Origin of the sequence: Bradyrhizobium sp. SZCCHNRI1009, assembly GCF_032487575.1 — a bacterium.
Taxonomy (GTDB): domain Bacteria; phylum Pseudomonadota; class Alphaproteobacteria; order Rhizobiales; family Xanthobacteraceae; genus Bradyrhizobium.
Genome location: NZ_JAUEUL010000008.1, coordinates 135,344 through 250,122, shown reverse-complemented (window position 1 = coordinate 250,122; position 114,779 = coordinate 135,344). Strand labels below are relative to the sequence as shown.

Annotated in this window: 103 protein-coding genes and 2 pseudogenes (2 of these 105 running past the window's edge); 46 read left to right on the top strand and 59 right to left on the bottom strand. The window is 66.0% G+C overall.

Features of this window, described 5'->3' with window-relative positions; translation table 11 throughout:
* From QX010_RS16915 to QX010_RS16860, 12 genes and pseudogenes are all read right to left on the bottom strand, one after another.
* Window positions 1-660: the 5' portion of an aminotransferase gene (locus QX010_RS16915; RefSeq protein ID WP_316180694.1), read on the bottom strand. Its footprint begins 504 nt before the window's first position; 660 of the gene's 1,164 nt are visible here — the first part of the coding sequence; the start codon lies at window positions 658-660; the stop codon falls past the left edge of the window.
* Between the two features lie 9 nt (window positions 661-669).
* Complete coding sequence (locus tag QX010_RS16910; RefSeq protein ID WP_315714496.1) at window positions 670-999, bottom strand: rhodanese-like domain-containing protein; 330 nt, start codon at window positions 997-999, stop codon at window positions 670-672.
* A 108-nt stretch (window positions 1,000-1,107) separates the two neighbouring features.
* Entirely contained in the window at window positions 1,108-3,030 is a 1,923-nt protein-coding gene (locus tag QX010_RS16905; RefSeq protein ID WP_316180692.1) for a potassium transporter Kup, read from the bottom strand.
* A 151-nt stretch (window positions 3,031-3,181) separates the two neighbouring features.
* Window positions 3,182-5,080 (bottom strand): potassium transporter Kup, encoded by a 1,899-nt coding sequence (locus QX010_RS16900; RefSeq protein WP_315803100.1) that lies wholly within the window; start codon window positions 5,078-5,080, stop codon window positions 3,182-3,184.
* 280 nt (window positions 5,081-5,360) lie between these two features.
* On the bottom strand, window positions 5,361-6,191 hold the full coding sequence (locus QX010_RS16895; RefSeq protein WP_315803099.1) for a flagellar motor protein MotB: 831 nt from the start codon (window positions 6,189-6,191) through the stop codon (window positions 5,361-5,363).
* A 36-nt stretch (window positions 6,192-6,227) separates the two neighbouring features.
* Entirely contained in the window at window positions 6,228-7,001 is a 774-nt protein-coding gene (locus QX010_RS16890; RefSeq protein ID WP_315714499.1) for a motility protein A, read from the bottom strand.
* A gap of 164 nt (window positions 7,002-7,165) precedes the next feature.
* Entirely contained in the window at window positions 7,166-7,528 is a 363-nt protein-coding gene (locus tag QX010_RS16885; RefSeq protein ID WP_315803098.1) for an Hpt domain-containing protein, read from the bottom strand.
* On the bottom strand, window positions 7,525-9,714 hold the full coding sequence (locus QX010_RS16880) for a hybrid sensor histidine kinase/response regulator (RefSeq protein WP_315803097.1): 2,190 nt from the start codon (window positions 9,712-9,714) through the stop codon (window positions 7,525-7,527). The genes QX010_RS16885 and QX010_RS16880 overlap by 4 nt, the downstream gene beginning before the upstream one ends.
* 289 nt (window positions 9,715-10,003) lie before the next feature.
* On the bottom strand, window positions 10,004-10,723 hold the full coding sequence (locus tag QX010_RS16875) for an RraA family protein (protein WP_315803096.1): 720 nt from the start codon (window positions 10,721-10,723) through the stop codon (window positions 10,004-10,006).
* Between the two features lie 110 nt (window positions 10,724-10,833).
* The gene (locus tag QX010_RS16870) at window positions 10,834-11,724 is read right to left on the bottom strand and encodes a phosphatidylcholine/phosphatidylserine synthase (protein WP_315803095.1); all 891 of its coding nucleotides are present in this window, start codon (window positions 11,722-11,724) and stop codon (window positions 10,834-10,836) included.
* A gap of 87 nt (window positions 11,725-11,811) precedes the next feature.
* Window positions 11,812-12,516, bottom strand: a pseudogene (locus QX010_RS16865) (phosphatidylserine decarboxylase); the annotation flags it as partial.
* 124 nt (window positions 12,517-12,640) lie between these two features.
* Complete coding sequence (locus QX010_RS16860; protein ID WP_316180688.1) at window positions 12,641-14,614, bottom strand: ABC transporter ATP-binding protein/permease; 1,974 nt, start codon at window positions 14,612-14,614, stop codon at window positions 12,641-12,643.
* Between the two features lie 244 nt (window positions 14,615-14,858).
* Here QX010_RS16860 and QX010_RS16855 point away from each other — a divergent pair, with 244 nt between their 5' ends.
* Window positions 14,859-15,461 (top strand): TIGR00730 family Rossman fold protein, encoded by a 603-nt coding sequence (locus QX010_RS16855; protein WP_315803093.1) that lies wholly within the window; start codon window positions 14,859-14,861, stop codon window positions 15,459-15,461.
* 3 nt (window positions 15,462-15,464) lie between these two features.
* On the opposite strand, the gene QX010_RS16850 is transcribed toward QX010_RS16855, so the two are convergent.
* The 4 genes from QX010_RS16850 to cysS form a co-directional block, all read right to left on the bottom strand.
* Entirely contained in the window at window positions 15,465-15,842 is a 378-nt protein-coding gene (locus QX010_RS16850) for a VOC family protein (protein ID WP_315803092.1), read from the bottom strand.
* Between the two features lie 115 nt (window positions 15,843-15,957).
* The gene (gene cimA / locus QX010_RS16845) at window positions 15,958-17,571 is read right to left on the bottom strand and encodes a citramalate synthase (protein ID WP_316180686.1); all 1,614 of its coding nucleotides are present in this window, start codon (window positions 17,569-17,571) and stop codon (window positions 15,958-15,960) included.
* Window positions 17,568-18,071 (bottom strand): GNAT family N-acetyltransferase, encoded by a 504-nt coding sequence (locus QX010_RS16840; protein WP_316180684.1) that lies wholly within the window; start codon window positions 18,069-18,071, stop codon window positions 17,568-17,570. The genes cimA and QX010_RS16840 overlap by 4 nt, the downstream gene beginning before the upstream one ends.
* Before the next feature lie 113 nt (window positions 18,072-18,184).
* Window positions 18,185-19,594 (bottom strand): cysteine--tRNA ligase, encoded by a 1,410-nt coding sequence (cysS, locus tag QX010_RS16835; protein WP_316180682.1) that lies wholly within the window; start codon window positions 19,592-19,594, stop codon window positions 18,185-18,187.
* Between the two features lie 387 nt (window positions 19,595-19,981).
* Between cysS and QX010_RS16830 the strand changes: the two genes are divergently transcribed.
* On the top strand, window positions 19,982-20,290 hold the full coding sequence (locus tag QX010_RS16830) for a hypothetical protein (protein ID WP_316180680.1): 309 nt from the start codon (window positions 19,982-19,984) through the stop codon (window positions 20,288-20,290).
* 153 nt (window positions 20,291-20,443) lie between these two features.
* On the top strand, window positions 20,444-21,607 hold the full coding sequence (locus tag QX010_RS16825) for a DUF2865 domain-containing protein (protein ID WP_316180679.1): 1,164 nt from the start codon (window positions 20,444-20,446) through the stop codon (window positions 21,605-21,607).
* Between the two features lie 26 nt (window positions 21,608-21,633).
* On the opposite strand, the gene QX010_RS16820 is transcribed toward QX010_RS16825, so the two are convergent.
* Genes QX010_RS16820 through QX010_RS16810 form a run of 3 tightly spaced genes read right to left on the bottom strand, consistent with a single transcriptional unit; the run spans window position 21,634 to window position 24,806 of the window.
* Window positions 21,634-23,052, bottom strand: a complete 1,419-nt coding sequence (locus tag QX010_RS16820) for a nitrilase-related carbon-nitrogen hydrolase (protein ID WP_316180677.1) — start codon at window positions 23,050-23,052, stop codon at window positions 21,634-21,636.
* A gap of 12 nt (window positions 23,053-23,064) precedes the next feature.
* Entirely contained in the window at window positions 23,065-23,418 is a 354-nt protein-coding gene (locus QX010_RS16815; protein WP_315776898.1) for a diacylglycerol kinase, read from the bottom strand.
* Window positions 23,418-24,806: a class II 3-deoxy-7-phosphoheptulonate synthase gene (locus tag QX010_RS16810; RefSeq protein WP_316180675.1), complete on the bottom strand. Its 1,389-nt coding sequence runs from the start codon at window positions 24,804-24,806 to the stop codon at window positions 23,418-23,420. The genes QX010_RS16815 and QX010_RS16810 overlap by 1 nt, the downstream gene beginning before the upstream one ends.
* An 823-nt stretch (window positions 24,807-25,629) precedes the next feature.
* On the opposite strand from QX010_RS16810, the gene QX010_RS16805 reads away from it, so the two are divergent.
* Together QX010_RS16805 and QX010_RS16800 are read left to right on the top strand one after the other, a co-directional pair.
* Window positions 25,630-25,989, top strand: a complete 360-nt coding sequence (locus QX010_RS16805) for a hypothetical protein (RefSeq protein ID WP_316180673.1) — start codon at window positions 25,630-25,632, stop codon at window positions 25,987-25,989.
* Window positions 25,952-26,416 carry a hypothetical protein gene (locus QX010_RS16800; protein WP_316180672.1) on the top strand — a complete coding sequence of 155 codons (465 nt, stop codon included), beginning with the start codon at window positions 25,952-25,954 and terminating at the stop codon, window positions 26,414-26,416. Before QX010_RS16805 ends, QX010_RS16800 begins: the two co-directional genes overlap by 38 nt.
* A gap of 76 nt (window positions 26,417-26,492) precedes the next feature.
* On the opposite strand, the gene QX010_RS16795 is transcribed toward QX010_RS16800, so the two are convergent.
* Together QX010_RS16795 and QX010_RS16790 are read right to left on the bottom strand one after the other, a co-directional pair.
* Entirely contained in the window at window positions 26,493-27,221 is a 729-nt protein-coding gene (locus tag QX010_RS16795; protein WP_316180670.1) for a sulfite exporter TauE/SafE family protein, read from the bottom strand.
* A gap of 42 nt (window positions 27,222-27,263) precedes the next feature.
* A complete protein-coding gene (locus tag QX010_RS16790) occupies window positions 27,264-27,455 on the bottom strand; it encodes a hypothetical protein (RefSeq protein ID WP_316180668.1) in 192 nt (63 codons plus the stop codon).
* 328 nt (window positions 27,456-27,783) lie between these two features.
* Between QX010_RS16790 and QX010_RS16785 the strand changes: the two genes are divergently transcribed.
* The 4 genes from QX010_RS16785 to QX010_RS16770 all read left to right on the top strand — a co-directional run bounded on the left by QX010_RS16785 (window position 27,784) and on the right by QX010_RS16770 (window position 30,680).
* Window positions 27,784-29,496, top strand: coding sequence for a jacalin-like lectin (locus QX010_RS16785; protein ID WP_316180667.1), 1,713 nt, complete (start codon window positions 27,784-27,786; stop codon window positions 29,494-29,496).
* A gap of 194 nt (window positions 29,497-29,690) precedes the next feature.
* On the top strand, window positions 29,691-30,014 hold the full coding sequence (locus tag QX010_RS16780) for a metalloregulator ArsR/SmtB family transcription factor (protein WP_315803079.1): 324 nt from the start codon (window positions 29,691-29,693) through the stop codon (window positions 30,012-30,014).
* Complete coding sequence (locus QX010_RS16775; RefSeq protein WP_316180665.1) at window positions 30,011-30,421, top strand: SRPBCC domain-containing protein; 411 nt, start codon at window positions 30,011-30,013, stop codon at window positions 30,419-30,421. The genes QX010_RS16780 and QX010_RS16775 overlap by 4 nt, the downstream gene beginning before the upstream one ends.
* A gap of 40 nt (window positions 30,422-30,461) precedes the next feature.
* Window positions 30,462-30,680 (top strand): hypothetical protein, encoded by a 219-nt coding sequence (locus tag QX010_RS16770; RefSeq protein WP_316180663.1) that lies wholly within the window; start codon window positions 30,462-30,464, stop codon window positions 30,678-30,680.
* A gap of 85 nt (window positions 30,681-30,765) precedes the next feature.
* Here the strand turns inward: QX010_RS16770 and QX010_RS16765 are convergent, their stop codons facing one another.
* The 5 genes from QX010_RS16765 to rpiA form a co-directional block, all read right to left on the bottom strand.
* Window positions 30,766-31,989, bottom strand: a complete 1,224-nt coding sequence (locus tag QX010_RS16765) for a caspase family protein (RefSeq protein ID WP_316180661.1) — start codon at window positions 31,987-31,989, stop codon at window positions 30,766-30,768.
* Between the two features lie 68 nt (window positions 31,990-32,057).
* Window positions 32,058-32,852 (bottom strand): DUF4336 domain-containing protein, encoded by a 795-nt coding sequence (locus QX010_RS16760; RefSeq protein ID WP_316180659.1) that lies wholly within the window; start codon window positions 32,850-32,852, stop codon window positions 32,058-32,060.
* Between the two features lie 152 nt (window positions 32,853-33,004).
* Window positions 33,005-34,390 (bottom strand): glutathione-disulfide reductase, encoded by a 1,386-nt coding sequence (gene gorA / locus QX010_RS16755; RefSeq protein WP_315803074.1) that lies wholly within the window; start codon window positions 34,388-34,390, stop codon window positions 33,005-33,007.
* Between the two features lie 33 nt (window positions 34,391-34,423).
* On the bottom strand, window positions 34,424-34,945 hold the full coding sequence (locus QX010_RS16750) for a DUF2059 domain-containing protein (RefSeq protein WP_315803073.1): 522 nt from the start codon (window positions 34,943-34,945) through the stop codon (window positions 34,424-34,426).
* A gap of 48 nt (window positions 34,946-34,993) precedes the next feature.
* The gene (gene rpiA / locus QX010_RS16745; RefSeq protein ID WP_315803170.1) at window positions 34,994-35,686 is read right to left on the bottom strand and encodes a ribose-5-phosphate isomerase RpiA; all 693 of its coding nucleotides are present in this window, start codon (window positions 35,684-35,686) and stop codon (window positions 34,994-34,996) included.
* Between the two features lie 173 nt (window positions 35,687-35,859).
* Between rpiA and QX010_RS16740 the strand changes: the two genes are divergently transcribed.
* The 8 genes from QX010_RS16740 to QX010_RS16705 all read left to right on the top strand — a co-directional run bounded on the left by QX010_RS16740 (window position 35,860) and on the right by QX010_RS16705 (window position 44,055).
* Complete coding sequence (locus tag QX010_RS16740; protein ID WP_316180657.1) at window positions 35,860-36,546, top strand: HAD-IA family hydrolase; 687 nt, start codon at window positions 35,860-35,862, stop codon at window positions 36,544-36,546.
* Window positions 36,547-36,812: 266 nt separating this feature from the next.
* A complete protein-coding gene (locus QX010_RS16735) occupies window positions 36,813-37,205 on the top strand; it encodes a hypothetical protein (protein WP_315803169.1) in 393 nt (130 codons plus the stop codon).
* Window positions 37,206-37,441: 236 nt separating this feature from the next.
* Complete coding sequence (gene moaA / locus QX010_RS16730) at window positions 37,442-38,473, top strand: GTP 3',8-cyclase MoaA (protein WP_316180655.1); 1,032 nt, start codon at window positions 37,442-37,444, stop codon at window positions 38,471-38,473.
* A gap of 182 nt (window positions 38,474-38,655) precedes the next feature.
* The gene (locus tag QX010_RS16725; protein WP_316180653.1) at window positions 38,656-39,288 is read left to right on the top strand and encodes a DUF1326 domain-containing protein; all 633 of its coding nucleotides are present in this window, start codon (window positions 38,656-38,658) and stop codon (window positions 39,286-39,288) included.
* A 36-nt stretch (window positions 39,289-39,324) separates the two neighbouring features.
* Window positions 39,325-40,146: a DUF2182 domain-containing protein gene (locus tag QX010_RS16720; protein ID WP_316180652.1), complete on the top strand. Its 822-nt coding sequence runs from the start codon at window positions 39,325-39,327 to the stop codon at window positions 40,144-40,146.
* 136 nt (window positions 40,147-40,282) lie between these two features.
* The gene (locus QX010_RS16715) at window positions 40,283-40,960 is read left to right on the top strand and encodes a spermidine synthase (protein WP_316180651.1); all 678 of its coding nucleotides are present in this window, start codon (window positions 40,283-40,285) and stop codon (window positions 40,958-40,960) included.
* A gap of 228 nt (window positions 40,961-41,188) precedes the next feature.
* Window positions 41,189-41,575, top strand: a complete 387-nt coding sequence (locus QX010_RS16710) for a nuclear transport factor 2 family protein (protein WP_315803067.1) — start codon at window positions 41,189-41,191, stop codon at window positions 41,573-41,575.
* A 218-nt stretch (window positions 41,576-41,793) separates the two neighbouring features.
* Window positions 41,794-44,055, top strand: a complete 2,262-nt coding sequence (locus tag QX010_RS16705) for a DUF2235 domain-containing protein (protein WP_316180649.1) — start codon at window positions 41,794-41,796, stop codon at window positions 44,053-44,055.
* A 124-nt stretch (window positions 44,056-44,179) separates the two neighbouring features.
* Here QX010_RS16705 and QX010_RS16700 read toward each other — a convergent pair whose 3' ends face one another.
* Window positions 44,180-45,949: a tannase/feruloyl esterase family alpha/beta hydrolase gene (locus QX010_RS16700; protein WP_316180647.1), complete on the bottom strand. Its 1,770-nt coding sequence runs from the start codon at window positions 45,947-45,949 to the stop codon at window positions 44,180-44,182.
* Window positions 45,950-46,437: 488 nt separating this feature from the next.
* Between QX010_RS16700 and QX010_RS16695 the strand changes: the two genes are divergently transcribed.
* From QX010_RS16695 to QX010_RS16680, 4 genes are all read left to right on the top strand, one after another.
* A complete protein-coding gene (locus tag QX010_RS16695; protein ID WP_316180645.1) occupies window positions 46,438-46,710 on the top strand; it encodes a hypothetical protein in 273 nt (90 codons plus the stop codon).
* Window positions 46,711-46,945: 235 nt separating this feature from the next.
* Window positions 46,946-47,836 (top strand): cation diffusion facilitator family transporter, encoded by an 891-nt coding sequence (locus QX010_RS16690; RefSeq protein ID WP_315803064.1) that lies wholly within the window; start codon window positions 46,946-46,948, stop codon window positions 47,834-47,836.
* Window positions 47,837-48,154: 318 nt separating this feature from the next.
* Window positions 48,155-48,736 (top strand): TRAP transporter small permease subunit, encoded by a 582-nt coding sequence (locus QX010_RS16685; protein WP_315803063.1) that lies wholly within the window; start codon window positions 48,155-48,157, stop codon window positions 48,734-48,736.
* Window positions 48,737-48,759: 23 nt separating this feature from the next.
* Window positions 48,760-50,415: a TRAP transporter large permease subunit gene (locus tag QX010_RS16680; protein WP_316180643.1), complete on the top strand. Its 1,656-nt coding sequence runs from the start codon at window positions 48,760-48,762 to the stop codon at window positions 50,413-50,415.
* Window positions 50,416-50,511: 96 nt separating this feature from the next.
* Here QX010_RS16680 and QX010_RS16675 read toward each other — a convergent pair whose 3' ends face one another.
* The 4 genes from QX010_RS16675 to QX010_RS16660 form a co-directional block, all read right to left on the bottom strand.
* Complete coding sequence (locus QX010_RS16675; RefSeq protein ID WP_316180641.1) at window positions 50,512-51,600, bottom strand: TRAP transporter substrate-binding protein; 1,089 nt, start codon at window positions 51,598-51,600, stop codon at window positions 50,512-50,514.
* 176 nt (window positions 51,601-51,776) lie between these two features.
* Window positions 51,777-52,871 (bottom strand): TRAP transporter substrate-binding protein, encoded by a 1,095-nt coding sequence (locus tag QX010_RS16670; protein ID WP_315803060.1) that lies wholly within the window; start codon window positions 52,869-52,871, stop codon window positions 51,777-51,779.
* Window positions 52,872-53,050: 179 nt separating this feature from the next.
* Entirely contained in the window at window positions 53,051-54,175 is a 1,125-nt protein-coding gene (locus QX010_RS16665; protein WP_316180639.1) for an Mrp/NBP35 family ATP-binding protein, read from the bottom strand.
* Window positions 54,176-54,307: 132 nt separating this feature from the next.
* Entirely contained in the window at window positions 54,308-54,754 is a 447-nt protein-coding gene (locus QX010_RS16660; protein ID WP_315803058.1) for a VOC family protein, read from the bottom strand.
* 259 nt (window positions 54,755-55,013) lie between these two features.
* On the opposite strand from QX010_RS16660, the gene QX010_RS16655 reads away from it, so the two are divergent.
* The 6 genes from QX010_RS16655 to QX010_RS16630 all read left to right on the top strand — a co-directional run bounded on the left by QX010_RS16655 (window position 55,014) and on the right by QX010_RS16630 (window position 62,595).
* Window positions 55,014-55,883, top strand: a complete 870-nt coding sequence (locus tag QX010_RS16655) for an NAD(P)-dependent oxidoreductase (protein WP_316180637.1) — start codon at window positions 55,014-55,016, stop codon at window positions 55,881-55,883.
* Window positions 55,884-56,223: 340 nt separating this feature from the next.
* Window positions 56,224-58,614 carry a TonB-dependent receptor domain-containing protein gene (locus tag QX010_RS16650; RefSeq protein ID WP_316180635.1) on the top strand — a complete coding sequence of 797 codons (2,391 nt, stop codon included), beginning with the start codon at window positions 56,224-56,226 and terminating at the stop codon, window positions 58,612-58,614.
* 7 nt (window positions 58,615-58,621) lie between these two features.
* Window positions 58,622-60,052, top strand: a complete 1,431-nt coding sequence (locus QX010_RS16645) for a PepSY domain-containing protein (protein WP_316180633.1) — start codon at window positions 58,622-58,624, stop codon at window positions 60,050-60,052.
* A gap of 137 nt (window positions 60,053-60,189) precedes the next feature.
* Window positions 60,190-61,785 carry a HAMP domain-containing sensor histidine kinase gene (locus tag QX010_RS16640; protein WP_316180631.1) on the top strand — a complete coding sequence of 532 codons (1,596 nt, stop codon included), beginning with the start codon at window positions 60,190-60,192 and terminating at the stop codon, window positions 61,783-61,785.
* A 47-nt stretch (window positions 61,786-61,832) separates the two neighbouring features.
* Window positions 61,833-62,030 carry a DUF1289 domain-containing protein gene (locus QX010_RS16635; RefSeq protein WP_315803053.1) on the top strand — a complete coding sequence of 66 codons (198 nt, stop codon included), beginning with the start codon at window positions 61,833-61,835 and terminating at the stop codon, window positions 62,028-62,030.
* Window positions 62,031-62,058: 28 nt separating this feature from the next.
* Complete coding sequence (locus QX010_RS16630) at window positions 62,059-62,595, top strand: TIGR02281 family clan AA aspartic protease (protein ID WP_315717625.1); 537 nt, start codon at window positions 62,059-62,061, stop codon at window positions 62,593-62,595.
* Between the two features lie 75 nt (window positions 62,596-62,670).
* On the opposite strand, the gene dusA is transcribed toward QX010_RS16630, so the two are convergent.
* From dusA to QX010_RS16600, 6 genes and pseudogenes are all read right to left on the bottom strand, one after another.
* A complete protein-coding gene (dusA, locus tag QX010_RS16625) occupies window positions 62,671-63,690 on the bottom strand; it encodes a tRNA dihydrouridine(20/20a) synthase DusA (RefSeq protein ID WP_316180628.1) in 1,020 nt (339 codons plus the stop codon).
* A gap of 295 nt (window positions 63,691-63,985) precedes the next feature.
* Window positions 63,986-65,845 carry a TRAP transporter large permease subunit gene (locus QX010_RS16620; protein ID WP_316180627.1) on the bottom strand — a complete coding sequence of 620 codons (1,860 nt, stop codon included), beginning with the start codon at window positions 65,843-65,845 and terminating at the stop codon, window positions 63,986-63,988.
* Window positions 65,842-66,858 (bottom strand): annotated as a pseudogene (locus QX010_RS16615) (TRAP transporter substrate-binding protein). The gene QX010_RS16620 and the pseudogene QX010_RS16615 overlap by 4 nt, the downstream one beginning before the upstream one ends.
* Before the next feature lie 78 nt (window positions 66,859-66,936).
* Window positions 66,937-67,950, bottom strand: a complete 1,014-nt coding sequence (locus QX010_RS16610) for a transketolase family protein (protein ID WP_315802999.1) — start codon at window positions 67,948-67,950, stop codon at window positions 66,937-66,939.
* Window positions 67,950-68,798 (bottom strand): transketolase, encoded by an 849-nt coding sequence (locus tag QX010_RS16605; RefSeq protein ID WP_316180624.1) that lies wholly within the window; start codon window positions 68,796-68,798, stop codon window positions 67,950-67,952. Before QX010_RS16605 ends, QX010_RS16610 begins: the two co-directional genes overlap by 1 nt.
* A gap of 15 nt (window positions 68,799-68,813) precedes the next feature.
* Window positions 68,814-69,563 (bottom strand): glucose 1-dehydrogenase, encoded by a 750-nt coding sequence (locus QX010_RS16600; RefSeq protein ID WP_315802997.1) that lies wholly within the window; start codon window positions 69,561-69,563, stop codon window positions 68,814-68,816.
* 108 nt (window positions 69,564-69,671) lie between these two features.
* On the opposite strand from QX010_RS16600, the gene QX010_RS16595 reads away from it, so the two are divergent.
* The 3 genes from QX010_RS16595 (at window position 69,672) to QX010_RS16585 (ending at window position 75,102) form a co-directional block, all read left to right on the top strand.
* Window positions 69,672-70,574, top strand: a complete 903-nt coding sequence (locus QX010_RS16595) for a LysR substrate-binding domain-containing protein (RefSeq protein WP_316180622.1) — start codon at window positions 69,672-69,674, stop codon at window positions 70,572-70,574.
* Window positions 70,575-70,752: 178 nt separating this feature from the next.
* Entirely contained in the window at window positions 70,753-72,228 is a 1,476-nt protein-coding gene (locus tag QX010_RS16590) for a transcriptional regulator CadC (protein WP_316180620.1), read from the top strand.
* A gap of 456 nt (window positions 72,229-72,684) precedes the next feature.
* Complete coding sequence (locus QX010_RS16585) at window positions 72,685-75,102, top strand: spermidine synthase (RefSeq protein WP_410051957.1); 2,418 nt, start codon at window positions 72,685-72,687, stop codon at window positions 75,100-75,102.
* Window positions 75,103-75,106: 4 nt separating this feature from the next.
* Here QX010_RS16585 and QX010_RS16580 read toward each other — a convergent pair whose 3' ends face one another.
* The 3 genes from QX010_RS16580 to QX010_RS16570 all read right to left on the bottom strand — a co-directional run bounded on the left by QX010_RS16580 (window position 75,107) and on the right by QX010_RS16570 (window position 78,299).
* Entirely contained in the window at window positions 75,107-75,730 is a 624-nt protein-coding gene (locus QX010_RS16580) for a 2OG-Fe(II) oxygenase family protein (RefSeq protein WP_315802993.1), read from the bottom strand.
* 93 nt (window positions 75,731-75,823) lie between these two features.
* Window positions 75,824-76,153, bottom strand: a complete 330-nt coding sequence (locus tag QX010_RS16575; protein WP_315802992.1) for a hypothetical protein — start codon at window positions 76,151-76,153, stop codon at window positions 75,824-75,826.
* A gap of 121 nt (window positions 76,154-76,274) precedes the next feature.
* Window positions 76,275-78,299 (bottom strand): hypothetical protein, encoded by a 2,025-nt coding sequence (locus QX010_RS16570; RefSeq protein WP_316180617.1) that lies wholly within the window; start codon window positions 78,297-78,299, stop codon window positions 76,275-76,277.
* 280 nt (window positions 78,300-78,579) lie between these two features.
* Here QX010_RS16570 and QX010_RS16565 point away from each other — a divergent pair, with 280 nt between their 5' ends.
* The 5 genes from QX010_RS16565 to QX010_RS16545 are packed head-to-tail and all read left to right on the top strand — an operon-like array spanning window position 78,580 to window position 82,225.
* Window positions 78,580-79,464, top strand: coding sequence for a peptidylprolyl isomerase (locus QX010_RS16565; protein ID WP_315803165.1), 885 nt, complete (start codon window positions 78,580-78,582; stop codon window positions 79,462-79,464).
* Window positions 79,461-80,441: a HupE/UreJ family protein gene (locus QX010_RS16560; RefSeq protein ID WP_316180615.1), complete on the top strand. Its 981-nt coding sequence runs from the start codon at window positions 79,461-79,463 to the stop codon at window positions 80,439-80,441. Before QX010_RS16565 ends, QX010_RS16560 begins: the two co-directional genes overlap by 4 nt.
* 17 nt (window positions 80,442-80,458) lie before the next feature.
* On the top strand, window positions 80,459-81,070 hold the full coding sequence (locus tag QX010_RS16555; protein WP_315802989.1) for a HupE/UreJ family protein: 612 nt from the start codon (window positions 80,459-80,461) through the stop codon (window positions 81,068-81,070).
* Window positions 81,067-81,687, top strand: coding sequence for a HupE/UreJ family protein (locus QX010_RS16550; protein ID WP_316180613.1), 621 nt, complete (start codon window positions 81,067-81,069; stop codon window positions 81,685-81,687). The genes QX010_RS16555 and QX010_RS16550 overlap by 4 nt, the downstream gene beginning before the upstream one ends.
* A 46-nt stretch (window positions 81,688-81,733) precedes the next feature.
* Window positions 81,734-82,225 (top strand): prepilin peptidase, encoded by a 492-nt coding sequence (locus QX010_RS16545; RefSeq protein WP_316180611.1) that lies wholly within the window; start codon window positions 81,734-81,736, stop codon window positions 82,223-82,225.
* A 19-nt stretch (window positions 82,226-82,244) separates the two neighbouring features.
* On the opposite strand, the gene QX010_RS16540 is transcribed toward QX010_RS16545, so the two are convergent.
* From QX010_RS16540 to QX010_RS16495, 10 genes are read right to left on the bottom strand one after another with little or no spacing between them, the layout of a single operon-like run.
* Entirely contained in the window at window positions 82,245-82,883 is a 639-nt protein-coding gene (locus QX010_RS16540; RefSeq protein WP_316180610.1) for a hypothetical protein, read from the bottom strand.
* Entirely contained in the window at window positions 82,883-83,446 is a 564-nt protein-coding gene (gene gspM, locus QX010_RS16535) for a type II secretion system protein GspM (protein WP_316180609.1), read from the bottom strand. The genes QX010_RS16540 and gspM overlap by 1 nt, the downstream gene beginning before the upstream one ends.
* A complete protein-coding gene (locus tag QX010_RS16530) occupies window positions 83,443-84,513 on the bottom strand; it encodes a PilN domain-containing protein (protein WP_316180608.1) in 1,071 nt (356 codons plus the stop codon). The genes gspM and QX010_RS16530 overlap by 4 nt, the downstream gene beginning before the upstream one ends.
* The gene (locus QX010_RS16525) at window positions 84,510-85,454 is read right to left on the bottom strand and encodes a type II secretion system protein GspK (protein WP_316180607.1); all 945 of its coding nucleotides are present in this window, start codon (window positions 85,452-85,454) and stop codon (window positions 84,510-84,512) included. Before QX010_RS16525 ends, QX010_RS16530 begins: the two co-directional genes overlap by 4 nt.
* Entirely contained in the window at window positions 85,454-86,176 is a 723-nt protein-coding gene (locus tag QX010_RS16520; protein WP_316180605.1) for a type II secretion system protein, read from the bottom strand. Before QX010_RS16520 ends, QX010_RS16525 begins: the two co-directional genes overlap by 1 nt.
* Window positions 86,176-86,574 carry a type II secretion system protein gene (locus QX010_RS16515; RefSeq protein ID WP_316180603.1) on the bottom strand — a complete coding sequence of 133 codons (399 nt, stop codon included), beginning with the start codon at window positions 86,572-86,574 and terminating at the stop codon, window positions 86,176-86,178. The genes QX010_RS16520 and QX010_RS16515 overlap by 1 nt, the downstream gene beginning before the upstream one ends.
* Window positions 86,567-87,031 (bottom strand): prepilin-type N-terminal cleavage/methylation domain-containing protein, encoded by a 465-nt coding sequence (locus QX010_RS16510; protein ID WP_315802980.1) that lies wholly within the window; start codon window positions 87,029-87,031, stop codon window positions 86,567-86,569. Before QX010_RS16510 ends, QX010_RS16515 begins: the two co-directional genes overlap by 8 nt.
* Window positions 87,024-87,506: a type II secretion system major pseudopilin GspG gene (gene gspG, locus QX010_RS16505; RefSeq protein WP_315802979.1), complete on the bottom strand. Its 483-nt coding sequence runs from the start codon at window positions 87,504-87,506 to the stop codon at window positions 87,024-87,026. Before gspG ends, QX010_RS16510 begins: the two co-directional genes overlap by 8 nt.
* 20 nt (window positions 87,507-87,526) lie before the next feature.
* Entirely contained in the window at window positions 87,527-88,738 is a 1,212-nt protein-coding gene (locus tag QX010_RS16500) for a type II secretion system F family protein (RefSeq protein ID WP_316180601.1), read from the bottom strand.
* An 8-nt stretch (window positions 88,739-88,746) separates the two neighbouring features.
* Entirely contained in the window at window positions 88,747-90,402 is a 1,656-nt protein-coding gene (locus tag QX010_RS16495; RefSeq protein ID WP_316180600.1) for a GspE/PulE family protein, read from the bottom strand.
* Between the two features lie 255 nt (window positions 90,403-90,657).
* Between QX010_RS16495 and gspD the strand changes: the two genes are divergently transcribed.
* The 4 genes from gspD to QX010_RS16475 all read left to right on the top strand — a co-directional run bounded on the left by gspD (window position 90,658) and on the right by QX010_RS16475 (window position 96,961).
* The gene (gspD, locus tag QX010_RS16490; RefSeq protein ID WP_316180598.1) at window positions 90,658-92,961 is read left to right on the top strand and encodes a type II secretion system secretin GspD; all 2,304 of its coding nucleotides are present in this window, start codon (window positions 90,658-90,660) and stop codon (window positions 92,959-92,961) included.
* Entirely contained in the window at window positions 92,933-93,481 is a 549-nt protein-coding gene (locus QX010_RS16485) for a tetratricopeptide repeat protein (RefSeq protein WP_316180596.1), read from the top strand. The genes gspD and QX010_RS16485 overlap by 29 nt, the downstream gene beginning before the upstream one ends.
* 243 nt (window positions 93,482-93,724) lie before the next feature.
* Entirely contained in the window at window positions 93,725-95,599 is a 1,875-nt protein-coding gene (locus QX010_RS16480) for an alkaline phosphatase family protein (protein ID WP_316180594.1), read from the top strand.
* A gap of 243 nt (window positions 95,600-95,842) precedes the next feature.
* Window positions 95,843-96,961: a hypothetical protein gene (locus QX010_RS16475; protein ID WP_316180592.1), complete on the top strand. Its 1,119-nt coding sequence runs from the start codon at window positions 95,843-95,845 to the stop codon at window positions 96,959-96,961.
* Window positions 96,962-97,034: 73 nt separating this feature from the next.
* Here the strand turns inward: QX010_RS16475 and QX010_RS16470 are convergent, their stop codons facing one another.
* Window positions 97,035-97,904, bottom strand: a complete 870-nt coding sequence (locus QX010_RS16470) for a ferritin family protein (RefSeq protein WP_316180736.1) — start codon at window positions 97,902-97,904, stop codon at window positions 97,035-97,037.
* A gap of 205 nt (window positions 97,905-98,109) precedes the next feature.
* Here QX010_RS16470 and QX010_RS16465 point away from each other — a divergent pair, with 205 nt between their 5' ends.
* The 7 genes from QX010_RS16465 to QX010_RS16435 are packed head-to-tail and all read left to right on the top strand — an operon-like array spanning window position 98,110 to window position 107,034.
* Window positions 98,110-100,410 (top strand): 4Fe-4S binding protein, encoded by a 2,301-nt coding sequence (locus QX010_RS16465; RefSeq protein ID WP_410051956.1) that lies wholly within the window; start codon window positions 98,110-98,112, stop codon window positions 100,408-100,410.
* A gap of 10 nt (window positions 100,411-100,420) precedes the next feature.
* Window positions 100,421-102,346: a TAT-dependent nitrous-oxide reductase gene (nosZ, locus tag QX010_RS16460; protein WP_316180588.1), complete on the top strand. Its 1,926-nt coding sequence runs from the start codon at window positions 100,421-100,423 to the stop codon at window positions 102,344-102,346.
* Window positions 102,347-102,349: 3 nt separating this feature from the next.
* Window positions 102,350-103,741 (top strand): nitrous oxide reductase family maturation protein NosD, encoded by a 1,392-nt coding sequence (locus QX010_RS16455; protein WP_316180586.1) that lies wholly within the window; start codon window positions 102,350-102,352, stop codon window positions 103,739-103,741.
* Window positions 103,738-104,658, top strand: a complete 921-nt coding sequence (locus QX010_RS16450; RefSeq protein ID WP_316180584.1) for an ABC transporter ATP-binding protein — start codon at window positions 103,738-103,740, stop codon at window positions 104,656-104,658. The genes QX010_RS16455 and QX010_RS16450 overlap by 4 nt, the downstream gene beginning before the upstream one ends.
* Window positions 104,655-105,485: an ABC transporter permease subunit gene (locus QX010_RS16445; protein WP_315802967.1), complete on the top strand. Its 831-nt coding sequence runs from the start codon at window positions 104,655-104,657 to the stop codon at window positions 105,483-105,485. Before QX010_RS16450 ends, QX010_RS16445 begins: the two co-directional genes overlap by 4 nt.
* The gene (locus QX010_RS16440) at window positions 105,482-106,039 is read left to right on the top strand and encodes a nitrous oxide reductase accessory protein NosL (protein WP_316180582.1); all 558 of its coding nucleotides are present in this window, start codon (window positions 105,482-105,484) and stop codon (window positions 106,037-106,039) included. The genes QX010_RS16445 and QX010_RS16440 overlap by 4 nt, the downstream gene beginning before the upstream one ends.
* A complete protein-coding gene (locus QX010_RS16435; RefSeq protein WP_316180580.1) occupies window positions 106,036-107,034 on the top strand; it encodes an FAD:protein FMN transferase in 999 nt (332 codons plus the stop codon). Before QX010_RS16440 ends, QX010_RS16435 begins: the two co-directional genes overlap by 4 nt.
* A 46-nt stretch (window positions 107,035-107,080) precedes the next feature.
* On the opposite strand, the gene QX010_RS16430 is transcribed toward QX010_RS16435, so the two are convergent.
* The 8 genes in view from QX010_RS16430 to QX010_RS16395 are tightly spaced (at most 39 nt apart) and all read right to left on the bottom strand, a layout consistent with a single transcriptional unit that may run on beyond the window.
* A complete protein-coding gene (locus QX010_RS16430) occupies window positions 107,081-107,707 on the bottom strand; it encodes an NAD(P)H-dependent oxidoreductase (RefSeq protein ID WP_316180579.1) in 627 nt (208 codons plus the stop codon).
* Window positions 107,708-107,710: 3 nt separating this feature from the next.
* The gene (locus QX010_RS16425; protein WP_316180578.1) at window positions 107,711-109,285 is read right to left on the bottom strand and encodes an isochorismatase family protein; all 1,575 of its coding nucleotides are present in this window, start codon (window positions 109,283-109,285) and stop codon (window positions 107,711-107,713) included.
* An 18-nt stretch (window positions 109,286-109,303) separates the two neighbouring features.
* The gene (locus QX010_RS16420; RefSeq protein ID WP_316180577.1) at window positions 109,304-110,152 is read right to left on the bottom strand and encodes an MBL fold metallo-hydrolase; all 849 of its coding nucleotides are present in this window, start codon (window positions 110,150-110,152) and stop codon (window positions 109,304-109,306) included.
* A gap of 39 nt (window positions 110,153-110,191) precedes the next feature.
* Window positions 110,192-111,079, bottom strand: coding sequence for an amidohydrolase family protein (locus QX010_RS16415; RefSeq protein WP_316180575.1), 888 nt, complete (start codon window positions 111,077-111,079; stop codon window positions 110,192-110,194).
* Window positions 111,076-112,194, bottom strand: a complete 1,119-nt coding sequence (locus tag QX010_RS16410; protein ID WP_316180573.1) for a VWA domain-containing protein — start codon at window positions 112,192-112,194, stop codon at window positions 111,076-111,078. The genes QX010_RS16415 and QX010_RS16410 overlap by 4 nt, the downstream gene beginning before the upstream one ends.
* Window positions 112,191-113,072: a MoxR family ATPase gene (locus tag QX010_RS16405; protein ID WP_315802959.1), complete on the bottom strand. Its 882-nt coding sequence runs from the start codon at window positions 113,070-113,072 to the stop codon at window positions 112,191-112,193. Before QX010_RS16405 ends, QX010_RS16410 begins: the two co-directional genes overlap by 4 nt.
* A 6-nt stretch (window positions 113,073-113,078) precedes the next feature.
* Window positions 113,079-114,101, bottom strand: coding sequence for a xanthine dehydrogenase family protein molybdopterin-binding subunit (locus QX010_RS16400; RefSeq protein WP_316180571.1), 1,023 nt, complete (start codon window positions 114,099-114,101; stop codon window positions 113,079-113,081).
* A gap of 1 nt (window position 114,102) precedes the next feature.
* Window positions 114,103-114,779: the final stretch of a xanthine dehydrogenase family protein molybdopterin-binding subunit gene (locus QX010_RS16395; RefSeq protein ID WP_316180569.1), read on the bottom strand. Its footprint extends 898 nt past the window's final position; the window shows 677 of its 1,575 coding nt (coding positions 899-1,575); its start codon lies beyond the right edge, outside the window; the stop codon is at window positions 114,103-114,105.

The following is a 114,779-nucleotide window of genomic DNA, read 5'->3' as shown; positions in this document are numbered from 1 at the left end:
CATGCCGGGAATGGTGATAAGCGGGATGTGCGCGCGGCCGTCGAACACGACGTGCTCCCAGACCTCGTCGCAGATCGCGACCGCGTCGAACTCCTGGCAGAAGCGCGCCAGCAGCTCGAGATCCTCGCGCGGGTAGACCACCGCGGCCGGGTTGAGCGGGTTGTTGAACAGCACCGCCTTGGTCTTTGGCGAGAACGCCTGCCGCAGCATCTCCTCCGACAGCCGCCAGTGCGGCGGCTCCAGACGGACGAGGCGCGGAATGCCGCCGGCCTGGCGGATGATCGGCAAGTATGAATCATAGACCGGCTGGAAGCAGATCACCTCGTCGCCCGGCTCCACCACCGACAGGATCGCCGACGTCAGCGCCTCGGTGCCGCCGGAGGTGACCATGACCTCGCTCATCGGATCGAGATCGAGCTTGTGCCAGTGCTTGTAGTGCGCGGCGATGGCCTGGCGCAGCTCCGGCAGGCCCATCATCGACGGATACTGGTTGTAGCCGTTGAGGACCGCATCGGCCGCGGCACGGCGGATATCCTCCGGACCCGGATCGTCGGGAAAGCCCTGCCCCAGATTGATCGCGTCGTTGTCGCGCGCGAGCTGCGACATCTGCTCGAAAATGGTGACGGGCAGGTCGGCAAAGACCTTGTTCTGCGAGATCATGATCGCCTGTCAGCCGCCAGTCCTGGTCGGCAGGCCAGCCGCCTTCCAGCCGAGCATACCGCCCTGGAGATGCTTATCGTAGGGCAGACCGGCGGCCTGCGCGGCCAGCGAGGCCGTGACCGAGCGCTTGCCGGAGCGGCAGGCGAACACGACGTCCTTGCCTTGCGGATCCGGGATCAGCTTCGGGTCGAAGCCCGACAGCGGAACGACGACGCCGTCGGGATAGGCTTCCGCAGAAACTTCATTCGGCTCGCGCACGTCAACCAGAAGAATTCGCCCTTCCGCGATCCCCTGGGCCACGTCCTGCGGGGTCAAATCGTGCACAACAGCCACGCCCATCCTCCAAGCCTTCAGCAGGGCCATATCGGCCCCAATCCGGTCGCCAAACTCACCCCAGACGCACCGAAAATCAAGCGCTTCGGCACGCTGAGGAGACGGGTCTCGAGCTCAGATCGTAACCTGGGTGCCGACCTCCACCACCCGTCCGCTCGGGATCTGAAAATAGTCGGTCGCGTCGTTGGCGGAGCGGCTCATTGAGATGAACAGGTGATCCTGCCAGCGCGGCATGCCTGAATGCGCAGCCGGCTTCAGCGCACGGCGCGACAGGAAGAACGAGGTCGACATGATGTCGAACTGCCAGCCGAGCTTGCGCGCGATCGCAAGTGCGCGCGGCACGTTGGGCGATTCCATGAAGCCGAAGCGCAACGTCACCTTGGAAAACGTCGGACTGATCTGCTCGAGGCGAACCCGTTCGGACGGCTCGATGCGCGGCGTCGGCGCGGTCTCGATCGTCAGGATGACGTTCTTTTCGTGCAGCACCTTGTAGTGCTTGAGGCTGTGCATCAGCGCGGTCGGCGCGCTCAAGGGATCGCTGGTCAGGAACACGGCCGTGCCGGCCACCCGCTGCGGCGGACGCTTCTCAAGCATGGTCACGAGATCGGCGAGCGGGAATTCGAGCTTGCGCGACTTGTCGAACAAGAGCCGGCTGCCGCGCCGCCACGTGTACATCAGCGTCATCACGAAGCCGCCCAGCGCCAGCGGCACCCAGCCGCCTTCGAACACCTTCAGGAGATTCGCCGCCAGGAAGGTCAGATCCAGGAACAGGAACGGCGCGATCAGCGCGGCCGCCGCAATCGGCGACCATCGCCAGACCTTCCAGATCACGACGAAGCCCATCATGGCCGTGACGACCATTGTGCCGGTGACCGAGATGCCGTAGGCCGAGGCGAGCGCGCTCGATGACTTGAACATCAGCACCAGCAGCATGACCGAGATCAGCAGCAGCTTGTTGATGCGCGGAATGTAGATCTGGCCCGAATGCGCCTCGGAGGTGTGGCGGATCTCGAAGCGTGGCAGCAGGCCGAGCTGAATCGCCTGACGCGTCAGCGAATAGGCACCGGTAATGACGGCCTGGCTCGCGATGACGGTCGCCATGGTGGCGAGCGCGACCATCGGGATCAGCGCCCACTCCGGAAACATCAGGAAGAAGGGGTTCTCGATCGCCTTCGCGTCGGCGATCACCAGCGCGCCCTGCCCCAGATAGTTCAGCGCCAGCGACGGCAGCACGATGAACAGCCAGGCGGTTTGGATCGGCCGCTTGCCGAAATGGCCGAGGTCGGCATACAGCGCCTCCGCGCCGGTGACGGCCAGAAACACCGCGCCGAGCGTGATGAAGCCGATGATGCCGTGATGCAGCATGAAGGTCACGGCATTCAGCGGGTTGATCGCCCACAGCACCTCGGGATGGCGCAGGATCGGCGGCAGCGCCGCGATGCCGATCACCAGGAACCAGATCAGCATGATCGGGCCGAAGAACGCAGCAACCTTGGCCGTTCCGCGCGCCTGGACAGCGAACAGCGCGACCAGAATCACGACGGTCAACGGCACGACGTAGGGCTCGAACGCCGCCGTGACCAGCTTGATGCCCTCGATCGCCGACAGCACGGACAGAGCCGGCGTGATCACCGCATCGCCATAGAACAGCGCGCCCGAGATGATGCCGAGCAGCACGATGATGCTGGCGCCGCGCGCGACTCCGCGCTGGGCGAGCGCCATCAGCGCCAGGGTGCCGCCCTCGCCGTGGTTGTCGGCGCGCAGCAGGATCACGACGTATTTGAGGGTCACGACGACGATGAGAGCCCACAGGATGAGCGAGATCACCCCCATCACGGCGTGAGGCGCAGGCTCGCCGCTGCTGCTCGCAGCCAAGACCGCTTCACGCAACGCGTACAGCGGGCTGGTGCCGATGTCGCCATAGACGACACCGATGCTTCCCAGTGTCAGCGCCGCGAAGCTCGCCGTGGAATGGGCGTTGCCATGCCCGTTGGTCGCCGGCGCTTCCGCGGGCGTAGCTGCGACGTCGACTGTCATGGGGTAGCCCCCTCGAGGACTCGTTAATGCTTCACTGCACAACGCGGCAGAGCGCGCGGCTTATAGCGGCAGCGCGTTACGACGGACCCGTCGGGAATGCGCCTCAGCCATGCATTTAAGCATGCACGAGCCGTCAGGGAAGTCCAGCCGATCAAATCGTTACCTGGGTACCTACTTCGACGACCCTGCCCGTGGGAATCTGGAAATAGTCCGTGGCGTCGTTGGCCGACCGGCTCAGACCGATGAAGAGATGGTCCTGCCACGTCGGCATGCCCGACTGGGACGATGGCTTCAACGAGCGCCGCGAGACGAAGAACGACGTCGACATGATGTCGAACTGCCAGCCTAGCTTGCGCGCCACCGCAAGCGCGCGCGGCACGTTCGGGGATTCCATGAATCCGAAGCGCAGCCGCACCTTGGAAAACTTCTCGCTGATCTTCTCCATGCGCACGCGCTCCGAGACATCGACCCGCGGCGTCTGCGCGGTCTCGATGGTCAGGATCACGTTGTGCTCGTGCAGCACCTTGTTGTGCTTGAGATTGTGCAGCAATGCGGTCGGCACCGAGGTCGGGTCGCTGGTGAGAAACACCGCCGTGCCCTTGACGATGTGAGGAGGCCTCTTCTCCAGGCTGGTGATCAGGTCATCCAGCGGAACCTCGATCTTGCGCGTCTTGAGCACCAGGATCGCCGAACCACGCCGCCAGGTCCAGATCGTCACGACCATCGCGGCACCGAACAGCAGCGGAACCCAGGCTCCTTCGAGCAGCTTCAGCAGGTTGGCGCTGAAGAAGGTCATGTCGACGATGACGAAGGGAGCGATCACGGCGGCCGCCACGGCCGCGCGCAAGTTCCACAGCTTCCAGATCACCACGAAGCCCATGATGCCGTCGGCGACCATGGTGGTGGACACTGCGATGCCATAGGCGGAGGCGAGATTGCTCGAGGTCCGGAACAGCAGCACCAGCAGCAGCACGCCGATCAGCAGCAACCGGTTGACCCGCGGCAGATAGATCTGGCCGGCATGGCTCTCGGACGTATAGCGCACCTCGAAACGCGGCAGCAGGCCGAGCTGGACCGCCTGGCTGACCAGCGAATAGGCGCCCGTGATCACGGCCTGGCTCGCGATGACGGTCGCGGCGGTGGCCAGCACCACCAGCGGCAGCAGCAGCAGTTCGGGCACCATCCGGTAGAACGAATTCTCGATCGCGGCGGGATCGGACAGCACCAGTGCGCCCTGCCCGAAATAGTTGATCAGCAGCGCCGGAAGCACGAAGAACAGCCAGGCCGACTGGATCGGCTTGCGGCCGAAATGACCGAGATCCGCATAGAGTGCCTCGCCGCCGGTGACCGCGAGGAACACCGCGCCCAGGGTGACCAGGCCGATCGTGCCGTGCGAGAGCAGGAACTGCACCGCATAATAGGGATTGATCGCCGCGAGCACGGAGGGGTCGTCGCGGATGTGGACGAGTCCCATCACGGCGAGGGTGGTGAACCATGTGACCATGACCGGGCCGAAGGCGGAGGCGACCCGCGCCGTCCCCTTGCTCTGGACCGCGAACAGTACGACCAGGATGAACACGGTCAGCGGCACGACGTAGTGCTCGAGCGCGGGCGCCGCGAGCTTGAGGCCTTCGACCGCCGACAACACCGAAATCGCCGGCGTAATCATCGAGTCTCCGATGAACATCGAAGCGCCGATCACGCCCAGCGACATCAGGAACAGGCTGCGCCGACCCAAGGCCCGCTGTCCGAGCGCCATCAGCGACAGCGTTCCGCCCTCGCCGTTGTTGTCGGCGCGGAGCAGCAGCAGGACGTATTTGGCCGTCACCACGATGAACAGCGACCAGAGGATCAGCGAGAGCACCCCGAGCACGATGATCCGCGACACCGGCTGCCCCTGAGCGGCGCCGTGCGCGGCCTCGCGAAAGGCGTAGAGGGGCGAGGTGCCGATGTCTCCGAACACCACGCCGATGCTGCCTAGCGTCAGCCCCCAGAACCCCGACGTGCTCGCGGTGTCCTGTCCTTCGGTCGATGTCGCGCTGGCCGTCATGTTGCTCGGAACGCATCTTCCCTGTTTGGCCCGGCGCGTGTGAACGTAGACCGTTCGCAGGTCAAGTCTCTAGCGTAAGCAGACCGCTGTTCCCAGGTCGCAACCAAACGGCATGGCTGACACGGATGTCGCATGCCGCATCGCGGCAAGTGCCTTTAGCCCAGGCATCCTGAGGCAGATGTCGGATCTACCCCCGGCGAATCAAGTGCCCGCTGATGCTCTTCGTTGCCGTTCGCAAGCCGCCATGCGGCATTATGATGCGGCAAGCGAAGCATCCCGGCTACGGCTTCAGATCGGGCGGCAATGGCGGGTCTTCCCGCATCAGGGTGATCGTCACGCGGCGGTTGGCTGCCAGCGACGGGTCGTCGGGAAACAGCGGCTGGGTGTCCGCCTTGCCGGAGACGGCATAGATGTGGCTCGCCGGCAGCCCTTCCCGCTCCAGGATCTGGCGCACCGCATTGGCGCGGTCCGCCGACAGGTCGAAGCCGCCATAGTCGCTGCGGGCGGGAACGAAGCCGGCGGCCGTGTGCCCGGTGATCTGGACCCGAAGCGGGGTCGCCTTGAGCGGGGCAGCCAGCTTCTCTATCAGGCGTCGCGTGCGGTCGAACGGCACCTTCGAGCCATCAGCGAACATCGACCGCCCGTCCTGGTCGACGATCTCCAAGTTGAGACCCTGCTTGGTCTCTTCGAACATGATGTGCTTGGAGATCTCGGTCATCTCCGGCATGTCCTGCAGCGCCTGGCGCAGCGAGGCGGACGCCAGCGCGAACTGGCGATCGATCTTCAGCTTGGCGCCATTGGTATGCTGGCGCTCCTCCTGCTCGGGGCTCGGCTCGCGCGCGGTCTCCTCCGGCGAGATGTGGGCGGCGTTCTTGAGCTTCGGCCGGGTCGGCAGGCCGTCGGATTCCACGATGCCCGAATAGCGCGACTCGGTCTGCACGCCGAAGGCGTCGCGCATCGAGCCTGCGACGACCTTCAGCTTGGCGTTGTCCATGGTCGAGAACGCGACCAGCATCACGAAGAAGCTGACCAGAAGTCCCATCAGGTCGGCAAAGGTCACGAACCAGCCGTGACCGCCGCCATGCGCATCGCCCCTCTTCTTCTTGGCCATTGCCTACCCCACCCCGGATCGCCCCGCCGCAGCCGATCAGGCCGGCACGGGCTCGCCTTCGGCGTGGCGATGCTTCTCCGGCAGATAGGCCAGGAGCATTTCGCGGACCAGGGCGGGACTCTTGGAGTCGCGGATCATCAGGATTCCGTCGATGATCAGCGTCCGGTTGGTTTCCTCGTCCAGCAGCTTGCCATGCAGCTTGTCGGCGATCGGCAGACAGATCAGGTTCGACACCAGCGCGCCGTACAGGGTCGCGAGCAGCGCGGTCGCCATGAACGGGCCGAGCTTCGAGGGGTCGGTCATGTTGGCGAACATCTGCACCATGCCGATCAGCGTGCCGACCATGCCGAACGCCGGGGCGCAGTCGCCGATGGCGCGATAGATCTTGCTGCCTTCGTCCAGATGCATCAGGAAATTGTCGCGGTCACGCTCGAGATTGTCGCGGATGAATTCGAGGTCGTAGCCGTCGGCCACGTATCGGATTCCCTTGGCGAGGAACGGCTCGTCGGTCTCGACCTTTTCCAGGCCGACCGGGCCCTGCTTGCGCGCGATCTCGGCGATGCGGGCGAGCTCGTCGACGAGCTCGCGGGCCGACAGGCGGCTCATGGTGAAAGCGTACTTCATTCCAAGCGGAACACCGTGCAGCATGACGCCCAGCGGGAAGCGAATCATGGTGGCTGCGATCGAACCGCCGAAGATGATGATTGCGGCGTGCTCGCTGACGAACATCTCGAGATCGCCGCCCAGCAGCATCATCGTCGCGATGACGATCACGCCAGCCACGAGCCCCGCACTCGTCATAATATCCATGAGTCAACTCCACCGCGTACGCAAACCACGGACCCTGCCGGACCGACGCGGTGCTTCTGGACCGCATGTCACGACACTAAATGTCCGCCATTAAGGACGAGTTACTGAATTCGGTAGGCATAATGAAAGGTAAACAGCAGCGCCGCAGACGACGCCGACCTCGCTCAAGCGACCGACGATCCGGACTTGAGCAGGTTCGCCGCGGCGAAGACGGCTGACTGATCGAATGATCGCTGCATCTTGTGGACCATCTCCAGCATCTGCGCCGGCTCCATCGTCGCCGATCCCACCTCGAGCTCGCGCGACAGGCGCGACAGCGCCGAGAAACCGAACGTCGCCGACGAGCTCTTGATCGAATGCGCCTCGCGCCTGAGTTCGAGGCGATCCTCGAACTTGGCCGCAAGCGTGCCGAACTTTCCGGACGTGTCGTCGAGGAACGTGCGCAGGACCTCCAGCGCATCCTCCTCGCCGAGCTCGGAGACCAGGATCTGATAGACGGATTCGTCGAATTGCACCCAGTCGGTCATGCGACAAGCCTTTCCTTGTGTGTAGCAGCGGCCGCGCGAAGCAGAGCGGCATTCAGTCGATCGCGCGTGACCGGCTTGGTCACGAAGTCGTTCATGCCGGCGTCGGTGCACGCCAGATGATCCTGGCTGGTGGCGTTGGCCGTCAGAGCGACGATGTAGATGTCCTGCGCGGGCGGCGGCAGCGAACGGATCATCCGCGTCGCCGTGAGCCCGTCCATCTCGGGCATCATCATGTCCATGAGCACGAGGTCGTAAGGCTGCTTCTGCACGGCTGCGATCGCCTGCGTGCCGTTCTCGACGATGTCGTAGCCGTGACCAAGCTTGTCCAGGAGCTTTTTAATGACGAACTGATTGGTCAGATTGTCCTCGGCAACGAGGATCTTCAGCGGCGCGAGGCTGCCCGGACGTTCCTCGGCGATCGTCTCGCCGACCGGCACGATGGTCGCCTCGGGCGCGCTCACCTGCTCGACGTCCGGCTGCGGCTGGACCTGGATCGAGAAGGTGAAAGTGCTGCCCTCGCCCACCTTGCTCTGCACCTTGATGTCGCCGCCCATGCAGGTGACGAGGCGCTTGCAGATCGCGAGCCCCAGACCGGTGCCGCCGAAGCGGCGCGAGATGGAATTGTCGACCTGCGAGAACTGCTTGAACAGCCGGCTGACGGCGTCTGCGGGAATGCCGACGCCGGTATCGGCGACCGAGAACACCAGCGTCAGGTTCGGCCCGGCAAGGTTCTCGGCACGCACATCGATATGGACGCCGCCCGATTCGGTGAATTTGAGCGCATTGCCGACCAGGTTGAACAGCACCTGGCGCAGCCGCGCGGGATCGCCGACCACGTAGTTCGGCACGTCCGGCGCGATCGACGTCGTCAGTTGCAGGCCCTTTTCCCTGGCGCGGGACACCAGCAACTCGGCGGTCGCCGTCACCGACCGGTGCAGGTCGAACTCGATGTGCTCGATCTCCAGACGATCGGCATCGAGCTTGGAGAAATCGAGGACATCGTTGAGCAGTTGCAGCAGGTAATCGGCCGACTCGCGCAAGGTTGTCGCGATCTTGCGCTGCTCCGGCGCGAGGTCCGCCGACAGCAAGAGATCGGCAAGGCCGATGACGCCGTTCATCGGCGTGCGGATCTCATGACTCATCATCGCCAGGAATTCGGAGCGCGCCCGCGTACCTGCCTCGGCGGCATCGCGTGAGGCGGCAAGTCCCGCCTGATAGCGCGCAATCAGGATCGTGATGATGCCGATGACCACCGTCAGCAACGCCCCGACCAGCAGATCACGATCGCGGTTGAGCTTGAAGGCGCTGAAGATCTCCTCGGAGGCCTGACCGACGATGACCACCAGCGGCAGATCCTTGATGCGCTGGAACGAGTAGATGCGCGTGATGCCGTCGATCAGACTTTTGAAGGTGTAGAAGCCGCTGCTTCTGTGCTGAATGGCGCTCATCACCGGGCTGCCGGCGAGCGAGGATCCCACGCCCCCCGGACCGGCCGAGGCCCGTGCGCGCACGATGCCGTCGAGACCGAGGAGTGTGACATTGCCCTTCTTGCCGAGATCGACCGAATTGTAGAAGCTCGACAGATATTCGGGGTCGAGCGAGACCACCACCACGCCGCCGAACGAACCGTCCGGCATGATGATGCGGCGGGTCAACTGGATCGACCATTTGTTGGAGACACGGCCGAAGATCGGCTTGCTGATGAAGAGAAAATCATCCTTGCCGTCGGCATGAACGCGGAAGTGCTCGCGGTCGCGCAGGTCGAGGCCGCGCATCTTCGGATCGATGTTGCTAGACAGCATGATGCCGTCCTTGCCGATCACGACGACCTGAAACGAGAAGTCGGACAGGAACTGGCTGTTCTTCGACCATAGCGACATGTCGAAGTTGTGCGGGTCCCTGGCATAGGAGTCGCGGACGTAGAGCAAGGTCTGATCTGCCGCGCGGATCGAGCGGATGATCTGCTCCTCGAACGCGCGGGCCAGATTGGCGCCGTTCTTCAGCGCCGACTGCTCGGTGCGCGTATACTCTTCGGAGATCGTGTAGAAGATGCCGGCCCACACCAGCGCGATCGCCGAGAGGCCGATCGCGGCACTGCCGAAATGTCCGATCAGCCGAACCATCCTGTCGACGGTCCGGTCGACCCGCCCGAACAACGGCCTCGATTTCGATATCAGCCTGCGCATGTCCTTCGCCCTCGGGCGACATGCCTATCGGGACGGGCTAGCCATCAGGTAAAGCTTGATGGATAAAATCTTCTCAACGAGCGACGGCCGCTTAACCTTCGGCGAGTCCAGGCCTGTTTGCGGGTAATTCGTCACCGCGTTCGACATTTTCGGCCGAAGCTCAGTCGTCCCCCCGTAGTCATCCGGATGCGGTTGCAGCGTCGCAGTTCGGCGAGCGCCCTGCGCAAGGCCGGCGAGCCGCACCGTCGAGCGGCACGGCTCGCTCATTTGGACCGGAGCGAAGCGACGCTCAATGAATCTCCGCCGACCGCTTCAAGGCGGCCTTGAGCTTCTCGAGCGAGAAATCCGCAGACCGCGCGATGTCCAGGATCGGCGTTTCACGGCGCGCGCACAGCTCGGCCGCCTCGGGAAGCTTCGCGGCGATGTCGGCGGGGATGACGATCGCACCATGGCGATCGGAGTGGATCAGGTCGTCCGAGCGCACGGTCATCCCGGCGACGCGGACCTCGCCGCCGAAGCTCTCGGCATGCACCCACGCGTGCGACGGACCGATCGAGCCCGCCAGAGCCTGGAAGCCGGCAGCCCATTGCGGAATGTCGCGGATCGATCCATCCGTGATCACGCCGAGGCAGCCGAGCGCCTTGTGGACGTTGCTCTGCACCTCGCCCCAGAACGCGCCGTAGCCGATGTCGGGGCCATCGATATCCTGGATCACGACGATGCGCGGACCATGACCGGTGCCGACATATTCGTAGTAGTCGGTGCGCCGCCTCGCCTGCTCGTCCGCCGGCAGGCCCGACTTGACGACGGACCGGATCGTCGCCGTCCGCGCGTAGCCGACCATGGGCGGCAGGTCCGGGAACGGGCACACCAGCGGCTTGGTCGTGTAGCCGATCAGGCGGCGCTCGGGCGCCACGATCTCCATCGCGTTGCAGATGGTCGGCGTGTCATAGCGCGCGAGCGCCTCGAGGACGGAAGCAGCGAGGGGCGCGGCGGCAGTGCTTGTCACGGGCGTTTCTCCGGATGATGCGGACGGCATTCGCGGGCCGTCCTTGGCCATCCGGTATAACTGAGGCGCCGAAGCCGGCAAAGCGCGGGCTCGGTCGGGGCGCCCTGCGCTCAGTGCAGCCGTTCCGGCGGCCGCTGCCCCTGCTCCGCCGCCGGCACGCCGGTCGGCGCAAAAGCCGTCGTGGATGAAGACGAGGCGTGCGACGCTGCAGCCGCGGCACCAAGGACCGCGGCGTGCCGCGCCGCCTGCTGCCGATACAGCCGCCAGCCGAACGGAAGGCTCAGGATGTAGAGGATCGATCCGGCCGACAGGATGTGCCAGGGATAGACCACCAGCAGCGCGACGAAGAACACCACCGCGGCGAACACCGGCAGCACGAGTTCGGGCGAGACGCGCATCCGCGCGGTCTTGCCGGAGAACACCGGCAGCCGCGACACCATCAGGAAGGCGATCAGCAGCGTGTAGAACGCCGTCAGCAGCGCCGGCGGCCTCGGCAGGTCCAGGAAAGCCAGATAGACGGGCAGCAGCACGGTGATGGCGCCGAGCGGGGCCGGCACGCCGGTGAAGAAATTGGCGGCGAAGGGCGGCTTGTTGGGATCGTCGATGCTGGCGTTGAAGCGCGCCAGCCGCAGCCCGCCGCTGATGGCGTACATCATGGCGGCGATCCAGCCGCCGTCGTGCAGCTCATGGAGCTGCCAGAAGTACAGGATCAGGCCGGGCGCCACGCCGAAATTGACGAAGTCGGCCAGGCTGTCGAGCTCGGCGCCGAACTTCGACTGGCCCTTGATCATGCGGGCGATGCGGCCGTCGATGCCGTCCAGAAAGGCGGCGAAGACGATGGCGCCGACGGCGAGCTCCATCCGCCCCTCGGTCGACAGCCGGATTGCGGTGAGGCCGGCGCAGATCGCCAGCAAGGTGATCATGTTCGGCACCAGCAGCCGCACCGGGATCGGGCGGAAACGGCGGCGGCGCAGTTCGGGAGAGTTCAGATCGAAGCTCATGATCACACCACGTGCGGTTTGTCCGGGAACTTGTGCCTGAACACGGCTCAAGGTCTCCTTAATGGGTCACCAGCGGGCAGCGACGGTTCACTGGCTCCGGAACGTCAGGCCGGGCACGGGCACGTCGAAATCGGCCAGGATCGTCTCGCCGGCGATGGCGGTCTGCCCCTCCGAGACCAGAACCTCAGTGCCGTCAGGAAGATAGACGTCGAGCCGCGAGCCGAAGCGGATCAGGCCGAAGCGCTCGCCCGCGCCAATGGTCTGCCCCTCGCGCACGAACGACACGATCCGGCGCGCCACGAGGCCGGCGATCTGGACCACGCCGATGCGGCCATGCGGCGTCGAGATCGCGAGCGAGTTGCGCTCGTTGTCCTCGCTCGCCTTGTCGAGCTCGGCATTGATGAAGGCACCCGGACGGTAGGAGATCTTCTCGATCCGGCCGGCCACCGGGCTGCGGTTCACATGGACGTTGAACACGCTCATGAAGATCGAGACCCGCAGCAGCGGCCGGTCGCCGAGGCCGAGCTCGGCCGGCGGCAGGGCGCGCGTGATCATGGAGATGCGTCCGTCGGCCGGCGCCACCACCAGCCCTTCCCGCTGCGGCGTGACCCGGATCGGGTCGCGGAAGAACAGCGCGCACCAGACGGTGAGCAGCGTGCCGATCCAGCCGAGCGGGGTGAATATCCAGAACAGGATCAGGCTGACGAGGGCAAATCCCCCGATGAAGGGGTAGCCTTCCGGGTGGATCGGCGGGATCTGAGCGCGGATGGAATTGCTGATCGACATGGCCTGCTTCGTTGAGTGTTGTCGCTCTGACCCTCAGAGCGGACCGCCGCCTTGACTAGGTCGATGGCCGGCGAAGGTCAAAATGAATCCTTAATGCAGTCTTGAGTTCAGATCAGGGCGGTCCGCAGCATCATTCGGCGGCGCTGGCTACCCGTCCCGCCAGATCCGGCCCGGCGACATCCGGTTCGCCCCGATCAGGCGGATTGCGGTTCGGCGCCGTGGCCTCATCGCCGATCTGCGCCAGTTTTTCGCGCGCCTCCTCGGCCTCGCGCTGCCGGTTCCACATGCCGGCATACAGCCCGCTTTTGGCCAGCAGCTCGGCGTGGGTGCCGCGCTCGGCGATGCGACCCCGGTCGAGCACGATGATCTCATCGGCCGCTACGATGGTCGAAAGCCGGTGCGCGATCACGAGCGAGGTGCGGTTGCGCGACACGCCATCGAGCGCCTCCTGGATCTCGTGCTCGGTATGGCTGTCCAGCGCCGAGGTCGCCTCGTCCAGCACGAGGATCGGCGGCCCCTTCAGGATGGTGCGGGCAATCGCGACGCGCTGCTTCTCGCCACCGGAGAGCTTGAGGCCGCGCTCTCCCACCTGGGTCTCGTAGCCCTTCGGCGCCATCCGGATCAGACCGTCGATCTGGGCCAGCCTCGCCGCCTCCTCAACAGCGGCGTCGTCCGCATCCCAGCGTCCGTAGCGGATGTTGTAGCGGATGGTGTCATTGAACAGCACGGTATCCTGCGGCACCATCCCGATCTGGGCGCGCAGCGACATCTGGGTAACATCGCGGATGTCCTGGCCATCGATCAGAATGCGGCCGCCGGAGACGTCGTAGAGCCGAAACAGCAGCCGCGAGATGGTCGACTTGCCAGCACCGGACGGCCCCACGATCGCGACCGTCTTGCCCGCCGGCACCTCGAAGCTGAGCCCCTGCAGGATCGGCCGCTCCGGCTCATAGGCGAAGCGGACATCCTCGAAGCGGACGTTGCCGGAGGTCACCACCAAAGGCGTCGCTCCGGGAGCATCCTTCACCTCGGCATCGCGCGTGAGCACGCCGAACATCTTCTCGATATCGATGATGGCCTGCTTGATCTCGCGATAGACCATGCCCATGAAGTTCAGCGGCTGGTAGAGCTGGATCATCATGCTGTTGATCATGACGAAGTCGCCGACGGTGTTGCGCCCCTGGCGCACGCCCTGGGCGCACATCAGCATGGCCACCGTCAACCCGACCGTGAAGATCACGGCCTGCCCGGCGTTGAGCACCGCCAGCGAGGTATAGGTCTTCACGCTGGCCCGCTCGTAGCGCTCCATCGAGCGGTCGTAACGTTCCGCCTCGCGCGCCTCGGCGCCGAAATACTTCACCGTCTCGTAGTTCAAGAGCGAGTCGATCGCCTTGGTGTTGGCGTCCGTATCCGAGTCGTTCATGCGGCGCCGGATCTCGATGCGCCACTCGGTCGCGATGTAGGTGTAATAGAGATACGCCGCGACCATGGTCAGCGTGACCAGCACGTAGCGCCAGTCGAACTGCCACAGCAGCACCGCGGTCAGCAGCGAGACCTCGACGATGGTCGGGATCAGCTGCAGGATCACCATGCGCACGATGGTCTCGATCGCGTTGCGGCCGCGCTCGAGCACGCGGGTCAGGCCGCCGGTCTTGCGCTCCAGATGGAAGCGCAGCGACAATTCGTGCATGTGGACGAAGGTGATGGTCGCGAGCTTGCGCACCGCATGCATGGCGACACGGGCAAAAATACCGTCGCGCCACTGCGTCAGCACCGCCATCAGCACCCGAATCCCGCCGTAGCTTGCGGTCATGACGATCGGCGAGGCCACCAGCCAGAACGCCCAGTTATCGGGCGCGATCGGCGCGGTGTTGGCGCCGGTCAACGCGTCGGTCGCCCACTTGAAGGTGAAAGGCAGAACCAGCGTCGCCACCTTGGCCGCGAGCAGCAGCACCACGGACCACAGCACGCGCATCTTCAGATCGGCGCGATCGCTCGGCCAGATGAACGGCCACAAATGGCGCAGCGTGCCGGCCAGCGTTCCCTGCTCGAGGGACGACGGCGGCTGGTTGGCGGCTGGATCGGAGGACAAATCAGGGGGCATCAAGCGATCTGGAACAGCAGGGGTCTTGGCATGTTGTGATGCCGGGCGTTGCCTGCGTCATATAGAGTGTCCCGACGCCACATGCACCGGTGCGTCGACGGAATCCGTTGCGGCGGCGCAGTATTTGCATACTTGTTTTCAGACAAATGGATCGAGACTGTCCGCATCTTTCCGCAAATGCCCGTGAATCCAACCCGTCCGCCGTCGTCTTGACGCCTTTCAACTGCAGTGTCACACCGCTCCAATGACTGAAATCCGCACCGTTTGCGTCTATTGCGGCTCCGGCCCGGGGACGAATCCCAGCTTCATCGAATCGGCGAAGGCACTCGGCAAGGCGCTTGCCGAGAACGGCGTCAGGCTCGTTTATGGCGGCGGCTCCATCGGCATGATGGGCGCGGTCGCCAAGGCGGTGCTCGACCATGGCGGCGACGTCACCGGCATCATTCCGGACTTCCTGGTGAAGAAGGAGGTCATGATGCCGCTCAAGGATCTCATCATCACGCCGGACATGCACGAGCGCAAACGGCTGATGTTCGAGCACTCCGACGCGTTCGTGGCCCTGCCCGGCGGCATCGGCACGCTCGAAGAGCTGGTCGAGCAGTTGACCTGGAAGCAGCTCGGACGCCACGCCAAGCCGGTGCTGATGGCCAATATCGACGGCTTCTGGGAACCGCTGTTCGCGCTGCTGGCCCACATGCGCGAGACCGAGTTCATCCGCCCCGGCTTCCAAATCGAGCTGCTCAAGGCCGAACGCGTCGAGGACATCCTGCCGCGCCTGCGCGAGGCCGCCGCCCGCGTCGCCAAGGAAGAGACCGAGATGGCGCCAGAGATCGCCAAGCGGCTCTGATCCCTATTCGGCCGGAAACGTCACCGCCTCAATCCGATTGCCGTCGGGATCGAGCACGAACGCCGCGTAATAGCGCACGCGGTCATGCGGCCGCAGCCCCGGTGCGCCGTCCGAGACACCGCCTGCCTCCAGCGCCGCGGCGTGGAATGCATCGACGTCGTCGGAGCTCCTGGCACGGAAGCAAAGGTGCGAGCCCGTCTCGGCGGATACCCGCGCCATGCCGGCGCGCAGATTGATCCAGAATTCCGGATAACTCTTGCCGAAGCCGATCGTGCTGGGACGTTCGACCAGGCGCGTCAAACCAAGCGGCGCCAACGTGCGCTCGTAGAACCGCGCGCTGCGGGCGAGATCGCTGACACCGACTGAGACGTGGTCGATCATGCGTTTGCTCCTGCCCTCTCCGCGTCATTGCGAGGAGCGAAGCGACGAAGCAATCCAGAGTCGTGCATTCAGCCCTGGATTGCTTCGCTTCGCTCGCCATGACGGATGCATCACCTCAACCCGGCGCGCCGGACTTCACCAGCTTGTAGAACACCGAATCCATCAGCGCCTGGAACGAGGCGTCGATGATGTTGGGCGAGACGCCGACCGTGGTCCAGCGCTCCCCCTTTTCGTCCTCGCTTTCGATCAGCACGCGCGTGACCGCCTCGGTGCCGCCATTGAGGATGCGGACGCGATAGTCGATCAGCTTGAGGCCGTCGATGTAGCCCTGGTATTTTCCGAGATCCTTGCGCAGCGCGACGTCGAGCGCATTGACCGGACCGTTGCCTTCGGCCGCGGAGATCAGCCGCTCGCCGGCGACGTCAACCTTGACGACGGCCAGCGCCACCGTGACGCGCTCGCCTACCGCGTTGTAGCGCTGCTCGACATTGACGTCGAACTGCTCGACGCGAAAATACTCCGGGACCGAGCCCAGTGTACGCCGCGCCAGCAGCTCGAACGAGGCGTTGGCGGATTCGTAGGCATAGCCCGCGGCCTCGCGCTCCTTCAGCTCCTCGACCAGGCGCGTGAGCTTCGGATCGCTCTTGCTGAAGGGGACGCCGCCGCGCTCCAGTGCTGCGATCACGTTGGAGCGGCCGGCCTGGTCCGACACCAGCACCTTGCGGCGATTGCCGACGCTCTCGGGCAGCACGTGCTCATAGGTCTGCGGATCCTTCAGCACGGCCGAGGCATGGATGCCTGTCTTGGTCACGAAGGCGCTCTCGCCGACATAAGGCGCGTGCCGGTTCGGGGCGCGGTTCAGCATGTCGTCGAGCGTGCGAGAGACCTTCACGAGGCCGCTGAGCTGCTCGTCGGAGACGGCGATCTCGAAGCGCTCAGAGAACTCGGTCTTCAGCTTCAATGTCGGGATCAGCGAGCACAGATTGGCGTTGCCGCAGCGCTCGCCGAGCCCGTTCAAGGTGCCCTGGATCTGGCGCGCGCCGGCGCGGACCGCGGCCAGCGAATTCGCGACTGCCTGCTCGGTGTCGTTATGGGCGTGGATGCCGAGGTGATCGCCCGGCACCTGCTTGACGACCTCGCCGACAATCGCTTCGATCTCGTGCGGCATGGTGCCGCCATTGGTGTCGCACAGCACGACCCAGCGCGCCCCGGCCTCATAGGCCGTGCGCGCGCAGGCCAGCGCGAACGCCGCGTTCTCCTTGTAGCCGTCGAAGAAATGCTCGCAATCGAGCATCACCTCGCGCCCTGCTGCCTTTGCGGCCGTCACGCTGTCGCGGATCGAGGCGAGGTTCTCCTCGTTGGTGGTCTCCAGCGCGACGCGCACCTGATAGGCGGATGACTTCGCGACGAAGCAGATCGCGTCCGCCTTGGCGTCCAGCAGTGCGGCGACGCCCGGATCGTTGGACACCGAGCGTCCCGCCCGGCGCGTCATCCCGAAGGCAGTGAAGCGGGCATGGCCGAGCTTGGGCTTGGCGGCGAAGAACTCGGTGTCGAGCGGGTTGGCGCCGGGATAGCCGCCCTCGACATAGTCGATGCCGAGATCGTCGAGCATGCGCGCGATGGCCTGCTTGTCGGCCAGCGTGAAATCGACACCGTTGGTCTGCGCGCCATCGCGCAGGGTGGTGTCGAACAGATAGAGTCGTTCCCTGCTTGTGCCTGCCCTGCTCATGCCTGCGCTCCCCCGGAGCCGAGCGTCTTCTTCATCGTGGTGTTGGCGAGCCACTCGCCATTGATGGAGACGCTGTTGCGCTGCTGCGCGACGTAGCCGCGCTTGCGGAAGAATTCGACCGCCGTGTCGCTGGCGTCGACCGACAGGCCGGTCGCGCCGCGCGCGCCCGCCAGCTTTTCAAGTGCGTCGCACAGCAGGGCGCCGACACCCTGCCCCGCCGCGTTCGGATGGACGTAGAGCATGTCGATGTGATCGTTGCCCTTCAGCGCGGCGAAGCCGACCGGCGATCCCTGAAGGGTCGCAATCAAGGTGAGCTCGGATGCCAGCCTCTTGCCGAAGCCCGTCTCATCCTCCGCAGCGGACGCCCAGGCCTCCTGCTGCTCCTCGCTGTAGTCGTCACCTGTCAGCCCCTGGATGCTTGCGACGAAGATCGCGGCGAGCAGCGGCGTATCAGCCGGAAGAAACGGCCGCAGTGCGGGCCTCGGGAGAGCCTGTCCCATGTGTCACCACATGCCGTAGAGTTTCGTGACCAGCGCCACTGCGCCCGCGATCAGCAACAGTTTGAGCAGGATGTAGTACAGCCAGTGCCGCGGAAACGGGGTGTCGGGCTTGCTCATCGCGCAATCTCCCAGGTCGTGACCGGCTTGCCGTCGGCGCCTTTGCCATCCTTCAATACAACGCCCATCGCCGCGAGCGCGTCGCGCAGGCGATCGGACTCCTTGAAGTCCTTCCGCGCGCGGGCCGCGGTACGCTCGGCGATCAGGCCTTCGACCTCGGCGGCGTCCACGCCCTTGGCCTGCTGCTTTCGCGCTTCCCATTGCGCGACGGTTTCCGACAGGAAGCCCGCGAAACGAAGCGAGCCGGCAAAGGCAGCGCGATCAGCCTCGCCGCCGGACGCCGCACGGCTCCGCAACGCGTGCAGTTCTGCGATCATCAGCGGCGTGTTGAGATCGTCGGCGAGCGCCGCGATGATCTCAGGCTCCGGCTGCTCGCCCGGGGCATCGGCCGCCGCGCGATACCAGTCGTCGAGCGTCTTCGCGCTCTCCTCCAGGCCCTTGACGGTCCAATCGGCCGGCGACCGATAGTGCATCTTGAGCATGTTGAGGCGCAACACCTCGCCGGGCCAGTCCGCCAGCAGGTCACGGATGGTGACGAAGTTGCCGAGGCTCTTCGACATCTTCGCGCCCTCAACCTGCACGAACTCATTGTGCAGCCAGTAATTCGCCATCACCGGCGTGCCGTGCGCGCAGCGCGATTGCGCGATCTCGTTCTCATGATGCGGGAAGATCAGGTCGAGCCCGCCGCCATGGATGTCGAAGACCTCTCCGAGATAGGCTGCGCTCATCGCCGAGCACTCGATGTGCCAGCCCGGACGTCCGCGGCCCCATGGGCTGTCCCAGCCCGGCTCGTCCTCCGACGACTGTTTCCACAGCACGAAGTCGGCGGGGTTCTTCTTGTGCGCGTCGACGGCCACGCGCGCGCCGGCAAGCTGCTCGTCGAGCTTGCGGCCCGACAGCGCGCCATAGTCCGGCATCGATCGGGTGTCGAACAGCACCTCGCCGCCCGCCTCGTAGGCATGGCCGCGTGCGATCAGTTGCTGGATGAGCGTCACCATGTCCGCCTTGCCGTCGGGGCGCGGCAGCACGAAATCGGTGGCACGCGGCTCGAAGGTTGGCGGCAGACTGCCGAGCGCGGACGCGTCACTATGAAACTGATTGGCGGTCACCTCGGTGACCTTACGGATTGCCTCGTTCAGCGGCAGCCCGGGAAAGTCGCGCGCGGCGCGCGCGTTGATCTTGTCGTCGACATCCGTGATGTTGCGGACGTAGGTGACGTGCTTCTCGCCATAGAGATGCCGCAGCAGCCGGAACAGCACGTCGAAGACGATCACCGGGCGCGCATTGCCGATATGGGCGAAGTCGTAGACCGTCGGTCCGCAGACATACATGCGGACGTTGTCGGGATCGAGCGGCACGAAGAGGCGCTTCTCCCGCGATGCGGTGTCGTACAAACGCAAGTCCATGGTCCGTCCCCGAATGCCCCTGTGCTCACCGCCTCGCCGGACCGACCGGTCCATGACGAGGCGGAACGGGTGTCCTACGCCGAACGACCGCCCGCGAGCGGCAACGGCACGAATCACGCTTCCGACCTGCCGGCCGGGCGTCCTGATCATCTCTGTTGAGAAAAGACGGCCTCAGCCAGCGAATCGCTAGCGCGTAATCTCGCGGCAAATGCAGCGGATGGCGAGGAAACCGTTCATGAAAGTCACCATGATGCAGCGGCGTGTCGCCGTCAAGAGCCGCAAAACGGCCGCTTTCACTGCCCAAATGCTCGCGCCCCGCCTCATGGTTAATCATTTTTAACCTTTTGGGCCTAACCATGAGTTGTCTCCTACACCCACCGGTGCACCATGCGAATCTCCCCGGCGCTGCTCGCCTGCTGTGTTCTCCTCGCCGCCGCGACCACCGCCACGGCGGAGAGCCGCATCTTCATCATCGCCAACGAAGCCGACGGCTACGGCGTCGACCAGTGCCTCGCCAAGGGCGACCGCTGCGGCGCCTCGGCTGCGCGCTCGTACTGCCAATCACGGGATTTTGCACAGGCCTCTTCCTATCGCCGCGTCGACCCCGATGAAATCACCGGATCGGTGCCGAAAGCCGGCGCAAACTGCGCCCATGGCGGCTGCAGCGACTTTGTCGCGATCACCTGCCAGCGCTGAGACGGCCGGGAACGGCGGTTCCCGCCACCCCAGCGCCCCGGAAACGACGTGACGATGCCCGACAAAGCGGCTATGGGATGCCCGCCGCTGCCGCGATTTTTCCGAATTCTGTGCTAGTCCCGCGGCTGCACCCATGGACCGGAATACCGCATCTTGATCGCATCCCTGTCTCCGCGCCTGTTGGCCGTGTCTGCGCTGCTCGGACTGACGCTGACCGGCTCGCACGCCCTCGCGCAATCCAGCTCCGATTCCTATGCGCAGATGCCGCCGGGCCCGCCCGGACCGCAGGCCGGCGTCAATCCGATCTGCCCACGTCTGGAAGCGCAGCTCGCCTCGATCGATCGCGGCGGTGGCGGCGATCCCGCGCGTGAGGACCAGATCCGGCGTTATCAGGACGCGGCCGCCAAGCAGCAAGGCGAGCTCGACCGCGTCAGCATGCAGGCCAAGCGCATGGGTTGCGACAGCCCCGGCTTCTTTTCGATCTTCAACGGCCGCGCGGCCGAATGCCAGCCGGTGAACAACCAGATCCAGCAGATGCGCTCCAACCTCGACCAGATCATGGGCAGCCTGGAGCGTCTGCGCAGCGGTGGGTTCGGCGGTGAGCGCGACAACCAGCGCCGCTCGGTGCTGGTAGCCCTCGGCCAGAACAATTGCGGCCCGCAGTACCAGCAATATGCCAATGCAAACGCCAATCGCAGCGGCGGCGGCAACTTCCTGACCAGCCTGTTCGGCGGCGGGGCCGACAGCAATCCCGCCGCATCGCTGCCGCCGCCGAGCGCCGATCTCGCGGCGCCGCAGGGCACCTTTCGGACCGTGTGCGTGCGCAGCTGCGACGGCGCCTATTTCCCGATCTCGTTTGCCACCGTTCCCGGCCGCTTCGCCGACGACGAGCGCGCCTGCAAGGCGCAATGCCCTGCCGCCGACGCGACGCTGTTCACCTATCGCAATCCCGGCGAAGACATGAACCAGGCGGTCTCGGTCAACGGTCAGCCCTACACCGCGCTGCCGAATGCCTTCAAGTTCCGCACCGAGTTCAACCCGAGCTGTTCCTGCAAGGCGCCGGGCCAGACCTGGGCGGAGGCACTGAAGTCGATCGACGACCGAGCCACCGCCGCCGAGCAGGGCGACATCATCGTCACCGAGGAGAGCGCCAAGCGCATGCAGCAGCGCCAGACCGGCAGGGCGCCGGCGAACGCCGCCAGGAAGGGTGCCGCGCCGGCCGAGGCCGCAGCGCCAGCGACCGCGGACATCACGACCAGCGCTGGCGGCGACAAGCAGATCCGCACGGTCGGACCGACTTTCATCCCGCAGCGCTGATCGAGTCAGTCGCCGGGCCATGGGCGTCATCCCTCGAACGCGTCTGATGACGCGCGGTCGGCAAGCGCCCGGTCGTCGCGCGCCTCCAGCGGACTCGTGATCAGAGCGGGCGAGATGACCTCGCCCGACGGTCCCAGCGCGTCAGCGAACCGCCAGCGGTTTCGCAATGCTGCGAGACGACGCAACTGTGCCGGGCCGATGCCTTCGAGCGGCGCAAACCCGCTAGCCACGTCGCCGATCTCGGCCGTGGCGCCGACGACAACGGCCAGCGCGCCGGACAGGCTCGCCAGTGCCATCAGCAGCGTCGCGCGGACGCGGGCCAGCAATTGATGACGGGCGCTTCCCGCAAGCGGCCCGGGCAGCGCGCGCTCGAAGCCTTCGACGGCGGCCGCGATCGGTACCCGCTCGGCGGCGAAGCCGAGTCGCGCCGCGACCGCCATGGCCTGATCCAGCGACGCCTGCGACGTGCCGGGTCCGGACAGCATCACGCCGCGGACTTTGCCGGACCCGAGCGCATCGACCGCCAGGGCTGCGGCCAGCGCCGACTCGATGGCTCCGGTCAGGCCGAGCACGATGCCGGTGAAGCCGTGCTTCTCGACGTGGTCGCGCAGGCCGAGCACGCGGGCCGCGTAGTCCGCCTCTTCGCCCTCGATCAGCGTGGTGACCGGTCCCCGGCACTGCCAGCCATCGTCTCCCCTGCTCCATGCCAAGGTCGCGACTTCAGCGACGAAGCCCGGGAGCTGTGCCGCCACCGAGAGATCGGCGTTCAGCGCGAAGGACGCGCCGTCGAACACCTCGCCGTCCTGACCGCCGACCTGGTTGAGCCAGACGAGCGGCAGATCGCTTTCGGTGACGCGGGCCACGGCGGCCGACAGGCGCCGGTCGCCGCCGCTGCGCACGTAGCATGAGCGGCTCGGCACGACGATGAGCTCGGCCCCGGTTTCCGCCAGCGTCTCGACGACGTTTTCGTAGTTCGAGGAGTCTTCGAGCGAGATGTCCTCGCCGATCGCGACGCCGATGCGGACGCCCCGCACGCTGAGCGGGCCGGCCGCCGGGCCGCGCGTGAACAGGCGCTTCTGATCACCATCGGCCAGGTTGGCCTTGAAGCGCGTCGCGGCGATGCGGCCGGCGTCGAGCAGCACGCAGGCATTGTAGAGCTTGCCGTTCTCGGTCCAGGGCGTGCCGATCAGCACCGCCGGCCCGCCGTCGGCGGTCTCGCGCGCGAGCGCCTCGATCGCGGCCCGGCACGCGGCCTGAAATGCCGGCTTCAGCACCATGTCCTGGGATGGATGCCCCGCCAGGAACAGCTCCGGCAGCACCACGAGATCAGCGTCGTCGGCCGCCGCCCTCGCCCGCGCCTCGCGCGCCTTCGCGGCATTGCCCCCGATGTCGCCGGCCGTCGGGTTGAGCTGGGCCAGCGTGATCCTGAAGATGTCAGCGGCCATCGCTCAACTCATTCACAGCAGCCCGAGCCGCTCGGCGATCGCGAACAGCCAAAAGCAGCCCGACATCAGCAGCGCGACGCCGACTGCGGCCGAGCCGAGATCCTTGACCCGGCCGATCTGCAGATCGTGCTCGGTGGTGAGGCGGTCGGCGAGCTTCTCGATCGCGGTGTTCAGCAGCTCGACGACCAGCACCAGCACCACCGCGCAGACCAGCTCGACGCTGCGCATCGGCGTCGCGCCGATCACATAGGCGAGCGGCAGCGCCAGCAGGAATGCGACGACCTCCTCGCGCACCGCCTGCTCGGAGCGCAGCGCGAAGGCCAGGCCGTTGCGCGAGTTGACCGTCGCGCGCCACAAACGCAGCATCAGAAGCCCGCGACCGCCGGCATCGGTGCGGACTTGCCGCCGCGCTGCTGCTTCAACAGCTCGGCGATCAGGAACGCCATGTCGATCGACTGCTCGGCGTTCAGCCGGGGATCGCACACCGTGTGATAGCGGTCGTTGAGATCCTCGTCGGTGATCGCGCGCGCGCCGCCGATGCATTCGGTGACGTCCTTGCCGGTCATCTCGAGATGGATGCCGCCGGCATGGGTGCCCTCGGCGGCATGCACCGCGAAGAACGCGCGCACCTCGGACACGATGCGGTCGAACGGCCGCGTCTTGTAGCCCGAGGTCGAGGTGATGGTGTTGCCGTGCATCGGATCGCACGACCACACCACCTTGCGCCCTTCCCGCTGGACCGCGCGGATCAGTCCCGGCAGATGATCGCCGACCTTGTCGGCGCCGAAGCGGTTGATCAGCGTCAGCCGTCCCGGCTCGTTGTCGGGGTTGAGGATGTCGATCAGCTTGAGCAGTTCGTCCGGCTTCAGCGACGGGCCGCATTTCAGGCCGATCGGGTTCTTGATGCCGCGGAAATATTCGACATGGCCGTGATCGAGCTGGCGGGTGCGATCGCCGATCCAGATGAAATGGCCTGAGGTCGCGTACCAGTCGCCGGTGGTGGAATCGACGCGCGTGAAGGCCTGCTCGTAGCCGAGCAGCAGCGCCTCGTGGCTGGTGTAGAAATCGGTGGCGCGCAGCTCCGGATGGCTCTCGAGGTCGAGGCCGCAGGCGCGCATGAAGTTGAGCGCCTCGGAGATGCGGTCGGCGAGCTCCTTGTAGCGGCGCGACTGCGGGGAATCCTTGACGAAGCCGAGCATCCACTGATGCACGCTGCCGAGATTGGCGAAGCCGCCGGTGGCGAACGCTCGCAGCAGGTTCAAGGTCGCCGCCGACTGCCGGTAGGCATCGAGCTGGCGCTGCGGATTGGGGATGCGCGCCTCGGCGGTGAAGGCGGTGTCGTTGACGATGTCGCCGCGATAGCTCGGCAGCTCGACGCCATCGATCTTTTCGGTGGGCGAGGAGCGCGGCTTGGCGAACTGGCCGGCGATGCGGCCGACCTTCACCACCGGCACCGCGCCGGCATAGGTCATGACCACCGCCATCTGCAGCAGCACGCGGAAGAAGTCGCGGATGTTGTTGGCGCCGTGCTCGGCAAAGCTCTCGGCGCAGTCGCCGCCCTGAAGCAGGAACGCATCGCCGGCCGCCACCCGCGCCAGCGCCTTCTTCAGGTTGCGCGCCTCGCCGGCGAACACCAGCGGCGGAAAGGTCGCAAGCTGCGCCTCGACCTCGGCCAGCGCCTTCTGGTCGGGATAGTCGGGCACCTGCTGCACCGGCTTGGACCGCCAGCTCTCCGGGCTCCAGCGCTCCGTCATGGCTTTCTACTCCCTCTGGACGGCCGCACACTTGTTCCCCGCACGGCGGCGCGCGCCTTATACACAGCCTGCCCCCGGACTGCCATCTGGAATTTAAGTCGTCCGGCCAAGCCATTGCGGCAGCGAAGGGATTCTGACCAGAGTTGAGATTCCGGGTGATCCCGGAGCCGCATGCCTGCTCCCGTGTCCGCGAGCCCGCGCCGCCGGCGGTGAAGACATGCAACACGCTCCCGCGACGCGGCTGCGCCCGAGCTATGCTGGACCTCGTTCGCCCTCCAAGAGGTCGGAGGGCGCAGGGAATGCCGGACGATGGCCTCGCCCATGGCCCGCCTGCGGAAGAAAGTGCAGGCGGCAGGTACCACAGGTTCAGCCGATCAACCGGCATTCCCTGCGCGACGGTCTTCACGCTTATACGCAGTCTGCCTGGTGCGCCGGGCTTGTTGGCCACCATTGCCCGCGCGGCGCGTCAGCGCCGTCGCGAACGTGACACCAGCGTCGGGGTGTCAGCACGCTGCGACTTCACGTCCGCGCCAAGCCGTTCGTCCGCGCATCCTTGCGGACACGCTGCGGCTCCCTCGCGGCCATCGCTCCCCGCCCCGCGTGTCGTGACGATCGCGCGCAACGCCCCTCCGAGTGAGGCGGGATGCGCGCAATAGAGCATGATTTCTGATATTCGTAAAGACAAATCTTTGCCCGACCGCAACGACCCGCGACCACGCCGATCCAGACCCTGGACACACCGCTCGATCGCAGTGCCCCTCGTGTCGACTCTCCCCTTGTCCGCTCATGCTTACCGGCTACGATGTCGCCAGGATCGAACCCGATGCACGAAGACATCATCCATGTCCGCGCCATAATTAGGTTGTTGCCGGGCGAGGATAGCGGCCGGACGCAGCCGGTTCGTGCGGGCTATCGTCCCAACCACAATTTCTTCGGCTCTGAGAATCGCAACATGACCCTGGGACTCATCGACTTGCCTGCTGGTCTGGCGCTCCATCCAGGGGAAAGCATCGAGACTGTTGTCCAATTCCTGAACTGGCCGGGGCTGGACGGTCAGATCTATCCCGGTCGCGAATGGTGCATCCAGGAAGGCTATAGATTGATCGGGACCGGAACAGTCCTCGAGGTCCTTGATCCGTCAACCAATGACCGTCGACGTGGACAGCGAAGCAAGCCGGAATAACGTCTTGGCGTTCATCCCCGACCCTGAAAATCGCCGCAAGGTATTCGATCCTGACAGCGGCTACGAACTGAGGGGCATCTTCGGCTCCGTGCCGAAGAACGAATTCTGGTTCGACTTCTGCTTCGACGACATCACGTTCATGGTCAAATCGAAGCTGTCGTGGTCAACAGACCGTTTGAGACTTACGTTCACCTTCAACGTCGCACAACTTTATCACAGCTACAGATATAGTCCCCGTCGTGGGCGGGGGCAGGAAACGATGTGCTTGGCAGATTTCCGCGCACAGGCCCTGCCTCATTTGCGCAACGCAGTCGTAGCTTTCGCCACTCGCGCCCGCGGCGATCCTCGCCTCCCCGGAGAACGCTTGAAGGCTGAGGTTGAATTCGCCGATCCCGCTTCGGAGGACTGCGGCGGCCAAATGCGGTAAAGGTGGTGGACAACGCATAAACGCAATTGCGTTCGTTCATGCAGCAGAGCCGCGGTGACCGTGTTCCTTCGTCCGGTCACACGACCAGCAGCACTCCCGACAGCAGCAGGATGCCCAGGATGATCTTCCTGAACAAGAGGTCGTTGATCCTCCGGAACGCGAGGATGCCGAGCGCCGTGCCGGCGAACAGCGCCGGGATGCTCAAGGCGAGATCGATGATCACCTTGGACGACAGATCCTGCCGGGCCAGCATCACCGCGAGCGAGGCGAGCTGAATGGCGGCAATGAACGGCTGGACGAGGCCGCGCTGCTCGGTCTTCGGCAGGCCATGCAGCTCGCACCAGATCGTCGGCAGCGCACCCGGCATCGCGGTGAGGCCACCGATGAGACCGCCGCCGAAGCCGACGATCGCGGTGCGGCCTCGGTTCATCGGCTGAAGACTGCCCAGCGCAGGCTTGAACAGCATGTAGCCGGCGTAGATCGCGATCGTCGCGCCGAACACCTGCTGAAACATGCGCGCGTCCGCATTGTGCAGCAGCCACAGCGCGAAGGGGACGCCAAGCAGCCCGCCCAGGATCAGCACGAGGCTGTCCTCCCAGCGGATGCTGCTGCGAAGCGCCCAGAGGTTCGTCGCCTGCACGCCGACGCTGCACGCCATCATCAACGGCACGGCCTCCAAAGGCTGCAGACTGTGCAGCAGGATCGCGCCGGCCACGGCGGAAAAGGCGAACCCGGCCAGGCCGGAAACGAAGGCACCAAAGAAAACGGCGGCGCTGAGCAGCAGAAATGATCCTGATCCGGCCATGAAATAGCTCCGGCTGATGAAGTTGAAAATGAGCGGGGATCGTCAATCGTAGGGCTGGAGCGTTGCAGTCCCATCGGCCTGCGCTCCGCTTCGCGTGGCATCGCCCCGCAGCATCGTGGCTGCGACGACGTGCAGGAACAGGAAGACGGCGAGGACGCTAGCGGCCAACACCGCGCGGGGGATCATCGGCAGCTTGCGCCGCGGCCGAGCCTCGTTGGACTGCATGTCCGTCATCTCCATCACCTGATGCCGGGCTTGCTAGCAGTTCAGCGTCCCCTCAGCGTCCCCCGAGCAGAGTATGGCGTGCGGCGTGTTTCCGTGCAGGGCGAGGAGGAGTCGGCGTCGGTCAGTTCCTCGGCGCTCGTCATTCGCAACCGCTGCCATGGCCGCGGTCGATCGCAGAGCGCAGGCGGATCGGTCGTGCGCACACGACGCAACCCCCGCTCGCATCTGCCATCCCGACACGCCGCGCGCAGAACATGCATCGATCCGTCATCAGGCCGACACGCGGCAGGTGATATCGCGCGCCCCGCTATCCGGCATCATCGAGGGGAATCGACCAATGACACTTCGCCTATGGGCGGGCGCAATCGCGCTTGGATGCACCAGCCTGCTCGGCAGCGCGCTGCACGCCGCCGACGGAACGTTCAGCACGCTGACCTACAACGTGGCGGAAACGCCGACCGCCTACAATGGCGGCAGCGACGCGCATTCGCGCGTGATCAGCTGCTATCTGCGCCAGTTCGGCATCGTCAACGTGCAGGAAGATTTTCTCTGGCACGCCGCGCTCTACGACACCTGCGACAACCATCCCTATCGCACGCCGACCTCGGGCACGGCCGGCATCGGCGACGGCATGAATACGCTCAGCGCCTATTCGTTCGACGATCTCGATCGCGTGACCTGGACCAAGCGCGCCGATTCGGACGCGCTGACTCCGAAGGGCTTCTCGCTGATCCGCACACGGCTGGCCGAAGGCGTCTATCTCGACTTCTACAACCTGCACGCCCAGTCCGGCACGTCCTCCACCGATCTCGCCTACAGCGAGTCCGACGTGGCGCAGATTCTGAGCTACATCGAGGCGAACTCGGCCGGCAACGCCGTCATGGTGATGGGCGACACCAACACGCGCTTTACCCGGGCCGGCCAGAACATGTGGGAATTCCTGCATCACGGTTTCAGCGACGCCTGGATCGAGACGGTGCGCGGCGGCAGCGTGCCGCCGATCGGCGATGCGCTGGTCTGCGGCGATACCCAGACGGCGCGGCCGGATTGCGAGATCGTCGACAAGGTGCTGTGGCGGAACAACGGCTTCCTGAACCTGCAGGCGTCCAACTATGCCGACCGCCAGGACGCGCTGGATTCAAACGGCGCGCAGCTCTCCGATCATCATCCGGTCGAGGTCGACTGGAGCTTCGCCACGGCCGCGAGCCGCAGGCTGAGCGACCAGTTCGGCGGGCCGCATGGCACGAGCTACAACGACGTCTCGGCGCTGCCGGCCAACCCGGTGGCGAGCAAGCTGACCATCCGCACCGGAGCCCGGGTCGACCAGGTCGAGCTGACGCTGTCCAACGGCTATGTCTACAGCCATGGCGGCACCGGCGGCACGGCGCAGAGCCTGGCGCTCGGCAGCGGCGAATATCTCACCTCGGTCAATCTGTGCAGTGATCAGTATCAGGGCCACACGCGCATCTTCCGGGTCGCGTTCGGCACCAGCGCGGGCCGCACTTTGTCGGGCGGCACGACGACGTCGAGCTGCACCAGCTACACCGCACCGAGCGGCTGGCAGATCACCGGCTTCCACGGCCGGTCCGGCGACGAGATCGACAAGCTCGGCGTCGTCTACGCGCCGGTCCCCACCGCCACAGCGCCAGCGCGCCAGCCGGTCCGCATCGTCAATCGCACGTCGGCGCTGTGCATGGACGCCAGCGGCGGCGCGATGGCCGACGGCACCGCCGTGGTCCAGTGGTACTGCACCGGCGCCGCCAACCAGACCTGGAGCTACGACGATGCCAGCGGCATGATCCGCAGCATGCAGGACCCGCACTACTGCCTCGACAACAACGGCAGCTATGGCGACGGCGCGCAACTCGTCATCTGGACCTGCACCGGCAACAACAACCAGCGTTTCCGCTACGACGCCGCGGCCGGCACGATCGCGGTGCGCAGCTATCCGGTCGAGGTCATGAGCCAGAACGGCACCTCCGTGGGCAACCAGCTGCTGACCACCTCGGCCTCGGCGGCGGGATCGCAGCAATGGACGCTGACGCCTTGAGCCGACCATGAACGCAGATGATCCGGGCGGTCGCGCCGGCCGGATCATCCTGCGGTGGTCCCGGAACTCCACCGAAGCCGTCCGCGCCCCACCCGTCGAACTTGCGGACCGATCGCTCCAACGAGAATTCATGCTTGACCTATTCATAACTTTGCGGTTATGAGTTTATCCATAACCAACGGGTTATGGATAAAATGGCGCGATCGCCCGACCTCCTGTTCAGATCACTTGCCGACCCGACCCGGCGGGCCATTTTCGAGGGCCTGTGCCGGCATGGCGAGCAGACCGTCGGCGCGCTGACGGCCAAGGCCGGCGTGTCGCAACCAGCCGTGTCGAAACATCTCGGCGTGCTCAAGCAAGCCGGCCTCGTGCGCGAGCGCCACGAAGGCCGCCAGACGCATTATCGCGCGCAGCCGAAGGCGCTCGCCCCCCTGCTCGACTGGACCAGCCGCATGGGCGCGTTCTGGGAGAGCCGGTTCGATGACCTGGAAAATCTTCTCAACAGGATGGATCAATGACGAAAGCCGCGCCCGACACCCGCACCGTCGTCGTCGAACGCGAGTTCGCGCATCCGCCGGAAAAGCTCTGGCGCGCGCTGACGCAGCCGCATCTGATCGCGGAGTGGCTGATGGCTAATGATTTCGTGCCGGCGGCCGGTCATCGCTTCAAGCTGAAGGCCGACTGGGGCGTGGTCGACTGCCAGGTCACGACTGTCGAGCCGCACAGGACGCTGTCCTACAGCTGGGCGGCGCTCGGCCTCGACAGCGTCGTGACCTGGACGCTGACGCCGACAGCGGCGGGCACGCATCTGCGCATGGAGCAGACCGGCTTCGGACCGGATCAGACCCGCGCCTATCAGGGCGCAAGCTACGGCTGGCCGAAGTTCTTCGACGGCCTGGAGCAGACTCTGGCGCGGCTCGACTGAGCCGAACCGGACGAAAACTCATCATCAAGGAAAGAAACAGATGAATTGGAGCAACACGATCCGGCAGGTGCATCGCTGGGTGTCCATCGCCTTCACGCTCGGCGTCATCGTCAACATCGCGGCGATGACGCAGACGCAGCCGGCCTTCTGGATCGGCCTGCTCGCGCTTGTCCCGCTGATCGTGCTGCTCTGCACGGGGCTTTACATGTTCGCGCTGCCCTATCTCGCACGACCGCGCAACGCGCGGCAGGCCGGTTGACGAGACAGCAGCTTGGCCCGTCATTGCGAGCGGGGTGGTGTACAAGCGCGATCTGAGCGGCGATGCGCTGAGGGTGCGGGACTGCTCACTCCAGCCCGTTCGACGACACCCAGCCGACGACGCCGTTCCACACCGCCCGGCACGACGGAAACCGGCTGATGCCGTCGCCCGGCATCACGCAGCCGCCGACCATCGCGGTCTCGCCGGCCGGAATGCGGGTCAGGATGCTGGATTTCTGCCCGGGCTCGCTGCGCAGGTTGAGATAGCCCTGCGAGACGTTGCGCTTGACCACGCGCGGCACGAGGTGCGGATTGGGCAGAATGGCTTGCGCGCGCTCCGTCGGAGAGTCGGTCGGACGCGCCGCGGTCTGGGTCTTCTTCAGCTCCTCGATGCGGGCGCGCGCCATCGAGCCGTATGGCGTGCTGCCGAACTGGCGCACGAAATCCTCGAGCACGGCGATGCTGCTGGTGTTCTGCGTCACCGCCCAGGCCCGCTCGGCCGGATCGGATGACGACGGCGCCGGCTGCGCGGTCGAGGCCGGCGCGAACGCTTGGCCCGCGAAGTAGAAGTCGCCGTCGACCGGCGAGCTCGACACCCAGGGCTGCTGGCTTCCAGCGGTCGCCCGCTTCACCTCCAGGCCGACCTGGTTGAAGGTCTTGAAGATGTCGAGACCCGGCTGCTTGATCGTCTCGGCCAGGGCCTTCGTGAACGGGCTGTTGCCGTCGCGGCCGTCGAGCGCGACGTTGCCGGGCTGGGTCGCGAACGAGATCAGCGTGCCCTCCGGCGCGCGCATCTGCGCAAGCCCGCTGCCGGCGTCGCGCAGGCCGCGGCCGCCGAACGGATTGTTGCGGCAGGCATCGAGGATGACGAGGTTCAGCTTGGTGCCCGCGCTCTCCATCTGGCGCAGCACGACATTGACGTCGAGCATCTGGAAATCGACGTCGGCCTCGCGGGTCGGATTGGCGTCGACCGGGACCAGATAGTTGGCGCCGCGCACCTGCACGCCGTGACCGGCGTAGTACACCAGCGCGACGTCGGCGCCGCGCGCGTTGGCGCCGAACTCCTGCACGGCCCTGCGCATCGCGGTTTCGTCGAGATCGAGCTGGGCGCCGCCGCCGACCAGGGTGAAGCCGAGCCCGGCCAGCGTCTGCGCCATCAGCGCGGCATCATGTCTGGGATTGTCGAGCCGGCTGACGGCGCGATAGGCCGAATTGCCGATGACGAGCGCGATGCGGGTGTCGGCGAGCGCCGGGCTGCATAGGAACAGCACGCTGCATCCGGCCAGCACCAGCCTCATCCATTGCCGCATCCGTCCGCCCTCGCCAACCTCGATGGCACGAGCTTATACGTCCGTCGCGGGAGGAGAAAAGCACGGCTTCACGACGGCCGGTCTCGTGAGGCCATGCCGGCCGTTCGAGGCCGCAGCAACCAGCAGAATGCCTCGCGCAGGATCTCGGTGCCGTCAGCCGGGTGGCAGGCGCCATGGGCGATCACGATCCGCTCGGGGTGCCACGCCAGCATGGTCTCGACCGCCGCCCGCAACTCGCGTCGGTGCCGCCAGGTAAATGTCAGCCGGAGATCGCGCGGCAGGCCGCCATGCGGCGGACCGACGCCCCCGATCCAGCTCAGGTAGCGCGCCAGGCCGGCGCCGATCTTGGCCGGCTCGAAATTCTCCATCAGATCGGTCAGGATCAGCGTGCGCGACGGCCGATGGAAGAACACGACCTCCGTCATATAGCTGCCGAGGACGGGCAAGGTCGCGATCTCATCATCCCAAGGATAGCCAGTGCTGCGATCCAGCGGCCTGCCCTCGAAGTCGATGCGGCCCTTCGCCTGCGCGCGAATGCCAGGTGCCAGATAGATCGCCGCGTCGGGAAAGGCCGCCTGCCAGTCGGGGATCCACCAATAGTGGATGCGATTCGGACCGATGATGTCGCGCACGCGGCCTTCCCGGTCGATCTCAGCCCGCAGCGCCGGCGTCAACGGCGTGGGCGAGTGGATGAACAGATCGCCGGAGGCGCAGCGCACCACGGTCATGCGGGTGGGAAACGGAAATTTCAGCCCGGGAATGCCGAAGCGGATCACGGGCCCGTCGACGATCCAGATGTTCTCGGCAACGGGCTTCAGGGTGTTGAGCGGCGGATAGGTCGCAAGGCAATCATCCTGGGACATGCTGGTCGCTCTCCAACCGCCCGTTCACTGAACGGCTCCAAGATGGCAAGCCCGATCGGCCATGGTGTGGACCGTCGTCAGACCGTGAGCACTGGCCACCGCAGTCGCTACGGAGGCCGGCTGCGCACGAGCGCCAAGAAGCAGACGGCGTCCTACTCCGCCGCCTGCCGCACGTGGCGCTCGGTCACCGTGCGCATCGTCACCAGCTCCTCGGCAGCCGAGGGATGCAGCGCGATGGTGGCGTCGAAATCGGCCTTGGTCGCCTTCATCTTGATGGCGATGGCGACGGCCTGGGTAATCTCGGCAGCCATGTCGCCGACGATGTGGCAGCCGAGCACGCGGTCGCTGGTGCCGTCGACGACGAGCTTCATCAGCACGCGGGTGTCGCGGCCGGACATCGTCGCCTTGATCGGGCGGAAATTCGTCTTGTAGATGTCGACGCGGTCGTAAAGCTCGCGCGCCTGGGTTTCCGTCAGGCCGACGGTGCCGACTTCAGGCTGGCAGAACACGGCGGTCGGAATGTCCGCGTGATCGACGCGCACGGTCTTGCCGCCGAACACGGTGTCGGCAAAGGCGTGGCCCTCGCGGATCGCAACCGGCGTCAGGTTGAAGCGATGGGTGACGTCGCCGATCGCGTAGATGCTCGGCACCGAGCTCTGCGAGAACGCGTCGACCGCGATGCCGCCGTTCCGGGGATTGATGGCGACGCCGGCCTTCTCCAGGCCGAGATTGGCCACCGCCGGATGGCGGCCGATCGCGAACATCACCTTGTCGGAGGCGATGCTGGAGCCGTTCGACAGATGGGTCGTGTAGTCCTTGCCGTGCCTGTCGACGCTGGTGACGGTGCAGCCCGTGAGGATGGTGATGCCTTCCTTCTCCATCTCGGAGCGGACATGCTTGCGGACGTCCTCGTCGAAGCCGCGCAGGATGTTGTCGCCGCGATAGATGACGGTCACGTCGGAGCCGAAATTGGCGAAGATGCAGGCGAACTCGAGCGCGATGTAGCCGCCGCCCTGGATCACGATCCGGCGCGGCAGCTCGTCGAGATGAAACGCCTCGTTGGACGAGATGACGTGCTCGATGCCGGGAATCGGCGTGCCGTGGTTGGGCGCGCCGCCGGTCGCGATGAGAATGTACTTGGCGCGGACGGTCTCGCCAGTCGTCAGCCGCACGGTGTGGGCGTCCTCGAGCACCGCGCGGGTCTTGACGATCCTGGCGCCGGACTTCTCGACGTTGCTGGTGTAGGCCGCCTCGAGCCGCGCGATCTCCTTGTCCTTGTTCCTGATCAGCGTCGGCCAGTCGAAGGTCGCGGTCGGGATGGTCCAGCCGAAGCCCGCGGCATCGGCGATCTCCTGGCGGACATGCGAGCCGATCACGAACAGCTTCTTGGGCACGCAGCCGCGGATCACGCAGGTGCCGCCCATGCGGTATTCCTCGGCGACAACAACGCGAGCGCCATAGCCGCTCGCGATGCGGGCGGCGCGCACGCCGCCCGAGCCGCCACCGATCACGAACAGGTCGACGTCGAATTCAGCCATCGCTCCCCCGACCTGGCCTTTCGGCCGCAAGCCTCAGATCGGCTTGTTGCGTTTGCGCATCTCGGCGCGGAACTGCGCGGTGACGGTGTCGGAGAACTCCGCCGCCCACAGGTTCATCGCCTGCATGCTCATCTGGATCGCCTTCGGCTCCGCCGCAAGCAGCTTCTGGCCGATGGCTGACTTGTAGAAAGCGACGAGGTTGGCGATCTCCTGGTCGGAGAACTCGTTGCAGTAGATCTGCGCCATCTTCTCGCCGATCTCCTTCTCCTTGCCGGCATAGGTCTGCGCGACCACCACGGCGACCTCGTCGAGGTCCTTCTGGTAGTTGAGATTGGACTGCAGCAGCGCCTGCTTGGTCTGCTGCACGATGCCGGGGACGGCATTGGCGTACATCGCAGCCGCGTTCTTCATCCCCAGAATCTCGCGCGCGCCGGCCATGCAGGCGGGCGAGGCCGGCTTCAGCGCCGGCGCCTGGCCCTGCGCCGCAACCGGGCCTGCCGAGGCCAGGGCCAGCACGAGTCCGGCGGCCGGCAAGATTCTGAACACGCTCTTCATTCCAAGTCTCCTGTGAGTTGCCGCCCTGAGCGCAGCCTCGTGCCGCGCTCAGGGCCGCTGGATAACGCGAATTCCCTGTGCGCCTGCCAGGATCGCCGTGCTGCCGAGGCCGATGAACAGCCCATGCTCGACCACGCCCGGAATTGCGCTCAAAAGGTCCGCCAGGCGCGGGGGATCCACGATCTCCCCAAGGCGGACGTCGATAATCCAGTGGCCGCCATCGGTGACGAAAACGTGGCCGTCTGCGGACTTGCGCAGGCTCATCGGCCCGGACACGCCGGCCGTGGCGAAGGCGTCACTCATCTCGCGCTGGGTCGCAGCGAGGCCGAACGGAACCACCTCGACCGGCAGCGGGTAGCGGCCGAGCCGCGCCACCCATTTGCTGTCGTCAGCGATCACGATCATGCGATCCGAGGCGCTGGCGACGATCTTCTCGCGCAGCAGCGCGCCGCCGCCGCCCTTGATCATATCGAGCGCCGGATCGATCTCGTCGGCGCCGTCGATGGTGATGTCCAGCCGGTCGATCTCGTCGAGTGTGGTCAGCGGCACGCCGCACGCTTGCGCCTGCGCGCGCGTCGCCTCCGAGGTCGGCACGCCCACGATCTTGAGGCCGGCGCGCACCTTTTCCCCGAGCAGATCGACGAAATGCTTCGCGGTCGAACCGGTGCCGAGACCGAGCTTCATGCCGCTCTCGACCTCCTCCAGCGCACGCGCCGCCGCCTGCCGCTTCAATGCATCCATGTCGACCAAGGAACCCGCCCTTCGCACCCAGGGCCCCCACAAGCCGGGGCCGAAAGCCGGCGCATATCTAGCGATGTTTTGACGCGGGGCCTAGCTCTCGCCGGCCACGAAATCGGACAAAAAGCCATTGCGAGGCTCTTGCACGGACGCGAGCCGGCCGCTAGCGGATACCGATGGCCATCTCCAGCACCATCGTCTTCGATCTCGACGGCACCCTGGTCGACACGGCGCCGGACCTCATCAACGCGCTGAACCACATCTTGCAGCGCGAAGGGCTGCGGCCGGTGCCATTGGCCTCGGCCCGCAAGATGATTGGTCACGGCGCCCGCAAGTTGCTCGAGCGCGGGCTGGAGGCGGAAGGCCGCTTCGCCAGTCCGTCCGACATGGAGCGGCTCACGGTCGACTTCATCGATTTCTACGCCGAGAACATCGCCATCGAATCGCGCCCGTTCGACGGGCTGGAGGCGGCGCTCGACGAGCTCGCCGGCCGCGGCTGCCAGTTCGCGGTGTGCACCAACAAGCTGGAATGGCTGTCCAGGCGGCTGCTCGACCAGCTCGGCCTGTCCTCCCGCTTCGCCGCGATCTGCGGCGCCGACACGTTCGGCGTTGCCAAGCCGGATCCGACGATCCTGCGCCAGACCATCGCGCAGGCCGGCGGCGAGGTCGGGGCTGCGATCATGGTCGGCGATGCCGGCACCGACGTCGGCGCCGCCCGCCGCGCCGGCGTGCCGGTGATCGGCTGCACCTTCGGCTATACCGACGTACCGATCGCGGAGCTCAATCCGGACCACCTGATCGACCACATGCGCGAGCTGCCGGCAGCCGTCACGGCCCTCGGCCCATCGCTCCGGATCGCCTGAGCGGACTTGCGATTCCACTGCCGCATCGCGCCCTAACTCCCTGCTCGATCGACCTGAATCCGCACCTTGGGGTGCGTTAACGTTCTGTTGAGAATAGGGTTGACCGCAGTTGCGCCGCTGTTCTGACGCTCCTATGGTCGCCCTGGGATTGCGGCCGATGGCCGCAGGGTTGTGGGGCGGACATCATGATGCGGCGTGTCATCGCAATTGCGGTTGCGGGAGCCGGCTTGGCCGGTTGCTCGTCCTTCTCCATGGACAGCTTCAAGATGGCCGCGCCCGAGGTACCCGTGCAGCTCGACTCCGTGCCGCCGGGCGCTGACGCCAAGACCTCGCTCGGACCGGGCTGCAAGACGCCCTGCACCGTCTCGGTGCCGGCGCCCGATGCGGGCTTCAGCGTCACCTTCACGATGGACAAGTACCAGCCCGCGACCATCCCGGTGCAGGTGATCCGCAACTCCGGCGATTTCAACACCTCGCCGCCGGTGGTGATGGATCCGAGCCCGGTCGTCGCCGAGCTGCAGCCGATGCCGGGTGCGCCGCCCAAGGCCGTCAAGCACATGCGGCCGAAGAAGCCGAAGCCGCCGAAATCCGCCGCTGCGCCGGAAGCACCGGCGACCACCGGGTCCGCCTTCCCCGCCCCCGCGCCGGGACGGCAATAACGGGCCATCGTCCCGCGCGTCCCCTTGCCAAGGCGAAGCTGCATTGCAGCATCGACGTTTCAACGTCGATGATTGTGAGGCGCGGCGATCATGATTAGATTGTCGTGAGACCGACATCCGGCCGCGCTTGCGCGGCCGCCGCGTGGCATCGCCGCCACCTGGGCCGCCACCAGCCAAGGCTTGCATCAAGGCTTTCCATCAAGGCTTTCCATCAAGGCTTTCCATCAAGGCTTTCCATGACCGCAGAGACGTTGAGTGACACCGCCCTGACGCGCCCGATGACCGACCCGTTCGGCCGCCGCATCAGCTATCTGCGCGTCTCGGTGACCGACCGCTGCGACCTGCGCTGCTTCTACTGCATGTCCGAGGACATGACCTTCCTGCCGAAGGCCGACCTGCTGACGCTCGAAGAGCTCGACCGGCTGTGCTCGGCGTTCATCCACAAGGGCGTCAAGAAGCTCAGGCTCACCGGCGGCGAGCCGCTAGTCCGGCGCAACGTGATGGGCCTGGTACGCTCGCTGTCGCGGCACCTGAAGAGCGGCGCGCTCGGCGAGCTGACGATGACGACCAATGCGACGCAGCTCGCCAAATACGCCGCGGAGCTCGCCGATTGCGGCGTCCGCCGCATCAACGTCTCGCTCGACACGCTGGACCCGGACAAATTCCGCGCCATCACCCGCTGGGGCGACCTCGACCGCGTGCTGGCCGGCATCGAGGCGGCGCGCGCTGCGGGTCTCGCCGTGAAGATCAACGCGGTCGCGCTGAAGAACATGAACGAGGACGAGATCCCCGCGCTGATCGACTGGGCGCACGGCAAGGGCATGGCGCTGACCTTGATCGAGGTGATGCCGATGGGCGAGATCGGCGAAGGCCGCATCGACCAGTATCTGCCGCTGTCGCTGCTGCGCGGGCGTCTTGCCCAGACCTACACCATGACCGATCTCGACGAGACCACCGGCGGTCCCGCCCGCTACGTCCGCGTCGCCGAGACCGGCGGCACGATCGGCTTCATCACGCCGATGACGCATAATTTCTGCGAGAGCTGCAACCGCGTCCGCGTCACCTGCACCGGCACATTGCACACCTGCCTCGGCCACGAGGACGCCTCCGACCTGCGCAAGCCGCTGCGCGCCTCGGCCAGCGACGAGCAGCTGAGCGACGCGATCGACCGCGCCATCGGCCTGAAGCCGAAGGGCCACGACTTCATCATCGACCGCCGCCACAACCGCCCGAGCGTCAGCCGGCACATGAGCGTGACGGGCGGCTGACCGGAGTCCTCGACCACCGCGGCCTGCGACCGATCGCGGCCGGAGCCAGTCAGTGGGCCGGCCCCCCTGACGTGGAGAGGAACAAATGACCGGCTTGCGGCACGTCCCGACGCGGCGTAGCTTTCAACCTGAGATCGTGCGTTCCAGAGCACGTTGTCGGTGAGACCTAGCGGGAGGCGGCGATGGCAGACCCAGTCGCTTGGCACCTGTCCGGTGACTATTTCGAGAATTGCAGCTGCAGCCTGCTGTGTCCGTGCCTGATGTCGGCCGCGCCTCCCCTGACCGCGCAGCCGACCGAGGGGTTCTGCAACGTGCCGCTGCTGTTCCACATCGACACCGGCCGCTATGGCGATGTCGCGCTTGACGGCCTCAACGCGGCGGTGATGCTCCATGCGCCCGGCGTGATGGCGGAGGGAGACTGGTCGATCGCCGCCTACGTCGATCAGCGCGCCGACGATCCGCAGACCGAGGCGATGGCCGCGATCTTCACCGGCGCCGCCGGCGGCCCGATGGCTGCGTTCACGCCGCTGATCAGCACCAATCTCGGCGTGCGCAAAGCCGCCATCACCTTCCGGATCGACGGCAAGACGCGATCCGCCGAGATCGCCGACATCCTGCACATGTCCGTCGAACCGCTGCCGACCATGCATCCGAGCGGCGAGATGTGGGTGAACATCGGCCACCCCGTCAGCCCGGACAGGATGGCGCTGGCCGTCGGCGCGGCGGGCAACACCTACAATGATCACGGCATGCGCTGGGACAATTCCGGCAAGAACGGCCTGTACGCGTCGATCAGCTGGTCCAACCAGGCCTAATTCGACGTGGCGCAAGGCCGGCAACCCGCCTTGCAGATGACCGGCAGCGCCCTGGAAGCCGTGCTGCGGCGCGATCGCTGGATCGTCGGCGGCGCGATCGCAATCATGGTCGCCCTGTCATGGGCCTATGTTGTCTGGCTCGCCAACGACATGGACATGGGCGGCATGGACATGACCGGTTTCCGCATGATCCCGGCCGGCATCGGCATCATGTTGCCGGCCAGCGAGTCGTGGCGCGCGATCGAGTTCGCCTATGTGTTCCTGATGTGGGCGGTGATGATGGTCGGGATGATGGCGCCGTCGGCCGCGCCGATGATCCTGATGTACGCCCGTGTCGGTCGGCAGGGCCGCGCACAGGGCCAGCCGTTCGCTGCGACCGGCTGGTTTGCGGCCGGCTATCTGCTCGCCTGGAGCGGCTTTTCGCTGCTGGCGACCGTGCTGCAATGGGGTGTGGAGCGGACGGCCCTGCTGGATTCGCGGATGGCGATCGACAGCCACGTGCTCGGCGCCACCGTGCTGATCGCCGCGGGCGTCTATCAGTGGACACCGCTGAAGGGCGCCTGCCTCGTCCAATGCCAGTCGCCGCTCCTGTTCCTGATGCGCCACGGCGGCTTTCGCGGCGACCTGCGCGGGTGCCTGCTATTGGGCCTCCGGCACGGCGGCTATTGCGTCGGCTGCTGCTGGGCTCTGATGGCGCTGCTATTCGTCGGTGGCGTCATGAACGTAACGTGGATCGCCCTCCTGACCCTGCTCGTGCTGTTTGAGAAAGTCGCTCCGTTCGGACGATGGGTCGCGCGCGCGGCCGGGATCGCCTTCAGTGCCGCAGGCGTCTGGATGCTGGTGTCGCCACCGCAATGATGCGCGACGGCGCCATGCAGGCCGTCGCAACAGTGGCGTCGCCCTTGGTGCTGGATGCAGGCAATGTGGTAAGCAGCGGCCCAGCGCGACGACTCTGCCGCCTGACATAGCGTAATCCAACTGACGCGAGACGCCCGTGATTCCCTGGAAGCTGATCGACACCGCGGACGTCCCCGGCGGCGGCGAGCCGCTGCGGCTGATGCAGCGCGGCAAGGAGTTCTCGATCAAGCTCGGCGCGAACGAGCTGATGAACAGCCGGCTGCACGGATCCGAAGAGGCGCTGGCGACCCTGAGCTGCGCCCGCATCAAGGCCGCGCCCGCTCCGCGGCTGCTGATCGGCGGCCTCGGCATGGGCTTCACCTTGCGCGCCGCGCTGAAGGTGCTGGGTCCGCAGGCCCGCGTCACCGTCGCCGAGCTGGTGCCCGCGGTGATCGCCTGGGCCCGCGGCCCGATGGCCGAGTTGTCCGGCGCAAGCCTCGCCGATCCACGCGTCGACATTCACGAGGGCGACGTCGTGAAGCTGATCGCCGCCGCGCGCGGCACCTATGACGCGATCCTGCTCGACGTCGACAACGGCCCGCAGGGACTGACGCGGCAATCCAACGACGCGCTGTATGATTCCTCGGGCTTGCGCACCGCCTTCACCGCCCTGCGCCGCGGCGGCGTGCTGGCGGTGTGGTCGTCACACCCCGACGAGCGCTTCGCGCCGCGGCTGCGCAAAGCAGGCTTTGCCGCCGAGGAGATCAACATCCGCGCCACCGGCCGCGGCGGCGGCGCCCGCCACGTGATCTGGATCGCGACGCGGCCGGCGTGACGGCGGCAGCGTTGTTGCGCGGAGCCACTCACGCGGAGAGCTCGTTCCTTCGCATCTCCCGCCGTTCGCATCGGAGTGGTGACACGTCGGCCATCGTCCTATGATGCATCACGGCTGCGAAGCCTGCGGATGCCCGCATCAACGCGCGAACACCTCCAGGATGCGCCGTTCTTTGGCCTGTCGACGCGCGCTCTGCAACGAGAGCGCGCACCTGAATGGGAGATTGCCATGGACGACCGCGCCACGCGCGCTGCCCTGCAGCACCATTGGGATGCATCGGACGCCAACGATTTCGACGCCGAGCACGCCATCTATCGCGACGATGCCGTGCTCGATTATCCGCAATCGGGCGAGCGTATCCGCAGCCGGCGCAACATTCAGGAAAGCCGCTTCGTCCAGCCCAACCACAAGCGCTTCACAGTGCAGCGGATCATCGGCGGCGGCGATCTCTGGGTCACTGAACTGGTCCTGACCTATGACGGCGTGCCCTCCTACGTGGTGAGCATCATGGAATTCCGCGACGGCAAAGTGGTGCATGAGACGCAATATTTCAGCGATCCCTTCGACCGGGCGCCCTCGCGCGCACATCTCGTCGAGCACATCAACCCCGCCTGAAGGGCGATGAACGGCGACGGCAACCGCATTTCGGTGATGTCGGCATTTCGGTGGCAGCGCAGTGCATTTTCGTCCTCGGGTCGCCGCGTCGCTGCAGCGGCGTCCCGCATCCTCCGGCCACGCCGCCGAAAGCCTCACACCATCTCAGGTTGCTTTCCCGATCGTCCGTATTACGCTCCCGGCTCTCGACCGGGGGAATGTCGAGCGGGGTCCTTTGCATGGCGAGTCCCAAGATCATCATCCTGTCCGACGGGACCGGCAACGCCGCGTCGAGCGTGTGGCGGACCAACGTCTGGCGCATGTTCCAGGCGCTCGACCTGCAGAGCAATGCCCAGGCGGCCAAGTACGACGACGGCGTCGGCACATCGTCGTTCGTCCCTCTCGCCCTGCTCGGCGGCGCGTTCGGCTTCGGTCTCAAGCGCAACATCCTCGACGCCTACAAGTTCGTCTGTCGCAACTACGACCACGAGCATGGCTCGAAGATCTATCTGTTCGGCTTCAGCCGCGGCGCCTTCACCGTGCGGGTGCTGGCCGCGCTGATGCTCGACCAGGGCCTGATCGTCGCCGGCACCGAGGCCGAGCTGCACGATGGCGCCGTGAAGGCCTATCGCGCCTATCGCGCCAAGGGCTACCATTCGATCTGGCGGATCGAGGTGCCGTTCCGCTGGCTTCGCGATCATGTGCTGGTGCCGGTGATCGACCGCATCATGGGCCGCAAATCTCTCGACCTCCTCGAGCGAAAACGCCTCCCGGCGATCGAGTTCATCGGGCTGTGGGACACCGTCGCCGCCTACGGACTGCCGATCGACGAGATGACGCGAGGCATCTCCAACTGGGTGTGGCCGCTCGAGCTGCCCAATCGCGTGCTCAACCCGCGGCTGACATGCGCGCGCCACGCGCTCGCGCTCGACGACGAGAGAACGACATTCCATCCGGTGCTCTGGACCGAGGCCGGCGAGACCAAGCCGCAGGATGCCAGGACGATCGATGACGAACGGCTGGTTCAGGTCTGGTTCGTCGGCATGCACGGCAATGTCGGCGGCGGCTATCCGGACGATTCCGTCTCCTACGTCCCGCTGACCTGGCTGGTCGGCGAGGCCATCAAGCGCGGCCTGATCTTCAAGACCGCGCCCGAGGCCGATCCGGATGCGATCAGGTCGATCGTCACGTCCCAGGACAAGGACGGACGCCTGTACAACTCGCGCTCCGGGCTCGGCTCCTATTATCGGTACGGCCCGCGCAAGGTGTCAGACCTCTGCAACGACCCGGCCGCGGGCGTGCAGGTGCCGATGCCGAAGATCCACGAAAGCGTCTTCGACCGCATCGACAGCGGCTGCAACGCCTACGCGCCCATCGGGCTGCCCGACAACTACCTGATCGTCCGCTACGACGGCACGCTGACGCCGCTCGGGCCGACCACGTTCGAGACGCCGGCCGGCGCGGCCGCCCGGTTCGCGGCCCAGGAAAAGCTGTGGAATCTGGTGTGGTTCAGACGCCTCGCTTATTTCGCGACGCTGGCGGCCTCGCTCCACCTCGCGGCGTTCTGGCTGTTCCACGACCTCGATCGCACGCACGAATACGCCTCCCGCATCAGGATGGTCTCCGAAGCCGTCCGGCTGGTCGAATCGTTCCTGCCGAACTCGCTGCACTGGTGGACGGACTGGTACGCCGCCAACCCCGAATGGTTCGCCGGCGGGATCATCATCCTGGTCGTACTGACTGCGCTCGGGACGTTCCTCAGCGACCGCATCGGCGACCGGATGCGCGTGATCTGGCGCGAACGGGCATCACCCCCGATGCCGTCCGGCCTGGTGCATCGGACCATCTACGCGCTCCGGACCAATCGCGCCTATCAGTTCGTCATCAGGAACGGCAAGCGGCATGTCGGCCCGTTCTTCCTCGCTGTCGGCACCGTCTGGCTTGCGGCCACGCTGATCAGCCATTTCCTGTTCAACGCCGCGGACTCGATGGGCGCCTTCTGCCATGGTACGCCCGCGCGCGAGCTCGTCGCGGTCGACAAGGGCATTCCGCAGGATGCCCGGGATTTCTCGACCGACGCGGTCTGCGCGCCCACCGGCTTGAGCGTCCGTCCCGGCTTCTCCTACGAGATCATCGTCACCATGACCGATCCGTGGGAGGACGCCGGGCGGCCGGTCACGCCCGCCGGCTATCGCACCTCGACGGTCCAGGGCTACGCCCGCTCGACGTTCTACGCAGGCATCCTGCTGCGCCGCGTTCTGTTCCGGCCGTGGTATCGGCTGATCGCCAGGGTCGGCGAGACCGGCGTCGACGAATATTTCCTCGACCCCGTTCCCGCGCCCAACACGACACCTCAAGCCTACAAGGCGAGGTTCAAGGCCGACCGCGGCGGCGAGCTGTTCCTCTATGTCAACGACGCGGTGATCGGGTTACCCTGGGTGTACGATGCATTCTATCCGAACAACACCGGCAAGGCGAAGGTGAGCGTCAGGCTGCTGTGAATCACCATCGCCGACGGTGTGGACCGGCGTATCGACATCGCGACGTCGATCGCGGTTCTCTGATGCAGGGACGAGGTCATCATCGATTGTCGGCGAGCCGCTTCGCTGTGTTCAAACACCTGCCTCACTGCTCGTCGTGCGGACCGTGGTCATGACGGTGCCCACCCTCGACGCAAGAGAAGCTCGCCGCGTCGTCGGTGCTGCCGCGGCCGTTGTATCGCGCGATCTTCGGGAACACACAGAGCGGCCGCGTCATCTGCACATCGGGCGCCGTGTCGTTGACGTACTTGGTCGCGACGACGGACCCCGGCGGCGTGCCGTTCTCGACCCAGTCTTGGAGCGCCGGAAGGAAGACGAACGCGTTGGGGCCAGGTCCGCCGCCACAGTGATACATGCCCGGCACCATGTACAGGCGGGCGTAGCTCAGGGTTCGCTGCAGCCCGGCTCGCACGTGATCGCCGCCGAACCGATCTTCCGCGACGTCAGCACCGACCTGCGCTTCGTCTCCTCGCCGCGTCGCGAAGGACGGGCTGTCGAATTTCACAAGCGAGTTGAAGTAGTCGATCGTGTTCTGCGGCATCACAAGCTCATCGGCCCACCCCTGATACATGATGAGCCGGCCGCCGCGTTCCCGGAAGGCCTTGAGATCCGGGCTGGTGGCGTTCAGCGGCTCGGCCAGCATGGCCTCCACAGCCGGCAGGTCGCGATGGATGTCGAAGTTCGTGTAGTTCACGGCACTGCCGGGCTGCCCGAAGGTCGGACCATAGACCCAATAAAGGGGGCCATCGAACAGCGGCTCGGGAAGCTGCTGCTTGAGCATGATCCCCTTCGCTGACAGGTCCTCGGTCTCGCTGCCGGGCGCAAAGCCCGGGACGATCCTTTCACCGGTCACCGGGTCGACCGTGCCGGCATAATAGTTCTGCATCGTCGTGACCTGTTCCTCGGTCAGGCATGCCGGTGGCACGTCGCCGCCGGTGCATTGCAGGACTTTAGGATCGAACCGGCAGCGCCGCGGATTGTTCAGGAACTGGTCCGTTGCGACTCCGCCATCCCGCCCAGCGCATTGCGCCAGGACGGCCTTGTTGATCAGCGACATCTGACCGGCTTGCATCTGCCGCCCCGGCGTCGCATGCGTGTTGCGCCATCCGAGCGGCGTCGTCGCATACAGGTGCGTGCGATTGTAGGCCGGCGCGCCGACCAGGATGCCGTCATAGTCCTCGGGATAGCGTTGCGCCTCCATCAGTCCGCTGTGGCCTCCGGTGGAGCAGCCGAAGAAATAGGCCCTGGTCGCGCTCTGCTGATAGTATGCTTGTACGATCTCCTTGGCCCGCAGCGTCATCAGGTGGACCGCGCGATGGCCGAAATCAGTGATCCGCTCGGGATGCCCGTAGAGCCCGAGGCTCGGGGTCGCCTTGTCGCCGAGCGCGATCGCGAACGCGTTGCCCTTGTTGCCGTCCGATCCGCAGTAGTGCACGGTGCATCCGGAGGTCCCGGTTCCCAGACCGGTGTAGGCAACAGCGTAACCGCCCTTGAGGCGGAACGCGAGGCCGCCATAGTCGTAGTAGCCGCCGAATCCGCCACTGCCGAGGCCGAGAAACCGCCCGCTCCACGTCGACGCCGGCAGCCAGACCTCGATCTTGATCGCCGAATCCACGGTCGGCGCGATCGTCGCGGCGACGCGGCAGAACGCCGGCAGGCCCGTGATGTCTTGCGCCGGATTGCTCCCGGGAACGGTGAAGACGCCGCTCGTGATGTCGGTCGCCAGCGTGATGGTGGTATGCTCGAGCGCGAGCGTCTGCAGGTTGCTGCACGGTGTTGCCGCACACGGCGTCGCGATCTCCGCGATCGCGGTCAGGCCTCCCAGGATCAAGCCGAAAAGACGCAACCCAAGCATGTCCGAGTCCCCGCTTCCCCGTCTGAGCCGACGGCGCATGTGGGCCGCCCCACATCATAAGGTCGCATCAGAATGTGAAGCCCGGAAGAACGTCACCGCTCAAGCCGAGCCGGTCTGCAAATATCTTCGCGTCGCGTGCCCGCGTTTTGGGAAACGATGTGCGGATCGGCCGAGCACAGACCGTTCGCTCAGCTTCGCCACCGGCATGTCAGGGATCCCGCCGCGGAGACTTTGCGCGATCGTCCGCGTCGCAGCCGACATCGACCAGCGAGCCACCGCGGGCCTGCGCTGGCGTCGCTGCGCCCTGACGAAATCTCGCGTCCATCGTTGCCGACACTGCATCGCATCAACACAAGCTGCGTCTGGCGTGCCGGAACCCCGACCAGTCGACCGAGTTGCAAACGCGGAGAGCGTCGAACGATGAGGACAAGATCTCCTCATCGCCCCCTCGCTCCCCTTTTGGCTGTTCTTGGAAAAGAGAGGCGACGATGAAAGCACCCCTTCTTCTTGCCGGCGCAGTGATCATCGGATCGGTCGCTCCGGCGCTTGCTGACGAATACTACATCGTGCAGGGACCGAGCCATCGCTGCACCATCACCACCACACGCCCCGCCGACCGCGAGGTCGTCACGCAGATCGGACCGATGGCGTTCACCAGCCGCGTGGAAGCCGAGGACCGCATCCGCCAGACCAAGGTCTGCGAGGACGAGGGCACGGTCGGCAGCTCCACCAGCACCACCACGGTCATCAAAGAGAAGTAGTCGGCGGCGTCATTCCTGTTGGCGTTTGCCGACAAGGTCGCGCCCATGTCCGTGGGCGCGACCTTTCTGTTTTCCACAGATCACTTCTCCATCGGAGCAACACCGCCGCTATAGGCGGTCTCGACGGCCAAAAAAACCGGGGGCATCAGCTCCTTCCCGACACCGAACCGCTTCCACCCTGGTTGCGTTCCGCCGCAGCGTTGAGTACCCCAGCGCGGGATCGGATCAGGACATCATGGCCTCGCAATCGCTCAAGCTCGCCATCGGCAGCCTCGTGGTCGGAACGATCGTGCTCGGCCTGAAATATCTTGCCTATTGGATCACCGGCTCGGTCGCGCTCTACTCCGATGCCGTCGAGAGCATCGTCAACGTCGTCACCGCCGTGGTCGCGCTCGGCGCGGTGCGCATCGCCGCCAAGCCCGCGGATGCCAACCATCCGTTCGGCCACCACAAGGTCGAGTACTTCAGCGCGGTGATCGAGGGCGTCATGATCGTCGTGGCGGCGCTGCTCATCATCCATGAGGCCTACGGGAATTTCTTCAATGCGCGCGCGTTTTCGGCGCCTGCGGAAGGCCTCGCGGTGAACGCGCTGGCGAGCGCGATCAATGCGGTCTGGTGCTGGCTGTTGATCACGCGCGGCAAGCGGCTGCGATCGCCGGCGCTGGTGGCGGACGGCCGGCACCTGCTGACGGACGTCGTGTCCTCGGGCGGCGTCGTGGTCGGCCTCGGCCTCGCGGTGATGTTGCAGTTGCCGATCCTCGATCCGGCGCTGGCGGTGCTGGTCGCGGTGAACATCCTGTGGTCGGGATGGCAGGTGCTGAAGGAATCCACCAGCGGGCTGATGGATGAGGCGGTCTCCGACACCACGCTTGCGCGCATCCGCCAGATCATCAGCGCGCATGCCGACGGGGCGCTGGAGGCGCACGACGTCCGGACCCGCCATGCCGGCAAGCTGACCTTCATCGAGTTCCACCTCGTGGTGCCCGGAGAGATGTCGGTCAACCAGGCGCACGAGATCTGCGACCGGATCGAGGCGGCCTTGCGCGAGGACGACGAGCACAGCTGGATCACCATCCACGTCGAACCCGAAAACAAAGCCAAGCATTCCGGCGTGGTGGTGCTGTAAGACCGCCTCGCGCAGGACGCGCTCGGTCGGCCGCATTCGCGCGCCCTCCGCCCTCGGACGCCGCCCGTTCAGCTCCCGGCACCGGCCGCCGATCGCCCGGCTCCGGCAACCGGAGACGGCTGTGGCGCGGCGTCGCCACTCCCGCAACATGTTGCGGCAACGCCCCTTTTTGCCCATTTTTCCGATTGACGGCAACACGAGGCGCTGAAATGGTGCCCTCGTTTTTTGAGCCTGCCGGGCCGGATAGGCCGTTGCGCCATGTGCTGCGCAGCCAGAACGGGCCATGGGACGTCGCAAGACATTTGGGGGAGGATTGCGTTGCAAGCGTTGCTGAAATTGAGCCGTGGGATCGATGCGTTCACGACCTGGACCGGCAAGCGGCTGGCGTGGCTGATCCTGCTCGCCGTCATCATTTCCACGATCAACGCCATCGTCCGCAAGACGCTCGACACCTCGTCGAACTCCTGGCTCGAGCTACAGTGGGTGCTGTTCTCAGCGGTCTTCCTGCTGTGCTCGCCGTGGACGCTGCTCGACAACGAGCACATCCGCATCGACATCGTCAACGCCATGATGCCCAAATGGCTGCGTGACACCATCGACGTCGTCGGCCACGTGCTCTTCCTGATTCCGCTCTGCGTCGTGATGATCATCACCAGCGTGCCGTTCTTCCTGCGCTCGTTCGAAATCAACGAACAGTCGAGCAATGCCGGCGGCCTGCCGCAATGGCCGGCGAAATCGCTCATCATGATCGGCTTCGTGTTCCTGCTGGCGCAGGCCATCTCCGAGCTGATCAAGCGCATCGCCGTGATGCGCGGGCTCATCCCTGATCCCCACGCTGCGAAATCCCACGGGATCGAGGCCGAGGTCGAGCACCTCGTCGAAGCGATCGAAAAGAAGTAAGCGGCGGGCTGGGGGATACTTCAATGACAGCTTTTCTGATCGCCAACATGGCGCCGATCATGTTCGGCTCGCTGGTCGTGATGCTGCTGCTCGGCTATCCGGCAGCCTTCTCGCTCGGCGCCGTCGGCCTGTTCTACGCCCTCGTCGGTATCGAGCTCGGCGAATTCCGGCCGGACTTCCTGCAGGCGCTACCGGAACGCGTCTACGGCGTGATGAACAACGACACGCTGCTGGCGATTCCGTTCTTCACTTTCATGGGCCTGGTGCTGGAAAGATCCGGCATGGCCGAGGACCTGCTGGACACCATCGGCCAGCTGTTCGGCACCATCCGCGGCGGCCTCGCCTATGCGGTCGTGTTCGTCGGCGCGCTGCTCGCGGCCACCACTGGCGTGGTCGCCGCCTCCGTGATCTCGATGGGCCTGATCTCGCTGCCGATCATGCTGCGCTACGGCTACGACCGCCGGCTTGCCAGCGGCATCATCGCCGCCTCCGGGACCTTGGCGCAGATCATCCCGCCGTCGCTGGTCCTGATCGTCATGGCCGACCAGCTCGGCAAGTCCGTCGGCGACATGTACGAGGGCGCCTTCATCCCCGGCCTCGTGCTGTCCGCGATCTATGCGCTCTACGCCTTCCTGACCAGCATGATCTTTCCGAAATCGGCGCCCGGCCTGCCGGCCGATGCGATCGGCTTTCGCGAGGACTCGGGCGACCGCGGCCTGAAATCGCTGGGCGTGCTGTTTCTGGCGAGCTGCGTGTTCGGCTGGTTCATGATGCGCGGCTCGGAATATCACGGCGCCGACTTCGTCGTGCTGAGCATGTTCTACGGCATCGTGTTTGCCTTCGCCGTCGCAGTCGTGAACTGGGTGCTGGAGCGCACCACCGGATACCGCTTCCTGTCCCGCATGGCGCAGCAGACCACCTTCGTGATGGTGCCGCCGCTGTTCCTGATCTTCCTGGTGCTCGGCACGATCTTCATCGGGCTCGCGACGCCGACCGAGGGCGGCGCGATGGGCGCTGCCGGCGCGATCATCCTCGGCGCGATCAAGCGGCGGCTCAGCTTCGACCTGGTCCGCCAGGCCGTCGAGTCCACCGCAAAACTGTCGGCCTTCGTGGTCTTCATCCTGGTCGGTGCGCGCGTGTTCTCGCTGACCTTCTACGGCGTCAACGGCCATGTCTGGGTCGAGCACCTATTGACGTCACTGCCCGGCGGCCAGATCGGCTTCCTGATCTTCGTCAACGCCTTCGTGTTCGTGCTGGCGTTCTTCCTCGACTTCTTCGAGCTGGCCTTCATCATCATTCCGCTGCTGGGGCCCGCGGCCGAAAAGCTCGGCATCGACCTGATCTGGTTCGGCGTCATCCTCGGCGTCAACATGCAGACCTCGTTCATGCATCCGCCGTTCGGCTTCGCGCTGTTCTATCTGCGCTCGGTGGCGCCGAAGGAGTCCTATCTCGACCGCGTCACCGGCAAGCGGATGGAGCCGGTGACGACCGGCCAGATCTACTGGGGCGCCGTGCCGTTCGTCGTGATTCAGTTGGTCATGGTGATGCTGGTGATCCTGTTCCCCTCGATGGTCATGCACTACAAGGGCGCGGCCTCGACCGTCGATCCGAACTCGATCAAGATCGAGATTCCGCAGATCGATGCGCCGCCGCTCGACTTCGGCCCGCCGAAATTCTGATGGCGCAGATGCTCCATCGTCGCGACAATGAAAAACCCCGGCGCGCTGCGCCGGGGTTTTGTTTTGTCTGCCTCCTGACGCGATACGGCGCCGGCCTCAGCTCTGCGAGTTGCGCGCCATGAAGGCGTCGTAGCCGATCTCGGCGACCTGGAACCAAGAGTAGCCATTGCCGGAGAAGGCCGACAACGACTCATAGGTCTTCTTGAAGTCGGGGTTGGTGGCCGCGACCTCGCTGTGCAGTTCGCGGGCGGCCTTCAGGCATGCCTGCATGATCTCCGGCGAGAACGCATGCAGCTTGGCACCGGCGGCGAGCAGCCGGCGCAGCGCCGCCGGATTGCTCTGGTCGTACTTCGCCATCATCCAGTTGTTGGCATAATGGCCGGCATGCTCGAGGATCTTCTGATAGTTCTTGGGCAGCGCATTCCAACGATCCTGGTTGACGAAGGAGAGCAGCATCGGCCCGCCTTCCCACCAGCCCGGATAGTAGTAATGCGGCGCGACCTTGACGAAGCCGAGCTTCTCGTCGTCGTACGGACCGACCCACTCAGCCGCATCGATCGTGCCCTTCTCCAGCGCAGGATAGATGTCGCCGCCGGCGATCTGCTGCGGCACCGCGCCAAGCTTCTGCAGCACGCGGCCGGCAAAGCCACCGATGCGGAATTTCAGTCCCTTGAGATCGTTGACGCCGGTGAGCTCCTTGCGGAACCAGCCGCCCATCTGACAACCGGTGTTGCCGGCAAGCAGCGAGACGACATTGTACTTCGTGTAGAACTCGTTGAGGATCTCACGTCCTCCGCCGAGCATGTACCAGGCCTGGTTGATGCGCATGTTCGGCCCGAACGGGACCGACGAGCCGAAGGTGAACGTCGGGTCCTTGCCGAAGTAGTAGTACGACGCGGTGTGGCCGATTTCGACGGTGCCGTTCTGCACGGCGTCGAGGACCTGCAGTCCGGGGACGATTTCGCCGGCCGCGAACGGCTGGATCTGGAATTTGTTGTCGGTGGCTTCGCCGACCACCTTGGCCATGATCTCGGCGCCGCCATACAAGGTGTCGAGCGATTTCGGCCAGCTCGTCGGCATGCGCCATTTCAGCTCCGGCATCGATTGTGCGATGGCCGGCGCTGCGATCGCGGCCGCGCCAGCGGCGCCAAGCCCGGTCACCTTGATGAAGTCTCTCCGCTTCATAGTTCTTCCCTCCCTGGGGGTCATTGTGTTCGTTTCCTGAGCAGCCTTCTTTGTGAGGCTTCAGTTCCAGTGTGGATCAAAGTGCGTCGGAGTGCCATTGCGAAACGTTGCCGCAACGCAAAAGCCCGGCCTCTTGCGAGGCCGGGCTCAAGTCGATCCGCCGATTGAAGCTACGATCAGCCGCGGGTACGCGAGCGGATCATAAAGCTGTCATAGGTGTACTCGGCGACCTGCCACCACAGATACTCATCCGAGCGGTAGGCCTGCATCGCGTCGATGACCTTCTTGAAGTCGGCGTTCTTGGCCGAGATCTCGCCCCACAGCTCGTTGGTCGCCTTGAGACAGGCTTCGAGCACCTCGTTGGTGAACGGACGCAGCTGCGTGCCCCCGGCAACCAGGCGCTTCAGCGCCGCCGGGTTCACCTGGTCGTAGCGCGCGGCCATCCAGGTATTGGCGTTGACCGTCGCGTTGGCGAGGATCGACTGATAGTGCTTCGGCAGCTCGTTATACTTGTCGAGGTTGGCGAAGGCGTGGACGGTCGGACCGCCTTCCCAGAAGCCCGGATAGTAGTAGTACTTGGCAACCTTCTGGAAGCCGAGCTTCTCGTCGTCATACGGACCGACCCACTCGGCCGCGTCGATGGTGCCCTTCTCCAGTGACGGGTAGATGTCGCCACCCGCGAGCTGCTGCGGCACGACGCCGAGCTTCTGCAGCACCTGGCCGGCGATGCCGCCGATGCGGAACTTCAGGCCCGAGAGGTCGGCGACGGTCTTGATCTCCTTGCGGAACCAGCCGCCCATCTGGGTGCCGGTATTGCCGCAGGGGAAGCCGATCACGTTGGCCGACTTCTTGAAGAACTCGTTGGCGAGCTCGTTGCCGCCGCCCTGATACAGCCAGGAGTTCTGCTGCCGGGCGTTGAGGCCGAACGGCACCGACGCGAAGATCGCGAAGGTCGGGTCCTTGCCGACGTAATAATACGACACCGTATGGCACATCTCGACGGTGTTCTTGGAGGTCGCGTCGAGCGCCTGCAGACCCGGAACCAGCTCACCGGCCTGGAAGACCTGGATCTGGAACTTGTTGTCGGTCATCTCGGCGACCTGCTTCGCCAGGTACTCGGCGCCGCCATAGATCGTGTCGAGCGACTTCGGGAAGCTCGAGGTCAACCGCCACTTGATTTCCGGCATCGACTGCGCGATCGCCGGCGAGGCCACCGCAGCCGTCGCCGCGGCACCGGCGGCCGAAACCTTCAGAAAATCACGACGCTTCATATTAAGGCATCTCCTTGTTGGGGGCGTTTCCCGTTGAAAAAGCATTTATCCGCCGATGCGATTGGCCGCACACGGTCGAAGGCGATCCGGGCCGGGCTTTAGCACGGAACCGGTTAAGCGAAAACGCGACGTTGGAATGACAAACGGTCCAATAGTCGCACGCGCTTCGCTGCAGTGCATCAAGCAGCGGCGATGGCGTCCTTGAGCTGATCCCGCACCGACGCGGCGATGGTCCTATAGATCGCGGCATGCGGACCCTTCGGCTCGCTCTCGACCACCGGGTTGCCGGCGTCCGACGTCGAGCGGATGTCCATGTGCAGCGGGATTTCGCCGAGGAACGGCACGCCGAGCCGCTCGGCCTCGTGGCGCGCGCCGCCATGACCGAAGATGTCAGACCGGGTGCCGCATTGCGGGCACTGGAAGTAGCTCATGTTCTCGATGATGCCGAGCACGGGCACGTTGACCTTGCGGAACATCGCAAGCCCGCGGCGGGCGTCGATCAGCGACAGGTCCTGCGGCGTCGACACGATCACCGCGCCCTTCAGCGGCACGTTCTGCGCCAGCGTCAGCTGGGCATCGCCGGTGCCCGGCGGCATGTCGACGACGAGCACGTCGAGCGTGCCCCACGCGACGTCGCGCAGCATCTGGTTGATCGCCGACATCACCATCGGGCCGCGCCAGATCATCGGGCTGTCCTCGTCGACGAGAAAGCCGATGGACATGATCGACAGGCCGAAGCGCGACAGCGGAATCATCTTCTTGTCGTCGGTGAGCTTGGGCTTTTCCTGCAGCCCGGTCAGCCGCGGCACCGACGGGCCGTAGATGTCGGCGTCGAGCAGCCCGACCTTGAGGCCGAGATCGCGCAAGCCCAGCGCGAGATTGATCGCGGTGGTCGACTTGCCGACACCGCCCTTGCCCGAGGCCACGGCGATGACGGCCGCGATACCCGGAATCGCGGCCTGCCGGGACATCGGCGAGTCCGCCGGATGCTGGTGCGGACGATGCGCCGAGACCGGCTGCACCCCGCCTTGCCGCGGCGGCGGGGCGGCAGCGCCCGCCTTGCGCTCGGCGGTCAGCGCGATCATCGCCATGGTCACGCCGGGAATGGCGCGCACGGCGGCTTCGGCTTGCGCCCGGGTGTCTTCCCAGGCGCGAGCCTCGCTGGCCTCGACATTGATCGAGAAGAACACCTTGCCGTCATTGGCCGTGATCGGCGACAGCACGCCGGCGTCCGGCAGCGCCACGCCACGTGGCGAGCGGACCCGCTTGAGTGCCTCGATAACCTGCTGCTGCGTCACGCTCACGGCGCGTCTCCTGAAATAGCTCAGAACGCGCCACATCGTCGCGCCCTATCCTGTTGGCCGGACATGATCTTCCGTCGTCTGCGACGGCACCGCTCCGGCCCTGCGTTGCGCCGCTTCATAAAGCCGACCGGCTCAAAACGCCACCATGGTTCCGATGTCGGAGGCGGTCTCCACCGGCGCATCCTCAGCCCGCTCTTTCGCTGCCTCGTAATTGAGCTCGATCATCACGCCGTTGGGGTCGCGCACGAAGATCTGCCACAGCTCCCCGCCCGGCACCTGCCGCGCTTCGAACGGCATGCCCTTCTCGGCGAGCCGGGCCTTCATGCCGGCGAAGCCGCGGCTGACGAAGGCGACATGGTGGACGACGCCGGAGTCCGGCTTCTGTGCCTCGGAGGTCGGCGAGATGTCGACCAGATGCACCACCGGGCGGCCCTCGCTGTACATCCAGGCGCCGGGAAAGGCGAAGTCCGGACGGGCGCCGTTCTCGAGCCCGAGCACGTCTTCATAGAAGCGCACGGTCTCGGCGAGGTTGCGGGTCCGGATGTTGAAATGATCGAGCACGCCGACGCTGACGCCCATGCGAGACACTCCCTGGCTGGTTCGTTGGTTGACTGGATTTCGTTGCCGGATGGCGGCTTTGCAAGCCGTCATGATGATGCCTCTTTAGCACGCGGCGGCGCTTTCGCATCCGTCACGAAGCCGTTGCCCCCGCCTCGCAAGCCGGTATGGTGCGGCGTCCAGCACCGCCGCGACCGCGCCGGGTGCTGATGTGTTCCTTTCAAGAACAGCCCGGCCCTCTCAAGGCCGCCGGCAGAACCCCAAGGTCAAGGTAGCTCATATGGCTAAAGTCGCTTTCATCGGTCTCGGCGTCATGGGTTTCCCCATGGCAGGACACCTCGTGAAGAAGGGCGGTCACGAGGTCACGGTCTACAACCGCACCGCGGCCAAGGCGAAGGAATGGGCCGACAAGTTCGGCGGCAAGGCAGCACCGACGCCGAAGCAGGCCGCGGAAGGCCAGGACTTCGTGATGTGCTGCGTCGGCAATGATAACGACCTGCGCTCGGTCACGATCGGCCCGGACGGCGCCTTCGCCGGCATGGCCAAGGGCGCGACCTTCGTCGACCACACCACCGCCTCGGCTGAAGTGGCACGTGAGCTCGACGCCGCAGCCACCAAGGCCGGCTTCAAATTCATCGATGCGCCAGTGTCCGGCGGCCAGGCCGGCGCCGAGAACGGCGTGCTGACCGTCATGTGCGGCGGCACCGCGGACGCCTATGCCGGCGCCGAACCGGTGATCGCGGCCTATGCCCGGATGTGCAAGCTGCTGGGACCGGCCGGCAGCGGCCAGCTGACCAAGATGGTCAACCAGATCTGCATCGCCGGTCTCGTGCAGGGCCTGTCCGAGGGCATCCATTTCGCGAAGAAGTCCGGCCTCGACGTTCCCGCTGTCATCGAGACCATCTCCAAGGGCGCCGCGCAGTCGTGGCAGATGGAGAACCGCTACAAGACCATGAACGATGGCAAATATGACTTTGGTTTTGCGGTGGAATGGATGCGCAAGGACCTGTCGATCTGCCTCAGCGAAGCGCGCCGCAACGGCGCCCATCTGCCGGTGACCGCGCTGGTCGACCAGTTCTATTCCGAGGTCGAGAAGCTCGGCGGCAAGCGCTGGGACACGTCGAGCCTGCTGGCCCGTCTGGAGAAGTAGTCCCGGGGCTTGTCGACACCATCAAGCGGCCGCCCTCGGTTCGACGGGCGGCCGTTTTGCATTGGACTCGGTATGCGAGCCGGACCCGCCCTGTCGTCGACGCCAGATGCTCTGAATGGCATCGGAACGCTCCATTGCGCCCCCTTGCGACTCGCTGATACCCGTTGCAATCGCTAATCGTTCGCATGTGTTGCCAGATCGAGACGCCCTTCGGCCGGAATCGCCCGTTTGAAATGTTATAACATTTCATTTCCGGAGGTTTAAGCTAACTCTCGTCCGGGCATCGTGAACGTTACGGGCGCAGGCGCCGGCTCAGTCCGGACCTGCGGTGGGGATCAGAATGAGCGTGCGGACGATCTGGGGGTCGATATCGTTGGCGGGACTTGTGGCCGGGTGGTCAGCCGGCCACATGGCTCACGCGCAGCAAACGGCAAGCCCCGCCGTAACACCGGCGGCCAACACGTTGCTTCCGGATGTAACGGTCGACGCACCGCGGCAGCGGCCAGTGTCCGACCGGACGCAATCGCGTGGCCGAACGGCGGACCTGACCACCCGTCCCATCCAGCAACGCGGGACCGCGCCAGCGCAGGCAGCGCCATCCGTTCCCTCACAGGCCACCAACGCGACCGCGACCCCGCTCAACGGCAACGCCATCCCGGCAGCCGGCAGCCGGCTCGGCCTGGCCGCGCGCGAGGTGCCGGCGACGGTCGAGGTGATCGGCGCCGAGACGCTGCGCGAGCAGGGCTACTACACGACCGTCGACGCGGTGAAAGGCGCCACCGGCGTCAGCGCCGGCGATGCGCCGAACGACGTCGGCTTTGCGATGCGCGGCTTCCAGGGCAACCAGGTCAACGTCCTCTATAACGGCATCAACATCGGGCCGACCGGATTCACCGCGCTGACGATGGAGACCTTCAACCTCGACCGCGTCGAGTTTCTCAAGGGCCCCTCCTCGCTGATCTCAGGCCAGGGGGCGGTCGGCGGCACCATCAATTTCGTCACCAAGACCCCGCACAGCGGCCCGGTCGAGAGCGAGGCCTTCGTCGGCTTCGACCAGCGCGGCACATTCCGCAGCGGCTTCGGCTCCGGCGGCAGCACGACCGTCAAGGGCCTGGACTATCGTTTCGACATCAGCCGGACCAAGGAGGTCGGCTTCATCGACGACACCGAGTTCAAGAATGTCCATGTCTCCGGCCAGCTCGACTACCGGCTGTCCGGGAGCTTCAAGACCTTCTTTGCCGCCGAGTTCAAGGACTACAAGGCCAAGCCCTATGAGGGCACGCCGCTGGTGCCGGTGGCCTATAGCGGCGCGAACGCAACCAGCGGCATCGTCTCGGGCTCCAAGATCTCCGCCTACAACGGCAGCGATCTCGGCGCCGTCACGATCGACGGCCGCACGCTGTCGACCAACTACAACGTGGTCGACGGCCACAAGACCATCAAGGAATCCTGGGTCCGCAGCGGCTTCGAATGGGACCTGAACAACGCAGTCACGCTGCGGAGCCAGATCTACAACTACAACGCCAGCCGCGACTGGTACAACAACGAGGTCTCGGCCTTCAACGCGAACACCAATCTGGTCGATCGCGAGCGCTTCTTCGTCCATCACAACCACAACATGGTCGGCAACATCACCGACGTGATATGGAACGGCAGCATCTTCGGTCTCGCCAACCGGCTCGTCACCTCGGTCGAGAGCTCGCATACCGACTTCACGCGACCCGGCGCGGCCAATTTTCCCGGCGAGTCAGTCCCGCTGATCGGCTTCGATCGCGGCACCTATGGTGAGCTGAGGACACAGCTTCAGACCGCCACGATCGACAGCGTCGCGCTCAATCTCGAAGACCGCTTGAGGCTGACCAACAGCTTCGCGCTGGTCGGAGGGCTGCGCTACAACCCGTTCACGCTCGACCGCAATTGGATCCGCAATGGCGCCGAGCGGCCCGGCTTCCCCTATTCCAAGAGCTGGCAACCGGTCACGGGACGCATCGGCTATACCTGGGAGGCGCTGCCGGGCACGATGTTCTACAGCCAATATGCGACGGCAACCGACATCTCGGCCGACAGCATCTTCATCCTCACTCCGACGCAAAACCTGACGCTGTCGGATTCGCGCAGCTACGAGACCGGCGTCAAGCAGCTCGCATGGAACGGCCGCGCGGAATGGACCTTCTCGGCCTTCGACATCGAGCGCAACAACGTCTACAGCGCCCAGGCCGGCCAGCAGCTCAACCTTGCCGGCAAGGTCAAATCGCAAGGCATCGAGCTGTCGGCTGCGGTGCGGCCGACGCCGGAGAGCAGGCTCTGGGGCAATTTCGCCTATGTCCGCGCCCGCTATGCCGATTATGATCTCGCCGGCGGCGGCTCGTTCTCGGGCAACACGCCGCCCAACATCCCCGCCGTCATCGTCAATGGCGGCGGCTCCTACCGCTTCCTCAATCCCGGCTGGTGGCCGGTCGAGCTCGGTTTCTCCGTCCGCCACGTGGGCGACCGCTGGAGCACCGATGCCAACACGGTGAAACTGCTCGCCTACACCACGGCCGACCTGTTCGCCTTCATCGACCTGCCGAAGGTGCCGCTGTTCGCCACCGCGACCAGCACGCGGCTCGCCTTCCGGGTCCGCAACGTCACCGACCGGCGCTACGCGGCCTGGAGCGATCCGTTCTATCCCGACCAGATCTTCCTCGGCGCGCCCCGCACCTACGAGGTCGAAGCCTCGTTCAAGTTCTGATGGCCGCATGATCCGGGCGCTGATCCTCACGCACCGCTGGCTGAGCATCCCGCTCGGTCCGCTGCTCGTGCTGTGGTTCGCGACTGGGATCGTGATGCACTACGTGCCATTCCCGGCGCAGACCGAGAGCGAGCGCTTCGCCGCGCTGCCCGTGCTCGACGTCGCCATGTCGCTGCACGGTCCCGCGGAGGCCCTCGCCAAAGCTGGAATCGACCATCCAGACCGCATCCGCCTGGTGCAGCGCATGGATGGCCCGGTCTATGTCATCTCGACCGCCGGCCGCAGCACGGCCATTCATGCCGACACGCTGGCCACAGCCGAGGTGAGCGCCCCCGACATCGCCCTGTCGATCGCACGCGCGGCAGCGCAGCGGCGCGGGCTCGAAGCCGACGGCGCCGCCGTTGCAGCTCTGGACGACTACGACCAATGGACGGTGCCGAACCGGTTCGACGTGCATCGTCCGTTGCACCGGATCGCGCTCAACGATCCCGGCGGCACCGAGCTCTATGTCTCCTCGCGCACCGGCGAGGTCGTGCTCGACACGACTCGGTTCGAACGCGCCTGGAACTACGTCGGCAGCGTCGTTCATTGGATCTATCCGACCATCCTGCGCAAGGACTGGGCGGCCTGGAACGCTGCCGTGTGGTGGCTGTCGCTCGCGGCGGTCGTCGCCGCCGTGAGCGGCGCCCTGCTCGGCCCGATGCGGCTGAGATATCATGAGGCGCGGCTGTGCTCGCGCTACCGCGGCTGGCACCTGTGGCATCATTGGGCCGGCCTGATCTGCATGCAGTTCGTGCTGACGTGGATGGTCAGCGGCTGGCTGTCGATGGACCATGGCAGGCTGTTTGCGACCGGCCGTCTGACGCCGTCCGAGCAAGCCATTCTCGTCGGCGCGCCGAATTGGACCGACGCGACCGCGGGCGCGCTCGCGGCGGTGCATGGCGGGGTCCGCGAGATCGAGTGGTTCGCCTTCGGCGGCCGCCTCTATCAGCGCATCCGGCGCGCGCCGAGTCAGCAGCAGATTTCGCTGCTGGACGGCGCATCGGCACGCATCGTCGGCCGCTTCCTGCAGCCGGCCGACGTCAATGCCGCGGCGTCCCGCCTGCGCGGCGACTGCGCGCGCTCGTCCGAAGTCGAGCCGGGCGACGACTATCCGTTTGTTTCCGATGTGCCGGGCGCGCCGGTCCATCGCGTGATCTGCGGCGACACCTGGTATCAGGTCGACGCCGCCTCCGGCGCAGTGCTCGAGAAGCTCGACCCATCCCGGCGCGCCTATCGGTGGCTCTATCAGGCGCTGCACACGCTCGACTTTCCGGCCCTGCTTGCGCAGGCGGCGCTGCGCACGTTTCTCATCGTCGGCCTCTGCGCGATCGGCCTCGTCTTCAGCATCACCGGCGTGGTGATCGGCTGGCGCCGCCTGCGCATGCAGCTCCGCTGAGCCTCGCCACAATGGTTAATTTAACGCGCGGTTAACGCAAATTTTTCGTTGTCTATAATCCGTCTTAAGGATTTGGGCCCAGTTATAGACAATGCAGAAAGCAGCCCGTACCTCGCGGGCAGGATTTGTGTTGTTTGATGAGTAAACCCGCTGAAAAGCCTGAGGTCGTCGAGCTTCCGGCAGATCCGCCGGCGCTTGCACCAGCAAGCCAGCGCCGGGCCGCGCAGCAGCGGGTGCGCGAGGCGCGCGACCGGTTAACGTCGACATCGGGAACGCGTCCGGCCTTCGACCGCGAGCTGCTGCGCCAATACGCGCAGACCCGCATCTCCGCCTCCTACATCGTCGTGCTGCTGGTGGTGGCAACCGGCCTGATGCTCAGCGTGTGGCTGCATACGATCGCGGCCGGCGCCTGGACGCTCGGCGTGCTCTGCATTCATGCGGCGATCGTGCGCAACTGCTCGAACTTCCTCGCCGACCAGCCGTCGCTGGCGGCGACGCGGCGCTGGCGCACGCGCTTCGTGCTGCTCGACCTGCTCTACGGCGTGTGCTGGATGGCGATCCTGATCCATCCGGCGCTCGCGGCGGTGTCGGGCACGCTGATGATGTTCCTGATGCTGCTGGTGATCGCGGTCTCCAGCATGCTCGCCGCCAACCTGCCGATCGCAGCCGTCGCCGTCACCGCGCCGGTGACGGTCGCGATCACGCTGAGCCTCGCGCTGTCGGGCACGTTCGACAACTACCTGCTCGCCGGGTTCGCCGTCGCGGCCGAAGGCTATTTCGTGCTGCTCGCCCATCAGCTGCACGCGACGACGCTCGCCACGCTCGAAGCACGCGCCGAGAAGGACGCCCTGATCGGCGAGCTCGAGCAGGCGAAGGCGATCTCCGACGAGGCGCGCTACCGTGCGGAGGCCGCCAACGTCGCGAAGTCGCGATTCCTCGCGCAGATGAGCCACGAGCTGCGAACGCCGCTGAACGCCATCCTCGGCTTTTCCGAGGTGATGAAGAGCGAGATCTTCGGCGTGCATGCGGTGCCGGTCTACAAGGAATATTCGGCCGACATCCACAATTCGGGCGTCCACCTGCTCAACCTCATCAACGAGATCCTCGATCTCTCGCGCATCGAGGCCGGCCGCTACGAGCTGAACGAGGAAGCCGTGGCGCTGGTGCACGTGATCGCCGACTGCCACCATTTGCTGAAGCTGCGCGCCACGAGCCGCGGCATCACCATTCACGAGGTGTTCGAGCAGAAGATGCCGCGGCTGTGGGCCGACGAGCGCGCGATCCGCCAGGTGGTGCTCAACCTGCTGTCCAACGCCATCAAGTTCACGCCGCAGGGCGGCGACATCTGGCTGAAGGCCGGCTGGACGGCCTCGGGCGGACAATATCTCAGCGTCAAGGACACCGGCTCGGGCATCCCCGAGAACGAGATTCCGATCGTGCTCGCCTCGTTCGGCCAGGGCTCCAACTCGATCAAGTCGGCCGAACAGGGCGCAGGATTAGGTCTGCCCATCGCCAAGAACCTGATCGAGATGCATGGCGGCACGTTCACGCTGAAATCGAAGGTCCGCATCGGCACCGAGGTGATCGTCACCTTCCCGCCGGAGCGGGTGATGTCGGCGCTCGCTCCGCTGTCGGACGAGGCACCGCCATTGCAGCCGGAACACGCGATCGCCCCCGCTCAGGAGAAGCGTCGGGTCCGCAAGCCGATCATGAATGCCGGAACGGGACTGTGAGATGATTGCACTTGCACGACAGTGGCAGAACCTTTCAAACTCGCGCCATGAGCCAGGAGACGCCCTGCATCGCCGTCTGCATGATCGACCCGAAGACGAAGCTCTGCTTCGGCTGCGGACGCACGCTGCCGGAGATCGCCCGCTGGGGCCGCATGTCGACCGACGAGCGGCTGGCGCTGATGGACGGGCTGCCGTCCCGCATGCACGACGCCGGCCTGCCCGCGCTGGCGCGTCGGCGCGACTGAGCGCCTCGGTGCCGACGGGAGGCGCGGCATGAACAAGGTCGTGCTCGTTTTCGTCACCATGGTGCTCACCGCGGGCGCCGTGATCGTCTACAAGGACCCCGAGCAGGCAGCGCTCGCAAGCGACACCGTGTCGGAGGTTCTGCGCAGCCGCGCGCTCCGCGCCAAGGCGAGCCCTCCGACCAACGCGGTCGAGATCGAGCGCACCAGAGGCGGCGAGTTCGCATTGCGCGCCAAGATCAACGGCGTCACCGCGCCGATGGTGGTCGACACCGGCGCCACATCGGTGGTGCTGACCTACGAGACCGCCAAGGCCGCAGGCCTGCCGCTCGAACTGCTCGCCTACGACGTCGACGTCGAAACTGCCGGTGGCCATACCAAGGCGGCGCGGCTGACGTTGGACCGGCTCGCGATCGGCAAACTGGTGGAGCGCTCGGTGCCGGCGCTGGTGGTGCCGCACGGCCAGATGAAGACCAACCTGCTCGGCATGAGCTTCCTCGACCGGCTGGAGCGCTGGGAAGTGCGCTCCGACCGGCTGATGCTGCACGGCTTTCCCGACCGCAGCTGAGGAGCTGGGCCTCGTCGCAGCCAGCAGAGAGATCGCGCGCCAGGCCGTCGCCGAACTGCCGCTGGCCTGAGCCGCTCAGGCCAGCGCAGCAACCGCTGGGCGCTCCTCGACCATCGCGACCGCCTCGCGCAGTACCTCGATGCCGGCGTCTGGCTTGACGCCACGCTCGGCGAGATGGCGGCGGAATGCGCGTGCGCCGGACACCGCGTGATAGGCGCCGACGAGATGCCGCGTGATCGCGTGCAGCCGCGCGCCCTGCCCGAGCTGGCGCACGATGTAGGGCTCGAGCGCCGCCAACGCATCCTTCATGGTCCGATGCGGCGCGACCTCGCCGAACAGGACGGGATCGACATCGAGCAGCCGCCACGGCTCCTGATAGGCCGCTCGCCCAAGCATCACGCCATCGACATGCGCGAGATGACCTTGCGCAGCTTCGATGCTGCCGATGCCGCCATTGATGACGACGGGCACGTGCGGCAGCCTCGCCTTCAACCGGTACACCCTGTCGTAGTCGAGCGGCGGAACGTCACGGTTCTCCTTTGGCGACAAGCCGTTCAGCCACGCCTTGCGCGCGTGCACGATCAACGCGTCGGCGCCGCTATCGACGACCGCGTCCGCCAGCGCATCGAGCGCGACCTCCGGATCCTGATCGTCGATGCCGATGCGGCACTTCACGGTGACGGGAATGCGAACGGCGTGCTTCATCGCGGCGACGCAGGCGGCCACGAGCGCGGGCTCGGCCATCAAACAGGCGCCGAAGCGGCCGTCCTTCACCCGGTCCGACGGACAGCCGACATTGAGGTTGATCTCATCGTAGCCGAAATCCTCGCCGATCCTGGCCGACGTCGCGAGATCGCCGGGGTCGGAGCCGCCGAGCTGCAGCGCCACCGGATGCTCGCTGGCATCGAAGCCGAGCAGCCGCTGCCGGTCGCCATGAATGACGGCGCCGGTCGTGACCATCTCGGTATAGAGCAACGCCCGGCGCGACAGCAGCCGATGGAACACCCGGCAGTGCCGATCGGTCCAGTCCATCATGGGGGCGACGGAGAAACGCCAAGCGTTTGATTTTGCAATTTTATTTGAGATATCAGTCATTCAGAAGTCGCGCCGGAAGCATCCCATCAGCGTCCATTTACGCCGATTTCCGCTGATTTCGACCCATTTTTGGTCTCCCGGTAAAACAATGTTGTACCGGAGATCGATCAGGCAGCCGTCGATTGGTGCCGCTGCGGGAGATCCATTGCCGCCCAGCAGAGCGTGGATCTCGCCGGAACGAATCCGCAGGTTGGCGCCGCGCAGGACGTGGGTGCACCGAAGCTCTTTTCGATGTCCTGGGCCTCGAGCTCGCGACTGGCATCTCGGTCCTCACGTTTTCAGCCGACCCGGGGGGTCAGAGAAAGCCGATCGACAGCCACGGCACGAAGGCAACCAGCAGCAGGCCGAGCACGAGCGCGCCGAGATAGGGCCAGATGCGGGTCAGTCCGGCGTTGGGATGGATCTGTCCGATCGAGCACGCCGCGTAGTACCCAAGGCCGAAGGGCGGCGCGAACAGGCCGATGCCCATCGCGAGGATGATCACCATCGCGTAGTGCACCTCGTGCACGCCGAGCAGCTTGGCCGCCGGAAACAGCAGCGGGCCGAACAGCACCATGGCCGGCAGGCCTTCGAGGATGCTGCCGAGCAGGATGAACACGGCGATCGAGATCAGCAGGAAGCCGTATTTGCCACCGGGCACCGAAACCATCATCGCCGCGAGCGCATGCGAGAAGTTCGACTGCGTCAGCGCCCAGGCCATCGCGGTGGCCGCACCGATGATGAACAGGATCGCCCCCGACAAAGCGGCAGTATGCACCAGCGCCGGATAGAGCCTGCGCCAGTCGAAGCGGCGATAGACGAGCAGTCCGACCAGGATCGTGTAGGCGATGCCGATGGTCGAGACTTCGGTCGCGGTGGCGACGCCCTCGGTGACCGCGGTGCGGATCAGCACCGGCAGCAGCAGTGCCGGCAGCGCCGTGACGAGCGCCGAGCGAATGGTGGCCCAGGTCGGCCGCGGTCGGATCACGCCCTCCGGCTCGACCATGCGGCGCTTGGCCACGATGGCAAGAGCGGCGGCCAGCACCAGGCCGGGCAGGATGCCGCCGGTGAACAAGGCCGAAATCGAGACGCCGGCGACGGAGCCGATAATGATCAGCACGATCGAGGGCGGAATGGTCTCGGCCATCGCGCCCGAGGCTGCGAGCAGCGACACCAGCTCGCCGTCATGAATGCCGCGGCGCTTCATGTCCGGAAACAGCACCGGCGCGACCGCCGCCATGTCGGCCGTCTTGGCGCCGGAAATGCCCGAGACCAGCAGGATCGCGCCGAGCAGCACGTAGGACAGGCCGCCTCTGACATGGCCAACCAGCGACACCAGGAAGCCGACCATCGCTGCCGCCATGCCGGTCATGACGATGAGATGGCCGAGCAGAATGAACAGGGGAATCGCGAGCAAAACGAGGGATGAGACGCCCTCGTCAATGCGGCTGGTGACGACTTCGAGCGGCGCCGAGGTGACCGTGAGGAGATAAGCCACCGTGGCGAGCCCGAAGCAGAATGCGATCGGGACGCCGGCGAGCACGGCCGCGCCGAGCAGGATCGCGAAGAAGACGATCAGATTCCAGTTGCCGAGCGCCTTGAGCGCCGGCGCCGCGCCCCACAACACGAGCGCCGTGGCCGCCAGGATCACCAGCGTGATCGCGATGTCGCGCGAGCCGTGGCGCGCCATGCGCAGCAGGGCGGTGGCCAGCATGAGGCCGATGCCGACCGGCACCGCGCCGGCCCGCACGCTGTCGGGCAGGCCGAGCGCCGGCGTCTCCGCGAACGCCTGTCCGCTCGCATAGTCGATCGCAGGATGCAGCAGGATCGCCAGGAACAGCGCCGGCGCCATCAGCGCCGCGCTCTCTAGCACCGCGCGGGTGCGCGGTGCGACGCGGTCGATCAGCGCGGTCATCCGCATGTGCTCGCCGCGGCTGAGCGCGAGCACGGCGCCCAGCATCGCGAGCCAGAGAAAGGTGATCGACGCGAGCTCGTCAGCCCAGGTCAGCGGCCGGTTGAAGGCGAAGCGCGCCGTCACACCGGTGAAGAGGATTCCGACTTCCGCGACCAGCGCGACGATCGCGGGAATCTCGATCAGCTTCGTCAGCGCCCGCTCGAGGCTTTCGACGACGCCGTGCTTCGTGGAGGCTGCCAGAGACGCGTCGACCGAGTTCATCCGAGCTCTCCCACATTCGACTGCAGGATCTTCCAGGCCTCCTCGCCGAACTTGCCGCGCCAGTCCTTGTAGAAGCTGCTCTTGCCGAGCGCGCCACGGAATGCCTCCTTGTCGACATCCACGAAGGTGAAGCCCTTGGCGGCGAGATCGGCGCGCAGGCTCTGGCTGAGCGCGGCAATGTCGGATCGCTCGTCATCCGCCTACTTGTTGAATTCCTTCGTGACCAGCGTCTGCAGGTCGGACGGCAGTTTGCCGAAGGCAGCGCGGTTGCCAAGAATCCAGTAGGCATCCCAGACGTGGCTGGTCAGCGAGCAGTATTTCTGGACCTCGTAGAGCTTGGCGGTGGCGATGATCGGCAGCGGGTTCTCCTGGCCCTCGACCACCTTGGTCTGCAGCGACGTATAGACCTCATTGAAGTTGATCGGTGTCGGACCGGCACCGAGCGCCTGAAACAGGCTGGTCAGGATCGGCGCCGCCGGCACGCGGATCTTGAAGCTCTTGAGATCGTCCGGCGTCTTGATCTCGCGGGTCGAGGACGTGACCTGGCGAAATCCGTTGTCCCAGGGCTTGGAGAGCGCGATGACGCCGGTCTTCTCGATGTCCTTGCGGATGTGATCACCAAGGCTGCCGTCCATCGCCTTCCAGACCTGGTCGTAGGACGTGAAGGCGAAGCCGGTGTTGACGATGCCGGCGAGCGGCACGCGGGTGGCAAGCACGGAGCTCGCGATGTTGATCGCATCGACGGCGCCGACGCGGACCTGCGAGATCAGATCGGTGTCGGAGCCGAGCTGGTTGGCCGGGTAGAGATTGATATCGAGCCGGCCGCCGCTCGCCTCCTTGATGCGATCGGCCGCCTGCTGCGCCCGCTTGTTGACCGGATGCGACGGATCCTGTCCGGTCGCGAGCTTCATCGTGAACTCCGCTGCCTTGGCGAATCGCCCGGTGAACGGCAGCACCGCAGCCCCCACCATTGCTCCTGCCATGAATCGCCGACGCGTCGTTGCCTTGCGCATTCCCGTCCCTCCAGTATGAAATTGTTGTTATGGTCCGGCGCGTCCGCGCGCCGGCGGGTCATGTCAGCGGCTGGTCCGCTATTTGAGCCAGCCCTTGACCTGCTTGACGACTTCCGACAACGAGATGCCGTAGCGATCGTGCAAGGTCGGCAGCGCGCCGGCGTCGAGGAATTCGTCGGGCAAGCCGATCTGCCGGAACGGTACGTGCACGCCTGCGCGCATCAGCACCCCGGCGACCGCCTCTCCCAGTCCGCCGATCACCGTATGGTTCTCGGCGACGACGACGAGACGGCCGGAGCGGCCGGATTCGCGCACGATGGTCTCGGCATCGAGCGGCTTGATCGTCGGCACGTGCAGCACGCCGACGTCGACGCGATCATCGGACAGCGCCTTGGCGGCCTCGAGCGCGCGCATCGTCATCAGCCCGGACGAGATCATCAGCACGTCCCGGCCGTCGCGCAGCAGCTTGGCCTTGCCGAGCTCGAATGTGTAGTCGTACTCGTCGAGCACCAGCGGCACCTGGCCGCGCAGCAGCCGCATGTAGACCGGGCCTTGATGGGCGGCCATCGCCGGCACGACCTGCTCGATCTCATGCGCATCGCAGGGGTCGATCACCGTCATGTTCGGCATCGCGCGCATCAGCGCGAGATCCTCGGCCGCCTGGTGGCTCGGGCCGTAGCCGGAGGTCAGGCCGGGCAGCGCGCAGGCGATCTTCACGTTGCGATCTTCCTCGGCGATGGTCTGGTGGATGAAGTCGTAGGCGCGGCGCGAGGCGAACACGGCATAGGTCGTGGTGAACGGCATGAAGCCTTCGGCCGCCATGCCGGATGCGGCGCCGAATAGCAGCTGCTCGGCCATGCCCATCTGGTAGGTGCGCTCGGGGAATTCCTTCGCGAAGATGTGCAGGTCGGTATACTTGCCGAGATCGGCGGTCATGCCGACCACCTCCGGCCGGCTGCGCGCCAGCGCGACCAGCGCGTGGCCGAACGGCGCCGGCCTGGTGCGCTGGCCCTCGGAAGCGATCGAGGCGATCATCGCCGAGGTCGTCAGGCGCGGCTTGCTCAGATCCGGTGCGGGTCTCGTCGATTTCATCACGGCCTCCCGGCGTCGAGTGCGGCAATCGCGAGCTGCCACTCGTGCGGCTCGACGCGAATGAAGTGGTTCTTCTCGCGCTGTTCGAGGAAGGGCACGCCCTTGCCCATCAGCGTGTCCGCCACGATCATACGCGGCTTCGGCGCCGCGTGGGTCTTGGCGGCATCGAAGGCGGCGACCACGGCGTCGAGGTCGTTGCCGTCGACGCGCTGCACGAACCAGCCGAACGCTTCCAGCCGATCCACCAAAGGCTCGAAGCCCATGACCTGGGTCGAAGGGCCATCGGCCTGCTGATTGTTGACGTCGACGATGCCGATGAGGTTGTCGAGCTTGTGGTGGCTGGCGGACGAGATCGCCTCCCACACCGAGCCCTCGTCGAGCTCGCCGTCGGAGAACAGCGTGTAGACGCGCGAGCTCGACGTCTTGCGCTTAAGTCCGAGGCCCATGCCGACGGCGATGCTGAGGCCGAGGCCGAGCGAGCCGCCCGACATCTCCATGCCCGGCGTGTAGGACGCCATGCCGGACATCGGCAACCGGCTGTCGTCGCTGCCATAGGTTTCCAGCTCGGCCTCGGGAACGATGCCGGCCTCGATCAGCGCGGCGTACAGGGCGATCGCATAGTGTCCGTTCGACAGCAGGAAACGGTCGCGCTCCTCCCAGTTGGGATCCTCGGGCCGGTAGCGCATGGCGTGGAAGTAGGCGACTGCCAGCACGTCGGAGATGTCGAGAGCCTGGGCGACGTAGCCCTGCCCTTGCACCTCGCCCATGCGAAGCGCGTTGCGCCGGATGTCGTAGGCGCGCTGCGCCAATGTCGGCGCGTTGGCGAGCCGGCTGGTTGCGGTGTCCATCTCTTGAGACCTTGGTTAGTGGATCAGCATGCCGCCATTGACGTCGATGACCGCGCCCGTGACATAGGCGGAGAGGTCCGACGCCAGAAAGGTGTAGATGCCGGCGACGTCGTCGGCGGTGCCGAGCCGGTTGAGCGGAATGCCCTCGAGGATCTTGGCCTTCATCTCGTCGGTCAGCTTGCCGGCCGTGATGTCGGTGCCGATCAAGCCCGGCGTGACGCAGTTGACGCGAATGCCGTCGATGCCGAATTCGCGCGCCATCGCCTTGGCGAGACCGAGAACGCCGGCCTTGGCCGCGGAATAATGCGGCCCGCCGAAGATGCCGCCGCCGCGCTGCGCCGAAACCGACGACATGCAGGCGATAGAGCCCTGCTTGCGCGCGCGCATGTGGGGGATCACCGCTTGCGACAGGAACAGCACGCCCTTGAGATTGACGTCCTGGATGCGATCCCAGTCGTTGGGCGTGATGTCGAGCAGCTTGACCGGCTGGGTGATGCCGGCGTTGTTAATGAGGATGTCGATGACGCCGAATGTGGCGATGACTTGCGCGACGGCGTCGTTGCAGGAGTTGTTGTCGGCGACGTTGCAGCCGATCCCGAGATGCTGGTGGCCGAGCGTGGCCGCCGCGTCGGCGGCCGCCGCGGCATCGAGGTCGAGGATGGCGACGCGCGCCCCTTCGGCGGCGAACCGTCGCGCAGTGGCCAGCCCAATACCGCGCCTGGAAGCTGCGCCCGAGATGATCGCCGTCTTGCCGCTGAGCAGCATCCTTGGTCCTCCCAAAGTGTCGTTGTGTTGGGCTTGACCATGGCGGGCCGGACCGGCGGGGACAAACGCGCAGTTGTCACGGATAGATGAATCTGGTTCACTCATTCGATGCTGTCCAACGTCCCGATTTCGTCAATCAGAGCGTTTGAGGCCGCTGCACGGACTGGCTCGTTTCGCGATGCAGCGAATGAGCTTCACCTGACCCCGAGCGCAGTCAGCCACGCCATCCGCAAGCTGGAGACGACCCTGCGCACGGTGCTGTTCGAGCGCACCGCCCGCTCGGTGCGGCTGACACCTGCCGGCGAGAACCTGATGCGCCATGCCGGCGCCGCCTTCGACCAGTTGCGCCGCGGCCTGGAGGAGGTCGCCGCGCGCGGTCCCCAATTGGTCCGCGTCCATTCGGCGCCGAGCTTCGCTGCGCAGTGGCTGACGCCGCGATTGGCGCGATTTCTCGCCGCCCACCCCAAGCTCGAGGTGCGGCTTGCGGCGAACACCGACTATGCGCGATTCAAGAACGACGATTTCGACATCGATATCGTCTATGGCCAGCCGCATGCGGAAGGTGTCGAAATCGTTCCGCTGGCCGAGGAAACGGTGACGCCGCTCTGCTCGCCGGCACTGGCGGCCACGATCAAGCGGCCTGCCGACCTGCTGGAACGAACGCTGATCCGCTCCGATGTCAAGCAGATCCAGTGGCATCAATGGTTCGCCGCCAACGGTCTCGAGCCTCCCGCTCTTCATGGCATGCGCTTCGACCGCAGCTTCCTGGCGCTTGCGACCGCGACCGAAGGTCTCGGCGTTGCCCTTGAATCCACCCTGCTGGCCGAGCGTGAGCTGGCATCCGGCCGGCTGGTGGCGCCGCTAGCCGGCCGCGCGACCGACGTCCGCTACGTCGGCCATCGCCTGGTATTTCCCCGCAATGCTCACCAACGCACGGCTGTCCGCGCCTTTGCCGACTGGATCACATCCGAGCTCAGTCCGGAACGCGGAGGGCGACGATCGTTCGATTGATCTCGCGCCGTCCCTGCTTTCTTTCGACCGAGCTCGCTGATTGGGGCTCTCGGAGCGCATTGCGTCCCGAGGCTGAAACGCTCACCTTGAGGCAGGCCAAGCAGCCCAGGTTGATCTTTCAGATCATTACTCGGCCGTCGTTTGATCAACTGTTCGGGCAGCGTGTCCTGCGCGGCCAATGGGGGGATACGTCTTTACCGCGGACATCGCGTCGGAGGCAGAGATCAAGGTCTCTTCGCCCGAGGTGGACCTTCCCTCCCCCGCCCCGACCACCGTGCTCGACGTCGCCGCCGCCTCCGCCGCTGAGGCGACGACCGGGCCGGCGAGATCGTCATGGTTGTCGGCCCTCGGCGGACGCATGGCGATCACGGCCGCCGCAGCGCTTTGCGCCATCGTCGGGCTTGCGGCGGCTGCGCCGCTGTTGAGATCGAACCTGATCTTCAAGCGTTCGCCCCCTGTGGTCGCGGTGATGGCGATGGCCGACGCGAGCGGTGATCCGCTTGGCGCGGTGATGGCAACGGAGATCGCGGGACGCCTGACCGACGGGCTCGCCAGGATCAACACCATCAGCGTGATCGCGCCGCGATCGACGGCACCGCAGCCGGAGCAGGCTGCGTCGCTGGCTGCGCCGCCGGATTTCGATATCCGCGGTGAGCTGCAGCGCAGCGGACCGTCATGGACATTGCGTGCCCGCTTGATCCAGACCACCTCCGGCAAGGTTGAAGCGGTCGCAGCCGTCTCCGTCGACGCCGATGAGCGCGATCCGCTGCTGCAACAGACGCGTCTCGCCGCGGGCGTGGGCGACGTGCTGGCACGCCGTCTCAACGAGCTCATCGAAACCGGAACGTCTTCCGCGGACGGCGGCGTCACGGCCGGCGGCGCCCGCGCCGCCATCGAGCAGGCGACCGCGTCGATCAACAGCGTGACGCAAGAGCGCTTCAGCATGGCGCAGACGATGTTGCAGAATGCGCTCGCCGACCAGCCCGACAATGTCGACGCGGCGGTTGCGCTTGCGGCGCTGCAGATGCGCGGCATCCAGATGGTCTGGTACAGTCCGGATGCCGCCGCGGCGGCCGAGGCTCAGGCGGCCGCGAACCTGGAGCGCGCCCTGCGCGCCAAGCCGAACTCGATCGCGGTGCTCGAGACCTATTGCCGCTTCCTCAGCGCAACCAATCATTTCGTCGAAAGCCTGGTCATCTGCGCCAGAACGCTGAGTCTCGATCCATGGGACGGCCTCGCGCTGTATCTGGTCGGCCTCGGGCAGCTCAATCTCGGCCGCTTCGAGGATGCGCTGGCGACCTTCCAGCAGGCCGACCGCTATGACACGCCGGCGGTCTCACGCTGGACATGGCTCCTGGGCGTCGGGTGGGCGCACATGATGATGGATCGCGCGGAGGAAGCCCTGCCGTGGCTGCAGCGCTCGATCGCCATCACGGCCGCGTCCGGGCGTCCTTATATGCTGCTGGCGGCCGCCTATCAGAGGGCCGGACAGATCGATGAAGCGAGAGCCGCGATCCAGAAGGGACTGAAGCTGCGGCCCGGCACGACCGCGCTCAACGTTGCGCCGCCGATGAAGAACACCAGTCCGGTGTATCGCGAGGCCGCGGCCAGGATCGTTCAGCTCATGGTCGACGCGGGCCTGCCGGCCCAATAGGGCGACCAGCCCGATCCACGATCCGCACGCGTGGCAGTCTCACCAAAAATCATTGCCCCTGGAATCGTTCAGACGACGCTAGTGCTCCCGCGGCCTCTGTCAAACCACCGTCACGAAACACGAACACAAGGAAACGATCTCGACCTTGGCGGCCCGTGCCGCCGAGCTTGATCCAGCGCTCGGACCAGTACTCCGCACGGCGCGCTGCATCCGAAGACCGATCACGGGAATTGCAGGTACCAAACCTTGACCGAGGCACGCCACGCAGACCCGCGCGACAATGATCTGGTCGCGGAGAAGCAAGGTGCCAGGTCATCCGGCGTCGATCTCGTCGCCCGCCAGAGCACGGCCCGGCTGGGGGCGCTGAAGCTGCTGATTGCGGCATCCGGCCTCGCCGGGCTCGGCTATGAGATCGTCTGGACGCGCCAGCTCGCCCTCGCCCTGGGCACGGAGATGATGGCCGTGCTCGGCGCCATCGCCGGATTTTTTGCTGGGCTCGCGGTGGGCGCCTTCGTCCTCGATGGCCGGATCCGTCGCGTCGCCAATCCGCACCGGCTCTATGCCGTCCTCGAAGCGGTCATCGGCCTGTGGGGGCTATGTGCGATCTGGTTGCTTCCGGCGAGCGCGCGCGCCCTGGCGCCGCTGCTCGGCACGGCTCCCTCCCCCCTCCTGTTGTGGAGCGCGAGCTTCCTGCTGCCGACGCTGGTGCTGTTGCCGGCCACGGTGGCAATGGGCGGCACGCTGACCGCGCTGGAACGCATGACGTCCGCAGCGCACGGCACGCGGTCCGTCAGCGCCGGCGTCTATGGCGCGAACACCGCCGGCGCCGTCGCCGGCACGCTGCTGTCCACCTTCGTGCTGATCCCCGCGCTTGGATTGTCGACGACGCTGCTTTGCCTGGCAGCCGTCAACGCGGCCTGCGCGCTCGCAGCGCTTCGCCTCGGCCGAGCCGTGCAGGCCGACGCTCGCGCGCGTGACGATAGCAGGCATGCTGTCACCGGCCTCCGCCTGACGGCAACTCTGTTCGTCACCGGCCTGCTCGGCATCGCGTTCGAAGTGCTGGTCGTGCGCCTGGCCGCGCAGATGATGCAGGACACGGTCTATAGCTTCGCCTGTCTGCTGGCGGCCTATCTGCTGGGCACCGCGATCGGCGGCATGATCTGGCAGCGTTTGGGGCCCACGGTTGCACGCGGCAGAACCGTTCTGATCAGCCTCACCGCACTCGTTGGCCTCGGCACGGCGATCATGACGCCCTTGCTTGGCGGCTTCGCCGATAGCGCGGCGAGCCTCGGCGTCGCCAGCGAGCTCGGCATCGCGCTGGCGCTGCTGCTACTGCCCGCGATGGCGATGGGTGCCTTGTTCGGCCAGCTCATGCAGGAGGTCCGTGACGGCCGGGGATCGGTCGGCTGGGCCGTCGGCATCAACAGCGTCGGCGCAGCCATTGCACCGCTGGCCGCAGCACAGCTGCTGATTCCCGCTTTCGGTATCTGGAGGGCATTGATCCTCGTTGCCGTCGGATATCTGCTGTTGCTGCAGCCGCAACGCGTCGTGCTGCGGTGGGCCGCGGCGCCCGCTCTGCTTGCGCTCGCGCTGTTGTGCCTTCCCGCCCCCCTGCTCATCAAGGTCCCGCCGGGCGGCAAGCTTCTCGCCGTGCGCGAGGGACCGATGGCGACGGCAAGCGTCGTCGACGACGCCTCGGGGGCACGCTTTCTCGAAGTGAACGGCCACTTCCGCATGGGCGGTACCAGCTCTGTGCGGTCCGATTTCCGCCAGGCCATGCTGCCGCTGCTCTTGCATCCGGCGCCGCGCAGCGCGCTCTTCCTCGGTGTCGGCACCGGCGCGACCGTGCTCGGCGCAGCGCAGATGCCGGATCTCGACGTGCGCGCGGTCGAACTCTCCTCCGAGGTCGTCGCGCTGCTGTCCTGGTTCGACAACCCCGCGGCCGAGAAGGAAAGACCGCCGATCGCCGTTGCCGACGCCCGGCGCTTCATCGTCGCCGACGACGGACGCTACGACGTGATCGTGGCCGACCTGTTCCACCCGGCGCTGGATGGCAGCGGCGCGCTGTACACGGTCGAACATTTCGCGGCCGTCAAGCGGAGGCTGGCAGCCGAGGGCGTGTTCTGCCAGTGGCTGCCGCTCTATCAGCTCGATGCACCGTCGCTGCGGGCGATCATCAGAAGCTTTCTCGCGGTCTTCCCACACGGGTCAGCCTGGCTGAACCATTACAGCGTGCGCACGCCGATGCTGGCCCTGATCGGATCAGCGGCCCCGGACCCGATCGATCCCGAGCTCCTCGCCGCACGGTTTTCCGACCGGAAGCTTCACCCGATCATTCAACCGCTCGGCTTCGATCAGCCGATCGACCTTCTCGGCCAGTATGTCGCCGGCGCGAAAGCACTCGCGAGCTTCGCCGGTCCGGGACCGCACAACACCGACGATTTCCCGTTCGTCACATTCGACGCGCGCAGCAACGTCCACGCTCTCTCCGCGGCCCCATGGCAGTTGCTGCTGACGGTCCTCAATCAGACAAAGACGGACGCGGGCGAACTGCTGGGCGACTCGAAGCGTGGAAGCTGGGAGCAGCGGCTCGGCGCTTATTGGCAGGCTCGCAACCGATTCATCCAGGCCGGCGCGGCGCTGACCGGCGAACCGCGCGGACCGGCGCTCATTGCAGCCGCCGCGCCCGGCCTCCTGGATTCCATTCGCGCCAGCGCCGAGTTCGAGCCGGCCTATGCGCCGCTGATGAGCATGGCGAAAGCGCTGCTCGGATCGGATCGCGCGGCTGCAGAACGCCTGCTTCGGGCGATCGATGCCGCCGCGCCGTCGCGACACGAGGCGCGCGACCTGCGGTCGCGCGAGTTCGAACGATAGCGCGTCAGGACGCGAAGCTGACGCGGTAGCCCCAGCAATCCAGATGATCAGGAATCGCGTTGAAGGCGATCGTGATGCGCTGGTCGCCCTGATTGCGCGGCACCTCATGGTAGAGATAGCTCGGGAACAGCACGAGATCGCCGGGCTCCGCCTCGGGCAGCACATATTTGCCGGCATTGAACGGGCCGACGGCGGCACTGCGGGTATGGTGGCGGAACGAGAAGTCGCTGCCGCCCGGCGGCCGCACGAACACGGTGCGGCTACCAGGATGCGACGGCGTCAGATAGAAGATGCCGGAGATGAAGCTGTTGGCGTGGGCGTGCAGGGTCTGGTTGCCGCCGGTCTCCAGCATGTTCGTCCACATCTCCTTGACCGTCCAGCGCAGCTTCTCGCCGAACAGCAGCTCGCCGAAATCGACCAGCTTGGGCACCGCGAGCTCGGCGATGGTCTGAAACAGATTGTTGGCGCGGGGATCGGCGACCTCGGTGTGGAACAGCTGTCCGGATCGCAGATTGTTCTCGATCTTCGAATTGCGGATGGCAGCCACCGCCGCGTCCTTGAGCTCGACGCTCAACAGCCCGGGCGAACGCAACAACGGTATCGGAAAAAGAGCTTCGATCTGGTCCATGTCTCAAGGCCTTGCATGCGCCGCAACAGGACCGACAAATTGCCGACTTGCATGACAGCCGGATGACGAGAGGCGAGACGCGGTGCGCGCCCGTCAGCGCGTCGGCATTTCGTCGGCACGAAGAATATTGAGCCGCTCGCCGGGCTTCAGGCTGTGGGGCCGGTCGCGTACTTCCAGCACGGCACGCTCGGCCTTCTCGACGCAGTCATCGAACTCGCCATTGCCGGCCTCGACCAGCGCCTGCTGAATGTCCCGCTCGGCGAAATAGCGCGACACGTCGTCCGCCGGCAAGGTCGCCGCCTGTGCGCGTGCCTCGGCCACCGCGGCATCGCATGCCTCCTGCGTCGGTTCCTCGTCATGCGCCGATGCGACAACGGTCGTGAGAGCCAGGATGGCGAGAATCACAGCGGACAAGCGAGGCATCACGTCGAGGAACCCCAGGGCAAAGCAGGTTGCAAAGACGAAGCGCCGGTTCGCAAACCGGCGCTCCGAGGAAGCTGGATCCGGCGGGACGCTATCGTCCCGCCGGATCGATGCCGATCAATCAGTCGCGGTTGAAGGCCCAGCGACCCCAGTGGCCCCAATGGCCCCAATGATCCCAGTCGTGCCAGTGGTGATGATCGTGAGCCAGCTTGCGTGCCAGCTCCTTGTTCTTCTCGACCAGCAGTTCGGGCGCACCGTACGGACGGACGAAGATCGGGTTCGCATAGAACCAGACGTTCGACCAGGCCTGCACGTCGTTGGTCACCTTCTTCACGCCGCCGACCGTGCCGAGGTGCGACGGACATGCCGGATCCGTGCAGCTGACGGTGGCGTTGTTGGCATCGAGCAGCGGATTGCCGGCGCTGTCGGACACGTTCGGCGTGGCCGGCGGGATGTTGGTGCCGCGGGCGCGGATGTAGAAGGGAGTCTTGCCCGCGATGAAGGTGGTCCTGAAGCTGAGCCGGACCGAACCGTCGCGCAGCTTGCGGCTCTGCATCTTGGTCGCCTGGATCTGCTTAGCGATCTTGGCCGAGGGGTTGTAGACGATGGCCGCACCGGCGACGCCGCTCGCATTGGCCACGGCATAGCCCGGGGCGCCCGGCGCGATCGGGCCGGTGATGTCACCGGTGATCAGATCGACGTGGTCGAGCGAGGGCTTGTTCAACGGCTGCTTGATGCCGACCGGCAGCAGCAGCGGATTGTTGAAGCTGTACGGGCTGTTGTTGGACGCCGGAACGGTCATCTCCATCTCGAGCGTGACCTTCTCGCCGGGACGCACGACCAGCGTCTCGCCCATCGTCTTCCAGTCGTAGTCCCATTCACCCTTCGCACGAAACTCCATGTCGGAGTCGATGATGTCGGCGTTGACCGAATAGGAGTTGCCCGAGCGCATGCCGTCGATGATGGACTGCTGGGAGAAGCGCCGCTCGTTCGGCACGTACAGCCTGGTGTACTCGCCGGGGATGAAGTCCGCCGTCGTACCCGGATCGCGCGCGCCATAGACGCCGCGGCTGTGCCAGTCCGAACTCTGGAACAGGAAGAAGTTGCGGCCTTCGCCGAGCAGACCGTCCCAGAGCCCGCCAACCTTGGCGGTGTAGACGCCCTGCATGCCGTAGGTGCCGCCGCCGACCGCGCCCGAGCCATAGGAGCCCGAGCCGCCGTTCACGCCGCCCTCGGCCATGTGACCCGGGGCTTCGATACCGAACGCGACCGTCGGGCCGGCATTGTTGAAGTCACGGAAGTGCTCGATGTTGTAGCCGGCCGAGCCGTTCGGGTTGAACGGTCCCTGCCGCTCGGTATGGGTCGGCACCGCGTAGGATTGCAGCGGATGGTTCGCCTGCAGCCAGGCGATGCCGGCAACGGCCTTCTGGTGACCGGCCGTGCCGGAATTGTTGACATTGTCCTTGCCGGCCCAGACCGGGTTGTTGCTGGCATCGACCGGACCGATCGCGTCAGTGTCCCCGCGGTCGAAACGATATTCGAACTCGGCCATCTTGTCGGCATTGCCGTAGCCACGCGGGTTCTGGCCGGCGATCACGGCGACGTCGCCATGCTCGTGACCGGGCAGGATCCACTCGAGGCCTTCGACCAGCACCTTGTTGTAGGTCGCGGTGCGATTGACGATGGTCGGATACTCGACTTCCTTGATCGACTGCCAGCGCCACATCTTGGCGTTGGTGTCGGTGCCGTTCGGCGTGCCCTTCAGGCTGGTGATCGTGATGCCGTCGATGGTCTTGCCGAGCGTCTGGCTCCAATACGTCGTGGTGTTGTCGCCCGGGATGTTGGCGCTCGCATCGCTGAAGCGGCAATCGCGGTTGCCCGAACCGCCGTGGTTTCCCAGGGTGAACCAGTCGAGATCGAAATTATTGCCGCCAGCAGCCGCGGTGCCCTTGCCGACCGAGCGATCGATCGCATAGCCGGCTGCGACCGAGCCGTCGGTGCAGGTGTTGTGGTTGTGCATGTCGCCCGCGACATACGGATTGTTCTTGCTCGTTTCCCCCCAACGCTCCCCGGCGTCGGCGCTTTGTGACAGAGCCAGCGAGACCGAGGCCGCTGTCAGCAGGATTTTCTTGGTAGATGGAACCATTATCGTCGCCCCTAAAGAATTCGATCGATCTCCAAACCGAGATGACAACGCGACCGATGCGCCGTCGTCATTCGCGGCGCGACCAAACCAAAACTCGGAGACAGTTTGTTGAAGGATTTATTTTTGCTGGTGCCATCTCCAGGCCATCGCGATCCGCAATCGTTGCGAAATTTTTGTGACACTGACGTTTGCCCGGTGACAACGGCAACTGTGCCGTTGCATATACGCGCCGCGCAACGAGCGCAGCCCGAGTTGTAAAGAACGTATGTCAGCCCCTGCCATGTCGAATGCGGCGCAGACCTTCGAGAGCGCCTCTGCACGCTCCAATCAGCAAGATGGCAACAGCTCTTCCCCAGCGCGAATATCATTCGTGACCGCCCTGCGTGGGCTCGGCAGGGAGCCGCTCCTGCATTTCCTTGTTCTGGGCGGACTGATCTTCGCGGCCGACGCCATCATCCATCCGCCAGCGAAGGACGAGAAGGTCATCACCGTGACCAAGGCGCTGCGCCAGTCCTTCATCGACACGTTCGACGAGGACAAGCAGCGCACCCCGAGCGAGGCCGAGCTGCAGAAGATGGTCGAGGCCTGGGTCGCCAGCGAAATCCTCTATCGGGAAGGCAAGACGCTCGGCGTCGACCGCGGCGACGAGATGATCCGCGACCGTGTCGCGTTCAAGCTGCAATATCTGATCTTCGATCAGGTGCGCGTGCCGCAGCCAAGCGACGAGCAGTTGCGCGCCTGGTTCGCCGACAATCATGCGCGGTTCGACGAGCCCGAGCGTGTCAGCTTCTTCATGACGCCACCCAGCGACGAACCGACGGCGCGGCGCTATCTGGACGACATTCGCGAGCAGCGCGAATCGGAGGAGCTGCGCGATCAGACGCGCGCGGTTCTCGACCGGCCGGTGCCGAGCCTGGCCGCCGGCTTCGGCGACGGCTTCAGCGAAGGCCTGCTCAAGGCGCCCCTCCAGGAATGGATCCTGCTGCAGTCGAAAGACGGGTGGCACGTGGTTCGTCTCGACGCCCGGACGCCGGGCGCGCCTGCGAAACTCGAGGACATCCGCGCCGAGGCAGCCAAGATCTGGCACACTGAAGAGACACGGAAACGGGCCTGGGAGGCGGTGAGCCGGCTCAAGGCCAACTACACGATCAGGTACGAGCCGTGACCGGCGCGCGCGCCCTAATCGCCATCGTGCTCGCGCTCGCAGCGCTGCTGCCTGGGCGGCCGGCGGCTGCGCATCAGGCGACGATCGCCGTGCTCGAATTTCGCGAGATGCGGCCCGGCGCGTATATCGGGCGATGGACGACCTTGCCGAAGGATGGCGTCAACCGCATCGAGCTCAAGATGCCGCCGCATTGCTACCTGCGCCTGCCGGAACTCAATTGCGGCGATAAGGGCCTCGTCGGACAGATGACGATCGGCAATCTCGGCGAGGACATGTCGGCTGCCATCATCCGCGTGACGTCGCTCGCTGGAGAGACGCGCAGCTACACGATCTCAGCGGCCAATCCGGTCGTGACGGTGCTGGGCACCGATGCGCCGACGCTCGAGACCTGGCTCGAGCTTGCCAAGACCTACGTCAACCTCGGCATCGACCACATCCTGCTCGGCGCCGATCACCTGCTGTTCGTGCTCGGGCTGATCTGGATCGTCCAGGGCGGCTGGCGCCTGCTCAAGACGATCACGGCCTTCACGATCGGCCACAGCGCCTCGCTGGCTGCAACGGCGTTCGGCTTGATCGGCGTTCCCGAAGGCCCGCTCAACGCCTGCATCGCGCTCAGCATCGTGTTCGTCGGCGTCGAGATCATCAAGCAGCAGCGCGGCGAGATCGGGCTGACCGCCCGCTACCCCTGGGCCGTCGCCTTCAGCTTCGGTCTCGTCCACGGCATCGGCTTCGCCAGCGCGCTCGCGAGCCTCGGCCTGGAGCGGCGAATCCTGCCCGCGGCGCTGCTCTTCTTCAATGTCGGCGTCGAAGTCGGGCAGATCCTGTTCGTGCTGCTGGTGCTGGCACTGATCTGGGCGCATCGCCGGCTCGGCGCGGCGCTGCCGCGCTGGGGCGCCGAGCTGCCGGCCTATGCGATCGGCTCGGTCTCGATGTTCTGGTTCCTGGGCCGCCTGGTGCGGGTTCTGGCGGCCGCATGATGATGAATGGGACGAACATGATCGCGCGCAAACTCCTGCACGCCGTGTTGGGTGCGGCTTTGCTCTCGCTGCTAACTGCGAATCCTGGCTTTGCCCATGAGCAGACCGGCGTCGGCGGCGGCCTCGCCAGTGGTCTGCTGCATCCCTTGACCGGGCTGGATCATCTGGTCGCAATGGTCGCAGTCGGCATCTGGGGCGCGCAGCTCGGCGGCGCGGCGATCTGGATCCTGCCGGTCGTCTTCCCGTTGGTGATGGCGTTCGGAGCCGTCCTGGGAATCCTCAAGATCGGTCTGCCCGTCCCGGAGCTCATCATCGCGCTGTCAGCGCTGGTCCTTGGCCTCGCTGTCGCCCTGCGCGTCCGTGTCCCGTTCGCGATTGCGGCTATCATTGTTGCGATCTTCGCCATCTTTCATGGCCACGCGCACGGCATCGAGCTCCCGACGGCGGCGAATCCCCTGGCCTATGGCTGCGGCTTCGTGGTCGCGACCGGTCTTCTCCACGCCTGCGGCATCACCATCGGCGCGCTCGCGCGCTGGCCCGGCGGCGAGCGTATCATCCAGGGCGTCGGCGCAGCCATCGCCGCGCTCGGCGGCTACTTCCTGATCGCGAGCCTCGGAGTCGCGGCATGAGGACGTACCACCGGACCGCCCTGCTCGCATCCGTGCTGCTGCTGGCGCAAGCGCAGCTCGCCGATGCCCATATCGTATCGGCCCGGCTCGGTGACTTCTACGCCGGCGCCCTGCATCCGCTGCTCACCCTGCAAGACGTCGTGGTCTGGGCCGCGCTGGGATTGCTGGCCGGCTCGCTCGGTGCGGCGAGCGGACGCTGGCTGGTCGTGGTGTTTCCGCTCGGCCTGTGCGCGGGGCTGGCGCTCGCCGCCGGGTCGGGGCTCGCCCCGGCTTCCCCGCTCGTCGACGCCGCGACCATTCTCATTCTCGGGCTGCTGCTGGCCGCGGCCTTGCGCATTCCCGTGACATTGCTGAGCGCGATCGCATTCATGCTCGGGCTGATGCGCGGCGCGGCGAATGCCGGCGAGCTCGTGCCGCAGACCGACCGTCTCCTGTACGCCGCCGGGCTCGCCAGTGCAGGCTATGTCGCCATCACCCTCGTGATGGCGCTCGCGCTCACCTTCCGGCGTCCTGAAACCGAGCCGGTATCGAGCTGGCGCGGAATCGCCGTGCGCGCGGTCGGTGGCTGGGTCGCCGCGATCGGCCTGATGATGGCGGGACTATCGCTCGCGTCCTGAGCAGGCCTATGCTCGGGCGATCCGACACCGCCAATCCCCACCTCGCGTGACCGACGCCATCAATATCGCAGCCATTGCCGTGCTGCTCCTGACCTGCGCCGGCCTGATCTGGACGGATCTGCGCAGCGGGCTGCTGCCCGACTGGATGAATGCGCTGGTCGCCGCCAGCGGCTTCGCAAGACTGGCGACGCTCGTCGACCTGCCCGAGGCGCTGTGGAATTGCGCCGCAGCCCTCGCGATCGGCTTGGCGCTGCTGCTGCTGCGGCTGCTCTACGCAATGGCCCGCGGCCGCCAGGGACTGGGCCTCGGCGACGTCAAGTTTCTGATGGCTGCAACGCTTTGGGCCGGCCTGCCAAATCTGCCGATCCTGCTGCTCATCGCCACGACGACGGCACTCGCTGCGGCGCTCGTTCTCTTCGTCATGGGACGACGGCTGACGGGCCAGACGGCGCTGCCGTTCGGCCCGTTCCTCGTCCTCGGCCTGCTGGCCGTACTCGCCCTGCAGGTCACCGGGCGCGAATTGCTCGTGACCTTCTGATTGCCGTAAGCCGCTGACCTCAGCGCGCCCGCCGCGCCATCCGCTCGCGTCCGCCCGGAGGTGCGGGCGGGGTCATCGGTCCCGCCTGCACGTCGCCGCTGCCGGCTGTGCCGAGCTGCGGCATTTGCAGAGTGACGGTCTCCGGCGCCTTCAGCAGCGAGGCTTCACGCGGTCGCAGCGACTGCAGCACCCATCCCTCATGCGAAGCGCCGACCCGCAAGCGCAGCGATGCCTGCGACGCCGCGTCGACGAAGATGCCGAAGCTCTCCTCGTCGCCGATCACCGTGCCGACGAGCTGCAGGTTTGGCCGTTCCGGATCCCTCGGCGGCGCAGGCGGCGGCGCCCGCATCGCCGTGACGGGTGCGGCAACCGGCGGCGGCCGCCGCGACGCCGAGAAGATCGGACGATCACGTGTCGCCGAAAGGGTACTGATCGGAACATCCCACAGCGGGTTGGCACTCCTGCCCCCCGGAGCTTCTGCGCTGGGAGCTTCTGACATGGCGGCCGGCGGTTCGGAGGCGCCGGGCGCGGGCGCGGCCTGGACGGGCGTGGCCGGCTCGAGACCATCCGCCGTCTCGCTCCAGGCACGGCTGAGCGAAGCTGCAAGCACGCACACGGTGGCAAAGGTGACGAGGCCCGAGCCTACGAACGATCGCATCACGATTTTCCTTGCCATTGACCCGACACGGTGACCAGCACGGTCAATCGTCCCACGCCGCCGGCTGCGGCGGCCAGCGGCTGCTGCACATGCAGTTGATCGACGAAGAGAAACGGCAATCCGGCCTCGAGATCATAGAGCAGCTGCTGCAACGCCGGCTGTTCGAGCTCGCAGCTTGCCACCACGCTGATCAGGTTGGTGTTGGCGCGTGCCGCCGGCAGCTCGACCTGGGTCGACAGCACGCTGCCGCCGACCTTGCTGATCGCCTCCGTGAGGCGCTGGACCAGCGCCGCGCCCGCGATGGTGACCGTTCGTCCCTCCACGAACACCGATCCACCCGGAGCCGTCGCGCTGCCTGCGGCGGAATTGCCGGCTGGCCGTTTGCGTCCGGAAAACTGCGCCAGTTGCGCGTTGGTGTCATTGAGCTGGTCGCGCCTGGCGACGAGATCGACGACCCCAGCGGCACCAAGCCAGAGCAGTGCGACAATGGTCGCCGCATAGAGGATCGCAGAAACGGCCGGCGAGCTAACAAAGATTCGGCGCAGCGATTTCGACCAGTTCATGCCCGGTCTCCGAAATAGGCGTTGGTGCGCGCCTCGATGTGGAAGCGCTCGCCCGCTTCGCCGGCGGTGCGCGTCGTCGGCGCGTAGAAGGTGGCGCGGCTGAACTGCGGCGTCTGCTCGATCAGCCGGATCAGCGCGGGTGCATCCTGGGTCAGGCCGGATATCTGCAGCCGATCGTTCTCGAGATGCATCTCGACGACATACGTCCCGTCGGGGAGGATCTTCGACAACGTGTCGAGCACGATCACGCTGGCGGGGCTGGTCTGCTTGCGCTTGGCGAGCAGCCCGTCGGCGGCGGTGGCGCCCATCGCGGGCCGCAGCGCCGCACGCAGCCGCGTGACCTGCGCCTGTGCGTCCTCGATCTCGCCATCGAGATAGCCACCGATCAGCGTCGTCGCGATCAGCAGCACCGCCGTGGTCGCAGCGACCGACAGCCAGCCGAGCTTGAGCACGCGCCCGAGATCACGGCCGCCGGCAAGCGACGAACGCAGCGACGTCCTGAAGATCTGGATCGGACCGCCATCGGTTGGGCCGACGTCGGCGGTGATGACGAGCTTGGCAATGCCGACCTGATCGGCAAAGGCGAGCAAGGGCTGGACCAGAGCGCGCGGCGTTGCCGCGAGCGTCAACGCGATCCGATCACTGGCTGCGCGCGGGGCGCTGTAGCCGTAGAGGACCTGTCCGAGATTCCACGGCGTCAACCTGCCGATCTGGGTCCGGATCATGCCGTTCAGAAAAGGCTCCGCCTGCTTGGGAAAGTCGAGAGGCCGGATCAGAACGTTCTCGGCGGCCAGATGGATGTCCAGGACAGCACCGCGCAAGGTTCGCAGCCACTCCGGCGAGAGCCCGACCTGCGCCGCTCCCAAAGCCGGATTCAGCCGTGCCGCCGCCAGCATCGGTCTCGCCTTCGGCGGCGTCTGTACCGTCATGACGATCGCTTCTGGCTGATCGTAGCGGATCACGACTCGCGGGCGTCTGAGCTGCCGATCGGCGACGGCCTCGATCGCTGTAGCGACGCTTTCCGTCCACACCGTCAGTCCGCGCTCGATCGCTTCGGTCAGCTTCATGGCATCCTCCGCGCCTGAAGCGCTCCCCTCGGCTGCGGTCCCTCGTCCTGGCGCGCCAGCAGCCGATAGGGCTCCTCGCCTTCGCCGGGAACGATCACCGCCGTCGCAGTGTGACGAAGCCCGCCCGCCGGACCGACGACGATGCGCAGCCGATAAGCCTTGCTTTTGCCCTTGGCGGCGTCCTTCGCAGCAGGCCCCAACATCTTGGCGAGCGTATCGGCATCCTGTGACAACGACGCCCGTGCGTTGAGGAAATCCTTCAGGATCAGCGGCGTCATTCCCGGCAATGCGGCAACGACCTCCGGCGCCGCGATCGTCGGATCGATTCCCGGAGAACCGTTGAAGACGGTGACCAGCGGAAGCACCCGATCAACCAGCGATGCGGGAAGGCCGAGGACGAGCGACAGCTCGCCGACATGCGCGAATGGCGCCAGGCGCGGCACCCGCTTGAGACCGGCCGCCGCATAGCGCGCCTCCTCCGCCTGCGCCTTGGCGGCGTCGGACGGCTTGGAGCGCCACGCAACGATCCGCTCGGCATGATCCTTGGCAGCATCGCGCTCGACGCCCAGCGTGACCAAGAGATTTTCGAGCATGTCCTTGGACGCGGTATTGAGATCGATCCGCGCCGCTTCGTTGACGAACGAGACCGCAATGTCGTTGCCTGCAAGCGCCAGGCGGAAACCGCCCTGCCTCGGCCGCTCCTCGTCCTTGGACAGCAGCAGACGATACGCCGACAGTTCGATGGCCGCCGAGACCAGCGCATCGGCCTCGACCGCCTCGTCCTCGAGCCGCAGCAACCGCGCCGAGCTGCCGAGTTGCTGCGAGACGACAACGACCAGGGCCGCCAACGCCGCAAGCATCCACAGCGCCGCGATCAGGATGAAGCCATCCTGCGCGCCGCGCCTCTGGGCAGAACCTCTGGTAAAGGAGCGAACCAGCATTAGTCGATCGGCTCGCTCTTGTTCAGCTGCGGCGGCTCGCCCGCACCCGCCGACGGATTCGCGGTGCCTGCCGCTCCGGGATCCGCAAAGCCGCCGCCCGGCGCATCGACGTGAATACGGACTGCGCTGACGAGAACGGCGGCACCGCCACGGCTGTCGTCATAAACCGTCATGCGCACGGCGGATGGTAGCTTGGTCGCATCGCGCCACTCCGACGTCCACGCCATCGTCCCGTCGGCATAGGCGAACGACATCCGGAACGGCGCCGACAGCAGCACCACGGGATCGCGGAACCGGAAATGCTCGGTCACGGGCTGGCCGACCGGCACGGGCTCGAACATGGCACGCGATCGCCGCAGAGCGCGTTCGCCCCTGCTCCCTTCCTCGCCGATGCGCACGATGTCGAGACCATGTCCGGCATTGGGGCCGAGTTCGGCGCGCACGAACATCGCCGAGACCTCGTCGCCCACGAACAACGGTCCCTTCTGCTCGCGATTGGCCGAGACGAACTGCACGGCAGCGAGATCATCGCCGACCCGCCGCAGCGCAGCGGCCACCATCTCGGCGCGCTGGACGCGATCCAATCCGCGCTTCCACGCCGGCAGCCATTGCGACGTCACCGCGGCAAGCGCCGACAACACGATGCCGGCGATCGCGAGCGCGCCGAGTGCCTCGATCAGTGCGAAGCCCTGCTCTCGGGATCGATCGGATCGGGCGGTCATCATCGCGCTCCTCGCGCCAGGCGAACCGTCTGCACATCGGCGACCGCGCCCGAGCCGGTCTTGACGCGCAAGGTCACCGCCTCCGGGATCCAGCCGGTCTGTCCCGCCGGCTCATTCCAATCGCCGCCGAGCGGCCTGACCTGCAGCACCACCGACCCGGAGCCGGAGCGCTGATCGATGCTGCCCGGCTGCAGCCGGCCGCGATCGGCCAGCATCGTTGCCAACGCCAGCCTCATGTCGGTGACCAGAGTGACATGCTGTTCGAGCTTGCGAACGATGGCCGCGTTGCGCGACACCACGGCGCCGATGGCGATGATCGACACGCTCACGATGGCAAGCGCGACGAGCACCTCGATCAGCGAAAATCCGGCTTCACTCCGGCGGTCGATCTCAACCATTGGCGAGCACGCGCGAGACAATGTCGATCCTCCCCGTCAGCCAGTTCACCCTGATCTCCAGGCTCAGATCGGCGCGCGACAAGGTGATGGCGCCGCCGCAGGACAGCCCGTCAGGAAAGAAGGTGATGGTCGCCAGCACCGGCCGATGCTGGCAACTGCGCGGCAACGTCGCCAGGAATGCGACGTCGTCGGGCAGCTTCAGCGCAGCCGCGCTGCTGCCGGAGCGGATCAAGCGGCGCGACGTGTCGATCTCCGTGTCGACGCGCGCGCCGGTCCGCATCGATGAGGCACGGTCCGACTTCAGCAGTGTCGCCGCCTGCAACGCGTAGGCCTGCAGCCGCGGCCGCGACGTCTGCCGCGGCAGATAAGGCAGCGCGACGGACGCCAGCAGCGCGACGATCGCGAGCACGCAGACCATCTCGAGCAGCGTAAAGCCGCGCTGGCCGCCGTCATTCACTGCGCGCGCTCGTCTGCGTCGGCGTTCCCAGCACGATGTCCGCCGCCGTCCCGCTGCCGCCTTCCTGGCCATCGGCACCGTAGGACAGGATGTCGTACGGGCCGTGATCGCCCGGTGCGCGGTAGACATAGGCCGTATTCCACGGATCCTTCGGCACTGCCCCGCCCTTGAGATAGGGACCGTTCCAGGCGCTCAACCCGGCCGGCCGTTGCGCCAGCGCCGCGAGGCCTTCCGAGGTCGAGGGGTAGCGGCCGGCATCGAGATAGAACAGGTCGAGCGCCGCCGAGAAGCTCTGCAACTGGATCCGCGCCGCCTTGGTCTTGGACTCGCTGAGATAGTTCAACACGCGCGGGCCGATGAGACCCATGATCAGCCCGATGATCGTGATCACGACCAGCATCTCGACCAGCGTGAAGCCGCGCTCATGTTCACGGTCGGCACTCTTGGCCGGCTTGCTCTGCGTGTCCGATCTCATGTCATTCTCCTTGGTAGCCATCAGCCGACCAGTTGCGTCACAGAAAGCAAAGCCGTCATGATCGAGACGATCAGGCCGCCGACAACCACGCTGATGAGCAGAATGGCGGCGGGGCCGACGATGCCGACGACGCGATCCAGGCCACGCTGCAGCTTGGCTTCGTAGAACTCAGCGATCCGTGTCGACAGCGTCGGCAACTGGCCGGTCTCCTCGCCGAGCCGCAGCATGCGCAGCGCCATCGGCGGCAGCATGTTGTCGGCCGACAATGCCTGGGACAGCTTGCCGCCGTGACGGACGCGATCCGCGGCTGCCGACCAAGGCGCACGCGACGACGTCACGGCCATCACATCGACGAGAATGCGAAGGGCCGCGCTCAGATTGACGCCGCAGCCGAGCAGCAGGCCGAGATTGCGGCAGAACAGGCTGGTCCGATAGAACAGCAGCAGGCTGCCGATGCCGGGCATGACGGCCACGACGCTGGCCAGGCCGGCGCGAACCGCGGGCTGACGCAACAGCCACCAGCCTGCCGCGAGCAGCGCCGCACAGCCGAGTGAGATCGCGGCTGCATTGGCGCGCAGCAGATCCGACAGCGTCATGAAGAAGCCGAGCGCCGTATCGGTACGGCCACCGAAGTCACGCAGCACGGCCGAGAAATTCGGCAGCACGGCCACGAGAAAGAACAGCATCACGCCGATCGCCGCGAGGAACACGAAGGCAGGATATTGCATCGCGTCGGTCAATTTGCGGCGCGTCGCCTCCGACCGCTCGCGTTCGCCGGCCAGCGCGGTCAGCACGTGATCGAGTGTTCCCGACGATTCGCCGACGCGCATCAGCGCGACATACATCGGCGAGAACAACTGCGGCTGGGCGGCCGCCGCATCGGCGAAGCTTTCACCGGCCATGATCGCCGCACGCAGCCGCGCCACCACGGGACGGAGGCGGCCGATATCGGAATCGCCGGACAACAGATCGAGCGCGTCGTCGAGCCGCGCGCCGGCCTTGAGAAGCAGGGCCAGGTCGCGCGTGAACGTGGTCACTTCAGTCGCGGACGGAGCGCCGAACGAGAGCCCGGACGCAGCGCCGGTCCGCTCCTTTTTCTCCTCCACGGTTTCGATCGGCAGAAGTTGCAGATACGAGATGCGCCGTTCGACCTCGCTGCGCGACGGCGCGACGAGAGATCCGACGACGATTTCACCGGACTGCGTCAGAGCGCGATAGCGGTAGCTCGGCACGATCCACCTCACCGCGCCACGAGGACACGAAGCAGCTCGGAGGCCGAGGTGACGCCGGCGCGGCACTTGGCGACGCCGTCGTCGAGCATCGTCGTCATGCCTTCCCGGATCGCCAGCCGATCGATCGCGAGGCCGTCGGCACTGTCCGCGATCAGCTCGCGCAGGCTGTTGGTCAGCTCGAACAGCTCGAACACGCCGACCCGGCCGCGATAGCCGCTCTGGCCGCATCGCTCGCATCCCCTCGGGTGCCAAGTGATGTCGCCGGGGACGAGGCCGAGATGACCAAGACGAGGATCCTGGCGGCATGTCTCTTCATCGAGCGCCTCCGGCGCCTTGCAATGATCGCAGAGCTGACGCACCAGCCGCTGCGCGATCACCGCGCGCAAGGTCGAGCGCAACAAGAAGCCTTCGACACCAAGATCGAGCAGGCGCGGCACCGCCGCGGCCGCGGTTTCGGTATGCAGCGTGGTCAACACGAGATGGCCGGTCAGCGCGGCATGGACCGCGACATGCGCCGTCTCGCTGTCTCTGATCTCGCCGACCATGATGACGTCGGGGTCCTGACGCACGAAGGAACGCAGCGCGCTCGCGAAAGTCAGCCCGATCGCCGGCTTGATCTGCGACTGGTTGATGCCGGGAATCTCGTACTCCACCGGATCCTCGACGGTGAGGATCTTGCGCTCCGGTGTGTTGAGCAGCGACAGGATCGTCGCCAGAGTCGTGGTCTTGCCGCTGCCGGTCGGCCCCGTGATCACGATCATGCCGTGGGGCAGCGTGATCAGGCGCCGGAGTGCGGCGTCGTCGCGGGTGGCGAGACCGAGACGGCTCGCGACGAGCTGCGAGCGATCCTTCGGCAGGATGCGCAGCACCGCCGATTCGCCGTGCTGGGTCGGCATGATCGCAACGCGAACGTCGATCTCGGCGCGGCCGGCGCGGATGCGCGCGGCGCCGTCCTGCGGCAGCCGCCGCTCGGCAATGTTGAGGCCGGCAACGATCTTGATGCGCGAGATCACCGCCTGCGGCAACACGCCCGCGGGCGCCGCGATCGGACGCAACAGGCCGTCGACGCGCAGCCTGACCACGAGCCCGGTCGAGAACGGCTCGATGTGGATGTCGCTGGCGCGCATCTCCACGGCCTTCTCGATCAGATCGTTCACCGCGCGGACGACCGGCGCGCCGCTGGCGAGATCGCGGAGACTCTCGATGTCGTCGTCGCGCAGCTCCTGCGCCGGCGAGATGTCGGGCTCGCCGGAATCCTCTAACCGCTGGTCCAGGACAACGGCGATATCCTCATGCGAGGCGACCTTGAAGAGAGTCTGCGGGCCGAGCACCAGCTCCGCGGCCCGGCGCACGGCCTGATCGGTCGGATCGGCCATCGCGAACACGGCGGCGCCGTCAGAATCCTTGTAGGGATAGCCGAGCACCTCGCGGAGGAAGCGGTCGGAGAACTCGCTCACCGCGGGCAGTGCCGCCAGCAGTTCGCGCAGTGCGACGCGCTCCAATCCGGTGAAGCCGGCGACCTCCTCCGCGAAAACGTCGGCGGTCAGGCCGAACCTGTCCCAGAGCGCGATCTGCGTTTCGGCCGCAGCTCCGCCTTCGCCCGCCGCCTGGGGATGGCGCTCGCGAAGATAGGCATGGAATTGGGTCGACAGTGTACCGCTCATGGCGTGATCCGGGTGGCGCCCGTGCCGGCCCATCGCCTCGGCACGCCGCTACTGGTGACCCACGTTATTGATCGCGAACATGACGGCCGTACGAATGCCGGAGGCGCCGACATTTCCGACACACACGCGGCGCAAAGGTCGGACGGCAGCCGCCAATTATACATAAGTGTCATATTGGACCGTTATGCAGGCTGCGCGGTCAAACCGAGGCGCTGCCCCGTTTCGGCCGGTCAACACGAGTAGATCGGTAAGTCCATGTTTGGTATCGGCAATCGAAGCCAGTCCGCTGCGGTTGTCAGACATGCCTCGTTGCTGGCGATCGCGGTGCTGCTCGCCTCCTGCAACATGGCAACGCTCAATTCCCAGGCCAGCGCGCCTGCCGATGTCGATGTCATCGACAAGGTGCGCTCGCTCGACATCCTGCCGCGCGACAATGCACCGGTCGCATCGATCCAGGGACGCCCCGAGGTCGAGCGCGCGAGCGCGCAGACCTATCAAGGGACCACGGTTCAGGAGGTCGCCGAGGTCAGACCGCTGCCGGCGGCGGACGGCAAGGGCTATGATCTCAATTTCGAGAACACGCCGATCGCAGTGGTCGCGAAGGTCGTGATCGGCGACATCCTCGGCGCGGGCTACGCGATCGATCCCCGCGTGCAGGGCAGCGTCAGCCTGGTGTCGGCGCGGCCGGTGCCGAAATCAGACATCCTGTTCGTGCTGGAGAGCGCGCTGCGCCTGTCCGGCGTCGTGCTGGTCCGCGAAGGCGGTGGCTACAAGCTGACCCCGCTCGGCGACGCCATCGGAGCCGGACGCGTCGACGGCGAAGCCGGCCGCGCCGAGCCCGGCTACGGCGTCTCCGTCGTGCCGCTGCAATATGTCGGTGCGCAGACGATCCTCAAGCTGATGGACAGCTTCGCGACCCGCGCCGGCAGCGTGCGCGCCGACACCACCCGGAACCTGCTTCTGATCCAGGGCACAGGAGCCGAGCGACGCTCCGCGATCGAAACCGTGATGAGCTTCGACGTCGACTGGATGCGCGGCCAGTCCGTCGGCATCTTCCCGGTCAGCAATTCGGCGCCAGAGCCGTTGATGGCGGAGCTGGAAAAGATCATGGACTCTGGTGAGAACGGATTGAGCCAGAATCTCGTCAAGCTGCAGGTCGTCAATCGCCTGAACGCGATCATGGTCGTGACGCGCAAGCCGGCGCTGCTGCAGAGCGCGGCGACCTGGATCCGCCGGCTCGATCAGGCCGACTCCGGGCGCACCAGCGTCCACGTCTACCGGGTCCGCTACGGCGACGCGCGCCAGCTCGCCAAGGTGCTCACCGACATGTTCGGCGGCGCCGGCTCGTCCTCCACCGACAGCGCCGACGGCCAGGCCGCGCCGGGCTCCGACGGCACGACGACGTCGGTCGCCGATCGGCTCTCCTTCAACACCAATGCAGCCGGCTCATCGAGTTCGAGCGCCAATCCGACGAGCAGATCCCAAGGCGGTGGTCTCTCGGGCATGTCATCCTCGAGCACATCGTCCTCCAGCAGCACGCCGTCCTCGACCGGGCTGGAGCCTCGCAGCAGTGGTGCTGGCGGAGGCCAGGCCATCATGCCGAATGTCCGGATCACCCCGGACACGGTGAACAACTCTCTGCTCATCTATGCCGACCGCGAGAACTACCGCATCATCTCCAGCACGCTGCAGCAGCTCGACCAGCCGGTGCTGCAGGTCGGCATCGACGCGACGATTGCCGAAGTGACGCTCACCAACGAGCTGTCCTACGGCGTGCAGGCCTATCTCTCGAGCAAGGTGCTCGGCCTCGGGACCGACAAGGGGTCGATCACCAATACGCAAGCCACGTCGGTGGCCACGGCCACAACATCCGCGGCGACGACGGCCTTGATCAACCGCGCTCTGCCCGGCTTCAACTTCCTGATCGGGCACGAAGCCTCGCCCAACATGATCCTTGACGCACTCCATACTGTCACCAGCGTCAAGGTGCTCTCCAATCCCTCGCTGGTCGTGATCAACAACCAAAGCGCCACCTTGCAGGTCGGCGACGTCGTGCCGGTCTCGACTGGCAGCGCCACCGTGCTGTCGTCGAGCAACACGGTGGTCAACACCATCGACTATCGCAACACCGGCATCATCCTGCGCGTCGTGCCGCGGATCGCCGCCAACGGCAACGTCCGGCTCGAGATCGAGCAGGAGATCAGCAACGTCGCCGCGCAGACGGCAGCGAGCCTGACGCCGACGGTGTCGCAGCGCAAGGTCAAGAGCGCGATCTCCGTCGCCAACGGCCAGACCGTGCTGCTGGCCGGCCTGATCAGCGAACAGCAGAACGGCAATCGCAACGGCATTCCGGGTTTCGACGAGATCCCGGTGCTTGGCGACGCGTTCTCGCATCAGGACAAGAAGGGCACGCGCACAGAGCTGATCATCTTCATCCGGCCGCAGATCATTCGCGACGGCAGCGATGCCCATCAGGTGGCCGAAGAACTCCGCTCCAAGCTCCGCGGATCGGTTGGAGCCAGCATCACGGATGATTTGCGTGTCCGCACCACCCGCTGATCCCCGCCAAATGACCCGGCCGACGATGCGGTGCCTCGCCGTCGTCTGCACCGCAGCCGGCCTGCTGCTCGGCGCAATCGCATCGCCTGTGCACGCCGATTCGGTTAGTGCCGCACGCAGTGCCTATGCGCGCGGCGACTTCGTCCGCGCCATGCGCGTGCTGACGCCGCCGGCGCTGCGCGGCGATCCGCGCGCGCAGGCCATGCTCGGCTTCATGTATGAGAACGGCTTCGGGACCCCGCAGGCCTATGAGGTCGCCAGCGATCTCTATTGCCAGGCCGCCGCCGCCGGCAATCCATTCGGCCAAGCGATGCTTGGCCTGATGTATGACAAGGGACATGGCGTTCCACAGGACGTCGTGCTCGCCTACAAATGGCTCAACCTCGCCGCCGGGCACGCCAAGTCGACACAGCGCAGCTACTTCCTGCGGCTTCGCAACGCCGTGGCCTCGAAGATGTCGGCCAGCCAGATCGCCCAGGGCCAGGCCCTCGCGCTGGACTGGGTCCCGGGCCAGCTCTGACCGGCATTGCCGGTTCATAGCTCGGCGAAGGCGGGCTCCCTGCAGCAATGGAGTGAAGACGGCGCGGCACGCGATGGCTGGCGCGGTGGGGCGCATTCGTCTCCTGCATTCGCGCTGCTCGGCGCATTTCACAAAACCGAAGCAAGACCGACACCACGTTGCAATTTGTTGCCGCGATAAATTGCCGCAGGCGAGCCTACATCAGCACGTGCGCGCCGCTACCCCACTCCGTCTGGAGATGTCATGACCAGAACAGTCACCCGGTCCAAGGCGCTCGCCCTTGCGACCAGCGCCGTCTTTACCGCGACCAGCGTCGCGCCAGCCTTCGCCGGAGCGGCGACGAGCACACCGATCGAGCACGTCATCATCATCGTCGGCGAAAACCACACGTTCGACAATCTATTCGGTACGTACAAGCCGAGGCCGGGGCAGACGATCGACAATCTGCTCAGCAAGGGAATCGTCAACGAAGACGGCACGCCGGGCCGGCACTTCAAGAAGGCAGAGCAGCGGATCGGCCGCGACGAGGTTCGCTATACTGCCGAGACCGCGTCCACGGGCGCCTATGCGACGCTGCCGCAACCCTACACCACCTATGGAATCGGCCTGCCGCAGAACGTCCTCGACACCCGCTTCCCGGCCAATCTTCCCAATGGGCCGTACCAGATTTCGAAATACGTCTCATACGCCGCTTATACTGGAGATCCGGTACACCGCTTCTTCCAGATGTGGCAGGACATCGACGGCGGCAAGCACGACAAGTTTGTATGGGTCGAACAGACCATCGGCACCGGGTCGAACGGGCAGCCTTATCCGTCCGGCGGGTTCGACCCGATGGAAGGCGCCATCTCGATGGGGTTCTACAACATGAACCCGTTCACCGACGCCTCCGGCAAGGCCCAGCCGGGTGACGCGCCGTTCTTCAAGCAGCTCGCCGACGAGTACGCGATCAGCGACAACTATCACCAAGCGATCATGGGCGGCACCGGGGCCAACTTCCAGGCCCTCGTCACCGGCCACGCTGCGTTCTTCACCAATCCCGAGACGCTGAACGGCACCCCCGCCGTGCCCTACGCCAACCAGATCGAGAATCCCGATCCCGTCCCCGGCACCAACAACTACTACAAGCAGGACGGATACAGCGGCGGATCCTACGTCAACTGCTCCGACCCAAGCGCGCCCGGCGTTGCCGCCGTCAACGAGCAGCTGTTCAAGAACGGCGTCACCAGCAACAACTGCGCACCGAACCACTATTACCTCGTCAACAACTATAGCATGTTCTGGAACCAGACCAGCGCCAAGCCGAACGCACTCGGCTCGGACAAGTTCGTGCTGCCGCCGCAGAGCGCGCCGACCATCGCCGACGTGATGACGGCGAAAGGCGTTTCTTGGAAGTACTACAGCGCCGACCGCGGTGACGACACCACCACCTTCGCCAGCAGCGTCGACGGCGTGCCGCTGCTGTTCCACTCCTATTGCGGCATCTGCGACCCGCTCACGGGCTTCAACAAGATCATGAAGACCACGGCGGAGGAAGCCAAGCTGCAGAACTACGGCGCCTTCGTGAAGGACGTGCAGAACAACACGCTGCCGGCGGTGTCGTTCGTGCGTCCGTTCGAGGCGCTCGCCGGTCATCCCGCCGATTCGACCACGGATCTCTACGAGAAATTCCTCGAGGCGCTGATCAATCGGGTCAAGGCCAATCCTCAGCTCTGGGCCAAGACTGCGATCTTCATCACGACCGACGAAGGCGGCGGCTACTACGACTCCGGCTACGTCCAGCCGGTCGACTTTCTCGGCGACGGCACCCGGATCCCCTTCATCCTGGTCTCGCCGCTGGCCAAGAAGGGCCATGTCGACCACACCTATTACGATCACGTGTCGCTGCTGAAATTCATCGAGCGCAACTGGCGGCTGCCCACGATCTCCGCCGTCAGCCGCGACCGGCTGCCCAACCCGATCCATGACCGGGATGACCACCGCTATGTGCCGAAGAACCGTCCGGCGATCGGCGACCTGATGAACCTGTTCGCCTTCAGCGACGACGATGGTGACCACGATCATGACGGCGGTTGGCACCACCACGACCACGACGGACACTCCGGCGACGATCGCTGATCGACCGAGCGTCCACGGCTGACATCATTGCCGTGAAAAACAGCCCGCCGCAGACGATGCGGCGGGCCCTTTTGCGTCGCCAGCTGCGACAATCTCTCAGTGACGCACCGATCCGCAACATCGCCAATCCGTCAGCGGATTGTCAGCTGATCGTCACGCCCCCGTTATCGACCCTCCGCATCGTCCCGCCGCCGCTTGAGTGAAGCGGCGCGATACAACCGAGGTCTTGGGGGATCTTGCTGAATGTCACTTCGATCATCATTCAAATCTGCCTTTCACGAACTGCTCACATTGTCGGTCACGGTGTCGTTGCTCGCGTTCGCCGCTGCCGCGCCAAGCCTCGCGCACGACCACGGCTTCGACGACGATGACGACAGCTACGCCATCGGCCTTTGGGGCGACCTACCCTACTCCACGCTGCAGGCCACCGTCGGCGTCCCGAACCTGATCGCGGACATGAACGCCCACCGGCTGAAGTTCACGGCGCATGACGGCGACCTGAAGCAGGGCTCCAATTCCGCCTGCGATGCCGGCCTCTACGCCCAGGCGCTCGCCTTCTTCAACAGCCTGGAGGCACCGGCCATGTTCACGCCGGGCGACAACGACTGGGTCGATTGCGATCGCCCGTCGAACGGCGGCTTCAACTCGCGCGACCGGCTCGACTACGAGCGCAAGATATTCTTCTCGACACCGTTCTCGCTCGGCCAGCGCAAGCTGCGCCAGGAGGTGCAGACCGATCCGCTGTGCCTCAGCGCCAATGGCACCAAGGTCGGTTGCGTCGAGAATCGCCGCTGGACCCTCGGCCGCGTGACCTATGCGACGCTCAACATCCAGGGATCCTGCAACAATCTCTGCGACACCAACCCCGATCCGGACGAATACAATGCACGCAATACGGCCGTGATTCTGTGGATGCAGCAGACCTTCGCTGAAGCCAAGAGGCGCAATTCCGCTGCGGTGATGTTCATCACCCAGGGCAACCCGGGCTGGGACCAGGCCGACCCGACGCGTGCGCCGCTGCGCGATCCCAAGACGCTCGCCGAAACCGACGGGCAGCCCGATGGCTTCGTCAGCTTCCTGACTGCGCTGCGTACCGAGGTCGAGGCGTTCCGCAAGCCGGTCGCCTACGTCCACGGCGATTCCCACTACTTCCGGATCGACCAGCCGTTCCTCAACGCTGCCGGCCAGCGGCTTGAGAACTTCGTTCGCGTCGAAACGTTCGGCGACAATCAGGGCAATGGCAACAACGACGTGCGCTGGCTCAAGGTGACCGTCGATCCGCGCAGTCGCGACGTGTTCTCCTTCCAGCCCGTCACGGTGCCGGCGAACCGCACCGCCGTGCCGGCGCCGACCCGCAACTGAGCCTCATGATGACCGGGTCGTCCAGCCTGGCTGGGCGACCCTTGTCTTTCGCCGAGCAGCGCTGCAGTCGGACTCAACCGAGCGACCGCAGCCAGGCCAGCCGCGCGATCGCCTGCGACGCCAGCCGCTGCATGAGACCGAGCCGGTCCGATTCGGTCGCTCGCTCCCCATGCTCCAGATACGCGTCCGCCAGCGCTTCCGCCAGCACGGCTGCATCGGCTTGCGCGAGCCCAGCCGGCAGGCGCAACAGGCCCGCAACGTCCGATGCCATTGCCGCGGCTTCGCGCGCAAGCTCGCCCACGCGATCTGCCGGGCGGCCTGCGGCGCGCGCCGCCATCGCGTCGAGCAGCTCGGCGAGTCGACGCTCCAGCCGGCCGGCGTCGATCGTGCCGGCGTCCGACGCCACTGACGCCGCGCGCCTGGCGTCGGTCTCAAGATGATAGGCACGGCGCCGCTCCTTGCGCAGCGTCGCGACATGACCGAGCTCCTCCCGCGCCATGGCCTCGGACGCCCTCTTGACCTCGGGAACATCGTTAAATGCGGCGAGATAGGACCAGAACGCAAAGGCCCGTTCCTCGTTGCGCACCGCCATCGACAGCGCGCGGTAAGGAGTCATCAACCGCGAATCCTGAATTTCGCGCGCGGCGCCGGGCTCAAAGGTCTCCGGCGGCCGCCAGCGCACCAGCGACGCATCGGGGGCACGCCCCGTACGCGCTTGCGACCATTGCGCGACACTGTCGACATGCTCGCGCTCGGCCGCAGCCAGCCTCGCGAAGACGTCGGCCAGATCGAGCCGGCCTTGACGCTGCATCTCTCCGGACAGCTCGTCGTAGCGATCGGCCGCCTCCTGCTCCATCGCATTCGCGAGCGCGAACAGCTCGTCGATCGAATGCAGGTTCCCGGCCGGTTCCGACTTGAGCGAGAGCGTGCGTGACAACAACATATAATAGTCCGCCTGATTGTCCGGGCCTGTTTGATCCAGCGCAACGTCCGTCGGATTGCGACCCACTAGACAACCGGCACGATAAGGAGTCAATTTAGCCTGACTCTATCTCAGGGATTGTCAATGGCGACGATCCTTCCTTCCCGAAACAGTCCTGACTGGAATACGGCTCCTTCGTGGGCCGGCCGTTCCGCTTGAGGTGATCATGGTTGCGAGTGATGTCGCCACCAATCGGTGGCGCATGCCTGCTATCTTGGTAGCAATCCTCATCGGGCTCTGCGCCATCGCGGCCCCGCGCGCAGCACATGCGGCCGGCGATCTCGCAACCTACCTCTCGAAGATCACGCCGGGCGATCTCTTCCCCAATGCGGACCGTTTCGGCGTGCCGCAAGGCGAGCCGCCGATCATCCCGGTGTATCGCGGCGATCAGCTCAAGGGTTACGTCTATCTCAACTCCGATTTCGCCAATTCCGTCGGCTATTCGGGCAAGCCGATCCACATCCTCGTCGGCATCGATCCCAAGGGCGTCATCACCGGGCTGAAGCTGGTCGATCACAAGGAGCCGATCGTGCTGATCGGCATTCCCGAGCCACGCATCGTTGCCGCACTCAACGGCCTGCTCGGCAAGGACATGATGCCGATTGCGCAAGGCGCAGAACACGCGCCGCAGGCCGACATCGTCTCAGGTGCAACGGTCACCGTGCTGGTGATGCACGACAGCATCGTGCGCGCGGCCACGCGCCTGATCCGCAGCGGCCGCATCGGTGCCGGCGCTGCGGCGAGCGCCGCCGCGGCAAAGCCGGGCGTGACCAAGACGGTCGATCCCGACAAGAGCGAGATCCGCGACTGGAGCAGCCTGCTCGGCGACGGCTCGGTGCGGCGCCTGCACCTCAGCATCGGCGACGTCAACGATGCGTTCGCCAAGTCGGGCAATGCGGCGGCCGCGCAAAATCCGGAGCCCGGCGATGCCGGCGACACCTTCGTTGATCTGTATGTGGCCATGGTCAGCGTGCCCACCATCGGCCGCAGCCTGCTCGGCGACGAGGGCTATCAGCGACTCAAGCAGCGATTGCAGCCCGGACAGCAGGCGATCGTCGTCGCCGGCGACGGCATCTACTCGTTCAAGGGCTCCGCTTATGTCCGAGGCGGCATCTTCGACCGCATCGAGGTGCTGCAGGAGGGCGGAAGCACACGGTTCCGCGACAAGAACCACATGCGCCTCGGTGCGCTGGCCGCGGCCGGCGCCCCTGCCCTGCGCGAGATCGGACTGTTCGTCACGCCGCCCGAATTCACGCTCGACCCGACCGAGCCATGGCAGCTCCAGCTCCTGGTGCAACGAAGCACAGGCAGCCACGACAAGGCGTTCCTGACTTTCGATATCGACTACACGGTGCCCGACGCCTACTTGAAGCAGCAGACGCGCCCCGCTGTGCCGGCAGCGAAGGCGACGACCGCACGTCCCGCCCCGGCCACGGCGCAACCGGTCGCCGACGACACCGAAGAGCCGTTATGGATGCGCATCTGGCGCTCGCAGATGGTCGCCATCGGCATCACCGCGCTGGCGCTGGCCGTGCTCACGGGGATCTTCTTCTTCCAGAACGTTCTGGTGCGCCGTCCCCGGCTCTACACCTGGGTCCGCCGCGCCTATCTCCTGTTCGTGCTGGTCTGGCTCGGCTGGTACGCCAACGCCCAGCTCTCGGTCGTCAACGTCGTCACCTTCGTCAACGCGCTGCTGACCGGCTTCCATTGGGAGTTCTTCCTCGCGGCGCCCTTGATCTTCATCCTGTGGGCGGCAACGGCGGCTGGACTGCTGTTCTGGGGCCGCGGGCCGTTCTGCGGCTGGCTCTGTCCGTTCGGCGCGCTGCAGGAGCTCACCAACACAGTGGCAAAATGGCTCAAGGTGCCGCAGATCACGGTACCCTGGGGTCTGCATGAGCGTCTCTGGCCGATCAAATACATCATCTTCCTCGGCCTGTTCGGCCTGTCGCTTTATTCGGTCGCGCTCGCCGAACAGGTCGCGGAGGTCGAGCCGTTCAAGACCGCGATCATCCTGAAATTCTCGCGCAGCTGGCCGTTCGTGCTGTATGCCGCGGCGCTGCTCGGCATCGGCCTGTTCATCGAACGCTTCTTCTGCCGCTATCTCTGCCCGCTGGGCGCGGCACTGGCGATTCCCGGACGCATCCGCACCTTCGAATGGCTGCGTCGCTGGAAGGAGTGCGGCTCGCCCTGCCAGCGCTGCGCCAAGGAATGCCCGGTGCAGTCGATCCATCCCGAGGGACACATCAACGTCAATGAATGCATCTACTGCATGCATTGCCAGGAGCTCTACTACGACGATCAGCGCTGCCCGCACATGATCCAGGTCCGGCTCAAGCGCGAGAAATTCGAGGCGATGTCATCGCCGTCGATGCGCGCCGCGAAATCCGGTCCGAAGACCGTGATCACCCATGCCGGCCAGCCGATGGCGGCGACGGCCCCCTCCAACGATCTCACCCATCCATCATAAGGAGACGACGATGGCGCAAGACGACGACCAGACAAAAATCAGCCGCCGGCAGATCGTCGGCACCGCCGCACTGGGCGCGGCCGGCGTAGCCGGCAGCATTGGACTTGGCAAGAGCGTCGAGACCGCGCCGGCCGCCGCGCAACCACGTTCGGCCCAGGGCGCCGGCAAGGCGGAGGTCGCCCCCGGCGAGCTCGACGAATACTACGTGTTCTTCTCCAGCGGCCAGACCGGCGAGCTGCGGATCATCGGCATGCCGTCGATGCGCGAGCTGATGCGCATCCCCGTCTTCAACCGGTGCAGCGCCACCGGCTGGGGCCAGACCAACGAGAGCCGCAAGATCATGACCGAGGGGCTGCTGCCGGAGACGCGCGAGCGGCTCAAGGACAGGCTCGGCATCTGGATGAACGGCGACTGCCACCATCCGCACATGTCGTTCACCAATGGCACATATGACGGCCGCTACATCTTTATCAACGACAAGGCCAACACCCGCCTCGCGCGCATTCGCACCGACGTGATGAAATGCGACAAGATCATCGAGCTGCCGAACCAGTACACCATCCACGGCATGCGGCCGCAGAAGTTCCCGCGCACCGGCTACGTGTTCTGCAACGGCGAATATGAGGTGCCGCTACCGAATGACGGCAAGGTGCTCGACGACAAGTCTAAATACTGGTCGATGTTCTCGGCCGTCGACGGCGATACCATGAAGGTTGCCTGGCAGGTGATCGTCGACGGCAATCTCGACAACACCGATTGCGACTACCAGGGCAAATATGCCTTCTCCACCTGCTACAACTCGGAAAAGGGCGTTACCTTGGCCGAGATGACGGCAAGCGAGCAGGACTGGGTGACGATCTTCAACATCAAGCGCATAGAGGAAGCCGTCAAGAAGGGCGACTTCAAGGAGATGAACGGCGTTCCCGTCATCGACGGCCGCAAGGGCTCGCCCTACACGCGCTACGTTCCGGTCTCGAACAGCCCGCACGGCCTCAACACCGCCCCCGACGGCATCCATGTCGTCGCCAATGGCAAGCTGGCGCCGACGGTCACGGTGATCGACGTCCGCCTGATCGACAACCTGTTCGACGACAAGATCAAGCCGCGCGACGTCGTCGTGGCCGAGCCGGAGCTCGGCCTCGGGCCGCTGCACACCGCCTTCGACGGCCGGGGCAATGCCTACACTACGCTGTTCCTCGACAGCCAGGTCTGCAAATGGAGCATCGATCTCGCCAAACGAGCCTTCAAGGGCGAGAAGGTCAACCCCATCATCCAGAAGCTCGACGTCCACTATCAGCCGGGCCACAACCACGCCTCGATGGGCGAGACCAACGAAGCCGACGGCAAATGGCTGCTGTCCTTGAACAAGTTCTCCAAGGACCGCTTCCTGAATGTCGGGCCGCTGAAGCCGGAAAACGACCAGCTGATCGACATCACCGGCGACAAGATGGAGCTGGTGCACGACGGCCCGAGCTTCGCCGAGCCGCACGACGCCGTCATCGTGCACCGCTCCAAGCTCGAGGGCCGCGTGACCTCGATCTGGAAGCGCGACGACCCGTTCTTCGCCGACGCCCGCAAGCAGGCCGCAGCCGACGGCGTCACACTGGAGAGCGACGCCAAGGTGATCCGCGACGGCAACAAGGTGCGCGTCTATATGTGGTCCAGCGCGCCCGCCTATGCGCTCGAGAAGTTCGAGGTCAAGCAGGGTGACGAGGTGACCGTCTATGTCACCAACATCGACGACGTCGAGGATCTGGTGCACGGCTTCTGCATCGTGAACTACGGCGTCAACATGGAGATCGATCCGCAGCAGACCTCATCGGTGACGTTCATCGCCGACAAGCCCGGCGTGTACTGGTATTTCTGCACATGGTTCTGTCACGCCATGCACATGGAAATGCGCGGACGCATGCTGGTCTCGCCGCAGAACGCGTGAGCGATGCGGCGCATGCGCCATATCAAGACTCTGGGGCTGGCGGCGCTCGTCGTCGCCGGCCTGCCCTTCCGCGCAACAGCGGCGACACGACAGATCGCGGCCGATATTGCCGACTTGCAGGGCGTCCTCGATCGCGCCGCCGACGGCGATGAGATCGCGCTGGCCGCAGGCACCTATCGTGGGCCGCTGCGGATCACCCATCGCCTGACACTGACAGGCGCGCACGGCGCGGTGATCACCGGCGATGGGCATGGGAGCGTCATTACCGTCACGGCACCGGGTACCGTCATTCGAGGCTTCGTCCTCAAAGGATCCGGCCGCTCGCTCGAGAAGATGGATTCCGGCATCTTCGTCGACCAGGGCGCGCACGACACGCTGATCGAGAACAACCGGATCGAAGGCAATCTGTTCGGCGTCTATCTGCACGGATCAGCCAATGCCATGGTCCGCCACAACAGCATCATCGGCCTGCGCGCGACGCTGCCCGGCGGCACCGGCAATGGCGTTTCGGTCTGGAACGCGCCGGGCGCCAAGGTGATCGACAACGACATCCGCTATGGCCGCGATGGCGTGTTCGCCATTACCAGCCGCAACAACACGTTCAGCCACAACCGCTTCAGCGAGCTGCGCTTTGCCGTCCACTACATGTACGCCAATGACGGCGAGATCACCGGCAACGTCTCGGTCGGCAACATCATCGGCTATGCGATGATGTTCTCGAAGAACCTGGTCGTGAAGGACAACGTCTCAGACCACGACCGCGATCGCGGCATGCTGTTCAACGCGACCAACGGCTCGCAAATCTCCGGCAACAGCGTGATCGGCGGCTTGCAGCCGGCGGAGCGCTGGGCGACCGCCGAGAACCGCGGCACCGACGAAGGCGTGCCGCTGACCGACAAGAGCGTGTTCACGCCGAGCGGCGGCGTCCGTCCCGGCCCCGAGAAATGCGTGTTCATCTACAACACGAACAATAATCGTATCACCAATAACTGGTTCGAGGGCTGCGAGATCGGCGTGCACTTCACCGCCGGCTCCGAAGGCAACGACATCCGGGGCAATGCCTTCGTCAACAACGCCAGCCAGATCAAATATGTCGGCACCCGCCATCTCGACTGGTCGAAGAACGGCCGCGGCAATTACTGGAGCGACAATCCCGGCTTCGACCTCAACGGCGACGGCGTTGCCGACACCGCCTACCGGCCGAACGATCTGATCGACCGCGTGCTGTGGACGGCGCCGGCCGCCAAAGTCCTGATCAACAGCCCGGCCGTGCAGGTCATCCGCTGGGCGCAGGCGCAGTTTCCGGCGATCCTGCCCGGCGGGGTGGTCGATAGCCATCCGCTGATGTCGCCACCGCCGGCGCGCCGCACTGCCGCCGGGAGCAGCGCCCGATGAGCGCGACCGTCCATATCGCCGACGTGATCAAGCATTACGGCAAGGTCGAAGCCGTCAAGGGCGTGTCGTTCGATCTCGCGGCCGGAGAGATGGTGGCCCTGATCGGCCACAACGGAGCCGGCAAGACCACGCTGATGAAGATGATGCTCGGCCTGATCCGGCCGACCAAGGGCACGATCGCGCTGCTCGGCGAAAACCCGGCCGCCGGCGAGTTCTCCTCGCGGCGTCGGCTCGGCTATCTGCCGGAGAACGTCGCGTTCGATGCCGCGCTCACCGGCCGCGAGACGCAAACCTTCTACGCCCGCCTCAAACGCGAGCCGGTGAGCGGCGCACTGGCGCTGCTCGATGTCGTCGGGCTGGGCGACGCTGCCGGGCGCCGCGTCAATACCTACTCGAAGGGCATGCGCCAGCGGCTTGGCCTGGCGCAGGCGCTGATCGGCCGGCCACGCGTGCTGCTGCTGGACGAGCCGACCACCGGTCTCGATCCCGAACTGCGCCAGACGTTCTACGAGGTGATCCAGAAGCTCGCCGCCGAGGGCACGACGGTGCTGCTGTCATCGCATGCGCTGACCGAGCTGGAGGAGAGGGCCGGCCGTGTCATCATCATGAACAAGGGCCTCAAGGTCGCCGACGGCACGCTCGACGAACTGCGCCGCCTCGCGCGACTGCCGACTCGGATCCGGGTCAAGGTCGCTGACCTGCCGCTATCCGGCCGGCCCTCGTGGCTGCCGGAGGCGACCTCCTATCGTCGGATCAACGGCCACATTGTCGAGATCGACGCGGCGCCGGACGAGAAGATCGCTCTGCTGCGCCGTGCGACGGCCGAGGGCGCCGCCGTGCAGGATCTCGAGCTCATCCCGCCCAGCCTCGACGAGCTCTACGCGCATTTCCTGCGCCACGCGGAGCGTTCGCAATGAATGCCGTGATCACCATCGCCGCGAAGGAAATCCAGCAGGCGATCCGCAACCGCTGGGTGCTGGCGTCGACCCTGCTGCTGGCAGGGCTCGCGCTGTCGCTGACCTTTCTCGGCAGCGCGCCGACCGGCACCGTGGGCGCGCGCGCGCTCGACGTCGTCATCGTCAGCCTGTCGAGCCTGACCATCTTCCTGATCCCGCTGATCGCGCTTCTGATCTCGCACGACGCCATCGTTGGAGACATGGAGCGCGGCACCATGCTGCTGCTGCTCAGCTATCCCGTGGCGCGCTGGCAGGTGCTGCTCGGGAAGTTCCTCGGACATCTTGCCGTGCTCGCCTTCGCGACCTGCCTCGGCTATAGCGCCGCCGCGGTGGCGCTGCTGATCGCCGGCAGCCACTTCGACAGCGACGGGCTCACCGCCTTCGCCGCGATGATCGGCTCCTCCGTTCTGCTTGGCGCGGTGTTCGTCGCGATCGGCTATCTGGTCAGCGCAGTCGTGCGCGACCGCGGCACCGCAGCGGGTGTCTGCATTGGCCTGTGGCTCGCGCTCGTCCTGATCTACGACATGGCGCTGCTCGGCCTTCTGGTCATCGACCAGGGCCGCAACGTCTCCGGCGGCCTGCTCAGCGCGCTGCTGCTGCTCAACCCGACCGACGCCTACCGGCTGTTCAACCTGACCGGCTTCGCCAATGTCAGCCTGTTCTCCGGCATGGCCGGGCTCGCCGGCAGCAGTACGCTGTCGGTTGAGGTGCTGCTCACCGCGTTGGTGCTGTGGACGTTGGTGCCGCTCGCAGGCGCCGCGCTGGCCTTCTCCCGGAGAGAGCTATGAAACGCCTCGCTTACGCCGGCGCGCTCATCGTCGCCTTTGCGCTCGCCGCCTGCAACGACAAGCAGGCCGCCGCGCCGCCGCCGCCGGTCAAGCTGACGGCGGAGGCGATCGGGCATTATTGCGGAATGAACCTGCTCGAGCATTCCGGCCCCAAGGGACAGATCTTCGCCGCCAGCCTGATCGAGCCGGTGTGGTTCTCCTCCGCGCGCGACGCCATCGCCTTCACGATGCTGCCCGACGAGCCCAAGGACATCCAGGCGATCTACGTCTCCGACATGGGCAAAGCCGCGAGCTGGGACAATCCGGGCGCCGACAATTGGGTCGAGGCGCGCAAGGCGGTGTTCGTGATCGGCAGCCGGGTCAGGAGCGGCATGGGCAGCGACGAGGCGGTGCCGTTCTCGGATCGGAGCGCGGCCGAGCGATTCGCTGCCGAGCACGGCGGCCGCATCGTCGGCTTCACCGAGGTGCCGCGCGACTATGTGCTGAGCTCGCCCGACGACAACGCCGGCGCGATCGAGCCGGGCCACAAGGACACGCCTGAGGTGCAACGATGACAAATCAGCTCTCGCGTCGGCGCTTCATCCGCATCAGCGCCGCATTGGCGGGCCTCGCGGTCGCTCCTTCCAGGGCGCATGCGGCCGACAGCACAAGCGGACTGGTCGAATGGCGCGGCACGCTGCTCGGCGCCGTCGCCACGATCAAGCTTCATCACCGCGACCGGCAAGAAGCCGAACAGCTGATCACGGTCTCGATCGGCGAAGCCCGGCGGCTCGAGCGCCTGTTCAGCCTGTATCTGGAGCAATCGGCGCTGGTGACGCTGAACCGCACCGGCGTGCTGGTGGACCCCGCGCCCGAGCTGGTCGACATCCTCACACGCTCGCAGCGCTACGCCGCGATGACCGACGGCCGCTTCGACCCGACCGTGCAGCCGCTGTGGACGCTCTACGCCGATCATTTTTCGCGCCCGGATGCCAATCCCGACGGCCCGCCGCAGGCGGCCGTGCAAGAGGCGCTGACGCGGGTCGGCCATCAGCGGCTCGGCGTCAGTCGCGATCGCATCGTCATGCCGCGCGGCATGGCGCTCACCCTCAACGGCATCGCGCAGGGCTATGTCACGGACAGGATCGTCGAGCTGCTGCGCGGCGAGGGCGTACAGCACAGCCTGGTCGACATGGGCGAAGCCCGCGCCATCGGCGCACGGCCGGACGCACGGCCCTGGGAGGTCGGGATCGCCGACCCTGACAATCCCGATCGGATCGCCGCGATGCTACCGATCATCGATCGGGCCGTATCGACGTCAGGCGCCTATGGCCTCCGCTTCGATCCACAAGGCCGCTTCAATCATCTGTTCGATCCGCACAGCGGCGGCTGCGCGCAGCGCTATCGCAGCGTGACCACGGTCGCCGGCAACGCAACGGCGGCGGACGCGCTCTCGACCGCGTTCAGCCTGATGTCGGAGCCCGAGATCCGTGCGCTGCTGCCCCGCACCGAGATCGAACGTGTTCACCTGATCGACGCGGCTGGAGCCGCAGTCGACCTCGTCGGCTGAGTCCGTCTCGTCTGCCGTCGGATCGCAATCGGGAACGTCGCATCAGCTAGAATCGTGCGGCCATCTCGGCGAGCCGCCTGTGCGCCCGCTCACGTGCGGCGGCGGTGTGCGTGGCCGGTCCGCTGGTCGGCCCGATCGCCACGAAGTGGAGGTCGCGAAGACCCATGAAGCGCAGCGCCTCGCGCAAATAGGGCGTCGCGAGGTCGGTCCGCCCCCGGCTGATGCCGGTGGTGAAGTCGCCGCCGCTGGCGAGGATCACCAGCGTCGGACGATCCTTCAGGAGCGGCAGGTAGCCACGCGACGGATCGAAGCGAAAGGTGAGGCCCGGCTGATTGATGATGTCGAGCCAGTGCTTGAGTTTGTAGGGAATGCCGAAATTCCACATCGGCGTCGAGATCACGACGCGCTCGGCCAGATCGAGCCGCACCGCCATGCGTTCGGCCGCCGCGAACGCCTCGCGCTGGCCGTCGGTGAAGGCGCGGCCGCCCATGCGGGCATACTTCGCCTGCAAAATCTCACCGTCGAACTCCGGCAGATTCTCGCGCCACAGATTCATCTCGTCGACGTCCCATCCCGGCCGCGCCTGCCTGAAGCGGTCCAGGAAGGCGCGCGCGCCGGCGCTGGATTCCGAATCCGCCCGCGGCGAGGCGACGAGATGCAGCAGCTTTGGCATGCCTCACCCAAGTGCCCTGATCACCGCGTCGGCCGTGGTCACGACAGCAACATTCTGCATGGCGAAGTTGATCGACGCATTGTGCCAGTCCGCGTTCATGGTCGAGCAGCAATCCTCCGGCACCACCATGAAGTAGCCCTTGTCCGCCCCGGTCCGCGCGGTGTGCTCGACCGACATGTTGGTCCAGGCGCCGGTGTTGATGATGACGTCGCGCCCGGTGGCCTTGAGAATGGTCTCGAGCCGCGTGCCCTCCCAGGCGCTCATCCGCATCTTCTCGACGACGAAGTCCCCGCTCCGCGGCTCCAGCCCCGCGACCGGCGCGGCCCCCCAGCTGCCGCGCACCATCGCCTTGCTGTCGACCAAACCCTCGAACAACGGCGCGTTCAGGGTCACGCCGGGGGCGCCGGGCTCGACCACGAACCAGACGTGAATGATGACGACGCCGCGCGCGCGGGCGGCCTCAGCGAGCCGCCGGACATTGTCGATAACACGCTGCTGCCTGGCGTGCCCAGGCGCTCCGGACACGGCGAAGGCGCCGCCATCCATGATGACGTCGTTCTGCAGGTCCTGGATGATCATGGCGCAGCGGCGCGGGTCGAGCTGCATGTCGCCAGCAGCGAGCTGCGGGGCCGAAGACGCGGTGGCCGGCGCGGCGTTGCTGCCAGTCCGCCCGCTCATATACGGCTCGTGGCGCGGACCGATCTTGGTTGCGATCGCGTAGACCGAATGCGTCGCGGTCAGATAGAGCGTGCGGAAATCAGCCCCGCCCCAGGCGAGGTTGGCGACGAGCTCTGGCACGTGGACCTTGCCGAGCAGCTCGCCGCCGGGCGCGTAGACCCAGACGCCGCCGGGAGCGGTGACCCAGACATTGCCGCGCTGATCGCATTTCATGCCGTCGGGCACGCCGGGCTCAAGCTCGGAACGGATGCCGCTTGCAAAGATGCGTCCGTTCAACAGCGCACCATCGCCGCCGACGTCGAACACGCGGATCACCGCCTGCACCGTGTCGTTGACGTAAAGCAGTTTCTCGTCCGGCGAAAAGCACAGCCCGTTGGGCTGGTCGAACAGATGGCGGTCGACGAGCAGCCGCGGTGGCCCGCCGCCCGGCGCCACCCGGTACACGCCCTGGAAGCCGAGCTGGCGCGGCCGTTCCACGCCATAGACCGGCATGCGGCCATACCACGGATCGGAGAAGTAGATCGCCCCGCTCGAGTGGACGCACACGTCGTTGGGGCTATTGAGTTCCTGGTTCTCGAAATGCGACGCCAGGATCTCGCGGCGGCCGTCGGGACGCTCGCGCACCAGCGACGACGTCGCGTGTTCGCAGACGATCAGGTTGAGCTCGGCATCATAGGTCATGCCGTTGCACTTGTTCGAGGGCCGCCGCATCTCGACCACGCCGTGCTTCGCATCCCAGCGGCGGCGGACATCAGCCGGCATGTCGGAGAACAGCAGGAACTGCTCGACGGGATGCCAGATCGGCCCCTCCGTGAACTCGAAGCCGGTCGCCACCTGCGCCACCGGCGCGTAGGGGTCGACCAGGGTCTCGAACTCAGGGCGCAAGGTCACGTGTGTCATCGTTGTGCCTCGTGCGGATCACGCCGGGAACCAGTGCCGCTGCGGCAGCGACTGCACGATCGGACCCGGCACCTGGTCGTGCAGCCGCCCCGTTACGACGCCGCCTTCGATCTTGGCGGGACGATCATGCACCGGCAGCAGATAGCGCGAGCTCGACAACAGCTTCTTGATCGCCGCCTTCTCGGCACGCTTGGTGGTGCCGTGATTGCCGGTGGTGCGCGGCTCGCCATCCTGGATCTCGTTGAACGGCGTCACGATCTGGTCGTTGAAATCGTAGATGACGTCGCCGCAGATGGTGGCGATGCCGTCGGCGGTGTGGACGTGGATGTTCATCGAGCCCTCGGTATGGGCGTTCGCAACATCGCAATAGACGCCCGGCATCAGCTCGACCGGGCCGGTGAGCTCGAGGTCGAGGAAGCGCAGCGCGCTCTTGGTGTGCAGCCGGTCGATGAGATGCTTGATGTCCGGCGCCGGATATTGCGGATGCATCAGGCCGGAGACGGAGTATTCGAGCTCGCGGCGGTTGAGCACGACCGTCGTGTTCATCGGGAACAGGTCGTCCTTGCCGGCATGATCGATGTGCAGATGGGTGTGGCAGACATAGCGGACGTCGCCCATGCGGACGCCGTGGCGCGCCAATTGGTTCTCGATCATGTTCTCATGGTACTGCAGCCCGCGCATGCCCAGCGTCTCCATGATCTGGTTGGAGCGGTAGCCGGTATCGACCACGACCGGATACGGGCCGCCCAGGATCAGGAAGCCGAGCGTCAGCACCCGGCGGGTGCGGCCGCAATCACGACCGAGCACGAGGAAGCTCGATTCGAGCTCGATGTCACCATAGTCGAGAATCTTGATTTCCAGCGCCATGAGCGTTCCCTGTTGCTTTTGTTGTCATTGCAGGCGGTATCATCCCAGCCGATAGACGCGCTGCGCCGTCCCTCCCATGACCTGCGCGCGCGCGTGCTCGCCGAGGTCTTGGATGGCAGCCTCATAGGCTCCCACCAGTACGCGATAGTCGGTCCAGAGCTTCTCGATCGGAAAATTCGAACCGAACAGGCAGCGCTCGGGGCCGAACATCCCGATCGTCTCCCGCACCACGTCGGCAACATGCGCCGGATCGTTGCGGCGAATGAAGGTGCCGAGGCCCGAGAGCTTGCTGACGACGTTGCTGCAGTTCGCCAGCCGCTGCATTCCGGCTCGCCATTGATCGCGACCATGTGCGGACAGGTCCTCCAGCATGCCGGCGTGCTGAAGGATGAAAGTCACGGACGGACAGCTCTCGGCAAGCGCCGCGGCGCCAGCCATCTGCGGCGCGAAAACCTGCAGGTCGAAGGACCAGCCGTAGTCGGCGAGCCGGGCGATGTTGGCGCGGATATGGTTATCGCTGCAAAGGTCTGGTGACGAAGCGAAACGATAGAGCGGGTTCTCATGCCAGTGGAGCTGCATCCGGACCCCGCGCAGCAGCGGGTAGCGCGCCAACCGGTCGAACTGCGGCCGCGCATCGTCGACGCTCAAATCGGCATAGGCGACGATCGCATGCGGAAAGCCATGCTGCTCAGAAGTTCGCTGCACCCAGGCGGCCTCGTCCTCGAAGCCGTCCTTCGCCCAGTTGGTCTGCACATAGACCGACTTCCTGACGCCGCTGCCGGCGATGTCGTCGAGATATTCCCCGATCGCGTAGTCGCGCCGGATCGGCTCGTAGGGGCCAAAAATCCGCGGCTGCATCGGCCCGACCAGCCAGGGCAGATCGGCCTGACGCCAGATGTGATGATGCGCATCGACATATCCGGTCATGCCGCCCTCCTCTGTGCCAGCGACAGCACATGCGCGACGATGGCCTCGTCCGACCCGCCGGCTGCGATGTCGTCGACGAATGGCGCGATCGCCTGCAACGCTTCGGTCTGAGGCTTGAAGCCGGGCCCCGTCGCGAGCGGCGTCAGCCAGCTCAGCCGCCACGCGCGCAGCGACAGCTTCCACACGGCATCACGGAGCACGTGATGGTCACCACGCTCGAGCCCATCCGAGATGACCAGCACGGCGGCGCCCCGCGCGTAGGTCGAGAACCGCGGCACCGCGAGGAAGGCCTGCAGCGCCTCGCCGATACGCGTGCCGCCGTCCCAGTCGCTGACGAGATGAGAGGCAGCGAGCAGCGCCTGCTCGCGCCGCTTGAGCCGCAAGGGCCGCGTCACGCGTGTCAGCCGTGTCCCAAGCGTGAACACCTCGGCCTGGGGTACGGCCTGCACCATCACGTGGGCGAGCCGCATGTTGTCCTCGGTCCGCGCCTTCATCGAGCCGGAGACGTCGATCAGCAGCAGCAATCGTCGCAATCGAGGTCGTCGCTTCAGCCGCCGCAGCGACAGCACCTCACCGTCGCGCCTTACGCTCTCACGCAGGGTCCGTCGCAGGTCGACGAAACTGCCGCGCCGCACGCGCATGCGCCGATGGCCGCGCCGCTTCGGCAGCTTGGCACGCGCCTGGCGCGCGAGACGCTGCAGGACGTTGCCGCCTGTGGTCGCAGCCAAGCGGCGCGCGACCAGCGCCTCGGCACGCGTGGCCGCCAGACCGGACTCGTTCTGCTCCTCGGCGATATCGGGATCGACAGCGCCGCTCCCTTCCTCCTGGAGACGCACGACATCATCCTGCCTGTCGCTCTCGCCGAAGGCCGTCGCCTCGGCAACGCCGAAATGGATGTCGAACAGCAGATTGTAGGTCGCAAGCCGCTCGGGCGGCGGCGCCAGGGTCGCCGTCCCGGCCCGCCGGATATCGTCGAGGCTGGTCGGCCCCAGCAGTTCGATCGCAGCGAGAAAGGCGGTGGTCTGCTCGGGTGCGATCGCGAAGCCGTTCCGCCGCAGCAGCGCAGCGAACGTCACGAAGATCTCAGTCACCTGCGGCAGGCGGGGCTCGCTCATGTCATCGCCTCCGCGAGCATCGCATCGAGCCGCGGCGCGATGAAGGACAGATCCTCCTCATCCTTCAGCGCGACGCCAATCGCGCGCTTGAACGCATCGGGCCAGCGTGCGCCGGTCTGGTTGAGCAGCGTCGCCGCCTCCGCCCAATCAACCGCCTCGGCAATCCCGGGCGCCTTGCTCAGCGGCTCGCGCCGCAGCTTCGCCACTGCAGCCACCACGGCCCGCGCGGTCGCTTCGGCAACACTGGAGGCCCGCATCATCACGATCCGCGCCTCGCGCTCCGCATCGGGATAGTCGATCCAATGATAGACACAGCGGCGGCGCAGCGCTTCGTGCAGGTCACGAGTCCGATTCGAGGTCAGCACCACGATCGGCCGCTCGGCGGCACGGATCGTGCCGCGCTCTGGAATCGAGATCTGGAAGTCGGAGAGGAATTCGAGCAGGAACGCCTCGAACTCCTGGTCGGCGCGATCGATCTCATCGATCAGCAGCACCGTCGAGTCGGGCGCACGCAGGCAGGCCAGCATCGGCCGCTCGATCAGGAACGTCTCACCATAGATGTCGATGCTCTCCTCGCCGGCCTGGCGGATCGCGAGCATCTGGCGCGGATAGTTCCACTCGTAGAGCGCCGCCGCGGCGTCGATGCCTTCGTAGCATTGCAGCCGGATCAGCTTGCGGCCGAGCACTGCAGCGATCGCCTTCGCCGCCTCGGTTTTTCCGACGCCGGGTGCGCCTTCCAAGAGCAGCGGCTTGCCCAGCGCGAGGGCGAGATAGGCCGCGGTCGAGAGCCCGTCATCGGCGAGATAGTAGGCCGCCCGCAGTGCCTTTTCCAGCGCCTGCGGCGAGTCGATGCCGACGATGTTGCTGCGGACCACCATGCTGCGTCACCGCCGCGTCTGTGGCCGGGCGCCACCCTGGGCCCTGATCGCGCGCAGCACCTTCTCCGGCGTGATCGGCAGCTCGTCGATGCGCACGCCGACGGCGTTGAAGATCGCATTTGCGATGGCAGGGAGCACCGGATTGGCGCACATTTCGCCAGGGCCCTTGCCGCCGAACGGCCCGTCGGGCGCCGGCCGCTCCAGCACGGCGATGTCGTGCGGACAGATGTCGCCAGGTCCCGGCATCAGGTATTCGACGAAGTCGCGCGGTCCTTGCTTCGGGTCCGGGTAATACGGCTCCGTCGTCTCGTAGAGCGCGTGGCTCATGCCCATCCAGGCGCCGCCGACCAGCTGCTGCTCGACGAGGCGGGGATTGAGCGCGCGTCCCAGCTCATAGGTACTGTCCATCCTGACCACACCGACCTCGCCGGTCTCGTCATCGACCTCGACCTCGGCAACGAGACACGCATGCGCGTAGCAGGTCGCCGGGGACATTTCGCCGGTCTCAGGATCCACCTCCGACAGCGGCACCAGGAAGATGCCGCGGCCGGAGATCGTCTTGCCCTGACGGAACTGCGCGGCGATGGCGACGTCCTTCACCGAGATCGAGCGATGCGGCGCGCCCTTGACGTGAATGTTGCCGCGGCCATCGGTCTCGAGATCGCTGGCGTTGACCTCGAGCTCCTCGGCCGCCGCCTCCATCATGACGCCGCGCGCCTCCTTGGCGGCAGCCATCACGGCATTGCCGACGCGATGCGTGCCGCGCGAGGCGAACGAGCCCATGCAATGCGGGCCGGTGTCGGAATCGGCGGTGTCGACATAGACGTCCTCGACCGGCACGCCGAGCGTCTCGGCGCAGATCTGCCGCGTCACCGACTTCATGCCCTGTCCGAGATCGATCGAAGACAGCGCCACGGTGAACTTGCCGCTGGGATTGGAGTGCACCAGCGCCTGGCTCGGATCGCCGCCGAGATTCATGCCGATGGGATAGTTGATCGCCGCCATGCCGCGACCGCGGTGCCTCGTCATGTCAGCGCCTCCTCGTGCCGAATACCGACGAGAACCGCGTCGCGCCGTGTGCGGGAGCCGGTGCCGGGCCCTGTGGGGGTGGTGACGGTGGCTCAGGAGGTGGAGAAACCGGGAGCCCTCGGTCGTAGCTCGTGCGCTGCTGCGACGGCACAGGCCGCGCGCTCACCGGCTCACGTGGCGTGGAGGGAACGGCCGCCCGCGCTCCGCCGCCATCCTTGCGCGAGGACATGCGCCGGAACTCCTCCCGGATCGGCCACTTGGCCTTCTCGGCCGCGACCTGGACGCATTCGATCAGCGCGGTGTTCTTGGCCTCGCGGCGATGCGCCTTCATGTCGCCGTCGCGATAGGCGTTGAGGATGCGGAACTCCATCGGATCCATGCCGATCAGATGCGCGAGCTTGTCCATCTGGCATTCGAGCGCGAAGTCCATGCCGGTGATGCCGAAGCCGCGCATCGCGGTGGCCGGCGTGCGGTTGGTGAAGATACAGTAGATGTCGCCATGGACGTTCGGCATCGTGTAGGGCCCCGGCAGGTGCGCGGCACATTTGACGACCGCGTAGCTCGACAGCCGCGTATAGGCGCCAGAGTCGAAATAGCCGCGGATCTGGCGCGCCACGATGCGGCCGTCGCGCATGACCCCGTCCTTGATGTAGATGCGCTCGGCGCCGCGGGGCGGCC

Bases quoted from the DNA above. Each gene is read 5' to 3' on its own strand.
- QX010_RS16630 (WP_315717625.1), top strand. From the start codon at position 62,059: ATGAACAAGGTCGTGCTCGTTTTCGTCACCATGGTGCTCACCGCGGGC.
- gspG (WP_315802979.1), bottom strand. From the start codon at position 87,506: ATGAGATCGGACACGCAGAGCAAGCCGGCCAAGAGTGCCGACCGTGAA.
- QX010_RS16765 (WP_316180661.1), bottom strand. From the start codon at position 31,989: ATGCGGCAATGGATGAGGCTGGTGCTGGCCGGATGCAGCGTGCTGTTC.
- QX010_RS16550 (WP_316180613.1), top strand. From the start codon at position 81,067: ATGAGGACGTACCACCGGACCGCCCTGCTCGCATCCGTGCTGCTGCTG.
- QX010_RS16445 (WP_315802967.1), top strand. From the start codon at position 104,655: ATGAATGCCGTGATCACCATCGCCGCGAAGGAAATCCAGCAGGCGATC.
- QX010_RS16435 (WP_316180580.1), top strand. From the start codon at position 106,036: ATGACAAATCAGCTCTCGCGTCGGCGCTTCATCCGCATCAGCGCCGCA.
- QX010_RS16480 (WP_316180594.1), top strand. From the start codon at position 93,725: ATGACCAGAACAGTCACCCGGTCCAAGGCGCTCGCCCTTGCGACCAGC.
- QX010_RS16760 (WP_316180659.1), bottom strand. From the start codon at position 32,852: ATGTCCCAGGATGATTGCCTTGCGACCTATCCGCCGCTCAACACCCTG.
- QX010_RS16450 (WP_316180584.1), top strand. From the start codon at position 103,738: ATGAGCGCGACCGTCCATATCGCCGACGTGATCAAGCATTACGGCAAG.
- QX010_RS16885 (WP_315803098.1), bottom strand. From the start codon at position 7,528: ATGACCGACTGGGTGCAATTCGACGAATCCGTCTATCAGATCCTGGTC.
- QX010_RS16485 (WP_316180596.1), top strand. From the start codon at position 92,933: ATGATTTGCGTGTCCGCACCACCCGCTGATCCCCGCCAAATGACCCGG.
- QX010_RS16815 (WP_315776898.1), bottom strand. From the start codon at position 23,418: ATGCTGCGTTTGTGGCGCGCGACGGTCAACTCGCGCAACGGCCTGGCC.
- QX010_RS16410 (WP_316180573.1), bottom strand. From the start codon at position 112,194: ATGAGCGAGCCCCGCCTGCCGCAGGTGACTGAGATCTTCGTGACGTTC.
- QX010_RS16430 (WP_316180579.1), bottom strand. From the start codon at position 107,707: ATGCCAAAGCTGCTGCATCTCGTCGCCTCGCCGCGGGCGGATTCGGAA.
- QX010_RS16750 (WP_315803073.1), bottom strand. From the start codon at position 34,945: ATGAAGAGCGTGTTCAGAATCTTGCCGGCCGCCGGACTCGTGCTGGCC.
- QX010_RS16855 (WP_315803093.1), top strand. From the start codon at position 14,859: ATGACTGAAATCCGCACCGTTTGCGTCTATTGCGGCTCCGGCCCGGGG.
- moaA (WP_316180655.1), top strand. From the start codon at position 37,442: ATGACCGCAGAGACGTTGAGTGACACCGCCCTGACGCGCCCGATGACC.
- QX010_RS16440 (WP_316180582.1), top strand. From the start codon at position 105,482: ATGAAACGCCTCGCTTACGCCGGCGCGCTCATCGTCGCCTTTGCGCTC.
- QX010_RS16415 (WP_316180575.1), bottom strand. From the start codon at position 111,079: ATGACCGGATATGTCGATGCGCATCATCACATCTGGCGTCAGGCCGAT.
- QX010_RS16420 (WP_316180577.1), bottom strand. From the start codon at position 110,152: ATGGCGCTGGAAATCAAGATTCTCGACTATGGTGACATCGAGCTCGAA.
- QX010_RS16610 (WP_315802999.1), bottom strand. From the start codon at position 67,950: ATGAAATCGACGAGACCCGCACCGGATCTGAGCAAGCCGCGCCTGACG.
- QX010_RS16850 (WP_315803092.1), bottom strand. From the start codon at position 15,842: ATGATCGACCACGTCTCAGTCGGTGTCAGCGATCTCGCCCGCAGCGCG.
- QX010_RS16780 (WP_315803079.1), top strand. From the start codon at position 29,691: ATGGCGCGATCGCCCGACCTCCTGTTCAGATCACTTGCCGACCCGACC.
- gspD (WP_316180598.1), top strand. From the start codon at position 90,658: ATGTTTGGTATCGGCAATCGAAGCCAGTCCGCTGCGGTTGTCAGACAT.
- QX010_RS16905 (WP_316180692.1), bottom strand. From the start codon at position 3,030: ATGACAGTCGACGTCGCAGCTACGCCCGCGGAAGCGCCGGCGACCAAC.
- QX010_RS16495 (WP_316180600.1), bottom strand. From the start codon at position 90,402: ATGAGCGGTACACTGTCGACCCAATTCCATGCCTATCTTCGCGAGCGC.
- QX010_RS16670 (WP_315803060.1), bottom strand. From the start codon at position 52,871: ATGAAGCGTCGTGATTTTCTGAAGGTTTCGGCCGCCGGTGCCGCGGCG.
- QX010_RS16525 (WP_316180607.1), bottom strand. From the start codon at position 85,454: ATGCTGGTTCGCTCCTTTACCAGAGGTTCTGCCCAGAGGCGCGGCGCG.
- QX010_RS16705 (WP_316180649.1), top strand. From the start codon at position 41,794: ATGGCGAGTCCCAAGATCATCATCCTGTCCGACGGGACCGGCAACGCC.
- QX010_RS16725 (WP_316180653.1), top strand. From the start codon at position 38,656: ATGGCAGACCCAGTCGCTTGGCACCTGTCCGGTGACTATTTCGAGAAT.
- cysS (WP_316180682.1), bottom strand. From the start codon at position 19,594: ATGGACTTGCGTTTGTACGACACCGCATCGCGGGAGAAGCGCCTCTTC.
- QX010_RS16740 (WP_316180657.1), top strand. From the start codon at position 35,860: ATGGCCATCTCCAGCACCATCGTCTTCGATCTCGACGGCACCCTGGTC.
- QX010_RS16695 (WP_316180645.1), top strand. From the start codon at position 46,438: ATGAAAGCACCCCTTCTTCTTGCCGGCGCAGTGATCATCGGATCGGTC.
- QX010_RS16520 (WP_316180605.1), bottom strand. From the start codon at position 86,176: ATGACCGCCCGATCCGATCGATCCCGAGAGCAGGGCTTCGCACTGATC.
- QX010_RS16880 (WP_315803097.1), bottom strand. From the start codon at position 9,714: ATGCGCAGGCTGATATCGAAATCGAGGCCGTTGTTCGGGCGGGTCGAC.
- QX010_RS16645 (WP_316180633.1), top strand. From the start codon at position 58,622: ATGATCCGGGCGCTGATCCTCACGCACCGCTGGCTGAGCATCCCGCTC.
- QX010_RS16465 (WP_410051956.1), top strand. From the start codon at position 98,110: ATGGTTGCGAGTGATGTCGCCACCAATCGGTGGCGCATGCCTGCTATC.
- QX010_RS16720 (WP_316180652.1), top strand. From the start codon at position 39,325: ATGACCGGCAGCGCCCTGGAAGCCGTGCTGCGGCGCGATCGCTGGATC.
- QX010_RS16820 (WP_316180677.1), bottom strand. From the start codon at position 23,052: ATGGCCGCTGACATCTTCAGGATCACGCTGGCCCAGCTCAACCCGACG.
- QX010_RS16595 (WP_316180622.1), top strand. From the start codon at position 69,672: ATGCTGTCCAACGTCCCGATTTCGTCAATCAGAGCGTTTGAGGCCGCT.
- QX010_RS16910 (WP_315714496.1), bottom strand. From the start codon at position 999: ATGGGCGTGGCTGTTGTGCACGATTTGACCCCGCAGGACGTGGCCCAG.
- QX010_RS16470 (WP_316180736.1), bottom strand. From the start codon at position 97,904: ATGTTGTTGTCACGCACGCTCTCGCTCAAGTCGGAACCGGCCGGGAAC.
- QX010_RS16635 (WP_315803053.1), top strand. From the start codon at position 61,833: ATGAGCCAGGAGACGCCCTGCATCGCCGTCTGCATGATCGACCCGAAG.
- QX010_RS16650 (WP_316180635.1), top strand. From the start codon at position 56,224: ATGAGCGTGCGGACGATCTGGGGGTCGATATCGTTGGCGGGACTTGTG.
- QX010_RS16540 (WP_316180610.1), bottom strand. From the start codon at position 82,883: ATGCGATCGTTCGTAGGCTCGGGCCTCGTCACCTTTGCCACCGTGTGC.
- dusA (WP_316180628.1), bottom strand. From the start codon at position 63,690: ATGACTGATATCTCAAATAAAATTGCAAAATCAAACGCTTGGCGTTTC.
- QX010_RS16580 (WP_315802993.1), bottom strand. From the start codon at position 75,730: ATGGACCAGATCGAAGCTCTTTTTCCGATACCGTTGTTGCGTTCGCCC.
- QX010_RS16800 (WP_316180672.1), top strand. From the start codon at position 25,952: ATGACCGTCGACGTGGACAGCGAAGCAAGCCGGAATAACGTCTTGGCG.
- QX010_RS16675 (WP_316180641.1), bottom strand. From the start codon at position 51,600: ATGAAGCGGAGAGACTTCATCAAGGTGACCGGGCTTGGCGCCGCTGGC.
- QX010_RS16710 (WP_315803067.1), top strand. From the start codon at position 41,189: ATGGACGACCGCGCCACGCGCGCTGCCCTGCAGCACCATTGGGATGCA.
- QX010_RS16785 (WP_316180667.1), top strand. From the start codon at position 27,784: ATGACACTTCGCCTATGGGCGGGCGCAATCGCGCTTGGATGCACCAGC.
- QX010_RS16890 (WP_315714499.1), bottom strand. From the start codon at position 7,001: ATGGATATTATGACGAGTGCGGGGCTCGTGGCTGGCGTGATCGTCATC.
- QX010_RS16660 (WP_315803058.1), bottom strand. From the start codon at position 54,754: ATGGGCGTCAGCGTCGGCGTGCTCGATCATTTCAACATCCGGACCCGC.
- QX010_RS16620 (WP_316180627.1), bottom strand. From the start codon at position 65,845: ATGAACTCGGTCGACGCGTCTCTGGCAGCCTCCACGAAGCACGGCGTC.
- QX010_RS16405 (WP_315802959.1), bottom strand. From the start codon at position 113,072: ATGGTGGTCCGCAGCAACATCGTCGGCATCGACTCGCCGCAGGCGCTG.
- QX010_RS16555 (WP_315802989.1), top strand. From the start codon at position 80,459: ATGATCGCGCGCAAACTCCTGCACGCCGTGTTGGGTGCGGCTTTGCTC.
- QX010_RS16400 (WP_316180571.1), bottom strand. From the start codon at position 114,101: ATGACGAGGCACCGCGGTCGCGGCATGGCGGCGATCAACTATCCCATC.
- QX010_RS16425 (WP_316180578.1), bottom strand. From the start codon at position 109,285: ATGACACACGTGACCTTGCGCCCTGAGTTCGAGACCCTGGTCGACCCC.
- QX010_RS16840 (WP_316180684.1), bottom strand. From the start codon at position 18,071: ATGGGACAGGCTCTCCCGAGGCCCGCACTGCGGCCGTTTCTTCCGGCT.
- QX010_RS16575 (WP_315802992.1), bottom strand. From the start codon at position 76,153: ATGCCTCGCTTGTCCGCTGTGATTCTCGCCATCCTGGCTCTCACGACC.
- QX010_RS16475 (WP_316180592.1), top strand. From the start codon at position 95,843: ATGTCACTTCGATCATCATTCAAATCTGCCTTTCACGAACTGCTCACA.
- QX010_RS16640 (WP_316180631.1), top strand. From the start codon at position 60,190: ATGAGTAAACCCGCTGAAAAGCCTGAGGTCGTCGAGCTTCCGGCAGAT.
- QX010_RS16795 (WP_316180670.1), bottom strand. From the start codon at position 27,221: ATGGCCGGATCAGGATCATTTCTGCTGCTCAGCGCCGCCGTTTTCTTT.
- QX010_RS16770 (WP_316180663.1), top strand. From the start codon at position 30,462: ATGAATTGGAGCAACACGATCCGGCAGGTGCATCGCTGGGTGTCCATC.
- QX010_RS16775 (WP_316180665.1), top strand. From the start codon at position 30,011: ATGACGAAAGCCGCGCCCGACACCCGCACCGTCGTCGTCGAACGCGAG.
- gorA (WP_315803074.1), bottom strand. From the start codon at position 34,390: ATGGCTGAATTCGACGTCGACCTGTTCGTGATCGGTGGCGGCTCGGGC.
- rpiA (WP_315803170.1), bottom strand. From the start codon at position 35,686: ATGGATGCATTGAAGCGGCAGGCGGCGGCGCGTGCGCTGGAGGAGGTC.
- QX010_RS16600 (WP_315802997.1), bottom strand. From the start codon at position 69,563: ATGCTGCTCAGCGGCAAGACGGCGATCATCTCGGGCGCAGCTTCCAGG.
- QX010_RS16690 (WP_315803064.1), top strand. From the start codon at position 46,946: ATGGCCTCGCAATCGCTCAAGCTCGCCATCGGCAGCCTCGTGGTCGGA.
- QX010_RS16585 (WP_410051957.1), top strand. From the start codon at position 72,685: ATGGCCGTGCTCGGCGCCATCGCCGGATTTTTTGCTGGGCTCGCGGTG.
- QX010_RS16830 (WP_316180680.1), top strand. From the start codon at position 19,982: ATGCGAATCTCCCCGGCGCTGCTCGCCTGCTGTGTTCTCCTCGCCGCC.
- QX010_RS16655 (WP_316180637.1), top strand. From the start codon at position 55,014: ATGGCTAAAGTCGCTTTCATCGGTCTCGGCGTCATGGGTTTCCCCATG.
- QX010_RS16810 (WP_316180675.1), bottom strand. From the start codon at position 24,806: ATGACGGAGCGCTGGAGCCCGGAGAGCTGGCGGTCCAAGCCGGTGCAG.
- gspM (WP_316180609.1), bottom strand. From the start codon at position 83,446: ATGAACTGGTCGAAATCGCTGCGCCGAATCTTTGTTAGCTCGCCGGCC.
- QX010_RS16870 (WP_315803095.1), bottom strand. From the start codon at position 11,724: ATGAGCTTCGATCTGAACTCTCCCGAACTGCGCCGCCGCCGTTTCCGC.
- cimA (WP_316180686.1), bottom strand. From the start codon at position 17,571: ATGAGCAGGGCAGGCACAAGCAGGGAACGACTCTATCTGTTCGACACC.
- QX010_RS16605 (WP_316180624.1), bottom strand. From the start codon at position 68,798: ATGGACACCGCAACCAGCCGGCTCGCCAACGCGCCGACATTGGCGCAG.
- QX010_RS16590 (WP_316180620.1), top strand. From the start codon at position 70,753: ATGGGGGGATACGTCTTTACCGCGGACATCGCGTCGGAGGCAGAGATC.
- QX010_RS16805 (WP_316180673.1), top strand. From the start codon at position 25,630: ATGCACGAAGACATCATCCATGTCCGCGCCATAATTAGGTTGTTGCCG.
- QX010_RS16515 (WP_316180603.1), bottom strand. From the start codon at position 86,574: ATGGTTGAGATCGACCGCCGGAGTGAAGCCGGATTTTCGCTGATCGAG.
- QX010_RS16680 (WP_316180643.1), top strand. From the start codon at position 48,760: ATGACAGCTTTTCTGATCGCCAACATGGCGCCGATCATGTTCGGCTCG.
- QX010_RS16530 (WP_316180608.1), bottom strand. From the start codon at position 84,513: ATGAAGCTGACCGAAGCGATCGAGCGCGGACTGACGGTGTGGACGGAA.
- QX010_RS16700 (WP_316180647.1), bottom strand. From the start codon at position 45,949: ATGCTTGGGTTGCGTCTTTTCGGCTTGATCCTGGGAGGCCTGACCGCG.
- QX010_RS16455 (WP_316180586.1), top strand. From the start codon at position 102,350: ATGCGGCGCATGCGCCATATCAAGACTCTGGGGCTGGCGGCGCTCGTC.
- QX010_RS16895 (WP_315803099.1), bottom strand. From the start codon at position 6,191: ATGGCCAAGAAGAAGAGGGGCGATGCGCATGGCGGCGGTCACGGCTGG.
- QX010_RS16735 (WP_315803169.1), top strand. From the start codon at position 36,813: ATGGCCGCGCCCGAGGTACCCGTGCAGCTCGACTCCGTGCCGCCGGGC.
- QX010_RS16565 (WP_315803165.1), top strand. From the start codon at position 78,580: ATGTCGAATGCGGCGCAGACCTTCGAGAGCGCCTCTGCACGCTCCAAT.
- nosZ (WP_316180588.1), top strand. From the start codon at position 100,421: ATGGCGCAAGACGACGACCAGACAAAAATCAGCCGCCGGCAGATCGTC.
- QX010_RS16790 (WP_316180668.1), bottom strand. From the start codon at position 27,455: ATGACGGACATGCAGTCCAACGAGGCTCGGCCGCGGCGCAAGCTGCCG.
- QX010_RS16900 (WP_315803100.1), bottom strand. From the start codon at position 5,080: ATGACGGCCAGCGCGACATCGACCGAAGGACAGGACACCGCGAGCACG.
- QX010_RS16860 (WP_316180688.1), bottom strand. From the start codon at position 14,614: ATGCCCCCTGATTTGTCCTCCGATCCAGCCGCCAACCAGCCGCCGTCG.
- QX010_RS16570 (WP_316180617.1), bottom strand. From the start codon at position 78,299: ATGGTTCCATCTACCAAGAAAATCCTGCTGACAGCGGCCTCGGTCTCG.